The following is a 110,694-nucleotide window of genomic DNA, read 5'->3' as shown; positions in this document are numbered from 1 at the left end:
CAACTTACGCTTTTGAGTGGGTGTTTTTTAAACTAAATGCGGTATTTTCTTTATTTTTTGAGCATAAAAGGTACAGAAGCCGCTAAATTATCCCATATTTTTTCATTTTGATTTTTCTCCTGCCACTTCAGCGCACGACAATCTACGTATTCACAATAGCCTGACTCACCGCTTTCTTCCCTGGCGTTAATTCTGATTTGGTATTGAAAACTGCCGACATAGCCCGCAGCCAAACCGAATTTAAAATCGCCACGACTTTGTGCCTGTACCTGAATTATATCTCCTCGCTTATTTTGATAATGCCATTCAAACTCACGCGGTAGATACATGCTCTGTCCATTTGGAGTCACAACTTTAGGATAAACACGATGCACATGAAATTGCACATTTGCATCAAACAACTCCGTACGTTCTACATTGGCATATTTGAGATACATACGTGATTGCACAATACGGTTAAAACTGTCCCGTGTTTGCGCCATCAAGAGTTGATCACCATTATGGAGTTGAATAATTTGATAGGTAAAGAATGCCAAAGGCAAATAGGGAAACTGGATGGCACGTGCAAATTCAAACACACCTTGATGTGCAATTTTATAGGTCTGCTCTTTATAGACCAAATGTCCTTCACAATAGCATCGTGTAGACCAGTGCTCTCCCAAGCCCATGCGCATTTTATTAAAGTAACTCACATGTTGAGTCGTATGCACTTGAAGCTGAAAACTTAATTCACTGTCTTCGCGTTGTATTTCTAAGTGTGGCAAATTTCCAGAGATATGCTCAACACTGGAAAATTGCAGTAAATTTTTAGTTAAAAAGCAATCTTGATCAATCGAGTAGCTACGTAACTGTCCAACCATATGCGGACTGCAACTACTGAACAGGATGGCTGTATCTGCAATTGAGGTTTGAATAGCACTGTCATTGCGTAACATCGGTGCATGTGTGGCAGCAAATAAGCCAATGAAATTCAAATAATGTAAAGGAGCTGGCAGATTGGGAAGAATAACCCCGAAGTAAATGAGTTTGTATTGTCTGGTCGGGGCATGAAAATGAAGCTGCGGCTTTTTGAGAGCCAGATTCAATTGTTTGGAGCGATCTAAAAAATCTTGAAACAATTGCATAACCTAGCTCCTCATCACAGCTCAATCCATAATTAACTCACACTCTGCTTGCGAGCTAAAAAGGTGGTAACAAAACCTGAAAGTGCATAAATGATCGAAATCACTAAAATGCCCACAGGAATGTTATAGGTCATTGCCGCCAAAATAAAAACAGCTATCGGCAAGACGGCGAATGGCACTCGACGACGGTCTACTGTTTTAAATGAATAATATTTGATGTTAGAGATCATTAATAATCCAACAGACACAATAATGGCTGCATTCACAATCTGAACACCTAATTCATTCAAATTGAAAATTGCTGGGAAATCACGTCCGACCCAGACCATGGAAATAATCATCACAGCCGCCAAGGGACTGGCAACCCCAATAAAATAACGTTTATCAACCACACCAATTTGTACATTAAAGCGCGCCAAACGGAATGCTGCACAAGCGGTATAAATAAAACAGCAGGCCAAACCAATACGGCCTAAATCATGCAGACTCCAGCTATACATCAGAATTGCAGGCGCAACACCAAATGCCAACAAGTCTGAGAGCGAGTCAAATTGCTCGCCAAAGGCACTTTGCGCACCAATAGCACGGGCGACACGACCATCTAAACCATCAAATAATGCGGCAAGAAAAATCGCATAAATGGCTTGGGTAAAATCACCATTCATACTGGCAATAATAGAATAAAAACCGGACAGCAATGCCGCAGTGGTAATTAAGTTAGGCCACAGATAAATACCACGACGCTTGACCTTATGCCCTTCTTGAGTATGCTCCTCCTCTACAACTTCAAAGGTAATCCCATCGTAGTCATGTTCGGGAGCATTTAACTCTCTTTCAGGTTTCGAGCTGTTTGTCATTGTTTTATATCCTAATCTGCAACCTAACTTATTTTATATTTAGTAATTATTCGCCAACTAACCAACGCACGGCAGCATGACCACCATGTTCTTGCATGCGTAGGTGTGGGAATAACCATTGTAATGCTTCATCGGCATCTTGCGAGAATTTCCATGGTGGGTTAATCACCAATAAACCACAACCATTTAGACCGACTGGCGTATCATCTGGCCATACGCAGACTTCACAGATCAACTGACGGCGAATACCCGTTTTGAACATTTTCTTCTCAAAACGATCAATCATGGCGCGGTCTTTAATTGGATACCAAACAGCGAACACCCCTGTTGGCCATTTTTTATAAGCCGCAACTAAGAGTTCAACCAATTGCGGGAAGTCTTTACGTTCTAATTCATAGGGTGGATCAATCATTACCAAGCCACGCTTTTCTTTCGGAGGAATGACCCCCAATAGACCTTCATAGGCATCGCGCTCATGCAAGCCTGCGCGTTTGTCATGAATGTTATGACGCAATTGCTGAAATACATCACGCTGCATTTCAAAAATGGTGGCTTTATCTACCTCACGCATGCCTTCCAGTGCAAACCACGGTGAACCTGGATATGCACCTTTACCAAAATTCCCCCGCATTTTTTCAACAATTTTTAAATATTGCTGTACGCCTTCAGGCGCAGTACGTTTCACGGAGTCATCCAGTTTAACTAGACGGTGAATACCATTTAAGAACTCACCTGATTTTTGTGCTTCAGAGGTAGATAAGTCATATTTACCTGCACCACCATGCGTATCAACATAGCGATATGGTTTATCTTTTGCATTGAGTCGAGTCAAAAGCTGAAGCAATAACACATGCTTCATGACATCGGCAAAGTTGCCTGCATGGAAATGGTGACGGTAATTCATTGCTGTTTAATTCCTAAAATCAATGGGTATTTTAGCATGAAAAATAGTTTCATTCCGATGGATATGTTGTTCTAGAATAAAGCGGTTCTGTTTTCTTGTTTTGAGTTGTGCTTTTATGCTTGCTTCCAAGCTTCCTATCTCATGGAATATCGATCAAGTCCTAAATGATCTTGATCAACATGGTTTTGCACTGATTGATCAAGCCTACCCTGCTGAATATGTGGCTGATTTGGTGCAGGAATGCAGCTCACACTTAAATCAGTTTCGGGAGGCTGCCATTCAAAATGGAGTGGTCAGTAAAATTCGCAGCGATCATATTTTATGGATTCAACCCGAATTAAGCATTGCCCAACAACATGTCGACACCTTATCGCTCTTGTCTGAAGCACTGAACCAAGCTTTTTATTTCGGTATTCGCGAAGTCGAAGCCCATTTCGCCTGCTACCATGCTGGCGAGTTTTATGCTCTACACCGTGACAATCCACAACAAAAAAATGATCGTGTCATCTCTGTCGTTTACTATCTACATGAAACCTGGCAAGACGACTGGGGTGGTCAGCTGCGCTTGCAAGATAAAAATGCCGAATGGCACATTATTCAACCTCAGCCGAATCGGATTGCGTTATTCCAAAGTGATTTGCTACATGAAGTGATTGAAGCCAAACATCAGCGTTTATCCATTACGGCATGGTTAAGAAGTGGTAACTCCATCTGGTAGACCTTTAAATTCTGCGCACTGACCACATATACCCAACTTCACCCAAGAGGACAGCACCAATGCTTAAAGATGCAAAGCAAATCATTGCACGAATTGGCGAAACTGACCAAATGTATTTGGAAGGTAATACCCCTGATTTAGCTTTAGAACGTGCAGATTTGCGTTTAGCATTAGTGACGCTGAGTCGTGTACGCCAAGAACAATTACATTTCTTACAAGAAGCTATTGTGTTACTGGAGCAAGGGCGGATTGAATTTGAAGAAATGCCGTTACATATGTATTTAAATTTGTCTTTGCATTTGGCCAAAGCCTATATGCTGTATTTTGAAATCACCAAAGAGCTGCGCTTTGCCCTCATTACCCAGCAGATTTTAAAACCGCTGACCGTGCATGAACATGGTGATGTATATTTCTTCCTTGCTTATGCCAGTGCCTGTAAAAATGAAACGGCTTTAAGTCGTCATTGGTTAAAAAAATATAGCCAAACGGCTGAGTTTGATTCTTTCCTATTACATCAACACCCTGCATTTGAGCCGTTCCGTGAAACCTTATGGTTTGTACAACTGACCCAACAAAAATTGCATTAAAAAAACAACCCACTAAAAAGCGCCAATACAGGCGCTTTTTTTATCGGTCACGGGGCAATTAGATTCGCAATTTGCTGACAGTTTTAAGCCATTTGTAATTTAGAGGCATCCATATGCAGTTGTTGGTTGAGTTCATCAATCCAAATCGCCCAATCATCATCCTGAACAAGATGGCTGATCAGAAAATCTCGCTGTGACTTATTCCAAAACGGTGCTTCATGCAAGGACAAATGTGCAGGAAGCTGATGTGTACGCACGTATAACTCTATTGCCGCCAAACTATTGGCTAAACCTAATTGTGAAAACAGTAACTCTAAGGATGGATTGTTCTTCATGATCGCCCTACCCCTTATCAATTCATCTGTAATTTATTATTTAATTAACTTATAAGAATTACACAGACAAAAAAAGAGGCTGTAGAGACTTTGTTGTAGCTTTTTGTGAACTACGAAAAATCACTACAGCCTGTATTAGCCACTAATATTCATGGTTCCAGTATCTTCATGCAGCTGTTCATTTAGGGTGTCAATCACAATGGCCCATTCATCATCTTTGTCCCAGTGACTATGTAGAAACTCTCGCTGCGAATCTGTCCAAAAACTGGCTTGATGTAGCTCGACATCAGCGCCCAATTGATGCTCACGGATAAATTGATCGATATCACTTTCGTTGCCACTTAAACCTAACTGTTCAAATAGCAGTTCTAGGGTGGGTTGTACATCAAACATTATTCTGCCCTCACATTGGTTCTTGTTCTCTTTTCAAGGTAACGGAATGGCACAATAAAATCATTCTGTATATTTTTTCAGCATGTTATTTTTTGTTGATTCTATTCAGCCATAAAAAAAGCACCCTCAAGGAGGATGCTTTTTTAACTTAATCGATGAAGATTAAATTAGTTCACCATGTCAGCAACTGCTGCACGCTCTTCTTCTAACTCATTAAGAGTGAAGTTGATACGCTCACGGCTGAATTCGTCGATTTCAAGACCTTGAACGATTTTGTATTCGCCATTTTCAGTTGTAACAGGGAAACCGAACATTACGCCTTCAGGAATACCATAAGAACCGTCAGAAGGAATACCCATCGTTACCCATTTGCCGTTTGTGCCAAGAGCCCAATCGCGCATGTGGTCGATTGCAGCGTTAGCAGCAGACGCAGCAGAAGACAAACCACGTGCTTCGATGATCGCAGCACCACGTTTACCCACTGTAGGAAGGAATACGTCTTTGTTCCAAGCCGCATCGTTGATTTTGTCTTTTAAGCTTTCGCCGTTTACAGTTGCAAAACGGTAGTCAGCATACATTGTTGGAGAGTGGTTACCCCAAACTGTCATGTTTTCGATGTCAGAAACAGCAACACCCGCTTTTTGAGCAAGTTGAGTTAACGCACGGTTGTGGTCAAGACGTAACATTGCTGTGAAGTTTTTCGCTGGAAGATCTGGAGCAGATTTCATTGCGATGTAAGCATTCGTGTTCGCAGGGTTACCTACGACAAGAACTTTAACGTCACGGCTAGCAACTTCGTTAAGTGCTTGACCTTGACCAATAAAGATTTCGCCGTTCACTTTAAGTAAGTCAGCACGTTCCATACCAGGACCACGTGGACGTGAACCAACCAATAACGCGTAGTCTGCATCTTTAAATGCAACTTTAGGATCATCAGTACCGATCATGCCAGCCAATAATGGGAAAGCACAGTCATCTAATTCCATCATTACGCCTTTAAGCGCAGCTTGAGCTTTCTCAAATGGAACTTCTAACAATTGCAAAATAACGGGTTGGTCTTTACCAAGCATTTCACCGCTAGCGATACGGAATAATAAGCTGTAACCGATTTGACCAGCTGCGCCAGTAACGGCAACGCGAACAGGTTGCTTCATGTAATTATCTCCAATTGAGGATCGTTAATATGATTAAACGGGTCTGTCCGTTTTCATCGAATTATCATAAACGGCAAAGATTGTACTCCAATCCTTAAGGATATGCATAAAAAAGAGCGTCAATTTCAACAAAAGTCTGATAGAAAATATAAATCGCCAGTCACAAAAAAAATTAATATGAACCTTTAATCGTGATCTGGGTTGGGCAATTGCCAATCACGGCAGATGAGCATTGTTTATACTGTCCATTGGTTTTATAACAAACATTGACTTTGGTCAGATAGTTTTCACCCCGATAACTCTGACAGCCTAACTGAATACCGCCATTCGGCAAACGCGGATTCAGACGTAAAAATTGCAATTTGATATGATTTTGCGTCACTGTTTTAGTTTCAGGACTGGACAGTTCCGCAGGAATTTTTAGCCGTTCGGCATAGTTAATAATGGTACGAAAATATTGACTGGCTCCCATTGGCACACAACCACCAATAGAACGCCAAAGTTGTACTCGGGCATTTTCATCGGGCATGACTCTAGCCACCACCTTGGCTTGTAGCGGGGAAAGAGCTGCTGAGCTTGATGTTTCACAATTGCGTTGTGCTGTTTCAGGCAACAGTCCAACAATATTCAGTGAATAGCCTTCCAAGCATTTTCGTTTCTTGCTTCTTTGGCTATCCAACATACACATGGCTGGGGTCATTTGAATTTCCATGACATAACCCAACGGCGTAGAGGGTGATGCGGCATTAGCTGCAAGTGAACAAACAGACCAGCCTAGACCACCGATAAACAGCAGTACTATTTGAATCCCTGTTTGTTGAACTTGTTTAAACCACATCAATGCTAAACCTTTTCGCACATCTATTTTATGGAGTACCACGATACGGGATCAGCTGCATACGATTGGTAATCGACTGTGCACCTTGACCTAACAACACACCATAATGGGTCGCATTGGTCATGACATGTTTGACATAGTCCCGTGTTTCATTCAATGGAATCGATTCAGTATATTGGTCTGCAGCCAGTGGTCGATCATCCGGTTGCCAGCGACGTGCACGATTCGGCCCCGCATTATAGCCCGCTGTTGCCAGCACAGGATTACCGCTTAATTGGCTATTAATCATCGACAGATAGAATGTCCCATAACGAATATTGGTATTCATATCCGTTAACGCGGCAGGATTATAAGTTTCCCCCATCTGCTTCGCAACCAGGCGTGCCGTATCAGGCATAATCTGCATTAAGCCCCCCGCTCCAACATGAGAGCGTGCGCTAGAAACAAAACGGCTTTCCTGACGCATCAGTCCATAGGCCCATGCTGGGTCAATACCCGCATTTTGACTGTGACTCACGACATAGCTTTGGTGCGGCATGGCATAACGGTAAGCGTAGTTATGCTTACGCTCGGTACGGTCCGCCGCATAGATAGCCCGATCATACCAGCCCATGTCCGTTGCCCGTTTAGCGGCAGCCAAAAGCAAACCATCATCATGTTTTAAATAGGCTTGTCGTACCGCCCAATTCCATTCGCGATTGACGTAACTGTCTGGGGCATTCACATTTCGCAAGGTAAAAGCACGATTAAAATGAATATCCTGACTCAAGCGTTGAATATCGCTATTGCTTGGCTGAACATTGGCTGGAATGGAGCTATAGCGCTGTCCAACATGATCTTTCGCCAACAAGTTATGATAATCATCGCCTTGGGCAAGCTTGTGAAATATTTCCTGTGCTGCACGCTTTGACTTGGCATCATTGCGTTGCTCATAAGCACGTGCCAACCAATACTGCCAACGGTCTTCTTGTTTTTGATTGACACTCATGGCATCAATGGCACGAATCACACTTTCCCATGCACCAAAGCGAATGGCTTGACGTGCATAAATTTCAGCTTCTTCTGGGCTAAATGGCAATCCATAACTGGCATCCAGATTATTCAGAACTTCGCGTTTAAAATTATTTTTCATGACTGTGGTGCCACCCACATAGCCCACTGCACGGTACAAAGCTTTTTGTACCTGTTCGGGCATCCCTTGTGCCGCTCGCTGAACAGAGGAAATGGCCGCATCCAAATCACTATCAGCCATGCGACCCATGGCAAAAATTAGGTAGGCTTGATCTTCTGCTGTTGCTTTCGGTGCAGACCAAACATAATTTAAAGGATCGGCCTGAATTTGGTTCAACTGCGCCAAGTTTAAATTCAATCCGAGGGTCTGTGCAGTCGCAACAGCTTGTCCCGACTGTCCTGCCCGTAATAAAACCCATAAACGCTGCTGTTTGTCTTGCTCGGTCATTAACGGGCTAGACAGCATCATGCGTGCCAAGCCGGTACAGGACTCCGGTTGTGAATTGGTGGTCAGCCACACATCTTTATATTCAGCAAATACTAATGCATCCCCAGTTTTGGCCCGAACCTGTGCCACTGCACAGCTCTCGGCTTGATCGGCATTGGTGACATAAGGCAGTACAGGTTGTGCGCTATTGAAATCAGCCTGTTTTACTTTTTCTTCGACATAATCTGCCGCCAATTTTTCCGCCATAGCCGATTGCGGATAACGTCGCGCAAAGTTAATGATATTGTTGGCTGACTGAAAACCCAGATTGGCATTCAAGGTCCAGTATTCTGGGTAATAGCCCAAAACATCATTTTGCATTGATGCCTGATACTGCTGTAACAGTTCAACATTGCCCGAATTCGCGGCTTGTAAGGCATCATTGAATTGTTCATCTGCCGCATAGGCCTGACCCAGCAGACCCATTGAAGCCACACTCCATGCAAGTACGTGATAATAATTTTTTTTATCGAACCACTGATTTAACATACGTGCGCCTTCATCCTGTATTTTTACCTAGTCGACCTAATCTCAATGTGAACACCTCATTCTGCTGCTAGTGTAGATTATTCTCTCAGCATGCTGTTGTTGTGTTGTGTAACCTTCTGATAAGGCAATATTAATTTTCAAACATTTTTGCTTCATAAATCAATATTTTTGCGTTGATATTTAAAGCTGTCCGTTTTTCTGTAAATCCTGCTAAAATATGCGCCTTCATTAATTTTCATCGTGTTTTCTCCTGTTTCCCTGCTCGCCCGTGTTGAAAAACACCATGCCAGCTTAATTCAGAGACAGTGGATACACGTTTCTCCGCTTTACCCTTAGGAGCCTACATGACGGTTCAAACCTTCATTCCAGATGGTGCCAACGCTGCCTCAGAAAACACTGTTACCCAGCCACAGCACACCCCAGCCGACGGTTCAGTTAAAAAACTGTATATCGAAACGCAAGGGTGTCAGATGAATGAGTATGACAGTCATCGTATGGCAGATTTACTTGGCGATTCACATGGTTATGTGCTAACTCAAGATCCGAAAGACGCCGATATTCTACTCATGAATACCTGCTCGATTCGTGAAAAAGCTCAAGAAAAAGTATTTTCCGAGCTGGGCCGTTGGCGCAAACTGAAAGATAAAAATCCTGATTTGATTATTGGTGTGGGTGGTTGTGTTGCCTCGCAAGAAGGTGACAACATTCAAAAGCGTGCCAACTATGTCGACATGATTTTTGGTCCACAAACTTTGCACCGTTTGCCACAAATGCTCGATCAGCATTTTGCACAAATTGAAAAGCCCAAGAAAGACAAAATCAAATTGGTGGATATTTCTTTCCCTGATATTGAGAAATTCGACTTCTTACCAGAGCCGCGCGTTGAAGGTTACAAAGCCTTTGTGTCAATTATGGAAGGTTGTTCAAAATACTGTTCATTCTGTGTCGTGCCCTACACCCGTGGTGAAGAGGTTTCTCGCCCACTGGATGATGTATTGGCAGAAATCGCAACGCTGGCTGAAAAAGGCGTGCGTGAAATCAGCCTCTTAGGTCAGAACGTGAATGGCTACCGTGGCGAAACCTTTGAAGGCAATATCTGCACCTTTGCTGATCTGTTACGTCTAGTCGCAGAAATTCCAGGGATTGGTCGTTTACGTTATACCACCTCGCACCCGCTTGAGTTTAATGACGATTTAATTCAATGCTACCGCGACTTGCCGCAAATGGTTTCACACCTGCATTTACCAGTGCAAAGTGGCTCGAATGCGGTATTACAAGCCATGAAACGTAACCACACCATTGACGTGTATATCGAGAAGATTGCCAAGTTACGCAAAGTTCGTCCAGATATGCATTTATCCAGCGACTTCATCATCGGCTTCCCAGGTGAAACAGATGAGAACTTTGAAGAAACCTATCAATTCATCCAAGATATGGACTTTGACCACTCTTATAGTTTCGTCTACTCAAAACGCCCAGGGACACCTGCATCTGAGCTTGAAGACACTACATCTGAAGATGTGAAAAAAGAGCGTTTAGCGAAGGTACAAAAATGGATTAAGCAATCGAGTATTGAAAAGACTGATGCCATGCTCGGCACCATTCAACGCGTATTAATTGAAAAAGTTTCGGATAAAGATCCGAATTTATTGATTGGTACTGCTGACAACACCCGTTACGTAAGCTTTATCGGGGATGCCGCATGGGTTGGACGTTTCGCAGAGATTGAAATTACCGAAATTAAAACTTTAAATTTTGTTTATGGTGAACTCTTGAATCTTGAGCCTGACGTGGCGTAATGTAAGGGTATAGACCCAAGCTACCATAAAGGAACTCACTTGACTGCAGCGATTCGACGTACAGTAACTTTTCCTGGTATTTCAATGGAGCGTTTAAAGAGCATGCTCGGTGCTTATAACGGTCACTTGAAACAAATCGAACAACGTCTAGATGTCCAAATTTCCCATCGAGGTGATTATTTCTACATCGATGGGGAGATTGATGCAGTCGAGAGAGCCGAGACACTCTTGCAACGTCTGCATGAAGAAGCTGAAACCTCTCAACAAATTACCGCCGACGTCATCCACATGATGATTCAAGGCAGTCAGACTGACCGTGAAATTCAAGCCGATTTTTCTGACAATGAACACACGGGTTTAGAAGATGTCTATCTCCAAACCCGTAAAGGTCGGATTAATCCCCGTGGAGCGAACCAACGCCGCTATGTGCAGCGGATTCTACAAAGTGATATTTCATTTGGTATTGGTCCTGCAGGGACAGGTAAAACTTACCTTGCCGTTGCAGCCGCTGTGGACATGCTCGAACGCAATGAAATTCAAAGGATTTTATTGGTACGTCCAGCAGTCGAAGCCGGTGAAAAACTTGGCTTCCTGCCAGGTGATTTAAGCCAGAAAATCGATCCCTACCTACGCCCTTTGTACGACGCCTTGTATGAAATGCTCGGTTTTGAAAAAGTGGCAAAGTTGATTGAACGTCAGGTGATTGAAGTTGCACCGCTTGCTTATATGCGTGGTCGTACCTTAAATCATTCTTTTGTGATTCTGGATGAAGCACAAAACACCACGCCTGAACAAATGAAAATGTTCCTGACGCGTTTAGGCTTTGGTTCGCGTGCCGTAATTACCGGGGACATCACGCAGGTCGACTTACCGCGTGGTCAGCAATCTGGCCTTGCACATACACTTCGTGTGATTGAAAACATTAAAGAAATTCACATTACCCGCTTCCATTCACGTGATGTGGTGCGTCATCAACTGGTTCAAAAAATCGTAGAAGCTTACGAAGGTTGGGACAGCGAACAACAACGCCTGAGTGCTGAAGCACGTGCAGAGCGCAAAGCCCGTCAAGAAGCGTTAATTGCCGAAAATGATGCCGCTGCGGATGCACAAGATTAACCGCCTTAAGGACTCCTTTTGAAACTTAGCCTCTCCTTACAACAATCGTTTCAGTCACCCGAGTTGGTGCTGAAACGTGCTTATATCAAAAAAGTCGTCGAAACTAGCTTACGTCATATTGATACGCAAAGTGATTGTGAAATCGGTATTGCCTGTGTCGACAATGATAAAAGCCATAAACTTAATCTGGAATATCGTGGCAAAGACAAACCGACCAATGTGTTGTCTTTTCCCAGTGATCTGCCAGATGAGATGGCACAAATCCTTGAGGCATTCCCGATCGGTGACTTGGTGATTTGCATTCCTGTTGTGCTGCAAGAAGCACAAGAGCAAAACAAAGCCGCACTGACACATTTCACTCATATGTTGGTGCATGGCACGTTGCATCTGATGGGCTATGACCATGAAACCTCTGAAGCAGATGCAGAAGAAATGGAAGCCTTGGAAATCGAAATCCTCGCCAAACTGGGCTTTGAAAATCCGTATTTAGAACAAGACTAAATCTTAAAAAGCGAGCCTCGGCTCGCTTTTTTATGTCATCCAGTATCACAGCACTGAGCAAAATCAGAAGGGACAGCGATGAATTATGTGGTTATTTTTAAAGCTAAAACCAAAGCCTTAGATCACGCATATTATGCAACCGCACAATTGCTACGAGAAAAAGCACTCACCCAGTTTAATTGCCAAAAATTTGAAACCATTTCAGAGCAAGATTTTGAAATCGCATTGTCTTATTGGTATAGCTTGAGTGACATTCAAGCATGGCATCAAGATGCAGAACAGCAAGTCGCACAGCAGTTTGCTAAAGAACACTGGTACCAATTCTTTAGTGTCGAGATTTGCAAGGTTGAGCGTCGTTATGCCTTTGTACCCTCATAGGTGTGTATGAGACCCAACAAAAAAGCCCTCAGTGATTCACTTGAGAGCTCAATTTGGTTTAAAGGTTTTTATTTAAATTAATGCACTTCAAACTCTGCTTCAGCAGGATCAAAACGCCAAGTACGTACAATTCTTAATTCCGAAATATCCTTCATTTGACTGTCAAAAGCTGTAAATGGCGCCGCCTTACGCACTGAAGCTTTCGCCGCCTCGTCTAGCAATTCATGCCCTGAACTTTCAATCAAACGGATCGCGCGTATGCCGCCATTACGATTCAGAATCACCATCAAACGTACCTCACCGGCTAAACGCTGTTGCTTGGCCTGCTCTGGATAATAGCGGTTCCCGTAAAATTCGACTTTTTGTCTGAATTTTTCCATATAGGCTGCGGTCACATCTTGCTTGGCCTGAATTCCATCGACCGTTTTAATTTTCTGTTGGCGACTAAAGTTTTGCTGACGTTGCAGATACTGGGCTTCTAAACTGGCAACCATCGCAGCTTTGGCTTGAAACTGGCTATTGAGCTCTTCCATGGCTTTTTTACGGCGATTTTGCTCGGCTTGCTTTTGCCAGCTGAGCGTCGTCATTAAGACTTTTTCTTCAAAATTCAACTCACGCTTTTGTTGTGTCTTTTGCAACGTTTCCATTTGCTGCTCACCCGCACTTTGATCCGTCATAGGTGCAGGCATATCACTCGACATACGATGCGCTTCGCGAAAAGTCCCCGAACCTTGCTGATCGGCCTGTGCCAAAAAGTCAGCATGTTCAATTTTCTGTTCGCTGGGGCGTAAAGTCACGGCAATTTCTTTGACTGTGGCATCTTGTTGTGTCGGTGCCGCGAATTGAATCGCCAAAATCAACACATGTAAAACCAGTGCCAGAATAACCGCTGTTGTAAAAATCGGATCTTTCCACCAAGCGCGCAATAAAGGCGTATAATTTATTCTATTCAGTATCATATGTAAGCGACAAACTGCCTTCCCCAAACTGCATGCACAGTAAAATTTTGACTTGGTTGCTATTATTTTGATAAAACCTGAAGTTCATCAATACAACAGAATCACTGCATTAAAATACTGAAAATGGTGCAATTAATTTTGCTAAACTGCAAGATTGAATTTTTGTATTTTAAATACAATTTGGCAAAATTAATCGAAAGCCTGTAGATTCACTTGCTAGGATGCCTTTATGCAAACGCTACTTTCCAATATTTCTAAACGGCTACATCAAGTGTACCAAAAAGCTGAAGGCTTTATTGAGGATGAGCGCGAATTTCCTCTGTCGCAAGTTTTCCTGAACGCCACCTTTCAGCGCTTTGTGACCGACAATGTGAAAATGCTGAAAGATTTACATGCCGATTTGCATGATGACTGGCTCCGACTATATGCCACTTTAGAATTTAAAGGGCTGTATACCACCCTGTCGGTGGATCTTAAGCTTGTGCAAATGGAAATGAATAAAGACATGCAGCTGATTGTGTTTGAGCAAATCAGTGACACGCAAGTAATCGAAGCCAAATTCCAAAATGTATTTCAAAAAATAGGCTTCAAAGCAGCCCTGTATTTTTATCAAAAAATTCTTAACAAAGATCCGTTGGGCATGATTTTAGAAAAATTGAATGTTATTAAAGTCAAAGATGATTTATTACATTTAGACTTGAACCGCTGGCTCGGTAAGCAACGTTCAATTATTGATACCTTAAGCAAAGTCCATGTCAATCATGCCGTGTTACGTGAAGCTGAATTGGTGGTTTTGGGTAATGTAAATCTGGCTGCCTTGTTTGGCAAAATGTCGGAAGATGAAATTGACGATTGGGCTCACCAAGGCATTCCTGAGACCCAAGTCACACCGATTAAACAAAAAAATAGATAAGCTGACGCTCTGTAAAACAATGTGCTGTAGCCATAAGTAAAAGACTACAGTACAGATACATTTTGCACTGAAAAGCAGATTTTATCTTCATAATGCTGCGGCATAATAAACTGGTGTAATCTTTAGATACACTTATTTCAAACTTCATAGGAACACTTTCAGCAATGGCTAACAATGTTTTAAAAACAATAGCAATGACCACAGGCATTGCCTCTACATTGCTATTTACAGGCTTCTCGAGCCAAGCATTCGCCATGAGTCCATTCCAAGCAAGTTATCAATTTAACTACAATGGCAAAAACATGGGCTCGGCAACTCGTACCTTAAGCAAGTCTGGCAATAACTGGACCTATGTTTTTGCGGCCAAAGCAGGCGCCATCGCCTCTGCTTCTGAAACCAGCCGTTTTAGCTTTAATGCCGGTAAAATCAATTCGAACAGTTTTAGTCGTACCAGCAAAATTTTAGTGCATAACAACACCATGAGCATTAAATTCAACCCAAGTGCGAAAACCATCAACACCAAAAAAGACGATAAAGCGCGCTCTTTTGCTTGGAAGGCAGGTACTCTGGATGAACTCAATGCCGAATTGCAAATTCGTGAGGACTTAAAGGGTGTAGGCATGAAATCGTCATATTTAATTGCCGATGCCAAAGAAGTCGAGTCGCGCCAATTTATTAAACAAGGTTCAGAAAAAGTCAAAACCTCTTACGGTACCTTTGATACCGTGAAAGTGGTGATGAAACATGATAAACCAGGCCGTGATACCACATTCTGGCTTGCACCGAAACTGGATTACCTCCCTGTTAAAGTCAGCCACCAAGATGGAAAGTCTTCTTATGGTTTATTGCTAACTGACTATAAAGGCCCCATGAATTAAGCCATTTTGATGATTTCTACTTGATTTTTTTCAGGTGCTTTTTAAAATACGCTTTTGCTTGAAAAAGCACCTGCCCCTGAGGATTCTCCCGTGCACGCACTAGAACAAAAAATCTTAGCAGAAGGTATCGTTCTCTCTGATCAAGTTCTGAAAGTCGATTCTTTCTTAAATCACCAAATTGACCCAGTTATGATGCAACAGATTGGTCAAGAATTTGCGCGTCTGTTTAAAGATGCGGGCATCACCAAAATCATTACGATTGAAGCTTCAGGAATTGCGCCTGCGGTGATGGCTGGTTTAGAACTCGGCGTGCCTGTGATTTTTGCACGTAAGTATCAGTCTTTAACTTTAAAAGATGACTTATACCGTTCTAAGGTGTTCTCTTTTACTAAACAGATTGAAAGCACCATTGCGATTTCAAACAAACACATCAGTGCGACCGATAAAGTTTTAGTAATTGATGACTTCTTGGCCAATGGTCAAGCCGCTTTAGGTTTGGCTGATTTAATTCATCAAGCCAATGCAGAAGTTGTCGGGATTGGGATTGTGATTGAAAAATCATTCCAGCCTGGTCGTGCTTTATTGTTAGAAAAAGGCTATCGCGTAGAGTCTCTTGCTCGCGTGAAATCTTTGACAAACGGCACAGTCGAGTTTGAACGCGACTAAGCCGCCCAAGCTGATTAAAAAAGAGCGCTATTGCGCTCTTTTTTATGGCAACAATTTTAAGAATAACAACTCGATCTACTTATCCTGACCGGTTTCACAATTTTCCTGAAAAAGTCACAAAAAACACTTACTATAAAAGCCGGGTTTAACCTCGTTATGATCAACCTTCGTGATTCGCCCAGTCACTGACCATAACGCATGCCTGAGTACTGCAAAATAATACCCAATACTGACCATTTAATTCAGAGAACTATGTGTCAATGAACAACAATCACGATGCAGAGCGCGTCTATCCCCCCAGTCAACTCAACCAACTTAGCCACAATCAATATATTCAGTTGCCTGCCAATTTTATTCACGACCTTGCACAAACAGATTCCCTACAAAGTCTTCTCGACAAAATCGCATTTTGGATTTCTCATGTATTTCAGGCCGAACGTACCAGCATCACCCTATACGATGACCATGACTTTCTAAAACTCTATTCCATTTCAGGTAATCATGCGATTCCGCTCAACTTTCAAATGCCAATTCAGAATACCTTCGTTGGACGAGTATTTCGGACCGCCTGCTTGCGAATCTGTGACGATGTAAGCCAGTTTGAGGAACTAGATTGCCAAATGCTGGCCCAACATGGCATGGGGTCTTGTATGGATGCGCCTTTACTGCATAACGGTATTTGCTTGGGAACTTTAAATGTTGCCGATCAGGCCAAGTTCCATTACAGCGAAGAGCAAGCCATGCGCTTACAATGTTTAGCCAACTGGATTGCCCTGAATATTAGATTACATCTGCAAATTCAGGATATGCAAAAACTCACCTCGACCGATGAGCTGACAGGCACATTTAATCGACGCATGTTTGCTCAAGAAAGCGACCAAAATATGCTGCTGTTTTTTAGCAACAATACACCGTTCAGTATTGGAGTGCTTGATATTGATCATTTTAAAACCTTGAATGACTTTTATGGTCATCAGGCTGGGGATTATGTGCTACAGCGCATGTGTGAAAATATTCAAGCCTATTTGGGTGAACATGATTTTCTGGCGCGTATTGGTGGTGAAGAATTTGCCATTATTTTGCCGGCACGTTTCCCGAAAGACGCTGTTAGACTGTTTAAACAACTGCGGATGGCCATTGAAGCGATGCAGCTCCCCTATCAGGAAGAGATTATTTGTTTTACCGTCAGTATTGGTGTTGCTGCCGCACAAACATCGGATCACGATGCAGAAGCCGTATTAAAACGCGCCGATAAAGCCTTATATCAAGCCAAACAAGCAGGACGTAATCGGGTTCATTTTGATCCTCCTGTGTTTAAGGATGCCATCGGACGACTATAAAATACATCAACAGACTTCATGCTCTCTTCATGATTCAGGTCGGTTTGGTCTATTTTTTACAACTCCTATAAACACATCAGTCTGTTTTTTATTTAGAATTTACTCTAGATCCATATACTTACCCTTTTTAGGATAAGTGCAAGCAATACAGGGTTGTCCTGCTTGCCTGTGTGATCTTCATAAAACTATGCTGTGACCCTTTATTTGAAGTTACAGTACGCAAAGGCAAATCATCTATGGAAAATACGATTCTCTGTCCCAAATGTGGCTCTAGCGAAATTGAAAAACGCGACCACGATCAACACCTGAAAAAAGCCAGTGGTCTTTTGCTGGGTTCTGCGGGTGTCGCAGCGGGCACCGTGGGTGGAGCTGCAACAGGAGCTTCGACGGGAGCTGCAATTGGTGCCGTCGCAGGGCCACTCGGTGTGATTGTCGGAGGAACCGTCGGAACCTTTATTGGGGGTATTAGTGTCGGCATTACCGGCGGCTTTTTGGGCAACTATTTTGGCAAAAAAGCGGGCGTCGTGATTGATAAGAATATTTTTCTCGATTTTAAATGTTTAAAATGTAAACATCGCTTCAAAGCACAGGTAGAAAAGTCATAGCAAGCTTATTGCGATGACTTCTGGCAAATTTACAATTTTCCAGCTTAAGCAGACTGTAGTTGCTGCACCATGGTCGCCAAACGGCGGCCCTGCGCCTCACATAAGATTTTCTCATCCTGACTCAATTGCTGGTCATGGCGTGGTCCACTCACATGACTAACACCATAGGGCGTTCCTCCAGTTTTGGTATTCGATAAAGCCGCATGCGCATTGGTCAGCCCCATAATCATCATGCCGTGATGAAACAGGGGGGGCAGCATAGTCAACAACGTACTTTCTTGACCACCATGCATCGACCCAGAAGCCGTAAAGACACACGCAGGCTTGTCATGCAGTGCACCACTTAACCATAAACTGGTGGTTTGATCCCAAAAATATTTCATTTCAGAGGCCATATTGCCAAAGCGGGTGGGCGAACCTAAAGCTAAACCCGAACAATATTGCAGATCTTCCAAACTACAATAAATATCCCCTTCAGCCGGAATACTCGCCTCGGCTTCGGTCACCACTGTGGCTAAATTGGGTACGGTACGAATCTTGACCGCCATCCCTGTTGACTCAACTCCGTTAGCAATTAAATGTGCCATTTCTTTGGTGGAGCCATATTTGCTGTAATATAAAACAAGGACATAAGATTGCATAATCGTGATGTTCTAAGCAGAAAATGAAAACTATACGGTATTTTTCCAACTTTTTGGTTAAGCTTGGGCGTGAATACACTATAAAATGATGAAGAATTGAGACTAGAAACGCATGATAGAAAAGTATTTAGTACGACTGCCTTTTTACAGCAAGACTTGGTTTCAGTTTGTTTTATTTGTCCTTCGACGTTTTGAAGCAGACCGATGCCGTGAACAAGCAGGTTCTCTTACCTATACAACGCTGTTTGCAGTGGTACCCATGCTCACCGTTTTTTTGGTTATTATTTCATCAATAAAAGCATTAGAACCGGCTCGGCAACAACTTCAGCAGTTGATCTACAGTAATTTTTTACCCAAAACCACCATCGCGTTTGACAAAGTCCTGTCCGCATTTACCGATAAATCCAGTAACTTAACCATCATCGGGGTTTTATTTCTCTTTATCACCACAGTGATGATGCTGACCAGCATTGAAAATGTCTTTAATCGGATCTGGCGGGTTAAAGAAAAGCGGGGGGGAATGATTGGTTTTATGCGCTACTGGACCATTATTTCACTAGGTCCGATTATTTTAGGCAGCGCCTTTGTGCTGTCCTCCACCGTGGCCTCCATGAATATTTTGAGCAATAACTTTGCGGGCTATGAAGTTGATGGCGCCTTTCTGCTTTGGCTGATTTCATTTTCGCTGTCTATTTTGGGATTTTTTATCTTGTATTGGACTATTCCCAATCGCAGCGTTCCTGTCAAAGCGGCAATGATTGCAGGCATATTTAGTGCCAGTATTTTTGAATTATTGAAAAACCTGTTTGGGTTTATCATGACCAATTTCACCAGTTACGAAATCATTTATGGTGCATTTGCTGCGCTGCCGATTTTTCTACTGTGGATTTTCTTGTCTTGGAACATTGTGCTGTTAGGGGTAGAAATTAGCTATGCTCTGACCGCCTTCTACACCGGTAAAGAACAGAAACGTCATCCCGTGATTATGCTGCTCGATTTACTCCAGTTGTTTTATCTAAAGCAACAAAGTGGGGAAAGCATGTCCGACAAAGAAGCCTTAGATGTGCTTGGGCGTGAAGAAATTGGACATTGGCCAATTTATGTATTACTGCTCGAACAACAAAACTTGGTCAAGCGCACCGACAATAATGAATATGTCTTGGTTCGTAATCTTACTCAGGTTGATTTCTGGAGCTTTTATAAACAACTCCCCTACACCTTGCCACGCCGAACCGATGTAAAAAATATTCACCCCGATGATCATGAGTGGATGCAACGCATTGGCCCAGCCTTTGAAGAAGCGGATGACTATTTATCGGCAAAACTGGCCATGCCCTTAGCCAGTATTTTTGAACAACGCTAAGTGACTATAAAGATGACCGAGATCACTGCTATTGATCTCGGTACTTTTGCAACTAAACGCTGAACTGCTGCATTTTTTCGGCCGCTCCTCGCACCAGCTTTTGCAATTTTGATTACGTAATTCTCTCAATTCCACGCTATAAAATGATCAAATAAGCATCTAAAATAACAATTAAACCAAATGATAAAATGACTCAAACCACAAGATTTAAAACAAGAACCCCCACAAGTACTGCTTTTGTTAGCGTGATTCAGTTGAGAAATCGCCATGACAGACAAAAAAGAAACCCCGACCATCATTATTGATGAAGACAAGCCCCAACAGGAACAATTCGAGCATCTAAAAGAAAAGCTGCGCTATCAACAAGCGATGCGAGAAAATTCTAAAATTATCGACCATAAGCAGGTTCGTCTCAATATTCAAGCAGATGCTCTCCCGAGTAAAACCTTTTTCATTATGAATGCGTTGGCAGCCATTATTGCTGCCTACGGCTTACTCAGTAACTCTACAGCGGTGGTTATCGGTGCAATGTTGGTGGCGATGATGCTGGGACCGATTGCTGGGATTTCACTGGCCTTGATAGATAGCCGCTGGATATTGTTCAAAACCGCCTTTAAAACCTTGGCGCTCGGCATCATCATGATTTACGGTATTGGCTTTGTAATCGGGATTATTCACCCCAATATTGCCATTACCGATGAAATTTTGGCGCGTACTCACCCCAATTCACTTGATCTCATGATTGCGTTGGCAGGTGGTGCTGCCGGTGCATTTGCCTCGGTCTCACCCCGACTGTCCGTTGCCGTTGTTGGGGTCGCAGTGGCAACCGCTTTGGTTCCCCCTCTGGTGGCCAGCGGTATTTTATTATCCCGAGCTGAATTTACCCTTTCAGCCAATGCCTTTTTACTGACCTTTACCAATATTATTGCTATTCAAGTCAGTTCGGCCATGGTGCTGTGGATTGCAGGCTTTAGACGCGGATCAACCGAAGAAGTCCGAAGCAAATATCTTGAATTTGCGAAACGTAACTGGGTCAGTTTAATCATTCTGCTTATATTGGCCGTCTATCTGACTTTTAACCTAATTTATTCTGTTCAAAATGAACTGTATAAATCCAAAGTTTCCGACCAGCTGGCACAAGAGCTGAACACCGAAACCAATATTATTGATACCGTGCAATTTGACTCCCAACAGGATTTCACCTTAGCCCGAGTGTTCATTCGTGGTGTAGCACCGCCCTCCACCGCAAAAATTGACGAACTCAATCGCAGTATAAGTCCTGACCGAAAAGGACATCCCACCTATGTACAGATTCGCTTTATTCCGGTCCAAATTATTCAAACCCAGCCCACTAAAATTGTTCCCTTAGATATAGCGAAAGCAGAAAAGCCCTCCCTAAAAATATTAAAACAACAGGATGAATCATGAGCAAAGCTTTACTTTTCATGGCAATAATCAGCGCTGGCTTATTACTGGAGACCTCTGTTCAAGCCTGCACCCGAGTGGTCTATCATGGTGATCATCAAAATGTCATGACCGCTCGCTCCATGGACTGGAAAGTCGACGTTGGCACCAATCTATGGATTTTGCCGCAAAACATTTCCCGAAGTGGCTTAGCAGGACCACAATCGATACATTGGAAAGCCAAATATGGCAGTGTGGTAGCTACAGGCTATGACATCTCCACCACCGATGGCGTCAATGAAAAAGGACTTGCTGCAAATTTACTCTGGCTGGTCGAATCGCAATATCCTGAAATTAAAAATAAGACTCAGCCCACCTTGAGTATTTCGCTATGGGCACAATACGTTTTGGACAATTTTGCGACGGTCAAGGAAGCCATTCAAGCCCTAGAAAAAGAACCCTTTATTGTGGTGACCGACCATATTCCTGGGGAAAATCGACTTGCCACCTTGCACCTGTCGCTTTCCGATGCATCGGGGGATAGCGCCATTATTGAATACCTCAATGGCAAGCAAGTGATTCATCATAGTGCTCAATATCAGGTCATGACCAATTCACCAATTTTTGCTGAACAATTGGCATTAAATGAATATTGGAAACAGATTGGCGGAACCACTTTCTTACCTGGCACCAACCGCGCCTCAGATCGTTTTGCCCGTGCTACCTTTTATATTAACGCTATTCCGAAAAATGCCAGTAGCAAACACAGCCTTGCCAGCGTCTTCAGCGTGATTCGCAATGCCTCTGTGCCTTTTGGTCTAAATACCGAAGAAGAACCCAATATTTCATCAACTCGTTGGCGCACGGTTGTTGACCACAAGAATTTGCTATACTTTTTTGAATCGGCAGTTTCACCGAATACCTTCTGGGTCGATTTGAAGACGATTGATTTTAAATCTTCACCTGTCCTGAAACTCGATTTAGGTGCAGATCAAGCCAGAGTTTATGCTGGAGATGCCACGAGACACTTTAAGACAAGCAAAGCATTCCAATTTTTAGGAACAGAATAATGGGCTAAGGCAGTTCATTTTCTTTGGGGAAATACTTTAGCACGACAAGCTATTTATATTTAAAAGGGTTAAACATGAAAAGATTAAACACCGCATTACTTGGATTTGCGACCATACTGGGACTCGCAGGCTGTGCATCTACACCTTCAGCACAAACGCCCAATATTGCCTCTACGGGACTCCTCATTTGTGCACAAAATGAACTTTGCCCTGCAATAAAAGTCACCTGGAACGAGCAAGAACGTAGTAACTTAAAAATTACCGCTTATCTGCCAAGTGCCAAGGAAGACTATGACATTCAGCAGTTTGTCTTCTTAATTGACCAGAAGCCGTATAGTTATACGCCAGCAGCAGCCACCACGCATGAATATATCAACCGCATGGTTCCGCATCGTTCATCGAATTACATTGTGGTTCCGAGTTCATTCTTAAGCACTTTTAAAAATGCCAAAAATATTGAACTGAAATTAGTCACCGATAAAGGCAATATTACCCGTGCCGTCTATCGTAATGGACAAGAATCCTCTGCCTATCGTGCTTTCATCAATTTATATCAGCCTTAATCTGACGCTCAATCAACATAAAAAAAAGCCTGTCATATACAGGCTTTTTTTTATGTTTGTAGCAAACAAATAGCACACTCAAATTACGACGGGTCTGCTTTTAAGGTTTTGGAGAAATGACGTGACTGCAGCCAACCTTGCAAACTCACCACCAGAATGCCAAGCATCACCAAAATTGTCCCAATAATGAAATTCAATTCGATTGTTTCATCCAGCAATACCACACCAAATATCACGCCAAACAATGGGGTTAAAAAGGAAAACACCCCTAAGCGCGATGCTAAATAATGCTTCAGCAGCCAAAACCAAATTAAATAACTGGCAAAAGACACAATAATCGTGTGAAACAACAAACTCCCAATCGCAAAAGGCGTCCAATGAATCGTCGCCTGCCCCATGGCAAACGCCAACGGGAATAACAGCAAAAATGCGATCAGCAATTGATAAAATAAAGTTTGTGTTGCTGGGGCTTCAGCCAGCTTAGTTAAACGTACAGCAATGGTGGTTGCAGCCCATAAAATACCGGCCAGTAAAGCCAAAGCATCGCCCCATAATGCCGTTGCAGAGGCCGCTTGCGATCCTGCGGGATGCAATAAAAATGCAACACTGATACCGAGAAAGGCAAGTCCAATGCCACTCCATTGCACGATATTGAGTCGCTCAGAAGGCAGTTTCCAGTGCAAACCTAGGGCCACAAAAATCGGGGCGGTATACAGCAGCACCACCGTATGTGAAGCAGAAGTAAAACGTAAAGCCTGCGCCACCAAAAAGAATTCCGATGCAAAGAGCACCCCCACCAAAATTCCTGCGGGTAGATAATCACGACTCCACAAAGAAGCCCCATCTGCCAGCTTAATCATGGGATAAACCATCAGTGCAGACAGACCTGAGCGCAAGGCAATTTGCATAACGGCAGAAATATCTGGTGCAGCCATTTTCAAAATCACTTGCTGCAAGCCCCAAATAATACACAGCACAAACATGATGCTTGCGGCCTTACTGTCTAGTGCCTGACGATTACTCACGCTCTACTCCACCTAAATTCAAGTGCAATCACTATAGCTCTGTCATTTTTATAAGATATACTTCAAAACAGACAAAACATGCTATTTTTCGGGCAAAATCTGGTGGAGGTGATCTATGCCTACGCGTGCACAACATGACTATTATCCAATGCCCACCAATGATGAAATACCCGCCCCACTCTGGTTGCGTATTTCCGATGCACCTGCGGAATCTTGCTATCCCATGCATGAACACGCTTGGGGAGAGTTTGTTTATGCTTTGAATGGTGTATTGGAAGTTAAGGTTGATCAGCATCATTTTCTAACGCCACCGCCGTATGGTATTTGGTTGCCTCCAAATTTAAAACATGCAGCTATTAACCGGACTGATGTGACCCATTCCACCTTGTACGTACATGAAAGCCTGTGTGCAGCCCTGCCTAAACAGGCCGGTATTTTACTGACTTCGGCTTTAGTGCCAGCGTTGCTACATCATTTACGGCAACATCCTCTGCCCGATCATGATCCAGAACATTTACGTTTATTACATGTGCTTTTAGATCAGCTGCGGCATGCTGAATGGGTTGGCAGTTACTTACCCACCACCCAGCATCCTGCCTTACACAGTTTATTAAGTTATCTGCAGCAATCTCCTGCCGACCAGAGTACGCTGGCACAGTTAGCTCAACGGATTAATATGACTGAACGCACACTGGCGCGGTATTGTCAGCAAGAACTGGGGATGTCTTTAAATGAATGGCGACAGCGCTTTAAAGTCATGAAAGCCATGTCGATGCTGAATGAAAATAGAACCGTTGAAAGTATTGCACTAGATCTTGGCTATGCCAATGCTTCCGCTTTTATTAATTTATTCAAACGCTGGATGCGTTGTACGCCCGATCAATTTCGTAAAGAGTATGCAGCGGAGCATCCCCAAAAATAAAAAAAGACTGTATCAACAGTCCTTTTTTTATCGTTATCTCACACTTAGTCTTGAACAAAGGTGTTCCAGACATAGTCTTGTTGCTGACCTTTGAGCGTCATTTTCAGCTGATCCCCTGCTTGTAGTGCTGCCACGCCTGCTGGTGTCCCCGTCATAATCACATCCCCCACTTCTAGGGTAAAGACTTGACTCATATCGGCCAATAACGTGCCGATATCAAAAATCAAATGTGAGGTATTGCCCTGTTGGCGCAGTTCATCGTTCACTTGCAAGCTGTAATGCACAGCGTCCCAGTCTTGCACCACATCGGAAACTGGAATCCAATCTCCGAGCATACACGAGCCATCAAAGGCCTTGGCGCGTTCCCACGGTTGACCTTTTGTCTTCAGATCATCCTGTAAATCACGCAAGGTTAGATCCAAACCTAAGGTCACTGCACCCACAGCTTGTAAGGCTTTCAGCGGATCAGTCTCCGCTTTCAGTTCACGATCAATGCGCAGTGTCAGTTCACACTCATAGTGACAACTGCCCCAAGCCGAATTCCACGAAATTCCATCTTCCAATGCCTTTAAGCTGCTCGGTGGCTTTATAAACAATACCGGACGATCGGGAATGGCATTTCCCAACTCTCTCGCATGGTCTGCATAGCTACGACCCACACAGACAATTTTAGATGGACGTGTACTCATGATCTTCCCTTCGACTTGTTGTGACAATAAATCTTATTATTTAAAATGCTTAAAGGTATTTTCAAATATGCTTTGATCTTCAGGCGCTGCAAAAGCCCGTTTCGGTACAATCACTACGGTACGATTTTTTAATTCAAGCATATAGGTCAGTTTGCCGACCGCAAAATTCTGTACTTCGTGGTAATGCACCACTTTTTTACGACCATTGGCATAAATATCCGCATGTTCCTGATACAAATCTATGCCTTGCTCGCTTTTTCCAAATTGATATTTCACAAACTGACGCTTAAACATCATCGGCAAAAACCAATAACGTAAAACCAGCTGCAACACCAAGAAAAATACGCCGAGTGCAACGTAATAGCGTCCCACGCCAGTCAAGCCCAAATAAATGCCCCAACCAATAATTGCAATACTAATCAATGGGGTAATAAAACGGGTAAATAGTTTTTTACCGAAGGTGGCTAAGGCAAAGCCATCCTGAGATTCTTCAAGGTTTAAATAGTAACGTAAAGATAAGGCAGGCTTGCTGTCTGACATAAATCCATCATCAATCTGAAAACGAGACTGCACCATAGTACACCAAATTTCAGCTTTTCTTTATGCTTTTCACCACGGTTCAGCAAGAACAGATTTGAGCGTTGTCATGAAATCGACATGCTTTTGAATTATTTTAGGCACAAAAAAACCGCAAAAAATGCGGCTTTTTTTTTTGGCATAGTATTGTTTCAATATCTATGCAATCAAGTTGGTGCGCTCAGAGAGATTCGAACTCCCGACCCCTTAGTTCGTAGCCAAGTGCTCTATCCAGCTGAGCTATGAGCGCGACGTCTTGATGGAGCGAATTATACGTGTTTTTTTCATTTTGATAAGTCTTTTTTCACAAAATTGCAAACATATGCCTAGATAATGGACGATTCATGCCTAAAAGTGCAGTTTTAATACAGATCAGATTATGATGTAGTACATTGAGTCGCATGATTGCCAAAATTTAATTGACCGAAATGCTCTGTAAACGCTGTTGGCAACCAGAACATAACCAAACATATTCCTGACTCTGCATAATTTTAAATAAACCCGCTTCACCAATCAGTTCATCAAAGCAGGTATCGCAATCATGTTGCCCCATCCAATAGGCATTTTCTAGCCATAAATATTGGTAGTAACCATCACTGAATATCATGCTGCCTTCCTGTTCTTGTTATTGCACAGACTATACAAAGCCATGTGATCTAGGAGAAGAGTTCCGTGCAAGCATGACGACAACGGTTGTCGTATTAAAGAAATGCATTAAATTTCAGACACAAAAAAACCGCAACATGTGCGGTTTATTGTTCAAGTTGGTGCGCTCAGAGAGATTCGAACTCCCGACCCCTTAGTTCGTAGCCAAGTGCTCTATCCAGCTGAGCTATGAGCGCATTACTTGTGTGCCAATTCAGGCGATACGTTACATACAGTTTACTTATTGGTGCGCTCAGAGAGATTCGAACTCCCGACCCCTTAGTTCGTAGCCAAGTGCTCTATCCAGCTGAGCTATGAGCGCGACATAAGTAAAGTTGGCGGTGAGAGAGGGATTCGAACCCTCGATACAGTTGCCCGTATGCATCCTTAGCAGGGATGTGGTTTCAGCCACTCACCCATCTCACCGTAACGTGCCGCCATAATACAAACTTAACCCTAGTACTGCAAGCACAGCCGCTCTTTTTTTTGCATTTTTTTGCTCAATTAAATACTTTTTAAACAATTCACTCCAACTTGAACAGAATTTACTCTACAACTGCGCTTATCACACGCAGAATTTAGTCTTTCACCGCCCACTGCCTGTGGAAAAACACATTATTGCAATCATTTACGTGCAGTCTGACGCAGCATGTCTTATGCTAATCCTATCTTCTGACACAAAACCAAATCCATGATGAAAAATTGGGTCGATCCTGAAGCCAAGGCAGAAGCCGAACGCTACGAAAATCCTATTCCGAGCCGTACGCTCATTTTAGAAACCATAGAACAATTAAACGCGCCACAATCTCATGCTGACTTAGTGGAACACTTCCAAATTGCCGATCAAAAAAGTATTGATGCCTTAAGTCATCGTCTCATTGCTATGGTACGTGATGGCCAATTGATGAAAGATGGCTTTAAATTCCAGCGTATGGCTGATCAACCGAGCTATGAAGCTACGGTCTATATTAATAGCAAGGGTTTTGGTACAGCCAACATTGCTGGACATGACGATTTGCTCCTGCCTGAACGTGAACTGCGCCAAGTCTTTAATGGCGATCGCGTAAAAGTGCAGCAAACTTCGGTGGACCGTAAAGGTAAAGCTTGGGGCTTCATCTCGGAAGTCGTGCAACGTCGTGTGAAACAGATCATTGGTAAAGTTTCGCAACATGACGGTGAATACTTTATTCAACCGGGCAATCCGAATGCGCACCAGCCAATTACTTTAGAAAAAGAGCTGATCGAGCATGCACAGCTGAAACTGGGTGACTCGGTCCGTGTGGCGATTGATGATTATCCAACCCGTGAAGAATTTGCGACTGGCCATGTAGTCCAGTCCATGGCAGACAAGGCGGATACGGAAATCATTATTCCGCAAACCATTTTAGAATTTGGTTTGCCGTATGAGTTCCCTGAAGAGGTACTCAAAGAAGCGGAAAGTTTTAAAGAGCCCAATGCCCAAGACCGCGAAGGTCGCATCGATTTACGTGATCTACCATTAGTTACTATTGATGGTGAAGATGCACGTGACTTTGACGATGCCGTATATGCAGAGAAACGTGCAGGTGGCGGCTACCGTGTGGTGGTGGCCATTGCGGATGTCAGCCATTATGTGCGGATCGGTAAACCGCTAGATGATGAAGCACAAGAACGTGGGACTTCAGTCTATTTCCCACACTTTGTCTTGCCGATGCTGCCTGAAGCCCTTTCCAATGGACTGTGTTCTTTAAATCCACATGTGGACCGGTTGTGTATGGTCTGTGATTTAAAACTTTCCCGTTCAGGTCGTGTGACTGGTTTTGAATTCTATCCTTCGGTCATGCATTCCAAAGCCCGTCTAACCTATACCCAAGTGGCACAATATTTTGATGGGGACAGTGCTGCGGTGCCTGAAGATCGAGACGTCCGCAAATCCCTCAATACCTTATTGCAGCTTTATCAGGTACTGAAAGATTTACGTGGTAAACGTCATGCCATGGAGTTTGAAACGGTCGAAACCTACATGACCTTTGATGACTTGGGCGGTATTAACGAAATTCTGCCGCGTACCCGTAACGATGCGCACAAACTGATTGAAGAATGTATGTTATTGGCGAATGTGGCTGCGGCTGAATTTGCACTCGAGCATGACATTCCAATGCTGTATCGTGTGCATGAGCCACCTGAGTTTTCACGTATTCAAAAAGTCCGCGATTTTGTCAAACTGTTGGGACTGAAATTCCCAGACCAGCCGACCCAAGCTGACTATCAGGCGGTAATTGAAGCGACCAAAGACCGTATTGATGCGCCAAGTATTCATGCTGTGTTACTGCGTTCCATGATGCAAGCCTATTACGGCGCCAAAAATGCCGGACATTACGGTTTGGCCTATGAAGCTTATACGCACTTCACTTCTCCAATTCGTCGTTACCCAGATTTATTGTTGCACCGTGCCATTAAAGCCAAATTGGCTGGCAAACCGTTCCCGCTTTCAGGGGCGGCACTGGATGATGCAGGCGAGCATTTCTCTCAAACCGAACGTCGTGCTGATGAAGCCTCTCGCTCGGTGACCATGTGGTTAAAGTGCCACTATATGCAACAGCACTTGGGCGATGAATTTGTCGGTGTCATTTCAGCAGTGGCTGAATTTGGTTTATTTGTGACCCTGAAAGACTTCTATGTCGACGGCATGGTACATGTCAGCCAATTAGGGGATGACTTCTTTGTATTTGACCAAGTCAGTCAAAGTCTGGTTGGGCAAAATCGTGGTCAAACCTTTGGTTTAGGCGATGAAGTCAAAATTAAAGTGGCTGGGGTGAATCTGGAAGAGCGAAAAATTGATTTTGAACTCGTTCAGCAACTTACCCATGCAGGTCGCGCTGTACGCAGCCGTGCTCCGCGGGTCGCTAAGACAGCACCGGCACAAGTGAAAGAAGAAACCTTTAACCCACGTGCCGCAAAAGCCCCAACGGAAGCGCGAGAATCAGGTGATCAAGCTGTTGCGAAAAAGAAAGCCAAGCCTAAACCAAGCGCTTACGGCAAAAAAGCCGACAAGAAAACATCGGATAAGACCGATGTGAAAAGCAAGGATAAGGCCAAGAAAAAGAGCAAAGCCAAAAAGAAAAAAGCCAACGCTAAATCGCGGAATGAATAATATTGCATAGGTGTTAAGACCCAAGGTCTTAACACCTTTTATATCCACGCTTATGAATATTTTTCGATTATTTCTCAACAAACCCATCAGTCAGTATCATCCGCTGTTTTACTTTTTAGCAACGCGTAGCCGACGTGCACTCCGCTATTGGCAATGGAAAACCGATGGTAAGGCTTATGCCCAACAAAAGTGCCCAATACCCTTGCCGTATCGGGTGAAAAAACATCAATCGGTCTTGATCCGTAAATTAGGCGACAGCGAACAACACTGGCAGCATAACAAAGTCATCAACCTGAAAATTGCCAGCCCCTGTATTTCAGGTATCTTGATTCATCCCCAGCAAACCTTTTCCTTCTGCCAATTGGTCGGACAACCCACACAGGCCAAAGGCTATGTTGAAGGCATGGAACTCAGTTTTGGCCAAGCCCGTGGCGGGATTGGCGGTGGCATTTGTCAAATTGCCAATCTGATACATTGGTTGGTGCTACATAGCCCCTTACAAGTAGTACAACGGGCACAACACTCCTTTGACCCCTTCCCCGATCAAGGGCGTGTTTTACCGTTTGGCAGTGGGGCGGCCATCTTTTATAACTATATCGATTATCAATTTTATAATCCGACGCCACATAGCTTTCAAATTCGGTTGTGGTTTAGTGAAAAATGTCTGGAAGGTGAACTGCGCTGCTCGGTAGATTTGGGCTATGTCTATCATGTGTTTGAGCAGAATCATGCTTTCCTGAGCATCGGTCAAGATTATTATCGTCAGAATGAAATTTGGCGGCATCGCAAAGAAAAGTACAAAAGTGGCGAGATTCTCTCGACCGAATGTATGACCAAAAATTTTGCCAAGGTTCTATATACCCCGCAGCAGATTGACCAATCTTATGCCTCTTGGGCTGAATTTGAGTCAGATGTGAAAACTAAAGCAATTAAACCTTGATTTCCGCGCTCATCATCCCTACATCTAGAGATAAGTTCAAAATCATATGGCGATTATAAATGCACTTAGATCAAGCAACCCTTCCTGTTCCTCAGTTTGATCACATTCAGCTTAGCGAATTAAAACAAAAAATCGAACAAGCCATTCAACACGGTCAGCAGTTTTTAGCAGAATTAAGTACGGTTCCCGCTCAGCATCAAGCGCAACTTGATGTCTTAACTGAAGTTGATGAACTGGAAAATAATATGAGCGAGTCATGGGGTATTTTGTCCCATCTCAATGCGGTAATGAACAATACTGAAACGCGCGAGTTGTATCAGTCCTTACTCCCAGCCCTCAGTGAATATTACACGGCTCTGGGGCAACACACCGTGCTGTATCAGACCTATCAACATGTGCATGATGCCCCCGAGTTTGCGCAACTTGCTGTGGCACAGCAAAGTGCCATCAAGCTGGCCTTGCGTGACTTCAAACTGTCAGGGGTGGCGTTAGAAGGTGAAGCGAAAAAACGCTATGCTGAAATTTCAGCTCGCTTATCGCAACTGTCTTCCGACTTTTCCAATCATGTCTTGGATGCTTCTCAAGCTTATTTTAAACCTTTAACTAAAGAACAGCTTAAAGGTTTACCTGCAAGCAGCATTGAACTATTAAAACAGTATGGTCAGCAGCGCGAGCTCGATCAGGCTGTAGCCACTTTGGATATTCCCGCCTATTTGGCGATTATGACTTATGCGGAAGACCGCGCCCTGCGGGAAGAGTTGTACCGTGCCTACACCACGCGTGCCTCAGACCAAGCCGAGCAAGCTGAATTTGACAATACTCCAGTGATGGAAGAAATCCTGAGTCTGCGTCAGGAAATGGCACAATTGCTCGGTTTCAATAACTATGCCGAACTCTCCCTCGCCAGCAAAATGGCACCTGATGTCGATAGCGTAGCCCAATTTTTGGTTGAACTGGCACAACATGCCCGCGCACCTGCAGAACGTGAAATTGCAGAATTAAAAGCCATTGCCCTGCAAGATGGCATTCAAGAATTACAGCCATGGGATACCAGTTTCTATTCAGAAAAACTCAAGGTCCAGCAATTCAATCTTTCGCAAGAAGATTTAAAACCGTATTTTCCAGCCCCGAAAATCATTCAAGGTTTATTCAGCATTGTCGAACGTTTGTATGGCATTCAAATCATTCAACGTGAAGCCCCTGTCTGGCATCCTGATGCCCAGTATTTTGAATTAGAAGACCAAGGCAAAGTGCTGGGTGGCTTCTATTTCGATTTATACGCACGCAATGGTAAACGCGGTGGTGCATGGATGAGCGGCTTCCGTTCCCGTATGCAAACCGCACAAGGCTTACAAAAACCGATTTGCTACATGGTGTGTAACTTCACCCCTCCGATTGCAGATCAGGCAGCCTTACTCACCCACGATGAAGTCACGACTTTATTCCATGAATTTGGACACGGCTTACACCACATGCTGACTGAGGTCGACCAGATCTCTGTGGCAGGGACCCATGGGGTGGCTTGGGATGCAGTGGAATTGCCAAGTCAGTTTATGGAATTTTGGACATGGGACAAGGAAAGCTTAGATTTACTCAGTGAGCATATTGAAAGCAAAGCGGTTTTACCGGACTCGTTACTCAAAGCCTTACTCGATGCCCGCTTCTTCCAGTCGGGTATGCAGACTCTACGTCAAATCGAATTTGCCTTATTTGACCTCAATATTCACCGCGCCCATCCGGCCCTGAATGCTGCTGGGATTCAAACAACGCTTGATCAGATTCGACAGCAATATGCCGTTGCTCCGACTACGGCTTATAACCGCTTCCAGCACAGTTTTAGTCACATTTTCGCAGGTGGTTATGCAGCGGGCTATTATTCTTATAAATGGGCGGAAGTTTTAGCCAGCGATGCCTTTGATCGTTTCGAACAAGAAGGCATTTTTAATACTGCGACTGGCAAAGAGTTCCGTCAGTTTATTCTAGCAGTTGGCGGAAAAGATACAGCTCTTGATGCATTTATCAATTTCCGCGGACGTGAACCAAAAATAGATGCATTATTACGTCATCAAGGTTGGACGAACGCTGATAAAACCGCTTAAACTACGTCATTATTGTTCACAGGGTGTAATTAACTGACATGAAAAGACAGTTCATCGCGGGCGCAAAATGCCCTAAATGTGGTGCGTTAGATCGTGTGGTTAAGTTCACTACTGTGGATGACGAGTGGATTGAATGTATCGACTGTGCATATTCAGAAAAGCGTCCGACCCATGTCGAACCTGCTGAACCTGAACATCCAGACGAAATTGGGGTCATTCAGTTCCAACCTCGTCAGCCCAAATAACGACAAGGTTTCAGTCATGACGCTAGATCAAAGACAAAATTCAAAACTTTTAATGGGGATCATTGCAGGACTCACCGCAGTGGTGGCAATTTTTTTAGCCTACCAGTGGATGACTTCGGCTCAACCAAAGCATGAAATCGAACAGCCACCTGTGGCTAGAGCCGCTCAGCCCGCCGAGAAACAAGCTGCGCCTGTAGCGGAACAGGCTGCGTCTACAGCAAGCGCAATAGGAGCTGAACCTCCTGCTCAATTGGTCGATGAAGCTATTCTCAAACAAGATATTCCGCAAAATACGTCTTTAGCCAAAGAAGAAATCGCCAAACTGGATGACATTCAGGTCCAACTGAATGAGCAAGAACAAATGCTCAAAGCTCAACATAAAGATGCTGATGATCTGATTGCCTTAAAAGAAGAACAAATTAAATTGCTGGAAGCACAGCTGGCACAAGCCCAGTAACCTCCCTTCACAATTCGGTTAGCTTTGCATAGAGCTAACCGAATTGAAGCCAAAACTCGGTCTGAGATCGCTTTCAATACCAGTCCCTCCTTGAGTCACCCACACGCCTGTTTTTAACTACTTGCTTTACAGACCAGTCTACTGATCAGGATGGCTGTTGGAAATATGCCGACATGCAGCAGTACACAACCGCTTCAATCCATTGGTTAAAGTTCATTTCAGCTGGGTCACTATGCTTGATTTCGAGCTGGCCGTTATAGCCAGAAAGCATTTAAGATCGGTACAAAGATAGACACAAGCTCACTTCCACCAACGGTCTAAGTGCATGGCTTAACTCTCGACTTTTTCTATACCTATCACTTCTGAACATTCTTTGCCCATGCTTTTGCATCAATTAAGAACTTGAAAACCGAGCTAATATTTTTAAGCATCATTGTTTAAAACCTCAAAAAAAATAAAGCACCCTAGGGTGCTTTATGGCATTGCAATTGGCTTTTACTGATACCAGCCAAACAGTTTAAATAGGTAAGGCACATAGGCAATCATCAGCATGGCAGGGAATAACACCAGCAATGGCAAGATCCAGCGTTCATAACGATAATAGAAAGATTGATGTCGTACTTCTGCATCTGCCTCTGCTACTTCTGCATCACCAATCGACTGACGTGCCAACAAATGATTGAGAGCTACAGGCGGGGTCACATAACCCAGCTCAAAACCAATTAAGGTAATCATCCAGAAATGCACTGGATGAATGCCATATTGATAAGCCACAGGAGCAACCGTTGCCGAGATCAGAATCACGGCGCCAAACGGATCCATAATCATCCCCACCACAATCATCAGCACCACAATCAGGCTAATCACCAAATAGATACTGGCAATATCGGTTGGGAACATACTCATGACTTCTATGCGTTCCAAGAAGCCTCCCACACTAACCGACAACGCCATCAGAATGACTAACGCGCCAATATGTCCAACTGTCTCGCTGGTGGAAATATGCAAAGCTTTCCAGAAACCAACTTGACGCATTGGATCAAGTTTTTCTGAATGGGCAACCGCATGATTAACAGCCAGTTCATCTGCCGTGGTCGCCGCATGCATACTTTCACGATACTCAACGCTCCCTGATAATGCTGCCCCAGCCAATGCCGGTGGCGTTTGTGTACGATAAGGAACATCAAGCGTTTCATCCCAATGCCCCACGGCCTGAATAGGTGCAGGTTCATGACGTAATTTATCGTAGAGCACCATAATCAATAAAATAATTGGCATCATCACAGGCGCGGTAAATTCATTGAGATCTGTAGATAATGCATATTTATAAAACAGCCAGATCAGTACAAAAATCAAAATATACGGCATGACTGGTGCAAGCGCACGGAATGATTGAGGTGCTGCTATAGATAACGGTGCAATCCGGAACTTTTGTTCCGCCAAGAATAATGACACCACTAAAAATAAGGTAGAAGTTAATAAGAAGGTATAACTACCGTACTGATAGAGCCAATCTGTAGTGACTTCCTTGTTCAACGAAGCCACCACCACAATGAGTAAACATGGTCTTAACACCACGCCCAGTGAACCCGACATTGCCGTCGCTGCCAAAGCAAATTGGCGACGTCCACCCGCATTCCAGACTTCTTTATAAATAATTGCCCCGGCTGCAATCACGAAAATCCCAGATGCACCGGTATAGGCGGTCGGGAGTGCGGCAGCAATCAGGATTAACCACGTCAGAGTTTCAGGTGCCAGATTCCATGGACGAAGAATATTTAAAAACAGATCCACAATTCGTGTTTGCTTTAACAGCATCCCCGCCCAGATGAATAAGGCAAGATTCAGGAAGATACTGGAGAACTCAACCAGTTGTCCCAAATAAATCCCTTGCCCCATCGGGTAATCCATAAAAAAAGTAAAGGCCACACCAGTAATCACGGCCATATAGGCATACAGCGGTACACTCAGAAAAGCCATGCCCAAACGACCACCATCTTGCGTTACTTGAGGCGGTTTAAATAACTGGAACACACTGATGATCGTCAACAGGCTAAATAAAACCATCCACATCCAGTAAATACTGAACATCTCAGCGGTCATCGGTACACCCGAGTTCTTAACGGAAGAGTATTGACTCAAACTAGAACTCACCAAAAACCCATTGGCCAGTAGCATCAAGACACCATAAACACGGAAATCTATCTTGGTGGTCGGGCTGCGCAAGCCAATATGATGGGTTTTTAAGGTTGCACTGATCGCGGCGAAGACCACCATCAACACCAATAAAATGGCACGATTTTCACTGCCGAATTTGAAAACTCCAAAGAATGTAGTCTCAACCGTCCGGTATGCCCTTAAGGTTGAATGTTCTTGCATATGCTGCTGCGCTTTATCATAAAACTGATACTTTTCTTCGCATAAGCCCTGCGCAGCAACAATTGAAGCTCGGACATCCGACTCAGAAGCCGTGCCAAAAATATCTGCAAATTCATCTGCTGCATTGGTTTGCATTTGTGCTTGTACTAAAGCATCAATATTGGGCTGCCGATTACAATCAGGTGGTGTGGGTTCCGCACGAAGAAAAGAATATTGCATGCCTTTTGCTGGGTCACCGTACAGGCTTTCCCCCATACGCAGCAATTGACCATGAATCATTTCTCCTGTACCGATAATCAGTGTCAGAATCAGCAACACCAAGATCACAAAGGCGGAAATCCATTCAGTCCAAATATATTTAATCTGATCTAGTCCAGATCGTTTCTGTCCGGCATCGTACATGTGCGTTCCTATTTTTTATTTTAATCATCATCAACAGTGATGTTGTCTTCCTGAATGAATAGGACATCTCCATCTCCTATTCGTATCTTTATTTTCTTTTTCACTCTGCATGTTTTCTGGACAGAAAATAATGACTACTTTGTTTTTCTTTCTGCTTAAAATGTCAACTGCTTAAGGTCGCGCGCTTCACAGCAAGTAAATAATACAACCCGGCAATCAATGCGCCCCAAATTGCCCCTAAAAGATGTGCTTCAACCAATACCGGACTACCAATCAGCTCTGCGGTTCCCGTATTACCAATGGTATTTTCCCAGACCAACTTGATGAAAATTAAGCCTAAAACCCCAGCAGCAAATTTGCGTTCTTTACGGTAGCAGAGATGAATGATGGCAACCGCAACATAAGCCCCATGCAGTACGCCAGATAATCCTGCATAGGCTTCAATGCTGGGATAAAAATAATAAAAGCTGAGACTCATACAGACAGGAAGCAGCAAAAGTAAAGCAGCAAAATGCCACACCCTGACATGTGGAAAAATAAAGGGGAAACAAGCAAATGCCAGCATATTCAAAAGATAATGTACCCAGCCTACATGCACCCAATGGGCAGTCCAGAGTCGCCAGAATTGAGCCAGCAAGTCGGGATGCCAATAAATAAAATAGTCAGCAAAAATCTGTAAACTGGCGGATATTGAAGCGACTAGCGCAATAAAAACCACTTTCCGGGTTAAATCTGGATCATGCATTTTCTTACCCCTCTATGCTTACTTCATTTTAGGGAATAGCAAATACCACATTGATAGATTAGTGATTCGTGGTGCTCGCGGTATCTTCGCTGGCATTAAATAAATCGTCTAATCCTGTGGCATCCTCCTGCTCATCCCAGAAATGGCTCATGCCCTCATCACCAGTGCGTTTACCTGTATGTTCAGTCCAGTAGCGATCGGAAATCCCTTGCACCATACTGGCGGCCATACTATCAATCAGTTTGAATTGAGGGTTGACTGGCTTTTCATCTGAACGAGCGGCTGCAAATTGTTTTAACGCATCTCGAATTTTGGCATCATCCCCACTCGCTTGGGCTGCAACCGCATACAGGGCATGAGGTAATCGCACCCCTTTTTGTTCTCCAATTTGCATGGATTGTTTCAAGGTTTGATACGGATCTGGTTTACCATCACCCGCGCCAGGCAATAAAGTCCAAATTGCGGCACGTGTTGCTTCAGGCGTTCCCCAGAATTTTTCATTGTTTAAACACACCATCCCACGCTCAACAATCGCCGCAATATCTTTAGGTACATTCATCGCACCACCTGAGTTAATGTCATTGGTCATGGCTTGCAAACCACTGAGCATCCCCAGCAAATAAACAGTCTGGTCTAAATCACTTTTCATTTTTGGGCAGCTTTCACCCAAAGCTTGCTGATACTTCGCTTGCCAGCGCTTTTCTAGCAACTGATAACCTGTATATTGACGTTGAGCGGCAACCGCAGACCAGCGCTTTTGTTCAATCCGCGCATCTTGTGCTTCCGTAACCTGCCCCGATTTTGATGCCCGTAGATAACGCAATTCTGCCTCAAGCGCTTTATTTTCAGCACATGTTCCAGCCGCAGAATATAATAAAATGGCAATACGGGTTGGATCTGCTCCCATATCTTGGGTAGCCATAATCGCTGGGGTTAAAGCAGTGCCTGAATTGCACACCATGTCTGCATCATCCATGGCTAAAATGGGCGGTACAACGTGCTTTTCACTGAAGCCTAAAGCGACATTTGCACCCGACTTCACCACATGAGAACATCCTGTAAAAATGGTAGTTGTAATCATTAAAATCGCCATACCTTGGCCAATTTTCTGGACTTGCGACATTTTCCTGTCCTCTATCTTTTATTGTTTGTGTCCTTCGCAGTAAACATAGCAGAAGCAATTTGCGAATTAAAGAGTATTTACTCTAATAACAATCTGTACTTTGCCATGAAAAATAAAGAGAAAAATTGACTGTACTCAAACGATTTAGAAATTTTAGGCAAAAAAAAGTAGCATTGCGACGGTTCAGCACATGCTACCTATTAAATGAACGCCCGTAGGGGCTTTATGTTTGTGCAAATCGATCCTTCAGCACTGTTCCTAAACGTCCTATCACAATTGCCAAAACAATCGCGACCATTAGAAACATCCACGTTGGAAACATCATCTCAATTTCCTCGTTTGCTGTTTGGTGGTTTTAATGTACAAAGAAAAGCGAAGGGATGACCAGAAAATTGTCTAACAATTTATACTTTATGCCAATTAATTCAGAAGCTGTCTAACAATGAATTTTAGTAATTATATTAATTTATTGATTTTTATAAACTTAAAACAAAACAAACAATCACAAGCTGTCTAACAATCAGAGCATTTTTGCCAATACTTTTAATCTTTTCCAGTCCTGTAAGGACAATTGATCACGCCAAATTACACAGGAGTTGGAATGATTCGCTTGAAAATACAAGACAATGTAGTAGTGATGATCCACCACGCGTTGTAAATTGAAACGGTGGACCTCATGTTGCAGATACCCCACTGACCACTCCGTCATCGAATAGGGTTCGAGATAATACAGCCGTGGCTGTTTAAAATGAAATCGCGTTGAAAGCAGCAATAGCATGACAGCGAGCACGGCAAGCCACACTGGCAACAGCATCAGGCAAAAACTCAAAATCAAACTGAGCAGCCCTATTTGAACCGCAATCGCTATCCGGCTGCGGTTCAAATAAAAGGCATTCTCAGCCATGTACATAATGCTTTAATTTTACAATCAGGCTTTTAATTTCTGGGCGTGGCGGTTCACCCACTTCCATGAACCAGTCCAATAAATCAGGATCTTCTTGATCAACCAATTCGGCAAATAATGCCTTTTCTTCAGGAGATGCTTTTAAGTAGTAATTTCTAACATAGGGGTCAAAATACACATCAATTTCTTTTAAGCCACGACGCGCACGATAAATTACTTTACGCTCTTCTAGTGTCATTTCTTCGCTCATTGTTATCCCCTTTAGCCAAACAAAACTGACCTAGTTTAACCGAATCACCAATCCTTTTTCGAGCCTTTTGCATGGAATGACGAAATCTATCATTTTTAATATGGAATTGAGCATTCAGCACATTGTTCCCGTTAGCGCATTCTTTTAAGTTCAATCTCACAATTATAATTTAAGGATATTATTCACATGCAATCTGCCGCGATTCGACCTTTAGACCATATGCTGCCACGCCAGTTATTTAACGCAGAACATGAGGCATTTCGTGACACTGTGCGTAAGTTTTACCTGCAAGAAGTCATCCCAAACACTGAAAAATATGAGCAACAACAACATGTTGATCGTGATCTTTGGAACAAGGCAGGTGCACTGGGCTTATTATGTGCCACAATGCCAGAAACCTATGGTGGCTCAGGTGTCGATCGCCTCTACAGCATGATTCTGATTGAAGAACAAGCCTATGCCATGGACTCTGCAACAGGTTTTTCCCTCCACTCCGATATTGTTGCCAATTATATTTTAAACTTTGGCAATGAGGCTCAAAAGCAGCATTGGCTCCCTCAAATGGCATCCGGTGAAGTGGTTACCGCGATTGCCATGACCGAGCCAGGTACAGGTTCCGATTTACAGGCTGTACGTACCACCGCGCTATTGGATGGTGATGATTATGTCATTAATGGTTCCAAAATATTTATCACCAATGGCTACCTGTGTGACATGGCGATTGTGGTCTGCAAAACCGGGAACAGTGACAAAGGCTCGGCCAATTTATCGCTGCTACTGGTCGAAGCAAATCGTGCAGGTTTTAGTAAAGGCAAACCGCTGAATAAGATTGGCATGAAAGGACAAGATACCTGCGAATTATTTTTTGATAATGTCCGCGTCCCCAAAGAGAATTTATTGGGTACTGCAGGCATGGGCTTTATGATGTTGATGAAAGAGCTGGCATGGGAACGTATGTTGGTCGCGATCATTTGCCAAGCTGGTACTGAAGCTGCTTTTGCGCATACTGTACAATATACCAAAGACAGACATGCGTTTGGCAAACCGATTGCCAGCTTTCAAAATACCCGATTTAAGCTAGCCGAACTTCGTACTGAAATTGATGTTTGCCGTGCCTATTTGGATGGATGTATGCAACAGCAATTACAAGGACAACTCGGAGTAGATGCCGCAGCAGCAGCCAAATACAAGATTTCAGAGCTGTATTCTAAAGTGGTCGATGAGTGCTTACAGCTACATGGCGGCTATGGCTATATGCTGGAGTATCCAATCGCACGTGCCTATATTGATAACCGTGCTAATCGCATCTATGCCGGCACCAATGAAATTATGAAAGAACTGATTTCTCGCACCCTGTGATTTTTCTAGCCGCATAAAAAAGGAGCTTGAGGCTCCTTTTGCTTTTATCATCCACTAAGAGACCAATTTCGGCTTCCGCTGATCATGAGGCAACGCTTTTTGGAATTTCAATACCGAATCTTCAAAAGTGGCCTGCTTCAACGCTTTACGGTCTGCCAGATAATTATTGCTCACTTTCCAAGGTGCATGTTTACCTTGCTTAGGCATCACATTGGCGGCACGCGCAATATATCCAGAAGTGAGACTCCCCATCACCGTGTCTTCCAACAGTTCGGACTGATCTCCTTGCGGAATGACCTGTACATAGCCTTTCTGATCCATGTAATTTATTAAACGGCAAATATAGTCCGCGGCAATATCCACTTTTAAAGTCCATGATGCATTAATATAGCCAATAATCATCGCCATGTTCGGTACATCACTGACCATCACGCCCTGATAAAGCATATGTTTCGACGTATCGATCGGCTGACCATCTAAAGTGACTTTAATACCGCCCAGAATCTGAATCTCCAGTCCTGTCGCAGAAACAATAATATCCGCCTCAATCTGTTTACCCGATTTCAACAACACCCCAGTTTCAGTGAAGCGTTCAATTAAATCCGTTTCAACACTCGCTTGACCTGAACGTAAAATCTTAAATAAATCACCATCAGGCACCACACATAAGCGCTGATCCCAAGGATTATACGTCGGAGTAAAGTGCTTCATATCCACTTTACCCTTGAGTTGGTATGCAATCGACTTTAATAAGAATTTACGCAGTAATTTGGGTTGCTTCTGGGCTAGGGCATAAATACCTCGTTGCATGCCGATATTTCGGGCACGCGTGAGTTTGTAGGCGACATCCTCAGGCAGGTATTTACGCATCTGATCATAAACAAAATCAACAGAAGGTACAGAAGCAATATAAGTCGGTGAGCGTTGTAACATGGTCACATGGGCAGCACCACCTTTGGCCATAGCAGGCACCAAAGTAATCGCGGTAGCGCCACTACCGATAATCAGGACCTTTTTCCCGCGATAATCTAACTTTTCAGGCCAATGCTGTGGATGAATAAATTCACCTTTAAATTCAGGCTGATTTGGGAATTTGGGCTGATAACCATGTTCATAGTTATAGTACCCCGTACAACCTAAAATAAAATTCGCGATCCAAGTCTGTTTCTTTTTCTTATGGTCTTCAATTTCAACCACCCATTTCTGGATCTCAGAATCATAATTAGCTGAAAGCACGTTATGTTGAAAGTGAATTTTAGATAAAAGACGAAACTCCTCGACCACTTCGGACAAATACCCCTTGATTGCGGCACCATCCGCCAACACACTGGATTGCTGCCAAGGCTTAAAATTATAGCCAAAGGTCGACATATCCGAATCAGATCGAATGCCTGGATATTTAAATAAGTCCCAAGTGCCACCAATACTGTCACGACGCTCAATAATTTCGTAAGAGCGATTTGGATTATTTTTAGATAAATGGGCTGCTAAACCAATGCCTGAAATACCAGCACCAATAATCAATATATCAATTTGCTTTTCCATGTTGTTTTTATAACCCTACGAATAATACATTTTTATTAAAACACAATTCTGACAATGATCAATGTCAAGTTGAGTTAAAACATCGATAAAAACGTATCATTTCGGGACATCATTTAATATTGTCTAACAACAGACATTAAAAAAGGTCGGTTAAAAACCGACCCTTTTTAAGAACAACTGAATAGCTCTACGAAATTATTTAACTTCGCGATCTACTAGTTCAACGTAAGCCATCGGTGCAGCATCACCCGCACGGAAGCCCGCTTTAAGAACACGTAGATAACCGCCGTTACGTTCTTTGTAACGAGGGCCAAGAACGGTAAATAATTTACCAACAGTTGCTGCTGAACGAGTACGAGCAAACGCTAAACGACGGTTTGCAACAGTATCGTTTTTAGCTAAAGTGATTAAAGGCTCAGCAACGCGGCGTAATTCTTTAGCTTTAGGAACAGTAGTTTTAATTAACTCGTGTTCGAACAAAGAATTAGCCAAGTTTTGGAACATCGCTTTACGATGACTGCTTGTACGGCCTAATTTCACACCACTATTACGATGACGCATGGTGATAGTCCTACTAAATTAACGGCTACGATAGGCGAAACGATCGTCCATACGGAGACTAGCTGGTGGCCAGTTCTCTAAACGCATGCCGAGTTGTAAGCCTTTAGAAGCCAGAACATCTTTGATCTCAGTAAGCGATTTCTTACCAAGGTTAGGAGTTTTAAGTAACTCAACCTCAGTACGCTGTACAAGATCACCAATGTAGTAAATATTTTCTGCTTTTAAACAATTCGCAGAACGAACAGTAAGCTCTAGATCATCTACTGGACGAAGCAAAATTGGATCAACTTCTTCACGAGGTTCTTGAGCAACAGGAGCTTGATCTTTCTGAAGGTCAACAAAAATTGCAATTTGTTGTTGCAAGATTGTTGCCGCTTTGCGGATCGCTTCTTCAGGATCAACTGTACCGTTGGTTTCAAGATCAATGATCAGCTTATCAAGGTCAGTACGTTGTTCTACACGCGCATTTTCTACGATGTAAGACACACGTTTGATTGGGCTATAAGAAGCATCTAACTGTAAACGACCCACTGGGCGAGTTTCGCCTTCTGGGAAACGTGAGTCAGAAGTCTCATAACCACGGCCTTGAGCAACCTTAAGGCGCATTTTTAATGAGCCAGTTGCACTTAATGTACCGATCAAGTGTTCAGGGTTAACCACTTCAACATTATGAGGTAAACGAAGGTCAGCAGCAGTTACGTCGCCAGGACCTTGTTTTTCTAATGTCAAATAAGCTTCATTTTGATCGAACAGCTTAATAGACAATCCTTTCAGGTTCAGCAAGAGCTCGACGATGTCCTGCTGCAAGCCTTCCAAGGTACTGTACTCGTGCTCGACACCTTCAATTTCAACTTCAACCACAGCTGCGCCAGGTAAAGAAGAAAGAAGGATGCGACGTAAAGCATTACCAAGAGTATGACCAAAGCCACGCTCTAATGGTTCTAGAATAACTTTTGCCGAGGTCCCGCTAACCGCTTCGACCTTGATCGCTTGCGGAGTTAGAAACTCATTTGCAGTACGCGTCATATTGCTACCTCAAGGATTATTTAGAATACAATTCTACAATCAAGCTTTCGTTGATTTCAGCAGGTAAATCAGAACGATCAGGTGCAGCTTTGAACGTACCTTCTAGCTTAGAATGATCAACTTCCATCCAAGCAGGAATACCACGTTGAGCAGCTAATTCAATTGCGTTTTTGATACGTAATTGTTGTTTAGCACCTTCGTGAACTGCAATTACATCACCCGCTTTTACTTGGATAGACGCAATGTTAACACGACGACCATTCAAAGTAATGCTACGGTGAGATACGAGCTGACGAGCTTCTGCACGTGTAGAACCAAAACCCATGCGATAAACAACGTTATCAAGACGGCTTTCAAGCAATTTCAACAAGTTTTCACCTGTTGCGCCTTTAACACGAGCAGCTTCTTTATAGTAGTTACTAAATTGACGCTCTAAAACACCGTACATACGACGTACTTTTTGTTTTTCACGTAATTGTAGTGAATACTCAGATTGTTTTGCACGGCTCTGACCATGTTGGCCAGGAGCTTTAGCATGTTTTTTAGTCTTAACGTCAAATGGTTTAACGCCAGATTTTAATTGCAGGTCTGTCCCTTCGCGGCGAGAGAGTTTGCATTTTGGACCAATATAACGAGCCATGAATGTTTCTCCTTACACGCGACGTTTTTTAGGTGGACGGCAACCGTTGTGCGGGATTGGAGTCACATCGGTAATGCTGTTAATTTTATAACCCACTGCACCTAATGCACGAACCGCAGACTCACGACCAGGACCAGGACCTTTTACAAGGACGTCCAAGTTTTTCAAACCGTAATCTAAAGCAGCTTTACCAGCGACTTCAGCAGCTACCTGAGCAGCAAACGGAGTTGATTTACGTGATCCACGGAAGCCTTGTCCACCTGAAGTAGCCCAAGCCAATGCATTACCTTGACGATCAGTGATCGTTACAATGGTGTTATTAAAAGAAGCGTGAATGTGTGCGACACCTTCAGAGACGGTACGAGTGACCTTCTTGCGTGCGCGAGTATCTTTAGCCATCTTTTAGCTTCCAGAAATCTTATTTCTTAATAGGTTTGCGCGGACCTTTACGGGTACGTGCGTTAGTTTTGGTGCGTTGTCCGCGGACAGGCAAGCTGCGACGATGACGAAGACCACGGTAGCAGCCTAAATCCATTAAACGTTTAATGTTCATGGAAATTTCGCGACGTAAGTCACCTTCGGTAGGAACCTTAGTAACTTCTGCACGAATCGCATCAAGCTGAGCATCATCTAATTCACGAATCTTTGTAGTTGGCGCGATACCTACAGCAGCTAAGATGTTCTTAGCAGTGTGGCGACCAATACCAAAGATATAAGTGAGAGAGATAACAGCATGCTTGTTATCCGGAATGTTTACACCGGCAATACGAGCCATTCAATTTTCTCCAAAAAGGCAGTAGAGATAATCAACCGCCCCACAAAAATCTTGAGGGGCGGATAATAACCTAATTAGCCTACTGAAATCAACAGGTCTTGATCAGATTAACCTTGACGCTGCTTATGACGAGGTTCTGCGCTGCAAATTACGCGAATAACCCCATTACGACGGATAACTTTACAGCTACCACAAATTTTCTTTACAGAAGCTTGTACTTTCATGATGAAACCTCTAAGTGCGCTTATCCCTTCGGATGAGCAGTCGTTTTTCTCATTAATGTTTGACTATCATATTGATGAGATGTGAGGTGTGCTTGCAATTGAGCCATGAAATCCATAACCACAACAACAACGATCAGCAAAGAAGTACCACCTAAATAAAAAGGTATACCAAAAGAGCTTTGCAAAATCATTGGCATTAAACACACGATCGTAATATAAATCGCACCAATAAATGTCAAACGATTGAGAATATGATCTAAATAACGAGCAGTTTGCTCACCTGGGCGAATACCAGGCACATAAGCTCCGCTGCGTTTTAAGTTTTCTGACACTTCTTTAGGACTAAATACTAGCGCCGTATAAAAATAACAGAAAAAGATAATTAACGCACCAAAGAGCACCAAATACAACGGCTGTCCAGGCGACAATAAAAGTGCCAAATCTTGTAGACCGCGCTTGATTACACCTGCACTCGGATCTGAACTACCTACCCATTGTCCCAGACTGGCTGGAAACAACAATAAAGAGCTCGCAAAGATCGCTGGAATCACACCTGCCATATTAATTTTTAATGGCAAATGCGTTTGCTGTGCAGTAAATACACGACGACCCTGCTGTTTTTGGGCATAATTTACTGGAATGCGTCGTTGTGCTTTCTCAATAAATACAATTGCTGCTAACACCGCTAATGACAACAAGCCAAAAATTACCAAGCCAATTAGACTTGTTTGACCGTTATCCACCGATGAAATGGATTGCATAATTAAATTAGGTAATCCAGCCACAATACCAGCGAAAATGATCATGGAAATACCATTACCCACTCCGCGCTCAGTAATTTGTTCACCCAACCACATTAGGAACATGGTACCTGCAACCAATGAGGTTACAGCAGGTACATAGAAAGCCAATCCAGATGACAGGGTGATTCCCTGACTGATCAGACCTGCACACATACCTGTCGCCTGCACTAAAGCTAACAGCAACGTACCTTGACGTGTATATTGGTTAATCTTACGCTTCCCTTGCTCACCTTCTTTTTTCAAAGCTTCTAGTGATGGAATCACTGTCGACATTAACTGCACAATAATGGATGCAGAAATATACGGCATAATTCCCAAGGCAAGAATAGACATTCTTTCTAATGCACCACCTGAAAACATGTTAAACAAACCAAGGATCGTACCTTGGTTTGCATTAAAAAGATTTTCAAGTGCAGCATTATTAATGCCCGGTACTGGAATATGCGCTCCTAGTCGAAAGACCAACAATGCACCAAATAAAAACATCATTCGGCGAATAATTTCACGGTATTTCACGTAAAATGGTTGCCCTTTCATCATGTGAACATGACCTGAAGAACTAGGAGACATAGACACTCGCGATTACTCCTCGACTTTGCCGCCAGCAGCTTCAACAGCAGCTTTAGCGCCTTTAGTCAATGCAACACCTTGAACAGTGAATGCACGAGTAATTTCACCAGAAAGTACGATACGAGCACGAAGCATATCTTTACGTACAACATTCGCTGCTTTTAAAGTTTCAAGTGAAACGATATCACCTTCAACTTTAGCAAGCTCTGATAAACGTACTTCAGCAGTTTTTAAAGCGATTTGGCTAGTGAAGCCGAATTTAGGCAAACGACGATATAACGCAGTTTGACCGCCTTCAAAGCCTGGACGAGTACCACCACTTTTACGTGAGTTTTGACCTTTGATACCGCGACCACCAGTCTTACCAACGCCAGAGCCGATACCACGACCAACGCGAAGATTTTCGCGTTTAGCACCTTCTGCAGGTGCAAGTTCATTTAAACGCAGAGTCATGGCTTATTCCTCTACACTAACCATATAGTAGACTTTGTTGATCATACCGCGGTTAGAAGGCGTATCTTGCACTTCTACAGTATGACCAATACGACGCAGACCTAAACCTTGTAAGCAAAGCTTATGATTCTTCAAGCGATGCGAAGCAGATTTAGTCTGGGTAACTTTAATCGTTTTCATGATTATTACCCTTGAATTTGTTCTACAGAAAGACCACGTTTAGCAGCTACTTTCTCTGGAGAAGTCATATCACGCAAACCTTTGAAAGTTGCGTTTACAACGTTCGCAGCATTTGTAGAACCGTAACATTTAGCAAGTACGTTTTGTACACCAGCAGCTTCAAGAACAGCACGCATAGCGCCACCAGCAATTACGCCAGTACCTTCAGAAGCAGGTTGCATGTACACACGGCTTGCACCATGACGAGCATTCACAGGGTGTTGTAAAGTAGTACCAGCAAGGTCTACAGTAATCATGTTACGACGTGCAGCTTCAAGTGCTTTAGAGATAGCAGCTGGAACTTCACGCGCTTTACCACGACCGAAACCTACACGACCATTACCATCACCCACAACAGTTAATGCTGTGAAAGAGAAGATACGACCACCCTTAACAACTTTGGCAACACGATCAACGGCTACCAGCTTTTCAACAAGACCTTCGTTTTGTTCAACTTTAGCCATGATTAGAACTCCAAGCCGTTTTCACGAGCAGCATCAGCCAAGGCTTTGATACGACCATGATATTTAAAACCAGAACGGTCAAACGCAACTTTAGTAATACCAGCTGCTTTAGCACGTTCTGCGATTAAAGCACCTACTTTAGTCGCTGCTTCGATATTACCAGTTGCACCAGCACGTAAAGTAGCATCTAAAGTTGAAGCTTGCGCTAAAACTTTGCCACCATCTGCTGAGATAACTTGAGCATAGATGTGACGCGGAGTGCGGTTTACACACAAACGAGTCGCACCCAATGCACGAATGTGCAAGCGTGTGCTTTTCGCACGACGCAAACGGGATTGTTTCTTTTCGTTCATAAGAACCTCGCGCCTTATTTCTTCTTAGCTTCTTTACGAAGTACAACTTCGTCAGAATAACGAACACCTTTACCTTTATAAGGCTCTGGCGGACGGTAACCACGGATATCTGCAGCAACTTGACCTAAAGCTGCTTTATCAGCAGATTTAAGGATAATTTCAGTAGCTGTAGGAGTTTCAGCAGTTACACCTTCAGGAAGCGTATAGTCGATCGGGTGAGAGAAACCAAGGTTAAGGTTAACAACGTTACCTTTAACCGCAGCTTTATAACCAACACCGATAAGTTGTAACTTACGTTCGAAGCCTTCGCTAACACCTTTTACAAGGTTGTTAAGCACAGCGCGAGCAGTACCAGCTTGCATCCAAGCGTCTTTCGACTCAGCTTTTGGAGCAACAGCTACAATACCGTCTTCCTGTTTAAGCTCGACCAGCGCATGCAGGTTGAAAGACAATGTACCTTTACTGCCTTTCACTTCGACCTGCCGGCCGTTCTGAGTAACTGTAACACCGTTAGGTACAGTTACTGGGGCTTTAGCCACACGAGACATGAGGAATCACCTATTAAGAAACAAAAGCAATAACTTCACCACCAACGCCTGCAGCACGTGCAGCGCGATCAGTCATGATGCCTTTGCTTGTAGAAACAATTGCAATACCTAAACCTTGCTTAACGCTCGGAAGTGCATCTTTACCGCGATATTGGCGAAGACCTGGACGGCTTACGCGCTTCACAGTTTCGATAACTGGCTTGCCTTCGAAATATTTTAAAGTGATGGTCAAAGTAGCTTTGCCTTCAACTTCAGCAACTTCTACGTTTGAAACATAACCTTCTTGTTGAAGTACGTTAGCAATTGCAACCTTCAACTTAGAATTAGGCATAGAAACTGCTTGTTTCTTAGCCATTTGTGCGTTACGAACACGAGTTAACATGTCGGCAACGGTATCTTGCATACTCATTTATAGTCGCTCCTTACCAGCTTGCCTTAACAACGCCCGGTACATCACCTTGCATTACTGTGTCACGTAATTTGTTACGGCTTAAACCGAACTTACGGAAGTAACCATGAGGACGACCAGTTAAACCACAACGGTTACGAAGACGCACTGGAGACGCATTACGTGGTAATGCTTGTAACTTCATCATCGCTTCGAAACGCTCTTCGTCGCTTGCATTTACATTTGCAATCGTCGCTTTTAATTCAGCACGTTTTGCAGCAAATTTAGCAACTGTCTTTTCGCGTTTCAATTCGCGATTAATCATACCTTTCTTAGCCATATCGACCTCTTATTTGAACGGGAAGCCGAATGCACGCATAAGCGCACGGCCTTCGTCATCGGTGCGAGCAGTCGTAGTAACGGTAATATCCATACCACGAATACGATCAATCTTATCGAAATCGATTTCAGGGAAAACGATTTGCTCTTTAAGACCCATAGAGTAGTTACCACGACCGTCAAATGATTTCGAAGAGAAACCACGGAAGTCACGGATACGAGGGATCGCAATAGAGATCAAACGGTCTAAGAATTCGTACATGCGTTCGCCGCGTAAAGTAACTTTACAACCGATCGGCCAACCATCACGGATTTTGAAACCAGCGATTGATTTACGAGCTAATGTAAGCACTGGTTTTTGACCAGCAATTGCTTGCATATCAGCAAGAGCACCATCAAGGAGTTTCTTGTCAGCAGCTGCTGCACCAACACCCATATTGATCGTGATTTTAGTGATGCGTGGAATATCCATCACATTTTTAACGCCTAAAGTCTCTTGTAACTGAGCTTTAAGTTCGTCATTGTAACGCGTTTTAAGTCTGGCCATTGCCTTCTCAACCTATTACTTCGCTACCGCCACTGATTCACCATTTGATTTGTAAACGCGAGTTTTCACGCCTTCAATCACTTGGTAACCAACACGGTCAGCCTTTTGGGTTGTAGCATTAAAAATTGCCACATTAGAGATATGAAGCGAAGCTTCTTGTGTAACGATAGCGCCTTCAGCACCTGTTGCACGGTTCGGCTTTTGATGCTTCTTAACCAAGTTAAGGCCTTCAACCATAACACGGTCATTAGAAACTGACAGAACAGTACCCTGTTTGCCTTTTTCCTTACCTGCGATCACAATTACTTGATCGCCTTTTTTAATCTTAGCCATGAGTGCCTCTTATAGAACTTCAGGAGCCAATGAAATGATTTTCATGAACTGTTCAGTACGAAGTTCACGAGTCACTGGTCCGAAAATACGAGTTGCAATCGGCGCTTTGTTGTTGTTCAAAATAACAGCTGCGTTATCGTCGAAACGAATCACAGAACCATCTGGACGACGGATACCGAATTTTGTACGAACTACAACAGCATTCATCACGTCACCTTTTTTAACACGTGCGCGCGGAATAGCTTCTTTTACAGTAACTTTAATAATATCGCCAACTGAAGCATAACGACGATGCGAACCACCAAGTACTTTAATACATTGTACGCGGCGGGCACCACTGTTGTCTGCTACGTCGAGCATAGTTTCGGTTTGAATCATTGCCCTACTCCAAAACCGTGCATCACCGGTCGCAATTTCGAAAGGCTCAAAGAGTACTCGAAATTGACCGATGATGCAAGAACGTTTAATTACTCAGCAGCTGCTTCAACAACTTCAACTAAAGTCCAAGACTTAGTTTTAGAAATTGGGCGGCTTTCTTTGATTGTCACAACGTCGCCTAATTTAGCAGTGTTGTTCTCATCATGAGCATGTAATTTAGTTGAACGGCGGATTGATTTGCCATACAACGGGTGTTGAACACGACGTTCAATAAGCACAACAATAGACTTGTCCATTTTGTCGCTTACTACTTTGCCGGTTAACGTGCGGACTGTTTTTTCACTCATTGTCCGTTCCCCTGTTTTTCGGTAAGGAGGGTCTTAATACGAGCAATTGTCTTGCGAGTAAGTGCAACTTCGTGCGACTTACCCAATTGACCAGTTGCTTTAGCCATACGAAGACGGAATTGGTTAAGCTGTTGCTCATCAAGCAAAGCTGTCAACTCTTCTACCGACTTTTCACGTAGATCTTTAGTTTTCATTACATTACCGTCCGAGTCACGATAGTGGTTTTAAACGGAAGTTTAGCAGCAGCAAGCTTGAAAGCTTCAGTTGCTAATTCATCGTTCACACCTGCCATTTCGTACAGGATCTTACCTGGTTTGATTTCACAAACCCAGTATTCCACGTTACCTTTACCGTTACCCATACGAACTTCTAATGGCTTTTCAGTAATTGGTTTGTCTGGGAATACACGGATAAAGATCTTACCACCACGCTTAACACGACGGCTAATGGTACGACGCGCAGCTTCAATTTGACGTGAAGTCATACGACCACGTTCAGTTGCTTTAAGCGCGATTGTACCAAATGATACTGTACTACCACGGTGCGCAAGACCAGTGTTACGGCCTTTTTGCACTTTACGGAATTTGGTACGTTTAGGCATCAACATGGATTATTCTCCCTTGTCAGCAGCACGGTCGTTACGACGTCCACGACGTTGTTCTTGACCTTCACCACGACCACGACCGCGTTTAGCTGGACGCTCTTCAGCTGGAGCTGGGTTCATGACTTGTTTCATGCCACCCAAGATCTCACCACGGAAGATCCAAACTTTAACACCAATCGTACCGTAAGTAGTTTCAGCACGCATAGTTGAGTAGTCGATGTCTGCACGAAGTGTATGCAAAGGTACACGACCTTCACGATACCATTCAGTACGAGCGATCTCTGCACCACCTAAACGGCCAGAAACTTCAACTTTGATACCTTTAGCACCAGCACGCATAGAGTTTTGTACCGCTCGCTTCATAGCACGACGGAACATCACACGCTTTTCTAATTGAGAAGCAATTGCTTCAGCAACTAAACGAGCATCTAAGTCTGGGCGATCGATTTCATTGATGCTTACTTGCGCTGGAACACCCATAATGTTGGTAAGTTCGCGCTGTAATTTCTCAATGTCTTCGCCTTTTTTACCGATTACGATACCAGGACGAGCAGTGCTAATAGTAATTTTAGCAGCGCCTGTTGGACGTTCGATAAGAATATTGCTCATCATTGCGTTCTTAAGTTTTTTAGTCAAAAACTCACGAACTTGCAAATCTTTAAGCAAGTATTCAGCGTATTGTTTCGGATTCGCATACCAGTTAGCGTTATGACGTTTCACAACACCTAGGCGGATACCGATTGGATGAACCTTCTGACCCATATCAAACCCCTACCTTAACGGTGATGTGACAAGTACGCTTAGTAATACGATCTGCACGGCCTTTAGCACGTGGCATAATACGTTTAAGGCTCATGCCTTCATCAACGTAAATCGTAGAAACTTTAAGGTCGTCTACATCTAAACTGTTATTGTGTTCAGCATTCGCAATTGCAGATTCCAATGCTTTCTTAACTAAAACTGCAGCTTTCTTGTTGCTGAAGTTTAAGATATTAAGCGCGTGAGCAACTGATTTGCCACGGATAAGATCTGCAACCAAACGAGCTTTCTGTGCCGAGATAGCGGCACCGCGTAATTTAGCAGTTACTTCCATCATAGCACCTATTAACGTTTAGACTTCTTGTCAACACCGTGACCACGATAGGTACGAGTTGGCGCGAATTCACCTAGTTTGTGACCAACCATGTGTTCAGTAACAATTACTGGAACGTGGTTACGGCCATTATGTACAGAGATTGTTAGACCAACAAAATCCGGGAGGATCATCGAACGACGTGACCAAGTCTTGATCGGCTTACGGTTGTTAGCAGCTACTGCAGCTTCAACTTTAGCGAACAAGTGCGCATCGACGAATGGACCTTTTTTCAATGAACGAGGCATTAGTCAGATTCCTTTACTTGACGCGACGATCGCGAATAATCATCTTAGTCGTACGCTTGTTGGTACGTGTCTTGTACCCTTTAGCTTTTTGACCCCATGGGCTTACAGGTTGAATACCTTTGTTACGCCCTTCACCACCACCGTGTGGATGGTCAACTGGGTTCATCGCCATACCACGTACGGTAGGACGAACACCACGCCAGCGTGCAGCACCAGCTTTACCTAGTGAGCGAAGGTTGTTTTCTTGGTTAGAAACTTCACCTAATACAGCGCGACATTCAACGTGAACTTTACGCATTTCACCTGAACGAAGACGGATGATCGCATATGAACCGTCACGACCCAACAACTGAACAGAAGCACCAGCAGAACGTGCTAATTGAGCACCTTTACCGATTTTAAGTTCGATGTTGTGAAGAGTAGAACCGATAGGCATATTACGAAGTGGCAAGCAGTTACCTGGACGAATTGGAGCATCGTTACCAGATTGTACTTTATCGCCAGCACGCAAACCTTTAGGTGCGATGATGTAACGACGTTCACCGTCAGCATACTTCAACAATGCGATGTGTGCAGTACGGTTAGGATCGTATTCGATACGTTCAACTACAGCAGGAACGCCATCTTTGTTACGTTTAAAGTCAACAAGACGGTAGTGCTGCTTATGACCACCACCAACGTGACGAGTCGTGATGTGACCGTTGTTGTTACGACCACCAGTACGTTTTTTAGCTTCAACCAACGGAGCATATGGAGCGCCTTTGTGAAGGTGGTCATGAACCACTTTCTCAACAAAGCGACGTCCTGGAGACGTTGGCTTACATTTTTGAATCGGCATAATTTTCGTCCTTATTCCGCTGCGCTTTCAGCGGTATCGCCCAAGTCAGCCATTTCTACATCTTGGCCAGCTTTCAGGGTGACGTATGCTTTTTTAACATCAGAACGACGTCCTAATGTTTTACCAAAGCGCTTAGACTTACCTTTAGTGATAGTCGTGTTTACTTTAACCACTTCTACACCAAAGAGTTGTTCAACTGCTTTTTTGATTTCAAGCTTATTTGCATCAAGTGCAACTTTGAATACTTGAACACCAGCAGTCTCACCTAAAACTTGTGCTTTTTCTGAGAATACAGGTCCTTGGAGGACTTGATAGATACGTTCGTTGTTCATCCGAGTTCTACCTCAATTTTCTTAGCAGCAGCAACAGACATAACAACTTTATCGAACGCGATCAAGCTCACAGGATCGATTGCAGTAGCATCAACCACATCAACGTGTGGAATGTTGCGAGCTGCGAGATATAGATTCTCATCTACAGCATCAGTAACGATCAATGCGCGAGTTGCATTCAAGTCGTTAAGTTTTGCAAGCAATTCTTTAGTTTTTGGAGCTGCAACAGCAATCTCTTCAACTAATACAAGACGATCTTGGCGAACAAGTTCAGCTAAGATACATTGCATTGCACCGCGGTACATTTTGCGGTTAACTTTTTGAGACCAATCTTGTGGACGAGCGGCAAAAGTTTTACCACCACCAACCCAGATTGGGCTACGAATAGAACCAGCACGAGCGCGACCAGTACCTTTTTGACGGAATGGCTTTTTACCACCGCCAGATACGTCAGCACGTGATTTCTGAGCTTTCGAACCTTGACGACCACCAGCTAAGTAAGCTGTAACAACTTGGTGTACAAGAGCTTCGTTAAATTCACGACCGAAAGCAACTTCAGACAATTCAACAGCAGAGCCGGAAACAGTTTTTAAATTCACGTTATTTCCCCTCAGGCCTTAATCGTAGGACGAACGGTAACGTCACCACCGGTAGCACCAGGAACCGCACCTTTAACTACTAGAACTGAACGTTCAGCGTCAATAGCAACGATCTCAAGACCCTGAGTAGTTACGCGTTCAGCACCTAAATGGCCAGCCATTTTTTTGCCTTTGAATACGCGACCAGGTGTCTGGTTTTGACCAGTAGAACCTAAAACACGGTGAGAAACCGAGTTACCATGAGTAGCATCTTGGGTACGGAAGTTCCAACGCTTAACACCACCTTGGAAACCTTTACCTTTAGACGTACCAGTAACGTCAACGATTTGACCAACTGTGAATAGATCAACAGTTAGAACACCACCAACTTCACGACCTTCAAGATCAGCTTCTGTAGCGCGGAATTCTTGAACTAGACGACCAGCAGCAACACCAGCTTTCGCAAAGTGACCTTTCTGAGCGTTAGTTACGCGAGATTCGCGACGTTCACCAGTAGTGATTTGAATCGCTTGATAACCATCAGTTTCAAGCGTTTTGATTTGAGTGATGCGGTTAGGATCAACCTCAATCACTGTTACAGGTACAGAAACACCAGCATCTGTAAAGATACGGGTCATACCGCACTTGCGACCGACTAAACCAATAGCCATGTGCATAACCTCTAAAAAAGCGGCCTAATTAACTTTAAAAGCGTTAATTAACCGAAAGCCTTAACCCAAAGCGATCTGAACATCAACACCAGCAGCAAGATCTAACTTCATCAATGCATCAACAGTTTTATCTGTAGGTTGAACGATGTCGATCAAACGCTTGTAAGTGCGGATCTCGTATTGGTCACGCGCATCTTTGTTAACGTGTGGTGATGTTAAAACGTTAAAACGTTCGATGCGAGTTGGCATCGGAATTGGACCGCAAACTTGTGCGCCAGTACGTTTTGCTGTTTCTACGATCTCTTGAGCAGATTGATCAATTAAACGGTGATCAAAAGACTTAAGACGGATACGAATTCTCTGGTTAGACATACCAGTTAACTCCAAGCCAAATATATAAAGAATCACCCTTGACGCATCTCACCTATTGGTAAGTGTCAAAGGCAGTGAAAATCACTAAGGTCATGATCGATGCCACGACTGTCACGATATTAACTACTTTATTCGTAGTTAACCCCTTTCATTAAAGGGTCACTTATTATAGCGATTGTTTAACGCTTAAGCAAATCCATTTTACTTTTTTTGCTCTTTTTTTCAATTTTCTTCCATTTTCAATTGTTTACTATTTGATCGTTACGCAGTTTTCTGCATAACGTATTCAATTGCTTGATTGAGCAACTGATTGCCCTGCAAAAATTGCGTCTTGGCTGAACGTTTTAACTCACTTTCTGTCTGTACATGCGTCCCTGAAAACAAAGCCAGCTCTTCATCATTTTCTAAAAATAAGCTTAATGTTTCGGGAGTAATTTCCGGATGAAACTGGAATCCCAGTACATTTTTACCTATCTGATACATTTGATTTCGGCACACATCATTTTCTGCCAGATGAATCGCCCCCTTCGGAATCTCGAATGTCTCACTATGCCACTGCATGACATTAAAATATTCAGGCAGGGTAAAGCAATCTTGAGGAACATGTTGTACTTTTCTTACCGTAGTCCAACCCAGTTCTTGTATAGCATTTTTACTCACCGCTGCACCCAAGGCATTGGCAATTAACTGCCCTCCTAGGCACAAGCCTATGGCTGGCTTTCCTAAAGCCAGATAACGCCTGAGCCAACGTTTTTCAATTTTTAACCACGGATAATTGGCCTCATCATTCACACTCATGGTACCACCCATAATGATCAGCAGATCAACGTCTTCGACCTGTGGCAAGGCCTCTATTTCCAAAGACAGTTCGACGGGTAAGGCAAAAAATTCTGTGGCTGTAATCTGTGCCTGATGTGCTTTTAAATAATCATAACAACTACCGAACCCTTCACCAGCAATATGCTGAAAATAATGTACTTTTAAATGCGACTTCATGCGCTGTAACCTATTGTTGTAGCTTTCTTATGATTTAGCAAAATTGAAGCCAACTTTGCATTTGATACTCTCTTTTTACAGTTCTGACCAATTCTGTAGCGAAAATCCACATATTCTCTTAATCTAGGCTGCATCGTACGCTTTTAATGAGTCCTATTTTGAACAAGAAACCTCAAACCGCACTGATTCATGCACCAAGAAAAGCACCGCAATATATTTCTACCGTTCAACCTCCCCTGTTTCGGGCATCCACCATTATCTTTGAAGATACCAGTGCCCTATTTGATCGCCATTGGACCGACCCCTATGACTATAGTTATGGCACACATGGTACCCCCACCACGTTTACCCTAGCCGACCAGATTGCTCAGATTGAAGGCGGTGAATATTGCCTGTTGGCGCCAAGTGGTCTTTCTGCGATTAATTTAGTGAATTCTGCCTTACTGGCACATGGGGACGAAGTTTGGGTTCCAGACAATGTCTACGGTCCAAACATGGAACATCTGCGTAATTTGGAAAAACGCTATGGCATACAGGTTCAAGTCTATAATCCTATTGACAGTGCTAGCTTTAACCCCTCCGACAAAGCCAAGCTACTTTGGTTAGAGGCCGCAGGTTCAGTCACCTTAGAGTTTCCCGATTTGGTTGGATTAGTACAAAAAGCTCAAGCACATCATATTATGACCGTGCTAGATAATACTTGGGGTGCAGGCTTAGCCTTCAATCCCTTTGATTTTTCCGAGCAGCATTTGTCTGTAGATATCAGTGTGCATGCTCTCACCAAATACCCAAGTGGTGGAGGTGACATCCTCATGGGTTCTGTAGTGACCCGAGATGTGCATCTGCACCATAAATTATTTCGTATGCATGCCATTCAAGGCATTGCGGTCTCAGGGGATGATACTGCACAAATTCAGCGGAGCTTGGCACATATGGCCCTGCGCTATGAACAGCAATCACAGTCCGCCCTAAAAGTGCTGCAATGGTTAAAACAACAACCTCAATTTAGCCAAATATTACACCCGAGCGACCCCGATGCAGCAGGACATGCATACTGGAAACAAGTCTGCACAACTGGAAAAAGCGCTGGTTTAGTCAGTGTCATTTTTAAACCTGAATATGACCTGCAAGCTGTGCGTCAATTCTGTGATCAACTGTCATTATTTAAACTGGGTTTTAGCTGGGGTGGCCCTATTAGTTTGGTGATGTTGTATGAGCTGAATCATATGCGTTCACTGCAGACTACACATTTACAACAAGGTTTATTGGTCCGTTTTTGCATAGGACTAGAACATGCAGACGATTTAGTCCAAGATATTCAAAACGCATTAAAACAGCTCGAATAAATTATAACAGGTGAAAAATGAGTACCCCGATCGTCATTGCTAAAAAAACCACAGATACGACTCAAGATATTGTTTTATTGCCACAGTTTACCAATCGACACGGCTTAATTGCAGGTGCCACAGGTACAGGTAAAACAGTGACACTCAAAGTCCTCGCTGAAAGTTTTTCACGCATTGGAGTACCCGTTTTTTTAGCCGATGCCAAAGGGGATGTCTCCAGTCTAGCGCAGGCTGGAAGCAGCAACCCTAAGTTTAATGAGCGTCTTAAAAGTTTGGGCATCGACGCGATTCCTTTCGCTGCCTCACCTGTGGTGTTTTGGGATTTGTTCGGTGAACAAGGTCATCCTATTCGCAGCACCATTTCCGAAATCGGTCCGCTCTTATTGGCGCGCATGCTAAATCTGAACGACACGCAAGAAGGCGTACTGGCTGCAGTATTTCGTATTGCTGACGATCAAGGCCTGCTGCTAATTGACGTTAAAGATTTAAAAACCATGCTGAGCTATGTCAGTGAACATGCAGCAGAGTTTAAAGCCGAATATGGCAATCTTTCCCCGGCCAGTTTAGGCGCGATTCAGCGCAATTTACTGGCTTTGGCTGATCAAGGCGGTGATCAGTTCTTTGGTGAACCGAGCTTAAATATCCTCGACTTTATTCAAACCGATTCTGAAGGTCGTGGCTACATTAACCTACTGGCAGCCGATAAACTGATGAATACCCCCAAATTGTACGCCAGCTTTTTGCTGTGGATATTGTCTGAATTGTTTGAACAATTGCCAGAAGTGGGCGATATGGACAAACCGAAACTGGTGTTCTTCTTTGATGAAGCTCACCTTTTGTTTGACAATGCCAGTGCAGCCTTACAAGAAAAAATTGAACACGTGGTGCGACTCATTCGTTCTAAAGGAGTAGGCATTTATTTTGTAACTCAGAGCCCCCTCGACTTACCAGAAAGCGTTCTGGGTCAACTGGGTAATCGTGTACAACATGCCTTACGCGCCTTTACCCCTAAAGACCAGAAGGCGGTAAAAACTGCTGCCGCAACTTTTCGCGCTAATCCTCACTTTGATGTTGAACAAGCCATTACTGAGCTCGGTGTCGGTGAGGCACTGATTAGCTGCCTTGATGCACAAGGCATCCCACAAATGGTAGAGCGTGGTTGGGTCATGCCGCCCTACTCAGCTTTCCATCCAATTTCTGCTGAGTTACGGCAGTCCATCATCGCGCAAAGTATCGTTGCGGGTGTGTATGAACAGTGTATAGACCGCGAAAGTGCCTACGAACGCTTACAGCAAAAAGTCGCCGACCGCCAACAACAAGCGATCCAAGCCGAACAAGATCAGCAGCGCAAAAAAGAACAAGAGGCTATAGCCAAACAACAAGCTCGTGAACAGGAACGCCTAACCAAAGAGCAGCAGAAAGAAGCTGAACGTCTGGCAAAACAACGCGAAAAACTCATCCAAGATACCGTTGGCACTTTTGCCAAAAGTGCTGCACGCAGTTTAGGAGGGTCTACTGGTCAAAAAATTGTGCGTGGCTTATTGGGTTCTTTATTTGGCGGGAAATAGCCTGTTCTAGTAGGTAATACTGGCTTAACACCATCAGATTCGAAAGCCCTATTAACAACTACAGTCACTGCTCATCCATGCACAATGGTCTTGCCTCGATACAGCATCAATCTATAAGCAACTACATTGATCGTATTGACTTTGCATAATCCTATTTTTATTCCATAAAAAAAATAGGGTTTTGTGTTAAAAATAGATTGCAATTAAAAAACTAAAAATGTATTTTAAATACATCTTATAAATAACAGCCAAGTGAGATCTCGATATGACTCCGCAGCAAATAGAACTCGTAAAAGCAACTGTCCCTGTCCTACGTGAAAACGGTGTCGCATTAACCAGTTATTTTTATAACCGTATGCTAGGCAATAATCCTGACTTAAAAGAAACTTTTAATATGGGGCATCAACGTAGTGGTGCTCAGGCTCAGGCTTTAGCAGGTGCCGTATTGGCTTATGCGGAAAACATCGAAGATCCATCCGTACTGTTACCTGTGGTTGAGCTGATTGCGCATAAGCATGTCAGCCTTAACATTCAAGCACCTGACTACAGTATTGTCGGGGAAAACCTATTACATTCGATTAGCGAAGTGCTCAATATTTCAATGGATGATCCATTAATTGGAGCTTGGGCGGCTGCGTATGGTCAACTGGCAGATTTGTTTATTAGCACTGAAAAGGCAATCTACGATCAACACCAACAAACCCAGGGCAGCTGGTTAGGGTGGCGCAACTTTAAAATCGCGAAAAAAGTGGTTGAAAGTGATGAAATTACCTCTATCTACTTCGCCCCTGTAGACGGCGGTGCTTTACCGCAATATGAAGCAGGACAATATATTTCCGTACGTGTATTTGTGCCTGAGCTGGGCTTAAAACAACCCCGTCAATACACGCTGTCTACCAGTCCACAGCAAGACTATCTTCGTATTTCGGTCAAGCGTGAAGCGGGCAATGGTGCTGACATTGCTGAGGGCTGGGTATCGAATACCTTACATGGTTTAGATGTAGGTGCAGAAGTCGAAATTTCAGCACCAACGGGTAACTTCTACTTAATTGATAGCAAGAAACGTAATGTATTTATTAGCGGTGGTGTAGGCTTAACCCCAATGATTGCCATGCTGAATCAATTGGTGACTGAAGATGTGCCACAACCGGTAACTTTCTTGCATGCTTGTCGTAACAAACACGTACATGCCATGAAACAACATTTGAAAGATGTTGCAGACAAGTATCCACGAATTACCTTGTTTACCGCATATGAATTTCCTGAAGCGGACGATGTCTTGGGAGAACATTACGATGCAGCAGGACGCCTTGATTTAGCCACGGTTGACGCCGCATTACTTCCAAGCAATGCAGATTACTACCTCTGTGGTCCTATGCCATTTATGGCGGAACAACACAAAGCGCTTGTGGCTCGCGGGATTAAACCTGAACAAATTCATAGTGAAGCATTTGGTACAGGCGGAGTTCGCCTCTAAGCCATCTATCGCATGCGTACCTTATAGGGCTAGTCTATGTTAGACTAGCCCTATCTATTCATCTCAAAAAAAGATGAGCACAATCATGCAGCTAAATAAATTTACCGATTATGCCTTGCGCATTCTGATGTATATTTCGCGTCCGAGAGACAGTGCCTATACCATTGCGGAAATTGCCGCCGACCTCAAAGTATCACAAAACCATTTGGTCAAAATTGTGCACTTTATGGGTAAACAAAACTGGTTAATCACCACACGTGGCAAAGGCGGTGGCATTCGCCTGAACCCTGATGCGGTTCATCTTAAAGTTGGTGAAGCTGTCAGAACCCTACAAGGTGAAAACCCTATTGTTGAGTGCAACAACCCACCTTGTGTACTCAGAAGCAATTGTGGTCTTAAAAGTATTCTAGATCAGGCACTGGAACAGTTTTATCAGCACTTAAACCAATACACCTTAGGTGAAGTTCTGGAACGCTCCAATGCTAAAACCAACAAGAGCATCAATAGCGGTATTGAACTCCTGAATTTGTAAGACTTTACTCCCATGAGAGGAAAATTCGCGTGTGTGGTCGACTTCCTTTATACTAGGCACTTGAAAAACAGTGAATGAAGTTGAGCTATGCATCACAGCAGAGGAAAATCAAAAAACAGTAAAACCGCGCAAGCGCCCAAGCAGAAGATCAGCTATGAAAAAAAGATGGATCCTGCGATTACTGAATATGCTGTACGCGCACTCAACTGGCTCCGTAAAGCCGAATTTTTAATGAGTGCCCCAAAACTCAATCTGTGTGTGGAAGACACGGGCTACGAAATTGCCTTTGCAGGTCGTTCCAATGCCGGTAAATCCAGTGCGATTAATGCCCTAACCAACCAAAAACAGCTGGCACGTGCGTCCAAGAAACCTGGTCGCACCCAGATGATTAACTTTTTTAGTTTAGGCAATCCTGATCAACGCTTGGTTGATTTACCGGGTTATGGTTATGCCGCTGTACCCGAAGCCATGAAAATCGTCTGGCAGAAAGAACTCGAAAATTATTTAATTCATCGTAAAAGTTTACAGGGTCTGGTGTTATTGATGGATATCCGCCATCCCTTACAACACTTTGACGTTATGATGCTGGAATGGGCCTACTCACGTAAATTGTTTGTCCATGTGCTATTGACCAAATCGGATAAAATGAACCGTGGGCCTGCCAACAAAGCCTTATTAGAAGTCAAACAGCAATTGAAAAAAATGAAGCTCGACTTCTCGATTCAATTGTTCTCGTCTTTAAACAAGCAAGGCCTAGAAGAACTTGCCAGTATCATGGGTGGACGTTTGAATTTCACCCTAGAACAATCAGTAGAGTTTGATCTTGCCCTGATTCCTGAAGCCGAAGCGGATAACGCTCTAGACGATGAGCAAGATCAGGCGTTTGAAGATGCCGAGCATAGAACATTTGCTGCTGAAGAAGTTAGCGCGGATGAATCAGCACAAACACCTCAACAGGATTAAGCTCGATTAAACACCGTCTATTCATCATGAATTGACATTGAAATGTCCCGCATTGCTAATCACATTGCGGGACATTTTTTTCATACTGCCTTGACGCATGAAAAAATGCTGAGGACAGTATAATGAAACGCTTACAACGACTAAAAAAATCAAAAATGGCTTCTTCGATTGCCTACCGCATTCAACCACGCAAAGTGAAGTTTGAATGGCTCAACACCCCGATTGACTGGATACCTGAACAGCCCTTTGTCAGTTATTTTATTAATGAAATTAATATGATCCTCCCGGCGGGTGAGTTTTGGTTTTGCCGGCTCTACAATAAAGTCCTACCGCAAATTCAAGATGAAAAACTCAAACACGATGTACAGGCCTTTATTCGCCAAGAAGCCATGCATGCACAAGCACATAATTCTGCCAACAAAGAGTATTTAAGCGAACGCCAAATTGACATTCAACGTAATCTGAAACTGATGGATTTCCTGTTTGGAAAATTACTGGCCGACCAACCCTTAGGTTTCTCCATTCCCAAACCATTACAACATCAGTGGGATTTGTTCCGATTGGGGGTTGTGGCCACGGTAGAACACATGACCTGTGTTTTGGGTCAATATGCGCTTTACAATACCGAGTGGCAAAAGCGTGGTGCCGATGCTGCAATGCTCGACTTAGTGAAATGGCATGGCGCTGAAGAAATCGAGCATCGGACTGTAGCATTTGATTTATATCGCCATTTAGGTGGTGGTTATTTGGCGCGTTATTATCTCAGTGTTCTGGTGATTATTGTCGTACTGGGATTATGGGTCGATGGTGCAGCGCACATCATGCGACAAGATCCACGCTTCCAATCCATACGCCCTGCTGTTTATAAGCCTTGGATCTGGCGCGAGTGGTACAGGATCTCGCAACAAGATAACCGCTTACTGCCCAATCCATTATGGCTGATTTCACAACAATTGGGCTATCTGATGCCTTGGTATGATCCGGTGCATGAAGCACAAACGGAAGATGCGATTGCCTATTTAAATCAGTCCCCTGCCGCACTACGTGCCATGCTTAAAGTCGCTTAACCACCTGAAGCTCACAATCCAACAAAAAGCAGGCTGAATTCACCTGCTTTTTTACTCATGCAAAAAGCCACTTTTCACATGAGTTCGCCCCTATGCATCCTCATCTCAGTGTATTGACCCTTGCGGTTCTCAACCTTCAAACATCGCTGGATTTTTACTGCCAAGGACTGGGCTTTAAAAGTAAAGGCATTATTGGACAAGAATATGAAAATGGAGCGGTTGCTTTTATTGAACTGCAATCTGGTTTAAAACTGGCGCTGCGGCCTCAGCAGAGTTTAAGCCTAGACTCAGACCTACAACTAACCCCTCTCTGTCCGACTGGATTCTCACTGGGGCATAATGTTCGTTCAGCGGCAGAAGTTAATGCCATTATATCCCGACACAAGCCAGTGCCCCCAAAAAAGCCGCACAACGCACTTTATACAGTGGATATGCAGCTTATTTTCAAGGCACCGAATGCATCACTGAAAGAGGGTCTGGAATCCATGTTGGAATACAGTTTAACTGGTCGACTCAACTTTCGAATCTTGAGTATAACGATCCACCACCACACTAATCATCATATCGCCTTGTACATTCACCACAGTGCGCACCGTATCAAGTAGACGATCAATCGGCAGTAAAATCGCAATCGCTTCAGCAGGCAAGCCCACCGATTGCAGCACCATAATCATGGTGACCATGCCAGCACTGGGAATCCCAGGTGCCCCTAGTGAAGCAATCATGGCAGTTAAACACACAATAACTTGCTGCCCCAGACTTAAATCCAGCCCCATTAAATTTGCAACAAATAAGGCCGCAGCCGCTTCATACAATGCTGTGCCATCCATATTCAACTGTGTCCCTAAGGGAATGACAAAACCAGCGGTTGCAGGACGTACTTTCAGATTTTCCTGCGCACATTTCAGCGACAAAGGCATGGTGGCAGAACTGGAACTGGTTGCAAATGCGGTAATCAGTGCAGCTCGTGTGCCCTTAAAAAAGGTCACAGGATCCATTTTCCCAAAAATCCAAAGTAATACAGGTAAAACCACAGCACCATGGAAAATGGTGGTTCCGGTCACCACCACTGCAAATTCAGCCAGACGACTCAATACAGAAAGGTCTTCCGTGGCAATCAGCTTGGCTAACAAGGCAAAAACTCCCAGTGGTGCCAATTTCATAACCCAACGAATCATCAGCATCATGATTTCAAAGAACTGTCCTGCAAGCTGACGTACCGCTTTAAAACGCTCTCCCCCATGGACCAAGGCCACCCCAATCAACAAGGCAAAAACCACCACTGCCAATACATTACCCTCAGCAAAAGCTTTAAATGGGTTGATCAGTGTATTTTGAATAAAATTGGTGAAAAAAGAGGATGGTGTAAGGGTATCAGGCGTTTGATAGCTATTGATCGCATCCTGAAACAGTGCAATATCTACGCCTTGCCCGACATCGAATAAATGTGCACAGCCTATGCCCAAAATTAACGCCAAGGTGGTGGTGGTAACACAACAGGCTAAGGTAATTTTCCAGACACGCCCCAACTGCCCGCCCGCTTGCAAATTGGACACCCCCACGACAATCGAACTAAAAATTAATGGGATCAGCAGCATTTTAAGCAGACCAATAAAAATGCTGCTCATGATGCCGAGGGCATAAAGACTGTTATCAAAAAAACCACTATTGGGAAATAAACTCAGTAAAAAACCACAGGCAATCCCCAGAATTGCGGCAATCAAGATTTGGGTATTCAGGCTCATATCTGATGTAATTTTATCTTTTAAAGTCACACCACTATGGCATATCTTCAATACAAAAATCGACTGATATTGTCCCGAATATGTTGCGGTGCTTTGGATTTAGGCCATAAAAAAAGCCTCATTCAATAGAGGCTTTTAAGGTCGGTGATTTATTGGGTTTCAATTTCTCTGAGCCGAATCAAACCTTCTTGGGTGGTACTGCACACCAACTCGCCATTTTGCCACATACGCCCAAAATTCAGCCCACGGGAATTCGCACTCACCGTAGCATCCATGTCATACAGCATCCAGTCATCGACACGGAAAGGTTTGTGGAAATACATGGCATGGTCAATACTGGCACACTGCAAACTTGGTGATAACCAGCTCAAACCATGTGGACGCAATGCCGTGGTCATTAAAGTAAAATCCGAATAAAAGGCAGCAATCGCCTGATGCAGTGAAACCTCATCCACATCGGGCGTAATGCGGTCATGGGTACGAATATAGTGCGCATAAGACGGTGCAGCAGGCTGCGGCTGATAGGGATTGGCTGGATCAATCGGGCGAATCTCGACATGACGGTCGCGCATAAAGCTGGCACGCACATTTTCCGGCACAAATTCCACCATCATTTTTTTCAGTTCCGCTTCCGATTTCACCTGCATCGGTGCTGGATAGTCAGGCTCCTGAATTTGGTAATTCAATCCTTCCTCTGGCTGTGCAAAAGACACCATGGCCGTGAAAATGGTACGTCCATGCTGAATGGCGTGGACTTGTCGGCTGACAAAACTCTTGCCATCTCTTAAACGATCCACTTTATAAATAATCGGTGCATTCACATCGCCTCCAAATAAAAAATAAGCATGTAAGGAATGCGCTGGACGATCCGCCGTATACGATGCGGCACGTAAGGCCTGCCCTAAAACTTGCCCACCAAAAACACGCTTACCCACTAAATTACGGCTTTGCCCCCGAAAAATATTCTCTTCAATTTTTTCAAGGCTAAGGAGTTCAACCAACTCTTGAGTTAAGGCATTCATAGGAGACCCGCTTTAAATTTTATACACACCGGTAAAAATGGTGTTGATTAGAAAGACGATAGTGTATTCACTCTAAACCTATATTACATAAATGTTGACCAATCCCCTAGAGATTAATTGACCGAGCTGTCACTGTAATTTTCAAATTTTATTGCTAAAAATATGTGGTTTAACGCTAGAATCTTGGCATAAGTAGTAAATTTGTCAGAAAATGACATCTCGTTTTTGATTACAATTACGCAGAATCATTTCCCCTTCGCATTTTTGGGGCTTCGTACCGTATTAGGAGTGTTTATGTCCAAGCGTGGCTTTGGTCAAATGTATCGTCAGCTTTCCAGTAAGCTACTAGACCTTGTGGTAACCCCTCATATTTTGGGTGAAGTACCCAGCAACCCGACAACTCCTAATCGCAGTGAAGACGCCCATGTTGCAAACAGCGCAACACAAAAAGTGGTGTGCTACGTATTACAAAACTATTCACGCAGTAATGCCTTGGTGGTCGATGGCGAAACCCGCCGTTTAAAACTACCAGCAGCTTTAGATTCACTGCTGATTGGTGAACACAAAGAAAAAGCCTCGATCTTGTTTTTGCAACACCATGATGAGCAGAACCTGCTCAATCCTCCACCGAATACTTTCCCACCGCGTCTATTACGTTTAATCGACTTGCTGGAACAGCATCCTGAACTCGATATTGAACTGGTGCCTGTGACGGTGCTGTGGGGACGCTCACCCGACAAAGAAGACTCATGGTTTAAGCTGTTGTTTACCGACACATGGGCCACCCCAAGCCGCGTTAAACAGATGGTGAATATTGGTTTACATGGACGTGAATCTTATCTGGAATTCCACGAAGCTCAATCCCTACGTGACTTGATCCAGTACGCGAAAACCACCCATCCAAATTTATCGCCTGCGACCTATATTATTAGCAGTCTAAATAACTATCTGGATGCCCAGCGCGAAGTGGTACTCGGTCCTGACTTGTCAGACCGCCGCAATGTCATGCATAGCCTGATTAAGGCACAAGATGTGCAAGATGCGATTCGTCGTGAAAGTATCCGCAGCAAAATTAGCATGCTGGAAGCGGAACGTCGTGCGATTGGCTATTTAAATGAAATCGTCTCGGACTATTCTTCTTCTGCGGTGCGCTTTGCCGACATGGCACTGACCCGCTTGTGGACACAGCTCTATGATGGCGTGGAAGTACATAACTTCAGTACCGTGCGTGAACTGGCAAAAGAATATGAAATTATCTATACCCCATGTCACCGTAGTCATATCGACTATCTATTACTGTCTTATGTGATTTATAAACGTGGTTTGATGGTGCCGTACATTGCGGCCGGTGATAACCTGAACATGCCATTTGTGGGGCAATTACTGCGTGGTGGTGGTGCCTTCTTTATTCGCCGTACTTTCCGTGGCAATGGTTTATATACCACGGTATTTAAAGAATATTTATACAGCATTTTGTCTCGCAACACGCCTTTGGAATACTTCATTGAAGGTGGGCGTTCGCGTACGGGCCGCTTATTACCTGCAAAAACAGGCATGCTCGCCATGACCGTACATAGTCACTTGCGTGGACGCGCCAAACCGATTGTGTTTGTCCCAACCTATATTGGCTATGAACGCCTGATGGAAGGCTCAACCTACGTTGGCGAAATGCAAGGTAAACCGAAAGAAGCAGAATCAGTGTTGGGTATTTTAAAAACCCTGCGTAAAATTGAACGCATCTTCGGTAAAGTGCATGTCAATTTCGGTGAACCTGTATTCTTGGATGACAAGCTGAAAGCCTTCGGTGCAGACCAGATTCGCATTGAGAAAAATGATGATCCAATTCCAAATGAAGTGTCTGATGCCGTAAATAGCGCAGCGCATACCATTTTGGAAAACATCAACCGTGCCGTGGTTATTAACCCAGTGTCGTTGCTGTCGCTAATTTTGTTGGCAACACCAAAACACACCTTGGATGAAGAGCTGTGCATTAAACAGTTAGATGCTTACCGCAACTTGCTGACTGCACTGCCTTATGACGAGCGTACGCAAGTTACACCGCTCTCTGGCAAAGAAATTATTGCCTATGGCTTGAAACTGAAACTGATTAAACGTGTGCAGCATGTGCTGGGTGACATCATTGCCATTGAAGACAATCAAGCGGTATTACTCACCTATTTCCGCAACAACATTGTGCATGCCTTTGTGTTGCCATCATTAATTGCGGCATTGGTCGAACACAATGGCACCATCAAGCGTCATGATTTATGCAATGTGATTCGCACGCTTTATCCATTCCTTAAAGCTGAGTTATTCCTAAAATGGGATGATGAAGGTCTGAAAGAACAGATTGCGGCTTATGCTGATGCCTTGATTCAAGCTAAATTAATTAGTGAAGATGCGGAAGGACATTTAATTTCCCCTGCGCCAAATAGTGAAGATCACAATCAACTACTGGTGCTGGCAGGGCCTGTAATGCAGAGCCTTGAGCGTTATTACTTAACTTTGGCACTCATTACACAACGCGGTTCTGGCAATATCTCAACGCGCCAAGTAGAAGAATTGAGCCACTTGGTGGGGCAACGTTTGTCAGTCTTATATGAATTCAATTCACCTGAATTCTTCGATAAAGCCCTATTCCAAGGATTTATTCGTGTTCTGACCCAGCAAGGTTATATTGCAACCAATTCCGAAGGTTCGATTGTGTTTGATCGTAACTTTAGCAATATTGCTGAAAACGCTAATTTGGTGCTGGATGATGTGACTTTACAAATGTTGCAGCACATCACTACCTTTAGCGATGAAGAGCTAAAACAGGTGTTGGATGCGGTTGCGGCACAGCAAGCGAAACGTCGTTTGAAGCGTAAGAAGAAGTAATTTTAAAAAGCATAGGTATCTGTAGTTTTAGATACCTATGCTGTATGTATAACAATAAAATTTTAGTCGATTTTGGATAATCGCCATTATGTTAAATGGATTGTGCGTTTTGAGAGAGTAGGCGGATTTATTTTTATTTATACTGACATAGATTTTTGATTCAAATAAGATTTTAATTATGATTGATGGTAAGGCTTTACTTTTACAGGCACGAGTGCCACAGAAAGATTTAGATATTTTTGAGAATAAACTTTTAGATCTATGCCAACAGTATTTTTTAGATTCATTGCAATCAGACATTTTAATACCTAGCCGCCTAAAAGATATAGTAAAAAAATATGAAGAAAAACAGATATTAAGTGGGTTTGAAAAAGCATATATTAATGAATACATGCTTAGATCTTTAAGTGGATTTTTACCAGACTTCCAGAAAAAAATTAGAAGTAAAGTTGAGGCAGAGAGAAGAGAAGAAGAAAAAAATCGTCAGGAAAAGTTAAGACAAGAAGCTATTGAAAGACAAAAGTTACTTGAGTCAGATCCTGTATATATTGCAAAGCAAAAAGAAAAAGCATTACTTAAAAAATATGAAATTAATGAATATATATCAGGTGCCTTGCCAAAAGAATTTTCCGAGATTTTGAGTAAATTAGAAAGTGATATCAGGCTTTCCCAAGATGAAGCTGTTTGGTTAAACACTATAGGAAAGAGGTTCTTTAGTACTAAGGTTCGTCATAAGTTTCATCGGTTAGAAGCGAGTTATTATCTTCAGGAGTTTGAAAAAAATAAAAAAAATATTTGGAATGCTATTAATGCAAGTAGCCAATTAAGAAAGTGTCAGGCAAGTCTTGAAGCAGAAGAGTTGCTAGAAAAAATTTCCATTGCTGGCATAAAAGACAAAAAACTATTATCAGCTTACTTCACTACACTAGGTGGCGTTAGACGTGATCTTAGAAAAGTTGAAGTTGCGATTGATAATGCTTTTAAAGCTCATAATTTAACACCAGAGAATTATCGTCCATGTACGTTATTAGGTGCTATTTATATGGAGACCCGTCAATATACACTTGGACATGAATGGTATGAGAAAGCTAGTGAACGAGGAGCACCAACACAATCAATTAATGCAGATCTGAAAAGCATTCTTGCTAAAATGGATAAAGCTCAACGGAATGAAATGATTGAGCACTTATTAAAATTAGATCCTTATACATACTCATGGTTAAAGTCTTTAAAGGCAGCCGTAGTCAATAATCCTAAAAGTAAACAAGATAAAGTTGAGCAACCAGTAAAAGCTCAAAAAAAGGCATCGCCATCACAGAGTAAAAAGAATGTTCAAAATAAACAGCCTAAAAATTCTGAAAAAAGTTTACAGAATCTTTTAGAGCAGGGTGCTAAGGCACACAATTTAAAGCAGCCAGTGAACCTATCAAAATCTTCATGTATGAAACCTAAGAAGAAGTAATTTTATTATTGAGTTTCGCTAAAATTAACTTAATGCACGTTATGTGAAATACTTTAATTTATTTTTAAAAATCTATAATTTAAACAAAGCACTCTGGTAAACAACTTACCAGAATGCCTTTTACATTACTTTTCACATTCAACGAACATTTTCCAAAAATTTCATTGAACAAATTACAAAATATTCTTCACTGGCTCTTCGCCAACAAAGCCAAATAATCCTCAAAACAATCTGGATGCTGTAATTCAAAATCCAACTGTTGCATATTCGAAGCATAAATCTGTTTGCCTGAAAGCTGCTCACTCTCTAAGGTCAACTCAGGTAAACCGAGTTGCTGCTGAAACCATTGAATAATTTCATGCAAAGGAATCGGCTGATTATTGGTGACAATATAAGATTTTTTTGGATGTTCCACGTGAATCAAATGCGCTAAAAATCGTGCTAAATCTTCAATATGAATACGATTACTATAATGGATCTTCGGATATGTCTTGGTCTGCTGTGCCAGTTTTATCATCCGTGCCACCGAAGCTCCGTAAATGCCTGTCGGACGAATGATAATACTCTGTTCAGGATAGGCGGCTTGCCACAGCAATTCCATCTGACGCAGGATTTCCCCTTGTGCATCCACAGGCTTTGGCTCAGAGTCATCATCAATCCGCTGCCCTACCTGTTCACCATAAACACGCGTTGAAGACACAACAATGACTTTCTGGACGGGATGATTTTTTAAAGCATCCAGCATGGCTGGAATTGCATCGACATAGGTCTGCTTGTACCCTTGAACATCACTGGAATCTGGTGAGAGCAACACATAGACCACATCTACAGGTGCAAGCTGACTCAAATCCAGTTGGTGAATATCTTGCATCAGATGCGTGGCAAAATCCTGCGGTTTGGCAGAACGACTAATTGTGGTAATTTGGTGGCCTTGTTGAAATAATTGTTTAGCTACCCGTTGAGATGTTTTACCATAACCTATAAATAAAATATGCATTTAGCACCTAATGACGCACTTTAGTTGAGGGGACATGGCTGCAGTCCAGCAATTGCAAGGGGTTGGAAGCGCCTCTGCTGCTTTACTTGAAAAACTCAATATTTTCACCACAGATGATTTACTGTTTCATCTGCCACGTGACTATGAAGATCGTAGCACGATCATTGCCATGAACCAATTAGAGGTTGGGCGGAGCTACTTGCTTGAAGGCATGGTGAAATCGGTCGACTTCCCTCCTGGCAAGCGTAAGTCGATGGCGATTTTACTGGATGATGAGCTCGGTAAGGTAACCTTACGCTTTTATCACATCTACAAGGCTTTGACCGATCGGGGCAAAGTTGGCAATCGTCTACGCGTCTTTGGTGAAGTGCGTGTCGGTGCACGTGGTTTGGAAATGTATCATCCAGAAATTCAGCTGATTACCGAACACACCCCGCTGCCGAAAACCCAACTCACTGCCATATACCCAGCGACCGATGGACTGACTCAACCCAAACTGCGTGAATATGTCAAACAAGCCTTAAAACAGCACAGTGATGATTTACCCGAGTTATTGCCGCAGAAATTCACCAATGGCTATAACCTCCAGCAAGCTTTGCACTATATTCATGAGCCGCCTGTCGATGCCAATATGCTGCAACTGAGCCAAGGCTCACACCCCGCGCAGCAACGCCTGATTTTTGAAGAGTTGGTGGCACATCAAGTTAGTCTGCTGACCCGTCGCGCCTATATTCAGCAAATTGCCGCGCCCTCTTTTGCCAGCAGTAAAACCCTCGCCAAACAGTTATTGGCAGGTCTGCCTTTTAAAATGACCGCAGCCCAGAAACGTGTGTCGAAAGAAATCTCTGATGATTTAAAGCAGAACAAACCCATGCTACGTTTGGTTCAGGGCGATGTCGGAGCAGGCAAAACCTTGGTGGCAGGTATTGCAGCCTGTCATGCTTTAGAAGAAGGCTGGCAAGTGGCCCTGATGGCACCGACCGAAATTCTGGCAGAACAGCATTATTTGAATTTTAAACGCTGGTTTGAACCGCTTGGACTGAACGTGGCATGGCTCTCAGGCAAGCAAAAAGGCAAAGCTCGCGCATTGGCCGAGCAACAGATTCAACAAGGCGCAGCGCAACTGGTGATTGGCACACACGCGCTGTTTCAAGACAGTGTGGCCTTTCATAAACTCGGTTTGGTGATTATTGATGAACAGCACCGTTTTGGGGTTGATCAACGTCTCGCACTCAGAAATAAAGGTGCACAGCAGACCACACCGCACCAGTTGGTGATGACCGCCACCCCGATTCCACGGACTCTGGCCATGTCGACCTATGGTGACCTAGATACATCCATCATTGATGAGTTGCCTCCAGGTCGAACCCCGATTCAAACTGTGACCATTCCACTCGATCGACGTGAAGAAGTCCTGCAACGCATTGCGACCAATTGTGCTGAAGGCAAACAGGCCTATTGGGTCTGCACACTGGTGGAACAATCGGAAACACTGGATGCCCAAGCCGCTGAAGCCACCTTTCAAGAAATTCGGGAACGCTTCCCCGAACTCAATATTGGCTTGGTGCATGGCAAAATGAAAGCCGATGAAAAGCAAGCGGTTATGCAACAGTTCAAAGACAATGCGCTACAACTGCTGATTGCGACCACGGTGATTGAAGTTGGGGTCGATGTCCCGAATGCTTCGATTATGGTGATTGAGAATGCAGAACGACTCGGTTTATCACAGTTGCATCAGTTACGTGGTCGGGTTGGCCGTGGTGCCAAAGCCAGCTTCTGTGCCCTGCTGTATAAAAATCCACTGTCGCAAAATGGGCAAGAGCGGCTACGCATCATGCGTGAAACCAATGATGGCTTTATCATTGCAGAGAAAGATTTAGAAATTCGAGGGCCTGGGGAGCTTTTGGGCACCAAACAAACCGGTGATATAGGCTTTCGTGTCGCCAAACTGGAACGCGATGATCACTTGCTTAATCAAGCCCATTATGTGGCACAGCAGATCTTAAAAGATTACCCGACCCAAGCCGACGCATTGCTGAAGCGCTGGCTGCCTGAGGCGCCACGTTATGCCTATGTTTAAGCCATGGCTCACACCTGCACACAACTGGCTACAAGCCCGATTACCTTGCCAGCTCTGTGGCCTCTCAGGCGGGGGACATGCAAGTGTTTGTGATGATTGCTGGAAGAGCTTGCCTTGGTTCAAACAGCACATCCAACGTCAGGAAATCGAGATTCAGGTCGCATGCCATTATGCCTACCCGTTGGATCGCGTGATTCAGCAATTTAAATATCAACAGCAATTGCATTTTCAGCGCATGCTGAGCGGCATGTTGCAGCAACTGGAATATCGGCAGATTCAGGCGCTTGTACCGATGCCCATTTCAACTCAGCGTTTAGCGGAGCGTGGCTATAATCAAAGTGTGATTTTAGCCAAAGCCCTTGCTCGGCATCTGAATGTCCCCGTATGGCAACCGATTCAACGTCAGCATCAGCATTCACAAAAAGGCTTGAGCCGTTTGGAACGACTGGATCAGATTGAACAACAATTTCTGATTGCCCCTAGCAACACGCTACGCTATCGCCGTGTGCTGATGCTAGATGATGTGGTCACTACAGGCAGTTCACTCAAAGCCTTACACACTGCTTTAACTGAACTGGGATGTCGTAAAGTTGAAGCCGCGTGTATCGCTGCGGCTCGAACCTGATCCTAATACCATATGCCAATCTGGTATTCCCATCTTAAGCACGTGAAGTGAGATATTCTCTGACCCAAGGCATCACGATTTCTCGGGTTAAGGGAGCTAACGGTGTGACCTGATCATCAAGATCAATCCATTTCAACTCTGCAATTTCAGCGGCAATCTGTGGCTCACGATCTAACTGCAACCAAAACAAATGGCTAATTAACACATGATCTGGCTCATTGGCAGCCGCTGTTTTAAATTGCCCCACATACTGCAACGAGTGCGCCTGACAGGCAATTTCTTCCTGAATTTCACGGACAATGCAGTGCTCAGGTGCTTCATTCGGCTCGAGCTTGCCACCGACCTGCATAAAAAATGCGGTATTTTGCTTACGCACCAATAACAACTGCTGTTGATCATTCAAGACAATCCCAGCAGCAACGGTAATTGTTTTCATCAGCCGTGCTTCACCAAATCCTGTTGCTCACACATCCCCCATTTCGGTGTCGGTGCGGTAAATATTTCAAATTGTTCTAAAATCGCTTCAACCGAGGTTTCTGCAATTAAGCTCTGGTTAAAACGAGAATGGGTAAAGCCCTTTCGGGTAGTTAAATCAATAAACTTTAACAAATCATCATAAAATCCTTCGACATTTAAAAATGCGCAAGGCTTAAGATGAATACCTAACTGAGCCCAAGTCCACTGCTCAAAAATTTCTTCCAAGGTGCCAGCCCCACCCGGTAAGGCAATAAAGCCATCCGACAGTTCCGACATTTTGGTTTTACGTTCATGCATATTTTTCACCACATGCAATTCCGTTAAATGCGGATGGGCCAGTTCACGATCGACCAAAGCGTGAGGAATCACTCCAATGACTCGCCCACCCGCCTGTATGGCACTATCGGCAATCACACCCATCAGTCCCGAGCGACCACCACCATACACCAATGTTTTACCCTGCTGTGCTAAGGTACACCCCACGTGACGGGCTGTTTCTAAAAAAATTGTATCTGTACCAACTGCTGAACCGCAAAAAACTGCAATAGAATGTGTCATTGTTTCACCGTGTTATGATCTTGTCATGCCGCGAAAGTAAACTAGATGGAGATTTTTTCATAAAATAGCAATCCGATCAGTGTTTTTCATGAAATCCTTGTCTAAAATACACCCATCGATTTAACCCATACTGCGCAAGGGAGAAAAGACATCCATGCTTGAAGCCTTTTACGCCACAGAGCGCGGTAGTTTAGAAGACGCCACCATTAATGGTGGCTTCGATCTACACCCCGAACTGGTCTGGGTCGACCTGATTGCGCCTTCACAAGAAGAACAGCAATGGGTACTCGATGCCTACGACCAGAACTTGCCGACTTTAAAGTCTTTGGAAGACATTTCCTCTTCTGCCCGATTTTACCGTGATGACGATGGCATTTTGCATATCAGTACCTATTTTTTAACGAAAAATAAAAACTATCAGGTGGATGGCGAAGCAGATGACAACGCCAGCATTTTAGCCACGGTACAAACGGTGGCCTTTATTTTACATAAAGAACGTCTGTTTACCCTGCGTGGTGAAAAACTGGTGGCATTCCGGGCTTTTCGTGCCCGTGCACGTCGCAACGACTACGAAATTGACTATAAAGACCCGACGTGGGTTCTATTGGGCTTATTAGAAGCCAAACTGGATGAGCTTGCGGATATCTTGGAAGATATCCACAAGGACTTGGAAAAGTATTCCACAGAAGTGCTGAATAACCGTCATCGTGAACAGATTCTCGATCTGGACGACATGATTACCCGACTGGCACAACTCGAAGATATGTTGGGTAAGGCACAACTATGTTTAATTGACTTACGTCGTGTTCTGACCTTCTTGGCCCGTCCACGCGCCTTAGGCAGTCATATTTATGATGCCGATATTCGAGAGCTCAGCGAAGATGTGCGCTCACTGGTGGAACATGATGCCTTCTTGTTCCAAAAAGTCCGCTTCTTACTCGACACCACATCAGGCTTCATTAACACCGAACAGAATGACACCATTCGTCGCTTCTCGATTTTACCGAGTATGCTTGCCCCCCCTATGTTGGTTGCCAGTATCTATGGTATGAATACCGATGTGCTGCCTTTTGCTCACGGCACCACCAGTTTTATTGTGGTCAGTTTAATTATTGTCGGTTTCTTTATTGGACCGCTGATTTACTTCCGCTGGAAAAAATGGATTTGAGTCTGATTTCAAGCTCTGCTTTTCAAGCAAGGCGCAAGAAATACGCATTTATTTGATGAATGCCGATTTGCGAAGTACATAAAAAAAGCACCGCCATTGCGGTGCTTTTTTTATTTAAATGATCTGTAAATCATCTTGCAGATGACAGGCTTGAATAATCTTCATCATTTTTTCAGGCACTGCTTTAAATTGTAAGCCTTGAGCCTGAGGAGTCTGCCTTAACCAACGCACCAACACCGCCAAAGCCAAAGTACTGCCATGCTCTAACTGAGCCAAATTCACCACCAAAGGCAACTGCTGTTGTCGAATAATCGCTAAACCTTGCTGATAATATTGCTCAGCGTTGGCGTAATCAATTTTACCCACAACCTGCATTTCCTGATCAATCAGATTAATCACCTAGCACCTATCTTATTTTTTCTTGTTAACCGCAGCATCTGCATCTGGTTCAAAGTTCGCGATGGCTTTATCTAAATCACCGCCATTACGTTTAACTGTTGCCGCAAACTGGTTACGGAACTGTAAACCTAAATCAATCCCCGATACATTGATGTTACGGATTTTCCACTGACTGCCCTTGTCGGCCAACTGGAACGAGACTGGAATCTTCTCACCCTTGTTATTAAAATCAATGGTAACCACTGGATTGGCACTTCCCGTCGCTTTGTAAGGACGTATCGTGTAAGTCTGGTTACTAAATTTCGCAAAAGCACTGCCATAATTTTCAATCAGTGTTTCACGGAAATTCTTTTCAAACTTGGCACGTTGCGCAGCCGTACTATATTGATTGGTCGCATAAGTTCCCATCACAATACGGGTAAAGGCCTGAGAATCGACATAAGGATCTAGGTTTTGACGCACAATCATCTTTACCGCAGCAGGGTTATTTTGCAGCTTGGCATGATCTGCTTGTAAACGCCCAATCAAACCATCCGCGACTCGCTTAATAAATGCTGGAGGTGCTTCAGCTGGTGCAGCAAATGCAGTTCCTGCAATCATTGTAGATAAAATGCTTGCCGTTAGTGTTTGTTTAAACAACGTATTCACTCTAAATTCCTCTCAATTATTCAACAAATGCTGGTTCAGCATCTGTCTTCTCTGTTGGTGCTTCAGCTTCTGCGGATGAAGTCGATGACTTCCCTGCACCTGCAGTAATAAATTTACTAATCAGATCTTCAAGATCCATTGTGCCTTGCGTATTGGCAATTGCTGCACCACGCTTGATGTAGTTCAAGCCACCGCCTGGAACAACTTTTAGATATTTCTCACCCAACAGACCATTGGTTGCTACCATTATGTAAGCATCCTCATCAATGCTGGTGATGGATTTCATGTTCGCAATAAGTTGCTGTTCCATTTCTTTTTGTTTCTCTGGCGTTGCTTCACTATATTCTGTGCTATAGCGCAGCTCTTCTAGAGCATTGTTTTCAACTGTCTTCAATTGCTCTGCGTTGAATGAGGTTAACTTGCCATCCAACTCAAAATGTACCGTTGCCAAACGTGTCACAGGGTCTAGGGTAATATCGGTGACACGACCAATCGTGACCCCACTCATGGTCACTTTCGCACGCGGTTTTAAACCGTTTACATTATCAAACTGGGCCGTCATGTGATAAGCATCTCGTAAATTGGTACCTACCAGACCACTCACTTTCATTGCCAAGAAAAATAATGCAACACCGAAGACAATGACAAAAAATCCTACGGCCAGCTCACTTGCACGTGATTTCATTAAACCCCTCCGAACATGACCGCAGTCAACACAAAATCAAAACCTAATACACAAAGCGAAGAATACACCACGGTACGCGTGGTCGAGGTTGCAATACCTTCCGAAGTCGGGATACAAGCATAACCCTGATAGACTGCAATCCAAGTACAAAGGATGGCGAAAACAATACTCTTAATAATCGTGCCATTAAAGATATCTTTATAGAATTGCACATTACTTTGCATGCCACTCCAGAAAGATCCTTCATCGACGCCCAAAAAATCTACGCCAACCATTTTTCCGCCAATAATACCAATCGCGGCAAAAATCACACTCAGCATCGGCAAGCTCACGATCCCTGCCCATAACCGTGGCGAAACAATCCGTTTTAAAGGATCAACCCCGATCATTTCCATGCTGGACAATTGCTCAGTGGCTTTCATTAAACCAATTTCCGCAGTCAACGCAGAACCTGCACGACCTGCAAACAGTAATGCCGCAACCACGGGTGCCAATTCACGCAACAAGGTGAGCGACACCATGGTACCCAACATGGCTTCTGAACCAATGTTGACCAAGATGGAATAGCCTTGTAAGCCCAAAACCAAACCAATGAACAGTCCCGAAACCGAAATAATCAGCAAGGACATCACCCCAACACGGTACATTTGGTAAACAAAAAGTTTGACCCCTAACCATGTCGGCATAGAGCATAGAATTTGCAGCAACATAATCGTTGCAACCCCGACACCCTGAACACTTTGAATAACGCGTCTACCTAATGAGGCAATAGCATTCATGCACGAACCTCGCCTGCCAAATATGCTTGATCACTAAACTGATACTCTACAGGACCTTCTGCAGCCCCCGTGAGGAATTGACGCACAAATGGCGATGCATTGGCTTGTAATTGCTCAGGTGTGCCTTCCCCTTGCACCTTCCCTTCAGCCACCACATAAATATAGTCGGCAATCGATAAGGTTTCACCGACATCATGCGAGACAATAATCGTGGTCAACTCTAACGCTTCACGCAATGAACGGATCAGGCGGGTCAGCACCCCCTTCACAATCGGGTCCTGCCCTGCGAAAGGCTCATCATACATAATCAATTCAGGGTCTAAGGCAATTGCACGCGCCAAGGCCACACGACGATTCATCCCGCCCGACAGCTCCGAAGGCATGAGCTTTTCTGTACCACGTAGTCCGACAGATTCCAGCTTGAGTGCCACCAATTCTGCAATTAGATGCTCAGGCAACTGGGTATGTGCACGCAATGGAAATGCAACATTTTCATAGACACTCATGTCTGTAAATAAGGCACCACTTTGAAAGAGCATGCCCATACGCGCCCGTGCCGCGAACAGTTCATGTCGTGACATATGCCCAATATCTTTTCCATCCAGTAACACCTGTCCATGCTCGGGAGTAAGTTGCCCGCCAATTAAGCGTAACAAGGTGGTTTTTCCTGTACCCGATGGCCCCATAATGGCGGTAATCTGACCACGTCGAATATTCAAACTGACTTGGTCATAAATGATTCGTTCCCCTCGCTTAAAACTCAGCTCTTTGACCTCAATCAAAGACGAATTTTGGAGGGGTGCTTGATTATTCATAGCGGAGAAAGTTCCTGCATTTTTTCAGCACGCATACTATAAAGGATTGAACTATAAAATGTTACCTAGTTACGTCGGGTAAACTGTGTGCAATTTGTTTTTTAATTATAGGATTCTAATTATTGGTATTGATCGGCACAGCCTTATATTTGGAACGCAGCGTTATACAAATTGCGCATAAAAGAAATAAATCAGATTACTCATCAGTAGAATAAAACCAAGATAAGGCATAACTACCTCTTTTAACGAGAACGCTAACACGGGCTGTTGTTGTATATTGTTGTTCATATTTGTCATATTTCAACAGAAATTTGACCAAGTATACATTTTTTAAACAATAAACAAAATGACCAAACATAAAAAAACCAGCGCATTGCGCTGGTTTTTTTAGAGTATCGAACTTAGTCGTTGAATTTACGACGTGGACGATCAAAACCACCTTCACGACGTGGACGATCTGAATTAAATTCACGCTTCGGACGGTCTTCACCACCGAAAGTACGTTTAGGACGATCATCACCAAAAGAACGTTGTGGACGGTCGCCAAAACCACCTTCACGACGTGGCGCTGGACGATCACCAAAATCACGTTTTGGACGGTCACCAAAAGAACCTTCACGACGTGGTTTGTAGTCTACACGGTTACCGCGGTTGTCATCATTCGAATCAAAACGTGGTTTATCGTTGAAACCACCTTCGCGACGTGGACGATCAGAGCTGAATTCACGCTTTGGACGATCATCAAAAGAACGTTGCGGACGATCACCGAAACCGCCTTCACGACGTGGCGCTGGACGATCACCAAAATCACGTTTTGGACGGTCATCAAAAGAACGTTGTGGACGATCACCGAAACCGCCTTCACGACGTGGACGATCATTATTAAACTCACGACGTGGACGATCTTCACCACCAAATGATGGACGATCACCACGAGGTTTGTCATCGTAGCTACGACGTGGACGATCATCACCGCCTTCACGACGTTTAAAGTTCGACTCACCTTCGAAACGACGACCGCCACCGAAACCACCACGGCCACGACCACCGCCATCACGGCCACGACCGCCACCATCACGACCACCGCGTGCAGGAGGTGGAGATGGCTCAAGGCCTTCAATTTCAGATACTTCTAAACGTGCATCTAAGTAATCTTCTAAAGCACGGATTTTACCGCGTTCACGGTAAGTCGCTAAAGTAATCGCTTTACCAGTACGGCCCGCACGACCTGTACGACCAATACGGTGTACATAGTCTTCGTTCTTCATTGGAAGACCGAAGTTAATTACGTGAGAAATTGTTGGTACGTCAAGACCACGTGCTGCAACGTCAGTCGCAACTAAGATCTTCGCACGACCTTCACGAATGCTACGTAAACGACGGTTACGAACTGTTTGTGGCATTGCACCGTGAAGTGCAACAACTGAGTGACCTGCTTCAGCAAGTTCTTCAGCCAACATATCTGTATCTTCTTGTGTAGATGCAAATACAACCGCTTGATCAAGATCTTCTTCGCTCAACCAGTGAGTCAAAAGTTTTTTCTTGTGCTCAAAGCCATCAGTCCAGTGTAAAGTCTGAGTGATGTCTGTATTGGTTGAGTGACCTGTTTCAATTGCAATACGCTCAGGCTCATTCATCATGCGTTCAGCAAGTGTAATGATACGTGGTGCAAAAGTTGCAGAGAACATTAAGGTTTGTTTACGGTTCGCAGCAAGATCGCTAATTGCTTCTAGGTCTTCAGAGAAACCTAGGTCAAGCATACGGTCAGCTTCGTCAACAATTAGAGCGTCAACTTTGTCGAGTTTAATTTGACGACGGTTCACAAGGTCAAGTAAACGACCTGGTGTTGCAACAACAACTTGCGCACCTTTTAACTGTTGGATTTGCTTACCAAATGGCATACCGCCCATGATCGCAGCAATACGTGCACCTTTCATGTGACGTACAAATGCAATTGCGTCTTGGCTCACTTGTTGCGCCAACTCACGTGTTGGGCAAAGAACTAAAATATTCGGTTGAGTAATTGCTTTCATACGTTCTTTGAACGGAACGAAAGTCTCTTGGCCTGCAAGTGCGTTTAACGTTGGAAGTAAGAACGCTGCAGTTTTACCTGAACCTGTTTGGCTTGATACAAGAAGGTCTTTACCTTCTAAAGCAGCAGGAATCGATTGTTCCTGTACAGGCGTAGGTGATGTAAAACCTAGGCTTTGTAAAGCTTGTTGTAACGATTCATGTAAAGGAAATTCAGCAAAAGTTTTGCTCATAGAGTTTTTCACCCGAAAACTGGGTGCTCCATTAAAATAAAGTCAAATGGACATCGACAAAAAGCGGTACAGCAATATACGCTGACAATCTTTAGAATCAGCGGCGATCCGAGTAACGACGATGTGATATAACGCACGCATGATTACGGCATAACCTGAAGGAATCGCTTTAGCGATTGGGGCGCGAGATATCGTCCTCTCTATGGACCGCACGCGCATACACAATGATAAGAAGAGAAATGTTCAGGTAACGAACAGAAATTAAGTGCGTGGCAAGATTATAACAGCATATTTTTAAAAGTCACCTTTTTTAATCGACTTTTACCATTTTTTTACAAAATATTATTCAAAGATGCAATTAAGGCATGGAATTGTATAAAAAAAAGCCCTCAGATTTTGAGAGCTTTTTTTGTCATGACTTGATCACGCAAGTATTCGATTACTTGGCTGCTTCGCCCCATGCTGGCACAACGGCCTGCATTAATGGCTTAAGCATTTTCATTGAACATGCAAGTACTTGACCATTTTCCATAGAGTCGCTACCACCACGCGCATCGACCACAGTACCACCTGCTTCTTTCACAATCAGTTCGCCAGCTGCGATATCCCAAGGCTTAAGACCCAATTCGAAATAACCGTCATAACGACCAGCCGCCACATAAGCAAGATCTAATGCAGCAGAACCAGCACGGCGATATTGCGCACCTGCTTCAGTCACGTTCAATAACGATTCGAAATGGTTTTTCGCATAAGAAACAATTGCACCATTACGCTTAGCACGGTAAGCATGACCCACAGCCAAGAAGGTATTCTCTAGGCTGTCTTTCACGTTTACACGGATACGACGTTGGTTCATCATGGCACCACGACCACGACTTGCAGAGAACAACTCATCACGCACAGGATCATAAATTACCCCGTGTTGAGTGACACCTTTATGTTGCACAGCAATTGAAATACAGAAATGCGGTAAGCCGTTTACGAAGTTCAGTGTGCCATCTAGCGGATCGATCACCCAACACCAATCGGCATCGTGACCTTTACCTTCTTGCAATCCAAATTCTTCGCCAAGGAAACTGTGGTTTTTATAGCTTTTACGTAGTGTATCGATGGTCAATTGTTCCAAATAACGGTCTACACGCGTTACCGGACCATCAATTCCTTTTTCTTCGACTTGTAGATCAAGTTTATGACGATTTTGATGCGCTTTTAAAAGCTCTTGACCGACTGTTTGAGCCGCACGCGCAGCCATCACCACCATAGGTTCCATTGAACACCCACTACAAATATGAAGAGATTGATTAAAGAATAATGCATAAAAGCCCTTATATCTTAACAAATATAAGCGCTTTTAGGGAAAAAATGTTTCGAAAATTTAGCTGGAGTTTAGCTTACATTTTGTACAAGCTTCGACCAGACCGATTCTACTGATTTTACAATACCTTGTGCATCTAGGCCTGCCTGCTGCAACATCTGACTATGCGTTGCCTGATGCATAAAGTTATCGGCCAAGCCTAAATTCAGCATGGGTTTAACGATTTGTGCTTGTGCCAGATATTCATTGACGGCACTCCCAGCACCGGCCATGACCGCATGCTCTTCAACCGTCACAAACAATTGTGTTTGCTCTGCTAGGCTGGATAGCATCTGCTCATCGAGCGGTTTCACAAAGCGCATGTTCACCACACGCACTCCCACTTCGAGTTGCTGTGCAAGTGTATGTGCTGCTTCTACAGAGGCCGCTACACGACTACCAAAGGCCAGAATGCTGATCTGCTCCTCAGCTGCTTCGTTCAATTGCAAAACAATTTCTGCACGACCAATGTCCAGCGCAGTCAACTGCTGCTGAATTTCCACACCTAAGCCATTACCGCGCGGATAACGCACCGCCGCTGGTCCTGGATACAAATAGGCGGTATGCAACATTTGACGACATTCGTTTTCGTCTTTCGGCGCCATAATCACCATATTCGGTACCGTACGCATAAAGGCATAATCATACGCCCCTGCATGCGTTGGTCCGTCTTCACCGACCAAACCAGCACGGTCAATACCGAAGGTCACGTCCAGATTTTGCAAAGCCACATCATGAATAAGCTGGTCATAACCACGCTGCAAGAAAGTCGAATAAATCGCGACTACCGGTTTTAAGCCTTCACAAGCCATGCCTGCAGCCAAGGTCACTGCATGTTGTTCTGCAATTGCCACATCAAAGAAACGTTCAGGATATTGCTGGGCAAATTTCACCATGCCTGAGCCTTCACACATGGCTGGTGTAATCGCCAACAAACGTGCATCTTGTGCCGCTTCATCACATAACCACTGACCAAACACATCTGAGTACTTCGGTGCGGTCTGAGGGGCAGCCTTGGCATTTATTTTGGTAATGGCATGGTATTTAATCTGGTTGGCTTCAGCAGGCGCAAACCCTTTGCCCTTTTTGGTATAGACATGAATCAAACGTGGACCAGTCCGTTTTTTCAACGCTTCAAAGACCTGTGCCAACTCTTTGACATTGTGGCCATCGAAGGGGCCAAAATAATCGAAACCAATGGCTTTAAATAAGTTATCCGCGGCTTCAGTTGCCGATTGATGCAAACGTGAGTTGTACGACCATTTTGGATGCGGTTGTACGTAGGCTTCACCTTGCTCTGAAATATGCACCGACTGACCACTTTCCCAAATCGCCGCCAAATGCTTGGCAAAACCACCTGTACTACAGGAAATTGACATGTCGTTGTCATTCAGGACCACAATCAGGTCGGCATTATGCGCGACCGCATCATTCATGGCTTCAAATGCCATGCCCGCAGTCATGGCACCATCCCCAACAATTGCCACCACTTCACAAGGATTCTGTTGGTAACGACGCGCCAAGGCCATACCCAGCCCTGCCGAAATTGCCGTCGAGGAATGTCCAACACCAAAGGTATCAAAAATTGATTCTTCCCGCGCAGGGAAAGCCGCCAAGCCATCTTTGGAACGGATTGTGGTTAATTGTTCACGGCGTCCTGTGAGGGCTTTGTGCGGATAGGCCTGATGCCCCACATCCCAAATTAAACGATCCTCTGGGGTATTAAAACAGTAATGTAACGCTACCGTGAGCTCGATCACACCTAGATTTGCGCCAAAGTGTCCGCCGCTTTGTCCAGCTGCATACAAAATAAATTGACGTAACTCATCCGCCACTTGTGGTAGTTGATCACGCGCGAGCAAACGAAGTTGTTGTGGATGATCTATCGTATCCAGCAACGGTGTGACAGGGCGTTGAGTTGGAATTTCTGTATACAACATATGTGGCAAAGCCTTCTAAAGCCTGGCAAATCCTAAGCTAGGTAAATGGGTTACTCGATCATAGTCGAATGATATCACCTTCAATCAGCCACATTTCTGGCGATGCATGCTTGAGTATAAAACTCAATTGGCGTTTTTTGGTGCGTAGATTATCCTGAATAATCTAACTATTTATCAACTATTATCGTTCGCTTTCTACAAAAAAGAAAATCTTGCGTACAATTTCCGCTTCACTATTCTACTAATGTCCAAGCATTACGCTATACTTTAGTCAATTTATAAACTATGTAACGGGTTAAACAGTGCCTATAGAATTTGTCGCAACTTCTCGCCTTCCCACTGCTTTTGGTGAATTTAAAATTACGGTCTTCCAAGATCCGAAAACAGGTGAAGAACATGTGGCGCTCTCTAAAGGACTCGATACACCACCTACGGGTCCAGTATTGGTGCGTATTCACTCCGAATGTTTGACAGGCGATGCGTTTGCCTCATTAAAGTGTGATTGCGGACCTCAGCTACAAGCCACGCAAAAACTGATTAATGACGTCGGACAAGGCGTGATTTTATATCTACGTCAGGAAGGACGCGGTATTGGACTCACCAACAAAATTCGTGCCTACGCCCTGCAAGATCAAGGACATGACACCGTTGATGCCAATCTCATGCTGAACTTGCCTGCAGATGCGCGCCGCTACGATATGTGCAGTATCATGCTGGATCATCTAAATGTGAAAGAAGTCCGCCTAGTGACCAACAATCCATTAAAAATTAAGGCATTAACTGATCTTGGCATTAATGTGATTGATCGTGTACCACTCACGGTGGGACTGAATCCCTTCAATGAAGAGTATTTAAAAACCAAACATGAACGCATGGCGCACATGTACAAAAAGGATGACTTTTAAGTCATCCTTTCGCAAGCTTTTGGGGATTGCTCAATCCCCAAAACGTTCAAATTTTAAATCGTCATCGAGAAAATCCGATTATTCGGCATTTTACGACTCAGGCGTAAATCAAAAGCCATGCAGATATTGCGCACAAAAGGCTTCCCCTGCTCGGTAATTTGAATATGATCGGCAGCGATTTGCAATAAGCCGTCTTGTTGCATTTCATCTAATTGCGCTAGCACTTGTGGCAACTCAGGAAAAGCTAAACGGGGGTCTTGCCACGAGGTGGTGAAAGTACACATCAAATTTAAAATATGCTGCCGAATCACCAAGTCTTCATCGCTTAGGATATGCCCACGGTAGACCGGAATTTCATTCTGTTCCAGTCGCGCATAATAATCTTCTAAGGTCTTTTCATTTTGGGCAAAGCTGTACCAACTGTCACTGATTGATGATAATCCTAAGCCAATCATGACTTGGGTTTTCGATGAGGTATAGCCCATAAAATTACGGTGTAAGTTTTCTTGCTGAAAAGCTTGATACATCTTGTCATGTGGCAAGGCAAAATGATCCATGCCAATTTCATGATAACCCTGTGCGATCAACTTTTTCTTGCCTTCTTCATAGAGCTGACGTTTCAGTTCATCTTTCGGCACATCCTGATCTTTAAAACCCCGTTGCCCATTGCCTTTAATCCAAGGGACATGCGCATAACTGTAAAATGCCAAGCGATCTGGTCTTAAACTATTGGTTTGCTCGATGGTATGCAGTACATCTGTCAAATCCTGAAAAGGCAGACCAAACACCAAGTCATGCGAAATAGAGGTATAGCCAATTTCTCGTGCCCAGTCGGTGACCTGTTGCACATGTTGAAAAGGCTGAATGCGATGAATGGCTTTTTGCACTTTTTCGTTATAATCCTGCACCCCATAACTGACTCGGCGGAAGCCAAGCTCATACAAGGCTTGCAAATGTTCACGCGTGGTATTGTTGGGGTGCCCTTCAAAACTAAATTCATATTCTTCGGCAATGTCAGCTTGCGCCAAAAGTCCTTGAATCAGCTGGGTCAAATGTTCGACCGAAAAGAAGGTGGGTGTGCCACCGCCCAAGTGAATTTCTTTAATGATTGGTTTATCAACCAATAACTCACAATACAAATCCCACTCTTTTAGCAGCGCCTGAATATAAGGCTGTTCCATCTCATGCTTTTTAGTGACGCGTTTATGGCAACCGCAGAAGGTACACAAGCTTTCGCAAAATGGCAGATGGATATATAAACTGATCCCTTCACGCGCATTCGATTCATCAAATGCCCGTTTTAAGCTTTGCTTCCACGCAGCCAAGCGAAAGTCTTGTTCTTGCCAATACGGTACAGTGGGATAACTGGTATAGCGTGGACCTGCAACATTGTATTTTTGAATGAGTGAACTGGCTTGAGTCATAGATGCCCTATCTGAGTTTCTGCCTGTAGCAACACGCTGTATCCATCTATTGTGCGGAGCTTGTCCCGAGAATTCAACCTAGCCTTTTAGTCGGAATAATCGCTGTCAGATCAGACAGATACTGTGGCAGCAATCCTGAGCCCAACAGAGTCACTTAAGAAAAAAACCTTAAGTTTTTTATAAATTTATGGTACATGTTAATCCGTCTTTCATTTTTCTTTAGAGGGTTGAGATGCAACATCCAACGTCCACCGATATTCAACGTGTTCGTGAGTTTCTCCTCGATTTACAAGCCCGTATTTGTGCCAGCCTAGAACAACAAGAACGCGCTGGTGGTGGAACTGCTGAATTTGTGATTGATGATTGGCAACGCCCAGAAGGCGGTGGCGGACGTTCCCGTGTCTTGCAAAATGGTACGGTCATTGAAAAAGGCGGGGTGATGTTCTCGCATATCAATATTTCCAAGCTACCCGCTTCTGCGACTGAACGCCATCCGTCCATCGCAGGGGCTAAAGCGCAAGCCATGGGGGTATCCTTGGTGATTCACCCGAAAAATCCGAATGTGCCGACCTCGCATGCCAATGTTCGGCTGTTTGTCGCGGAACCTGAAGGACAAGACCCGATCTGGTGGTTCGGGGGTGGCTTCGATTTAACCCCATTTTATCCGAATGATGAAGATGTCTGGGCTTGGCACAACACAGCGGCTGAATTGTGTGCCCCATTTGGCAGCGAAGTGTATGCACAACACAAGCAATGGTGTGATGATTATTTTTATCTCAAACATCGTGATGAACAGCGTGGTGTCGGTGGTTTATTTTTTGATGACTTGAATCAATGGGACTTTGACACTTGTTTTAACTATATTCAAGCCGTCGGTAATGGCTACTTAGAAGCAATTCTTCCGATCTTCAAAAAAAATCAGGATAAACCCTATACTGAAGCGCAGCGCGAATTCCAACTGTACCGTCGTGGTCGTTATGTCGAATATAATCTGGTTTATGATCGCGGCACCCTATTTGGCTTGCAAACGGGCGGACGGATTGAGTCCATCTTGGTCAGCCTGCCTAATCTGGCAGCATGGTCTTATCGCCCAGAATGGGAACAAGACAGCCCTGAACAACGCCTGAGTGAATACTATTTAAAACCTCATGACTGGTTAAGCGAACTCGCTCCCGAATAAATCACCATCCTCTGAAAAAAATAGCCATGCCTTACACAGTGGCTATTTTTTTTGCAAGCCGGATACCTGATTTGAACTAAACAGACATCTTCGTTTACAGCTTTTCACGGCACTTAGACCCGAATTCGATTACACTGCATTATCACAGGTGAGCTGAATTCAAGATAAAGATCGATGAGCAGTAGCCCCTTTTACTACTTTTAGGTTTTTAAAATGATTAAAACAATGCAATCAAAAACACTGCTGTTCTGGACAATGCTTGGCACCTTTTGTGCCGCACTCAGTATTAATCTGATCTATGAATATGCACTGAGCGATCATCTGAGTCTCAGTATCACGATTTTGGCAGGGATGGTGTTAGTCATCGTGCTGTTCTTATTTTTAATTGATCTGGTACAAGACATCTGTAACCCTTAAAAAAAACAGCAGGTGAATTCCAGCCTGTCTTTCACTCAGTCATCCAAGCCCCCAAGACTTTAGCATCCGGTTAAATTGCCGTATAGTGCTGCATATTTCTCCACTGGAACTTGTGTGATGAGCAAACAGTTTGCCGTAATCGGGAATCCTATTGAGCAGTCTCGTTCTCCAGAGCTGCACCATGCTTTTGCAGAAAAAACGGGCATAGATCTGCACTACAGCAAACGTTTAGCCCCACTCGATGGTTTTGAAGCCAGCGTCACAGACTTTTTTGCGCACGGTGGCAGTGGGATGAACGTGACTGTACCCTTCAAAGAACAAGCCTTTGCACAATGTCAGGTCCTGACTGAGCGCGCCAAAATGGCTAAAGCCGTCAACACCCTGTGGATGCAGGATGGAAAACTGTATGGCGATAACACCGATGGTCAAGGACTGGTAGACGCGATTCATGCCCTAGGTTGGTCACTGCAACACAGTCGTATTCTGATTTTAGGTGCTGGCGGGGCGACACGAGGGGTCATCTATCCGTTGGTGCAAGCCGGTGCCAAGAAAATTGTGATTGCCAACCGGACCTTAGCGCGTGCAGAACAATTGGTCGCTGATTTACAGCAGCATGTCCCTCAAGCGGAACTCAGCGCAACCGCGCTTACAGATCTCAATGGCGAGTTTGATTTGGTGATTAATGCCACATCTGCCAGCCTCAGTGGTGAAGCATTAATTCTGCCTGAACAACTGCAGTTCCAGCATGCCTATGAAATGGCCTATGGCAAACCCTCGAGCTTTCTCGAACAAGCCAAGGCTCGTGGTGTGCCGACTTCAGAAGGTTTTGGTATGTTGGTCGGTCAAGCGATTGAAGCCTTTTCCATTTGGAATGGGGTCAAGCCAGAATTAAAAGATTTTCTCTAAGCCTCTAAGCTTGCCTAAATACCCCTCATAAAAAAACCAGCCTCCATCGGCTGGTTTTTTATTTTTATCTAAAGGGCTATTTCTGATGCGTCACAATATCGATATAGGCTTTTTCATACAGATCGAAATCAAACAAGCCATCATAGTCTGTCGTTAACTGGGCAATCGATTTTTCTGAAAGCTTCTGCTTACGATCATCAGCAAAGGCTTGTCCCAGTACCGCTGCGGCACCGGTGAGCGCTTTGCTCTGTTCCGCATTCAAATCATAATCATCTTTGAACAGTTCAGCATAATAGTGGGCAAACAGGGCTTGCGGAGTTTTGTATTGTTGCATGCGTTTATTCCACGCTTGACGCTCTTCTGCACCCGCTGAAGCGTCTTGCACAATACGGGCAACGCTATAGCCCAAATCATCGAACTGGTCGGGCTCTAGCAATTTATGCTTTTGTTTCAGAGCATTCAAACGCGTTAAGGCTTTGCCTTTTGGCTCGTCTAAACGGTCATTAAAGCGATAAGCATAAACTTCAGCAATTTCATTCAATTCACTGTTGCTATAGTGTTGCATCAGTTCAGGGCGATGCGCTGACAGCATCAGCACAAATACCGCCTGATAAGTCTTCAGATAAGAACCGGTCTTGGCAAAGGTTTCTCCCGCCAATTCCGACAGTTGTTCATCAAAACTCAAGCTATCCCGCGCATTCTCCGCGACATTCTCCGAGATCCCTAAAGACTCGGTAAAACCTTTGATGGCATTTTCCAACATTGAGCCTTTGGTCACTTCTTCGACGGACTTGGCTTCACGTAAGGCTTTTTTATCAATTGGGGTGGCCTGTCCATAATTCGACACTTGCATGTCTATATGCACTCCCATCTTACCGATGGTGTCATCACTCAATTGCAACTGATAATCCAAATCGACTGCGCGACCTTGCGCATCTAAGCCCATAACAATACTGACCGGCATGTCTTGACCACTGTCTGCCAGTGCGGCCTGAATTTCGGCTTGGTGTTTGACCCACAAGGCTTTAAAGGCTTGCACATCGGTCAACTGCTCGCTGACATAAGGGGCAAAAATCGCTTGCACCTGTTGCATCGCGCTCAGCTTCTGTTCCAAACTCGAAGTGCTCGCTGTAGCTGGCGAGGTATTTTCAGCATCTTGCAGCAGTTTCACCCCATAATAGTCCCGACAGAAAGTCACATCACCAATTGCCAAATGTTTCTTGCTACCCAAGAGTGCTTCACAAGCCTGTTCAGACAATAAGCTGTTTTCTTCTGCCTCAACTGCACGGGCATCCACATCGGCATGGCTCTCATTCTCGGTATCGGCATACGCGGATTCAGCGCTATCACAGGTCGCCTGATCACCCCCACAATCTGCCTCCTCAGCCTCAATCCCATCCTGTGCGGCATCTTGTCCTGAATAAAGCAACTCATCCAAGCGTTCATTAATTAAACTGCTGACACGCTCTGATGAGGCATAGGCTTGGGCACTGATTGAACCACCCGCCTCTTCAGCGGCTGCGACGACTTTCTCGGCTTCTGCCGTTGGTGCCGCAGCATCTTCGCCCACAGAATCTGATTCAACCAAGCCCAAAACCTGCTGATTGAAATACGGGTTATTGATCTGCTCAAACGCACTCATCTGTAACATCAAGGTAGCTAAATCCCCTTGATAGCGAATTTTATTGCTGATGCCTTGTTGTTTTTCTTGTGCGGTGACATTCACTCGCTGTAGCTGCTTTGCATCCGCCAGTGCATAAGGTAAAGCATTGACTTGTTTCAAATAGTCGACCAACTTCGGCAGATTGACTCGTTGAATGTCTTGCTTATATTTAGAAAAATCAAGATAAGCATAAGAAGCCTGACTTTCACGATTGACTAGATACGGCATCAAGGCGAAATAGTTGGCATAGAACTTGTAGTTTTGGAAATCGACCACCATCGGTAACTTGGCTTCGACCAGTAAGGTTGGCTTCTGGTATTTCGCAACCAAATTTAACGAGGCCATTTTGTCTCGATAATGCACCGAACCATCATAGCTGATGTGCAAATCATTCATAAAATTCATGGCACCTGCAGCAATGCGTGCTGCCGATGAATCGCCCCTTGTGCCGTACATGGCATAAGGATGCTGTGCTGTGGCAATCGCATTATACAAGGCTTGTTTTTGTTGCTTATTTAACGATAACTTTTGCTGTTTGATATATTGATCTAACTGCTTTTGCAATGCCGGATCGAGATTTTGAGGGGGCTGTTGTGCCGCGTTGGAAGCCGTAAGCTGACTACGACTGGTATCGAATTGAAAACCCATCGTGCCACGATAATCATAACTCGGAGATTCGTACATGGCATTCACGCCAGCTGCCGCTTGTTGTTGCAAAGAGTTCTGCGTAGAAGATGCATTCGAATTGGATTTTATGACATGCTGGGAGCAACCGATCATGCTCAAACTTAAAAGACAGCAACTTAAATATTTTAAACGCATAGGTTTTTTTAAACCCCTTATTTATTTATACTTTAATACATCAAAAAATTTGATTAATTGATCAAAAGACCGCGGATACTGTAGCAAAAAAATACAATATTTTGATAACATTTTTTAAGTCAATTAGCCTTTCTGACATTTTTATTAGGCTACACTATCAATGTATTTTTATAACTAATGTGAATAATCAAATTATCGATTCGGATAATCCAAAAACTATTTCTAAATTAGGATTAATATCATGCCAGCATATAAAGCCCCGCTACACGACATTCGCTTTTTAATGAATGAAGTGTTTGATTACCCTGCACATTACAAAACTTTATCCAATGGCGAACTCGCCGATGCTGACACTGTAGACATGATTCTAGAAGGTGCGGCGGATTTCTGTGAAAACGTACTCTCCCCTCTCAACCAGTCTGGTGATGAGGAAGGTTGTCAGTTTGACAATGGTGAAGTGAAAACGCCAAAAGGTTTTAAAGAAGCCTATAACCAGTTTGTCCAAGGTGGCTGGCAAGGTCTGTCTTTCCCTGAAGAGTTTGGTGGGCAAAACTTACCGCAATCCCTCAACCTGATTAAATCGGAAATGATGGGTACTGCGAACTGGTCTTTCCAGATGTACCCAGGTTTAAGTATTGGCTGTATGAACACTATTTTGCAGTTTGGTACGGATGAACAAAAAAATCTGTATATGCCAAATTTAGTCGCGGGGACTTGGTCTGGCACCATGTGTTTGACTGAACCGCAATGTGGTACCGACTTGGGTCAAGTCAAAACCAAAGCAGAACCGAATACGGATGGTACCTATAACATTTCGGGCACCAAAATTTTCATTTCGGCAGGTGAACATGACCTGACCGAAAACATTGTGCATATTGTCTTGGCACGTTTACCTGATGCGCCTGCGGGTACCAAAGGTATTTCGCTATTTATCGTGCCGAAATTCTTGGTCAATGAAGATGGCAGCTTAGGTGAACGCAACCCTGTCACCTGTGGTTCGATTGAGCATAAAATGGGGATTCGCGCTTCTGCTACCTCGGTATTGAACTTTGACAATGCCGTGGGCTATTTGATTGGTGAACCAAACAAAGGCTTACATGCCATGTTTACCTTTATGAATACCGCGCGTATTGGGACGGCTATACAAGGTATTGCCCATGCCGAATTGTCATTCCAAGGCGCATTGCCTTATGCCAAGGAACGTATGTCGATGCGTGCACTTTCAGGTAAAAAAGACCCTGAAAAAGTAGCGGATGCAATTATTCACCATGCCGATGTGCGTCGCATGTTACTCACGCAAAAAGCCATTGCTGAAGGTGGTCGTGCCATGATTTATCATGCTGCGCAAATTGCCGATAAAATGGCGGATGCTTTAACACGTGGTGATACCGCAGCCTATGAAGAGCATGATGACCATTTAGGTTTCTATACCCCTATCTTAAAGGGCTTTTTGACCGAGTTGGGCTTTGAAGCCGCCAACCATGGTATGCAAGTGTATGGTGGGCACGGCTACATTAAGGAATGGGGCATGGAACAAATTGTCCGTGATGCCCGTATTTCAACTCTTTACGAAGGCACAACGGGTGTTCAAGCACTGGATTTGATTGGTCGTAAAGTGTTACTCACCTCTAAAGGTAAAGTGATTCGTGACTACACCGCTGAAATTTTGAAATTCTGTGGTGTACATGCACGCAATAAATACATGCGTCGTTTTGCATGGGATTTAACCAAGCTATGTGCACAATGGAATGCCTTAACCGTCCGCATTATGCTGGCAGCACGTAAGGATCGTGACATTGTTTCGAGTGCTTCTGTCGACTTCTTAATGTTCTCAGGTTATGTGATGATGGCCTACTTCTGGGCACAACAAGCTGCGGTGGCTTCTGCCAAACTTGCTGCGGGTGAAGGTCAAGAAACTACTGAATTCTATAAAGCCAAAATTAAAGTGGCAGACTTCTACTTTGAGCGTTTGTTACCACGCACTCAAGGTCATGCTGAAGCGATGGTCAATCCTTCTCGTACCATGACCTCTTTGGCTGCGGAACATTTTAGTTTTGATTACTAAGTTATAAACTCAATAAAAAAGACCGCTAAGGCGGTCTTTTTTATTCTTTACATCTCTTTTCATTTCTCTACTGAACTTCTTCCAATAAAGCTTGAGCTGCCATTTTACCCAAGGTATTCGATGCCAACGGGCTATCGCCTGTAATTAACTTACGGTCTTGAATACATTGTCCCGACATTTCTTTATTAACCACTTCAACACCCAGTTGTTCGAGGCGTTCCGCCAATAACCAAGGTAACTCCCCCGGCATATAACCAATATCTAGGTTTGCCCCTTGATCAAGTGCATCGGGGAAAACACACATTTTATAGCCTTTAAAAATATAATTTTCTGGTGCTTCATTTACAGCTGCTGCCAATAATCCTGCGGGTCCATGGCACAAAGAAATCACAAATTTATCTTTGGCTACCGCCCATTTCAATAAAGTTTTTAAGTCTTCACTTTGAGGTAAACCAATTAAAGCACCATGCCCACCAGGAATAAGGACAGCCAAATAGGGAGAATCCTCACCTAAACTATTTTTCAATACATCTGCAAGTTTTAAAGGCTTTTTAAACTGGGCTAAATATTTGTGGAATGTTGCTGGCACCACAGCATCTTCATGAGGCATCGCCCACATTTCAAGCTGGACAGGATTGCCTGATAAGGTCGCAATATCAATTTTGAAACCTGCACGATCTAAATGATACATCGGCAATAAGGTTTCTACAGGATGGTTGCCCGTAGAAAAGAATTTGCCATTTTTCATTAGCAAATAGCGTTCATCGCTTGCAATCATCAGAATTTTTTTATGCCCAGTATAAGGCGTAGGATAGTCCGTGCCATCAAAATCAGTTTTACTGGCAGTGTATTGAGAAAGTGAATAAGGTGAAGGGAAAAAGGCATTGTCTTCAGCTAAATCAGGGGTTGGATTACGGTCTTGGCTGGCCTGTACCATACGAATTCTCCTTTATTATTGCGTGGTTTTTTTCAATTTTTCGAAACCTAAAGTCCTGCACTACAGCGCATTTATTCAGCATAACAAAGTTTCACAGTGGCACTGTTTTAAGATGTAATTCGAAGCTTTTCTAACTAAAAAGAGTCTTAGAAATTGCTTGTTATTCACTTTCAATAGATTTTCCATCAATGTCATAAAGTTTTATTTCTCGTGCACCAGCACCCCAAAATAATTCTTTAAAAGCACGTATTTCAATACTTGCTAGACCATGTGGTATTGGCTCCATAATTTGTACAATGACAATAGGAGGTGTAATCTTAAAAAAAGAGAAACCTTGAGAATGATGCTTCATCAGGGCTTTTAACGTTGCTGAAGCCTGCTCAAAATCTGCCAAAACCATTCTGGGATGATGATAAGGCATTTTGGGTGTTTCTATTGCTTTGACGGTGTTATCCATGTCCATCAATTTCATACAGTCTTTATAAAAATGTATCCATATAGCTTTAGGATGGTTATTTAAATCATCTTTGATCATTTCTAGTTCTCAGTTCAAAAATTTATTGGATTAGAAATATTTTTTATAAATTTTCATATTTATCAGAATTAAAAACAATACGCATCATACCCAATATTTTATTTAAATCAGATCTTTATTTTGCATTCGATTTTGCGCTGATTTAGAAAGTAAAAAAGCCCGACATCCTGTCGGGCTTTTTTGTATATGTTGCTTAGGTATAACTCCTGTCGTACCTCACATCCTGGTGTTGAACTTATCATTATTGTTTTATGTTTTGGAACTTCCTGTTCTCTATGGCTCCATCATATGAAAAATTTTAAAGCTGACATAGACGCAATATTCTCTGATTTATGTCAGCCACAGCGTACAAAACTGCTCAAAACTCAACCCAAGATTTATCCGCAGAAATTGCGGATCATTTCAGAAACCGAAGCATTCAGCTATTGAGGGACAAATTAAAATCTGAATGGTTTACTAGCAACTCAATTCGCTACAAGTAACAGCTTCGCTCATGAAAACGCCGACTTGTTTCAATGTCGGCATTTTGTGCATTTTAACTTTGAATTCCTATTAAGCGCTTAATACTTAAGTAAAAATATAAATTCACTTTGTATCATAAGCATTATGTTCGAAAACCCAAAGCATTATAAAAGTTGTTTTTATGAATTGAGAAAAAGCATCATTTCTAAAATGAGAACAACTAATAGTCTGAAACCATACAATCACATTGATTGACTGAGTTTAAAAAATGCCATTCGAGTCAATTAAACCTATTGAATAGCAATCACAATTAAAGCAGAAGTATATATTACTGAATTAAAAGGTTTTTTATAGAAAAATTATTCTTTTATAAAAAAAATAAATATATATATTTAAAAACTTGATTATTTATATTTTTAGTGTATAGTTAACTTAACTAGAAAAAAGTCTTGTTTCGGTAAATCTTCCTTAAGTATCGCAGTTTTAGTCATAATCCTTCGTTTTTTAGATTTTAAGTCTCATTCTTTATTATTTCAAAGTTATAATCAGTCAATAAAATGACTAAAAAATTATTAAAAATTAGTAGGATATATTATGTCAAACTCAAATGTTGTTAAAGGTACTGTTAAGTGGTTTAACGAAACTAAAGGTTTTGGTTTTATTCAACAAGAATCAGGTCCAGACGTTTTTGCGCATTTCAGCGAAATCGCAAGTTCAGGTTTCAAAACCTTATTTGAAGGCCAACAAGTTGAATTCAGTGTCGCTCAAGGTCAAAAAGGACCGAATGCTGTAAATATTATTGCGATCTAAGTAATAATAGGCAGTAGTAAAAAGCACTCACGAGTGCTTTTTTAAACTTTAAAATTTGTTTTCAAAAACAAATAATCTCTAAAAAATAGGATATAAGTTGTTAAAAATAAATGATTTAATTGCAAAATCTAAAAATGGTACTGAAATTGTTGTTTCATTAATTCCCCTCAATAAAATGCAGAATACACGTCAAGGTTTTAAACAAATTGAAGTTGGTAAAAGAGTTCTGCTGGAATCTGGAATCGAGGTTGATTTAAATTTGGATGGTCGTACATTTTACACTTCTCCAAATCAATTGTTTAAATTGAACCACAAAGTTTCTTAGAGATAAAATTAATAAAACATCAATAATTTACTCTCCTACTACAATTTTATTAAGGATATATATATGTTTAAACAGAGTCTTAGCGTGAAAGATCAGTTTGGGATTAAACACACTATTCAAGCAACAGTGGATCATCAGTTTGCCAACACGCAATCTCATTCGAATATAAAACATATCACCGTTGATGGTGAAGATATTCGACCTAGTTTTGAAATGCTTTTTCAAAGTACCTTAAGTGGAAAAATTTTTAAAATTATATAGATAATAATTTGTGTTAGATCATTACGTGTTAGCTCAAGATGATCGAGATTCAATTTTAGAAAGTAAAAAACGGGCATCTAATTACAACAAAACCTTTATTTATCTGTACCAAAGTACCTGCTGGAAAGCCTGTACTTTGATTGAAGATCATTAACTTCTTTTTATCTATTTATTTTTAATTTGAAGATTAGACCATTTTTCTAAAATCTACTTAATCCACCTATTCACTATAAATCAATGAATTAAAATATAAAGCAATGCCCAATTAATCCTAATCGGGCATTTACAACCAATGCTCCGTATAGCCTGACGTCATTTTAAATCAGAATTTAAAATGACATTTCAATTTACAAGTTTCTCGTATTAAGCTTACAAAAACTCGTCCAGTACCGAATTTAAAAAGATATGCCCCTGTTCAGTACAAACCAAATGAGTGACATCATCCTGCATCAATTTTCGACGGCGTAAAGAAGCCAAGGTTTCAGATAAATCATCCAAACTCAAACCTGTACGTAACGCATAATTTTCTGCTGCAACCCCATCATTTAATCGCAACGCATTCATCATAAATTCAAACGGCAATTCTTCCGCTGCAATGCGTTTAAACTGCACATGCTCAGCAGGAACTTTGGCTAAATAATCTTTCGGTAAGCGGGTTTTCTGAAAGCGATACACGCCATCAGGCAACGTGACTTTACCGTGTGCACCTGCACCAATGGCCAAATAATCCCCAAATTGCCAATAATTCAAATTATGTGCCGAAGGTAATTCTTTCCGCCATGCCGAAACTTCGTAATTCACAAAACCTTGAGCTTTTAAATAGGCTTCACCTTGGGCCTGAATGTCTTCCAGCACTTCATCGACAGGTAAAATAGGTTGGGTTCTAAAAAACACTGTATTCGGCTCAATGGTCAGTTGATACCAAGAGATATGCGTTGCACCACTTTCAACCGCCAGTTTTAAATCGAATAAGGCTTGTTCTAAGGTCTGTTCAGGTAGGCCATGCATCAGATCAACATTAATGCGTTTAAAACCTGCGTCTCGCGCTAGACCAATCGCAGCAATGGCATCGTGATTACTATGAATCCGCCCAAGTTTTTGTAAATGTTCGGTATCAAAACTTTGCACCCCAAGCGACAGGCGATTAATCCCAACTGCCAAATAATCGGCAAAAGGATCATGTTCCAGCGTACCGGGATTGGCTTCGAGCGTGATCTCACAGCCATCTTCAAATGGCAATAAAGCTTTGAGCTGAGCAAATAACCAAGCATAGCCTTGTGCTGAAATCAGCGATGGTGTACCACCGCCAATAAAGACACTATGAATGCTGCGCCCTTGCGCAAAGTCAATTTGGGTTTTAAAGTCTTCCACCAAAGCCTGTAAGTACTGTTGCTCCAAGTCTAAAGACAGTTTGCCATCTGGCACCGCATGCGAATTAAAGTCACAATAAGGGCACTTACGCACACACCATGGCATGTGAATATATAAAGACAATGGAATATTTGCAGGAAGTAAATCAGCCAAGGACAGGACTCTAAAGCACAGCGGAAATCTTGCATATTTTAACATGACTGCATCAAGACTCTTATGAAATCTGTAGGTATTTGCATTAGACTGATAAAAAGATAAGAAGAATGAATGGTTTAAAATGATGAAAATATCGGGTCACTTGTTGTTTTTCTTGCCGCTGGCTTTCGGTATTGGCATTGCCATGACCTTTCAAACCGCAATTAACGCGCAGTTAAGAGAGCATTTATATTCCCCGCTACAAGCCGCACTGCTGTCATTTTGCATTGGTACTCTGGTTTTGGCCGTGCTGGTGCTGTTACAGCCAGTCAGCAAACCCCATTTACAAGATTTTTCCAGTATTCCATGGTACTTATGGCTTGGGGGATGTCTAGGGGTTTATGCCATCAGTATTAGCATCTATACTGCCCCTAAATTAGGTTTTCTCACGTTTTCAGGTTTAGTTATTTTTGGTCAAATCCTGACCTCGATGATCTTTGACCATTTTGGTCTCCTTGGTACCGACAAAACGCCTGTAAATTGGCAGCGTTTACTTGGTGGCGTCGTAATTTTTATTGGTGTGCTTCTCACTTTACAACGCTGAATTTATTCTGACCAAGCACATAATGAAGATGAGTAATTTTTGTGTCGAATGTCACCTCTACCCGTTATGAATTAAAACAACTTTTCCATTTAATGTTGCCCATTTTAGTGACGCAGTTTGCCCAAGCTGGTTTGGGTTTAATTGATACCATTATGGCCGGGCATCTTTCTGCGACAGATTTGGCAGCTATTGCGGTGGGTGTCGGCTTATGGATTCCGGTGATGCTGCTGTTTAGCGGCATCATGATTGCCACCACCCCGTTGGTGGCGGAAGCCAAAGGGGCGCGAACGCCTGAGAAAATTGCCACAATTGCGCGTCAGTCCTTATGGGTGGCGTTTATTTTGGGTGTGATTGCAGGTCTGATTTTACAGCTGATGCCATTTTTACTGCCAGTATTTGGCGTGCCTGAAAGCTTGCAAGCCAAAGCCAGCCTGTTCTTACATGCCATTGGTTTTGGTATGCCCGCAGTCACCATGTATGCCGCTTTACGAGGCTACTCGGAAGCTTTAGGCTACCCGCGCCCAGTCACTGCAATTAGTCTAATTGCCCTTGTGGTGTTAATTCCTCTCAATTTTGTCTTTATGTATGGTTTAGGGCCTGTGCCGGAACTGGGCAGTGCTGGCTGTGGTTTTGCCACCGCCATTTTACAATGGCTAATGTTCTTGACCCTTGCCACTTACATTTACAAAAGCAGTGCCTACAAGTCCACGCAGGTGTTTGCCCTGTGGGAAAAGCTGGATCAGTACTGGGTAAAACGCATTTTAAAACTGGGTTTACCCATTGGTTTGGCCATTTTCTTTGAAGTCAGTATTTTCAGCACCGCTGCCATTATTCTTAGCCCCTTGGGCGATACCATTGTGGCCGCCCACCAAATTGCAATTTCAATTACTTCGCAGTTGTTCATGATTCCCATGTCTCTGGCCATTGCGCTGACCATCCGTGTCGGCACCTATTATGGGGAAAAAAACTGGCCTGCGATGCATAGAGTGCAATTGGTTGGACTGGCTGCGGGAACCTGCTTTGCTCTTATGACCATGTTATTACTGTGGATTTTTAGGGCTGAAATTATTGCCATCTACACTTCAGATTACGATGTCGCACAGATTGCCATGTACTTGGTGTTGTTCGCGATTGCCTATCAGCTGATGGATGCTTGGCAAGTGAGTGCCGCAGGTTGCTTACGTGGAATGCAAGACACCAAAGGACCCATGTGGATTACCATGCTGGCGTATTGGGTGGTGGCCTTCCCTGTTGGCATTTATTTGGCCCGTTTTACCAGTATGCAAGCCGCAGGGGTTTGGGTCGGCTTGATTGTCGGTTTAAGCGTTGCTTGTGTGCTCTTGCTCAGCCGTTTATATCTAAATAACCATCGTCTAAAACAGTCGACTTAACCCACTCCCGCAATGACCTTGAGCCTCGTGCTCAAGGTCATTACAGACCATCTTATTCTGCTGTGCTGTTGTCGTAATGCAAATACCGCACACGTTTATCATCTAATCCGCGGCTTTTCTGCCAGCCTTTCACACGTCCCATCCAATCAAAAATCCCACCACTCTCGGCATCTTTAGGGCTGCATGCTTCCTATGCCAAATCCTGTATACGCATTATTAACAATTTAAAATAGGCAAATTCAAATTTAGCGCCTATGATCAAAACTCCCCCAGACCGAGATTTTCCGAGGAATACTGCATGGCTAAAACGACTCATACATCTGGTCGTCGCTTTATGAAACTTGCCAGCATGACTGCAAGTATTGCTACCAAAACCGTGTCCAATTCGATTAAAAACTTTAATGCCGATGAAGAGCAAAAAAATGCAGCACGTAGTAAGCTCTTTCAGGACATTGGGATACAAATTGCAGATACGCTGGGAGAAATGAAAGGCGCGGTGATGAAAGTCGGTCAAATTGCCTCGCAATATAAAGATATTTTCCCGCCAGAAGTAGCGCGGGCCATTGCCAAGCTGCAACGTCAAGCCCCCGCCATGCCCTTTGCCGAAATTAAGCAACAGGTCGAAAAAGAGCTGGGCAAACCGCTGGAACAAATCTTTAAGCATTTTGATGAGCAACCTTTTGCAGCAGCTTCCATTGGTCAAGTACACAAAGCCCTGTTGCCGCATGGCGAACAGGTGGTGGTCAAGGTGCAATATCCTGGGGTGGATGAAGCCTGTGAAAGTGACCTGAAACAAATTCGACTTGCGCTACGACTTATGGGCGTATTAAAAGTTGACCGCAAACTCCAAGATCGCCTATTTCAGGAAATTCAAACCAGCCTAGACAATGAGCTGAATTACCAGATTGAAGCGCAAAATTTAGAAGTTGCACGAACCTTTCACGAAAAGCTCGACAGTAAAATTATTATTCCCAAAGTCTATCCGGACTATTCCTCACGGCATATTTTGACTTTAAGTCTTGAAGCAGGCGAAAGCATCGAAACCGCCAGCACATGGTCACAAGACACCCGCAATGAGCTGGGGCGTCGTCTACTGCGTGCCATCGGACAAGAGATTTTCTATCTGAAGCGTTTTCACTGTGACCCTCATCCGGGTAACTTTGCCTTCCGTGAAGATGGCAGTGTGATTATTTACGACTACGGCGGGGTCAAAGTCTTGTCCAATGACATTGTGCATCACTTCAAGCAATTGATTCAGGCAGCGCGTCGGCAGGACATTGCAGAAATCGAACTTCAGCTAGATGCCCTACATGCGATTGCCGAACCGGGGAAATTTCCAAAAGACTTATATACCGCTTGGCTGGAAGTGCTGATGCGTCCACTGACCACGCATTATGACTTTGCAGAAAATTCCGCCAATTATGATGGTATGGAACTGGTGAAATCTTCATTGAAATATTGGGATGTGTTTAAACCTTCCCCTTATACCCTCATGGTGAACCGAACAGTTTCAGGACATTATTGGAATCTGGTTCATTTAAAAGTAAATGACGATTTAAATGATGTATTTGAAGCCTTAGTCCCTAGCCCGCAAGACTGATCCAGTGCGATGAAAAGACCGATGGCAACATGGGTCTTTTTATTTGGCTTATATATGTTATATTATAACATAACAATTAATGACAACTGAGGAGCTTGACCATGCGTCCCAATATCCATCCTGAATACCGTGAAGTACTGTTCCACGACACCAATGCCGATGCTTACTTTATTATTGGCAGTACATTACAAAGCGCACAACAACGCGAATATCAAGGCAAAAGCTATCCTTATGTCACGCTCGATATCTCCAGTGCCTCACATCCGTTTTATACTGGTGAAGTGCGTCAAGCCAGTAATGAAGGTCGTGTGGCGAGCTTCAATAAACGCTTCGCACGCTTTCAGCGTAAAGGCTAAGCAATTAATCTTGTTTTAAGTTTGACCTTCTAGACTACAACTATTCAGAAGTCTAAGTCCCTATCCTCCACTTAGACTTCTTTTTTTATGCCTAGGCTTTCAATGCGAAGAGAGAGGAAAAAATAAAATAACCGACCGCAAGCAGGAGAATACCGAGAATCACACTCGACAGAGCATAACTCACAGCCAACATGAGTTGACCTTCACGCATTAAATTAAACGTTTCTAGGCCAAAACTGGAAAAAGTGGTAAAGCCCCCCAAAATGCCGACCATTAAAAATAAACGGGCATTATTTTGTAAAGCGGGATAGTGCTGACTGCAAGCAAAAAATACGCCCGCCAAAAAGCAGCCGAGTAGATTAATGTACCAAGTTGCCCACGGAAACGTTGTACTGGATTTAATGAGAATACTGCCCAAACCATAACGAGAAACAGCCCCGATTGCGCCGCCGAGAGCCACTAACAGCCAATTCATGTCTTGATCATCAAAAATTAAATCCTCCCTGTTATGCTCTGCATCAAGTTAATTGTCAACGTCTGTCCCGCTGCAGTAGCGAATTTAGTCCAGAAAAATCATTTAGCTTTTGGCAAAACTTGCTATAGTCAGAACCCATTTTCACTGTGTTTGAGGACATTATGGCTCAGGATTTACTAGCACAATTACAGGCAGGCGAAGCAAAATTTGCAGATGTATTGGCGTATATTGAAGCACGTTATACCCACACCCCAACGGCATTTAAAAATGGTCAACAGCACAATGCTGCAACTGAAAACCAAGGCAGTGCCAAAGTGTTTTCCTTTGCTCAGCTCAATGATTTGAATCCAGAACAAACCTTGTCTTTATTTGCAGAGCACTATGCCGCAGTATTGGCAACGCCAGAAGGCACAGATCACCAAAATATCCGTCAATTCATGCAGCAAGGTTGGGCGGGCATTCAATTTGAAGGTCAGGCGCTAACGGCAAAATAATTGCAGTTTCTGCTCAAGCACTGCTGCAACTGATGTTTGATTGTTATGATCAATTCAGCCGAGCAGTGCCATCAATCGGTTTAACCTTTGACTTTTTCAATCCAGACAATCGAGCTGACGCGAAACAACTCACATGCGCCATCCCCCGTATCCGTCGGGGTTAAAGATGAACGCCACACCAGATCTTTGTCTTTAATTTCGACCAGTTCCCCTTGTAAACGTACCAAATCACCACGTCGAACCTGTTGAATCTGCTGCGCGACTTGCGGATTGGCAGGAATAATATGCATATTCGACACCATTTGCATGGCTTGCTCGGTCGGCACAGGAACTTTGTCCATTTTCCAGTTTAAATAGCGATCATACTGATTCACCGAAATATGCCGCGCAATTTCAGGTTCGGCAAACAGCCCCCAACTCACCGCATAATCAATCGGGGAAAACTTGGCTTGCTCATCATCCGTATAGATTTTAGACCCCAAAATCCGAAAATCCCCTTTAAAAACTTTGAGTACCGAAATAGATTGATCCTTGGCTATGGGAGGAAGCCCTTTGGCAATATTATATTCCGCAGAAGATGCATAGCTGCCTGTACTCAAAATACTGGCACATACTAATAGGGCTGCGAGTCGCATGTTCATGACCACCTCTTGCAATGCATTTCATCCTGTTCTAGTTTTAATCATACGCCTGAATTACAGCTTAAAATTTGCAGAATTGGTAACAATCATGAAGAGTTTGGTCACGCTGACTGAACTTTCGTAGCCTTTAAAGGTGGAATCCGAACCTTATGCTTTATCAGTTTTATCAACAACAGATTTTTCCGCATTTACTGAATCAGGTCATGCAGACCCCGAGTTTGATGGATCGACGTCGTGAACTGTTATTACCAGTATCAGGGCAAGTCTTAGAAATCGGTTTTGGCACAGGCATTAACCTCGCGTTCTATCAAAATGTCGAACATTTATATGCGCTTGAACCCAATCAAGATATTTTTAAATTGGCAGCCCAACGTATTTTTGCATGCAACTTCCCCATTCAGCATTTACAGGCCAGTGCCGAACAGATTCCCTTAGCCGCACAAAGTATCGACCATGTGGTCAGCACATGGACCTTATGCAGTGTGCAGCAACTGGGACAGGTCTTGGCCGAAATCCGCCGAGTACTGAAACCGAATGGGCGCTTGCACTTGGTCGAGCATGTACTGAATACCGAGAAAAAAGGGATCCGCCAACTGCAACATCTCATCACCCCGATTCAGAAACGTTTGGCCGATGGCTGTCACTTAAATCGGAATGTGGAACTGGCATTAAGTGCAGCCGGTTTTCAGCTGCTCGATTATGCTTATTTTTATGCCGAAGGTATTCCGAAAATAGGACAACAAATGCTCTTGGCGCGGGCGCAAAAACGATAGAACAACGTGCATTGGTTTAAGGTCACAAATGCTATTTTTAGCTATCCTCAAAATCGATACGGATGGTTTCAAAACGAATTCGTCCGTGTTGAATCGCATGGGCAATCGCCTGCTGCCCTTTGGTTAAGCGGGCTCCGCCACTTTTAATGTCAATCAATACAATCTCGACATCTTCGACTTTACCTTGCCCATCACGTAAATCGGTATAGCCATCGAACACCACATAGTCGATAGGGTCGCCCAAAAACTTGGCATCACTGGGTAAATACTGAAATTCAGGTAAAATGGGAGCCAGTTGTTCTGCCATTTTGCCTTTGAGCACTGCACGACTGGTGTTGACACTGCGCTTTTGTGCCTGACTTAAGGCCTGCTGATGTTCCAGTTGTAATTCCGCAATATAACGTTCGTATTCTGCTTTAATTTTCCCATTTCGGGTTTGGCTTAAGATTAAAGTGGTCAGCACCACCCCGATACATGCCCCTATCAGCATCGCCATCCAAATCGACATGCATACATCCTAATTTCAATTGATTTTTTAACTTACAACTTTTGTCCTGTGCCCTCGTCTCGGCACAAAAGAATGATATGCTAGGACTGAACAGAATTAAATCTTTAGGGTCATGAAAACAATTTTAATTGCCAATCAAAAAGGGGGTTGTGGGAAAACCATCACCGCAATTAGTCTCGCTGCCGCATTAGCGCAAAAAGGCTATAAAGTTGCACTTGCCGATGCAGACAATCAAAAATCTGCCCGTCAATGGCTCAAGCAGCGTCCTGAAACTGCAGCCAATATTCATAGTCTGGATTGGCGTCAGGACAAGTCCGTTGGTGAAACACCAAAGCATATTGAATATTTGGTGATTGATGCGCCAGGCGCCTTATCCGATAGTCAGGCCGAGCAACTGATCAGTGAAGCCCATGCCATTATTACCCCGTTACAGCCTTCATTTTTCGATATTGACAGTACACGCCGCTTTTTAAAACATTTACAAGACATCAAGCGGATTCGTAAAGGTAAGGTCCAGATTTTACTGCTGGCGAACCGTGTTAAAGCCAATACCTCGGGCTCCAAAGAAATTCAGGATTTTTTCAGTAAAATTGAACAGCAACCTGTGGCTTGGATTTCAGAACGTACCGCATATGGGCAGTTGGCGATGCAGGGGCTATCGGTATTTGATAAATCGCAGAAAAACTATTTAACTTTGCAAAATCAATGGCAACCGGTATTGAATGCCATTATTGATGACCCCAGCGAGTGGTTCTGATTTTTAACAGTAACGTGAACCACACCGAGATGATGTGAAACTTACCGAGCACGCATTTTCGCGTGTGTTGTTTTCGGTTAAGATGAGTTTGTCCTTTAATTTAAATCAGTGAAGATAGTGCAACAATACGCGCCGACCCTACAGAAAGTCTTATTATTTGGACTATTTTTTATTCTGATGTTTTTGGGCTTTCATGTGCTCAAGTACTTTATTGTGCCTGTGTTATGGGCCAGTATTATTGCTTACATGACATGGCCCATGTATCAAGCTATTTTTCGCGCCTGTGGTCAGCGTTCGAACCTCAGTGCAACCTTAATGATTATCTTGATTATTTTGGTGGTCGGCATTCCCCTGACCTTTGCAATTTTTATTTTGCAGCATGAAGGACGTAACCTTTATTACGAATTACAAAAACAAGTGTTTTCAGGGCATGTCAATGTGCCTCAATTTATTCGGGATTTGCCTGTCATCGGCAAAGAAATTACCCGCACCTTACGAGAACTCAACCAAGATCCCAACAGTATTATTCAGAACATTTCTAACTGGATTCAAGGTCATCTGAATTACGGTAAATTTTTACTGAATGAAATTAGCAAAAATATCATTAAACTCTGTTTTGCCGTGATGTCGCTGTTCTTTTTCTATCGTGATGGTCATACCATCCTCACTCAGGTCAGCAAAGCCTTAGAAATGGTGATTGGTCCGCGCGTCCATCATTATATCGACACCATTTCCGAGACCACACGCGCTGTCGTGTATGGCGTGGGCTTAACCGCGGTGGCACAGTCTTTATTGGCAGGGTTAAGTTATTTTGTCGCAGACGCCCCGAATCCAATGGTTCTGACCATTATTACCTTCTTATTGGCGCTGATTCCCTTTGGTCCACCGATTGCCTATACATCGGTTGCACTGTGGTTATTTGCACAAGGTCAAACCATTGAAGCGATTGGTATCATGGCATGGGGCGTATGTATTGTCAGTACCGCAGACAATGTGATTCGTCCGCTGGTGATTTCGGGGGCGACCCAAATTCCGTTCTTACTGATTATGTTTGGGGTATTGGGTGGAATCGCCAGCTTTGGCTTGGTGGGGCTGTTTATTGGCCCAGTCATTCTGGCGGTATTATTGGCCATTTGGCGTGAATGGTTACATGAAACCCATGAAGATGAAGCCTTGATCATGCCGAAAGCCACTCTGGCCTATGATCTGGATGATGATTTTAATTCGCCTCAAGATCCCCCAAAATAACATGCCGCATTAAGCCAGTTGTATGCCAACTGGCTTTTTTATTGATGAAACTTATACAATCCCGAACGTAATCCATACCCTATCGCCTGAAGAACTCTGCTCCAATAGAAATCATTTACAAATAACACATCATAAGGACAGTAAATGAAAGCTTCTTTATTCAAATCTGGGGTTTTGGCGCTCTGTACCGCCCTGATGATTGCAGGATGTAGTACCACTCCAACCCAACCCACCGCCAATATGAAGACCGTACAATTAAATGCGGTATCAGCACAAGGCATTGGCGCTTCAGTCGGAAGCGTGACCTTACAAGACAGTCCTGTCGGTCTGATTATTCAAACCAACTTAAATCATTTACCAATGGGACCTCATGGCTTCCATGTGCATGAAAAAGGCTCCTGTGAGCCTGCCGAAAAAGATGGAAAAATGGTCGCGGCGCTGGCTGCGGGCGGACATTACAATCCCACCCAAGTCGAACATCACGGTACGCCGATGACCGGTCATTTGGGCGATTTACCAGTACTACATGTCAATTCTGCAGGGCAATCTCAACTAAAACTGATTGCTCCGCGTTTAAAACTGGCCGATATTCAGGGACATGCCCTGATGATTCATGCGGGTAGTGACAATTATGCCGACCAACCGAAACCTTTGGGCGGTGGTGGAGAACGGATTGCCTGTGGGGTCATTTAAGCTCAACTGTGGATAAGTTCAAGGTTATACACAATGCCTGATGCTCTGGTGCAGCATTGTGTATAAGCAGAGACTTATCCACAATTTGCCCGCTTTCAACTCGAAATTGTCCTGATCACACCAGTTATTCAATCGTGGCATTGCATCCGAAGCAACGCAAATGCAGGATTCAAGAATTGACAGCCTGACTAAAAAACGTCAGGCTAGCGGAAAACGATAACACCGATAAAGAACAACATGGTGAATCCGATAAGTCCGCTGTTACGTGCTTTTTTCTCCAATTCTATTCTGGTGTATTGCCTACACATCCTGATCGTGCTGACTGGAACCACGCTCGGCTTATATTATTTCGGCTATGAAACGCTGATTGTCCCTGTAACCTTGGGCGCAATTGCCGCAGCCCTAACCGATTTTGATGATCGACTCAGTATTCGCCTGCGTAATCTGCTCTATGTCTGCATTTTATTTTTTAGCGTCAGCAGTATTCTCGAATTTCTTGCCCCTTATAAACTTCTCTTTATTCTGTATTTATCCTTATCCAGTGCCGCCCTGATTTTAATGGGCGCCTTGGGGCAACGTTATGCCACCATTTCTTTTGGCACGATCTTGCTGTCGATTTACACCATGTTTGGGCTGGGCGAATATCAAGTCTGGTATCAACAGCCCTATTATTTTGTCTTAGGTACCCTCTGGTATGGCTTCAGTTCCATCCTGTTTTACTTACTCAAACCAACTCAGGCCGTGCAGGACAATTTGGCACAGAGTTTTCAGCAACTGGCCACGTTATTACAGGCCAAAGCCCGACTGTTTGACCCCGA

Annotated in this window: 120 protein-coding genes, 4 tRNA genes and 1 pseudogene (1 of these 125 only partly in view); 51 read left to right on the top strand and 74 right to left on the bottom strand. The window is 43.6% G+C overall.

The genetic code is table 11. The annotated features are described in order from the left end of the window. Positions 1-50: 50 nt before the first annotated feature. Genes AC6CHI_RS07990 through AC6CHI_RS07980 form a run of 3 tightly spaced genes read right to left on the bottom strand, consistent with a single transcriptional unit; the run spans position 51 to position 2,885 of the window. A complete protein-coding gene (locus AC6CHI_RS07990; protein ID WP_498120531.1) occupies positions 51-1,124 on the bottom strand; it encodes a DUF6670 family protein in 1,074 nt (357 codons plus the stop codon). 32 nt (positions 1,125-1,156) lie between these two features. Further along, positions 1,157-1,981, bottom strand: coding sequence for a CDP-diacylglycerol--serine O-phosphatidyltransferase (pssA, locus tag AC6CHI_RS07985; protein ID WP_458891623.1), 825 nt, complete (start codon positions 1,979-1,981; stop codon positions 1,157-1,159). A gap of 46 nt (positions 1,982-2,027) precedes the next feature. After that, positions 2,028-2,885 carry a 23S rRNA (adenine(2030)-N(6))-methyltransferase RlmJ gene (locus AC6CHI_RS07980; RefSeq protein WP_498120529.1) on the bottom strand — a complete coding sequence of 286 codons (858 nt, stop codon included), beginning with the start codon at positions 2,883-2,885 and terminating at the stop codon, positions 2,028-2,030. Between the two features lie 115 nt (positions 2,886-3,000). Between AC6CHI_RS07980 and AC6CHI_RS07975 the strand changes: the two genes are divergently transcribed. Together AC6CHI_RS07975 and AC6CHI_RS07970 are read left to right on the top strand one after the other, a co-directional pair. After that, a complete protein-coding gene (locus tag AC6CHI_RS07975) occupies positions 3,001-3,603 on the top strand; it encodes a 2OG-Fe(II) oxygenase (protein WP_498120527.1) in 603 nt (200 codons plus the stop codon). Between the two features lie 59 nt (positions 3,604-3,662). After that, complete coding sequence (locus AC6CHI_RS07970; RefSeq protein WP_498120525.1) at positions 3,663-4,190, top strand: hypothetical protein; 528 nt, start codon at positions 3,663-3,665, stop codon at positions 4,188-4,190. An 83-nt stretch (positions 4,191-4,273) separates the two neighbouring features. Here AC6CHI_RS07970 and AC6CHI_RS07965 read toward each other — a convergent pair whose 3' ends face one another. The 5 genes from AC6CHI_RS07965 to AC6CHI_RS07945 all read right to left on the bottom strand — a co-directional run bounded on the left by AC6CHI_RS07965 (position 4,274) and on the right by AC6CHI_RS07945 (position 8,834). Continuing rightward, the gene (locus tag AC6CHI_RS07965) at positions 4,274-4,525 is read right to left on the bottom strand and encodes a DUF2789 family protein (RefSeq protein WP_458891627.1); all 252 of its coding nucleotides are present in this window, start codon (positions 4,523-4,525) and stop codon (positions 4,274-4,276) included. Positions 4,526-4,660: 135 nt separating this feature from the next. After that, the gene (locus AC6CHI_RS07960) at positions 4,661-4,918 is read right to left on the bottom strand and encodes a DUF2789 family protein (RefSeq protein ID WP_498120523.1); all 258 of its coding nucleotides are present in this window, start codon (positions 4,916-4,918) and stop codon (positions 4,661-4,663) included. Positions 4,919-5,085: 167 nt separating this feature from the next. Further along, complete coding sequence (locus tag AC6CHI_RS07955; RefSeq protein WP_016168548.1) at positions 5,086-6,072, bottom strand: malate dehydrogenase; 987 nt, start codon at positions 6,070-6,072, stop codon at positions 5,086-5,088. Positions 6,073-6,244: 172 nt separating this feature from the next. After that, positions 6,245-6,910 carry a ribonuclease T2 family protein gene (locus tag AC6CHI_RS07950; RefSeq protein ID WP_498120521.1) on the bottom strand — a complete coding sequence of 222 codons (666 nt, stop codon included), beginning with the start codon at positions 6,908-6,910 and terminating at the stop codon, positions 6,245-6,247. 28 nt (positions 6,911-6,938) lie between these two features. Beyond that, positions 6,939-8,834, bottom strand: coding sequence for a lytic transglycosylase domain-containing protein (locus tag AC6CHI_RS07945; RefSeq protein WP_498120561.1), 1,896 nt, complete (start codon positions 8,832-8,834; stop codon positions 6,939-6,941). A 407-nt stretch (positions 8,835-9,241) separates the two neighbouring features. On the opposite strand from AC6CHI_RS07945, the gene miaB reads away from it, so the two are divergent. The 4 genes from miaB to AC6CHI_RS07925 all read left to right on the top strand — a co-directional run bounded on the left by miaB (position 9,242) and on the right by AC6CHI_RS07925 (position 12,691). Beyond that, positions 9,242-10,696 carry a tRNA (N6-isopentenyl adenosine(37)-C2)-methylthiotransferase MiaB gene (gene miaB / locus AC6CHI_RS07940; RefSeq protein ID WP_498120519.1) on the top strand — a complete coding sequence of 485 codons (1,455 nt, stop codon included), beginning with the start codon at positions 9,242-9,244 and terminating at the stop codon, positions 10,694-10,696. Positions 10,697-10,735: 39 nt separating this feature from the next. Beyond that, a complete protein-coding gene (locus AC6CHI_RS07935) occupies positions 10,736-11,812 on the top strand; it encodes a PhoH family protein (RefSeq protein WP_100243262.1) in 1,077 nt (358 codons plus the stop codon). An 18-nt stretch (positions 11,813-11,830) separates the two neighbouring features. Continuing rightward, positions 11,831-12,313 carry an rRNA maturation RNase YbeY gene (gene ybeY / locus AC6CHI_RS07930; RefSeq protein WP_498120517.1) on the top strand — a complete coding sequence of 161 codons (483 nt, stop codon included), beginning with the start codon at positions 11,831-11,833 and terminating at the stop codon, positions 12,311-12,313. A gap of 78 nt (positions 12,314-12,391) precedes the next feature. Continuing rightward, positions 12,392-12,691 carry an antibiotic biosynthesis monooxygenase family protein gene (locus AC6CHI_RS07925; RefSeq protein ID WP_498120515.1) on the top strand — a complete coding sequence of 100 codons (300 nt, stop codon included), beginning with the start codon at positions 12,392-12,394 and terminating at the stop codon, positions 12,689-12,691. A 77-nt stretch (positions 12,692-12,768) separates the two neighbouring features. Here AC6CHI_RS07925 and AC6CHI_RS07920 read toward each other — a convergent pair whose 3' ends face one another. Next, positions 12,769-13,650 carry an energy transducer TonB gene (locus AC6CHI_RS07920; protein ID WP_498120513.1) on the bottom strand — a complete coding sequence of 294 codons (882 nt, stop codon included), beginning with the start codon at positions 13,648-13,650 and terminating at the stop codon, positions 12,769-12,771. 229 nt (positions 13,651-13,879) lie between these two features. Here AC6CHI_RS07920 and AC6CHI_RS07915 point away from each other — a divergent pair, with 229 nt between their 5' ends. From AC6CHI_RS07915 to AC6CHI_RS07895, 5 genes are all read left to right on the top strand, one after another. Beyond that, positions 13,880-14,563, top strand: a complete 684-nt coding sequence (locus AC6CHI_RS07915) for a hypothetical protein (protein WP_458891634.1) — start codon at positions 13,880-13,882, stop codon at positions 14,561-14,563. Between the two features lie 164 nt (positions 14,564-14,727). Further along, complete coding sequence (locus AC6CHI_RS07910) at positions 14,728-15,441, top strand: DUF3108 domain-containing protein (RefSeq protein ID WP_498120511.1); 714 nt, start codon at positions 14,728-14,730, stop codon at positions 15,439-15,441. A gap of 90 nt (positions 15,442-15,531) precedes the next feature. Beyond that, positions 15,532-16,107: a xanthine phosphoribosyltransferase gene (locus tag AC6CHI_RS07905; RefSeq protein WP_498120509.1), complete on the top strand. Its 576-nt coding sequence runs from the start codon at positions 15,532-15,534 to the stop codon at positions 16,105-16,107. A gap of 260 nt (positions 16,108-16,367) precedes the next feature. Beyond that, positions 16,368-17,447 (top strand): sensor domain-containing diguanylate cyclase, encoded by a 1,080-nt coding sequence (locus AC6CHI_RS07900; RefSeq protein ID WP_498120507.1) that lies wholly within the window; start codon positions 16,368-16,370, stop codon positions 17,445-17,447. 236 nt (positions 17,448-17,683) lie between these two features. Next, a complete protein-coding gene (locus tag AC6CHI_RS07895) occupies positions 17,684-18,052 on the top strand; it encodes a hypothetical protein (protein WP_458891638.1) in 369 nt (122 codons plus the stop codon). Positions 18,053-18,096: 44 nt separating this feature from the next. Here the strand turns inward: AC6CHI_RS07895 and wrbA are convergent, their stop codons facing one another. Continuing rightward, positions 18,097-18,693: an NAD(P)H:quinone oxidoreductase gene (gene wrbA / locus AC6CHI_RS07890; protein WP_498120505.1), complete on the bottom strand. Its 597-nt coding sequence runs from the start codon at positions 18,691-18,693 to the stop codon at positions 18,097-18,099. 112 nt (positions 18,694-18,805) lie between these two features. Between wrbA and AC6CHI_RS07885 the strand changes: the two genes are divergently transcribed. The 4 genes from AC6CHI_RS07885 (at position 18,806) to AC6CHI_RS07870 (ending at position 23,093) form a co-directional block, all read left to right on the top strand. Continuing rightward, positions 18,806-20,056 carry a YihY family inner membrane protein gene (locus tag AC6CHI_RS07885; RefSeq protein WP_458891640.1) on the top strand — a complete coding sequence of 417 codons (1,251 nt, stop codon included), beginning with the start codon at positions 18,806-18,808 and terminating at the stop codon, positions 20,054-20,056. Between the two features lie 267 nt (positions 20,057-20,323). Then, positions 20,324-21,484: a TIGR00341 family protein gene (locus tag AC6CHI_RS07880; RefSeq protein WP_458891641.1), complete on the top strand. Its 1,161-nt coding sequence runs from the start codon at positions 20,324-20,326 to the stop codon at positions 21,482-21,484. 17 nt (positions 21,485-21,501) lie between these two features. Beyond that, complete coding sequence (locus tag AC6CHI_RS07875) at positions 21,502-22,530, top strand: linear amide C-N hydrolase (RefSeq protein ID WP_498120503.1); 1,029 nt, start codon at positions 21,502-21,504, stop codon at positions 22,528-22,530. 74 nt (positions 22,531-22,604) lie between these two features. Beyond that, positions 22,605-23,093 (top strand): hypothetical protein, encoded by a 489-nt coding sequence (locus AC6CHI_RS07870; RefSeq protein ID WP_498120502.1) that lies wholly within the window; start codon positions 22,605-22,607, stop codon positions 23,091-23,093. A gap of 83 nt (positions 23,094-23,176) precedes the next feature. Here AC6CHI_RS07870 and AC6CHI_RS07865 read toward each other — a convergent pair whose 3' ends face one another. Then, complete coding sequence (locus tag AC6CHI_RS07865) at positions 23,177-24,118, bottom strand: DMT family transporter (RefSeq protein ID WP_498120500.1); 942 nt, start codon at positions 24,116-24,118, stop codon at positions 23,177-23,179. 115 nt (positions 24,119-24,233) lie between these two features. Between AC6CHI_RS07865 and AC6CHI_RS07860 the strand changes: the two genes are divergently transcribed. Beyond that, a complete protein-coding gene (locus AC6CHI_RS07860; RefSeq protein WP_498120498.1) occupies positions 24,234-25,040 on the top strand; it encodes an AraC family transcriptional regulator in 807 nt (268 codons plus the stop codon). Positions 25,041-25,084: 44 nt separating this feature from the next. Here the strand turns inward: AC6CHI_RS07860 and AC6CHI_RS07855 are convergent, their stop codons facing one another. The 7 genes from AC6CHI_RS07855 to AC6CHI_RS07825 all read right to left on the bottom strand — a co-directional run bounded on the left by AC6CHI_RS07855 (position 25,085) and on the right by AC6CHI_RS07825 (position 27,376). Continuing rightward, positions 25,085-25,732 (bottom strand): fumarylacetoacetate hydrolase family protein, encoded by a 648-nt coding sequence (locus AC6CHI_RS07855; RefSeq protein WP_498120559.1) that lies wholly within the window; start codon positions 25,730-25,732, stop codon positions 25,085-25,087. 33 nt (positions 25,733-25,765) lie between these two features. Beyond that, complete coding sequence (locus AC6CHI_RS07850) at positions 25,766-26,269, bottom strand: YcxB family protein (protein ID WP_458891959.1); 504 nt, start codon at positions 26,267-26,269, stop codon at positions 25,766-25,768. A 209-nt stretch (positions 26,270-26,478) separates the two neighbouring features. Then, positions 26,479-26,555: transfer RNA gene (locus AC6CHI_RS07845), tRNA-Arg, on the bottom strand. A gap of 165 nt (positions 26,556-26,720) precedes the next feature. After that, the gene (locus AC6CHI_RS07840; RefSeq protein WP_458891646.1) at positions 26,721-26,912 is read right to left on the bottom strand and encodes a hypothetical protein; all 192 of its coding nucleotides are present in this window, start codon (positions 26,910-26,912) and stop codon (positions 26,721-26,723) included. 158 nt (positions 26,913-27,070) lie between these two features. Then, positions 27,071-27,147 (bottom strand) — tRNA-Arg (locus AC6CHI_RS07835). 48 nt (positions 27,148-27,195) lie between these two features. Further along, positions 27,196-27,272, bottom strand: a tRNA-Arg gene (locus AC6CHI_RS07830). A gap of 14 nt (positions 27,273-27,286) precedes the next feature. Continuing rightward, positions 27,287-27,376, bottom strand: a tRNA-Ser gene (locus AC6CHI_RS07825). Positions 27,377-27,641: 265 nt separating this feature from the next. On the opposite strand from AC6CHI_RS07825, the gene rnr reads away from it, so the two are divergent. Genes rnr through AC6CHI_RS07800 form a run of 5 tightly spaced genes read left to right on the top strand, consistent with a single transcriptional unit; the run spans position 27,642 to position 33,824 of the window. Continuing rightward, positions 27,642-30,083 carry a ribonuclease R gene (gene rnr, locus AC6CHI_RS07820; RefSeq protein ID WP_498120496.1) on the top strand — a complete coding sequence of 814 codons (2,442 nt, stop codon included), beginning with the start codon at positions 27,642-27,644 and terminating at the stop codon, positions 30,081-30,083. Between the two features lie 52 nt (positions 30,084-30,135). Further along, positions 30,136-31,023 carry a VanW family protein gene (locus AC6CHI_RS07815; RefSeq protein WP_498120494.1) on the top strand — a complete coding sequence of 296 codons (888 nt, stop codon included), beginning with the start codon at positions 30,136-30,138 and terminating at the stop codon, positions 31,021-31,023. Between the two features lie 59 nt (positions 31,024-31,082). Continuing rightward, positions 31,083-33,122 carry a M3 family metallopeptidase gene (locus tag AC6CHI_RS07810; protein WP_498120492.1) on the top strand — a complete coding sequence of 680 codons (2,040 nt, stop codon included), beginning with the start codon at positions 31,083-31,085 and terminating at the stop codon, positions 33,120-33,122. A 38-nt stretch (positions 33,123-33,160) separates the two neighbouring features. Next, positions 33,161-33,367: a YheV family putative metal-binding protein gene (locus AC6CHI_RS07805; RefSeq protein ID WP_458891650.1), complete on the top strand. Its 207-nt coding sequence runs from the start codon at positions 33,161-33,163 to the stop codon at positions 33,365-33,367. A gap of 16 nt (positions 33,368-33,383) precedes the next feature. Further along, positions 33,384-33,824: a hypothetical protein gene (locus AC6CHI_RS07800; RefSeq protein WP_498120490.1), complete on the top strand. Its 441-nt coding sequence runs from the start codon at positions 33,384-33,386 to the stop codon at positions 33,822-33,824. Between the two features lie 495 nt (positions 33,825-34,319). Here the strand turns inward: AC6CHI_RS07800 and AC6CHI_RS07795 are convergent, their stop codons facing one another. The 5 genes from AC6CHI_RS07795 to AC6CHI_RS07775 all read right to left on the bottom strand — a co-directional run bounded on the left by AC6CHI_RS07795 (position 34,320) and on the right by AC6CHI_RS07775 (position 39,627). Continuing rightward, positions 34,320-36,605, bottom strand: coding sequence for a TRAP transporter large permease subunit (locus AC6CHI_RS07795; protein ID WP_498120488.1), 2,286 nt, complete (start codon positions 36,603-36,605; stop codon positions 34,320-34,322). 163 nt (positions 36,606-36,768) lie between these two features. Then, complete coding sequence (rrtA, locus tag AC6CHI_RS07790) at positions 36,769-37,350, bottom strand: rhombosortase (RefSeq protein WP_498120486.1); 582 nt, start codon at positions 37,348-37,350, stop codon at positions 36,769-36,771. Between the two features lie 58 nt (positions 37,351-37,408). Next, positions 37,409-38,473, bottom strand: a complete 1,065-nt coding sequence (locus AC6CHI_RS07785) for a hypothetical protein (RefSeq protein ID WP_498120484.1) — start codon at positions 38,471-38,473, stop codon at positions 37,409-37,411. 520 nt (positions 38,474-38,993) lie between these two features. Next, on the bottom strand, positions 38,994-39,377 hold the full coding sequence (locus AC6CHI_RS07780) for a protein YgfX (RefSeq protein WP_498120482.1): 384 nt from the start codon (positions 39,375-39,377) through the stop codon (positions 38,994-38,996). Then, positions 39,370-39,627: an FAD assembly factor SdhE gene (locus AC6CHI_RS07775; protein WP_458891656.1), complete on the bottom strand. Its 258-nt coding sequence runs from the start codon at positions 39,625-39,627 to the stop codon at positions 39,370-39,372. The genes AC6CHI_RS07780 and AC6CHI_RS07775 overlap by 8 nt, the downstream gene beginning before the upstream one ends. Positions 39,628-39,813: 186 nt before the next feature. Between AC6CHI_RS07775 and AC6CHI_RS07770 the strand changes: the two genes are divergently transcribed. Then, a complete protein-coding gene (locus AC6CHI_RS07770) occupies positions 39,814-40,986 on the top strand; it encodes an acyl-CoA dehydrogenase family protein (RefSeq protein WP_498120480.1) in 1,173 nt (390 codons plus the stop codon). 54 nt (positions 40,987-41,040) lie between these two features. Here the strand turns inward: AC6CHI_RS07770 and AC6CHI_RS07765 are convergent, their stop codons facing one another. The 30 genes and pseudogenes from AC6CHI_RS07765 to AC6CHI_RS07620 form a co-directional block, all read right to left on the bottom strand. Continuing rightward, positions 41,041-42,531, bottom strand: a complete 1,491-nt coding sequence (locus AC6CHI_RS07765) for a flavin-containing monooxygenase (RefSeq protein WP_498120478.1) — start codon at positions 42,529-42,531, stop codon at positions 41,041-41,043. A 195-nt stretch (positions 42,532-42,726) separates the two neighbouring features. Next, a complete protein-coding gene (gene rplQ / locus AC6CHI_RS07760) occupies positions 42,727-43,092 on the bottom strand; it encodes a 50S ribosomal protein L17 (RefSeq protein ID WP_004974746.1) in 366 nt (121 codons plus the stop codon). Between the two features lie 18 nt (positions 43,093-43,110). Further along, entirely contained in the window at positions 43,111-44,118 is a 1,008-nt protein-coding gene (locus AC6CHI_RS07755; protein ID WP_016168586.1) for a DNA-directed RNA polymerase subunit alpha, read from the bottom strand. 16 nt (positions 44,119-44,134) lie between these two features. After that, on the bottom strand, positions 44,135-44,758 hold the full coding sequence (gene rpsD / locus AC6CHI_RS07750) for a 30S ribosomal protein S4 (RefSeq protein WP_038346085.1): 624 nt from the start codon (positions 44,756-44,758) through the stop codon (positions 44,135-44,137). A gap of 12 nt (positions 44,759-44,770) precedes the next feature. Continuing rightward, a complete protein-coding gene (rpsK, locus tag AC6CHI_RS07745; RefSeq protein WP_004281491.1) occupies positions 44,771-45,157 on the bottom strand; it encodes a 30S ribosomal protein S11 in 387 nt (128 codons plus the stop codon). 19 nt (positions 45,158-45,176) lie between these two features. After that, positions 45,177-45,533: a 30S ribosomal protein S13 gene (gene rpsM / locus AC6CHI_RS07740; protein WP_016168588.1), complete on the bottom strand. Its 357-nt coding sequence runs from the start codon at positions 45,531-45,533 to the stop codon at positions 45,177-45,179. A gap of 107 nt (positions 45,534-45,640) precedes the next feature. After that, positions 45,641-45,757: a 50S ribosomal protein L36 gene (gene rpmJ / locus AC6CHI_RS07735; protein WP_000867907.1), complete on the bottom strand. Its 117-nt coding sequence runs from the start codon at positions 45,755-45,757 to the stop codon at positions 45,641-45,643. A 20-nt stretch (positions 45,758-45,777) separates the two neighbouring features. Further along, on the bottom strand, positions 45,778-47,097 hold the full coding sequence (secY, locus tag AC6CHI_RS07730) for a preprotein translocase subunit SecY (protein WP_458891960.1): 1,320 nt from the start codon (positions 47,095-47,097) through the stop codon (positions 45,778-45,780). Positions 47,098-47,142: 45 nt separating this feature from the next. Beyond that, the gene (gene rplO, locus AC6CHI_RS07725) at positions 47,143-47,583 is read right to left on the bottom strand and encodes a 50S ribosomal protein L15 (protein WP_458891660.1); all 441 of its coding nucleotides are present in this window, start codon (positions 47,581-47,583) and stop codon (positions 47,143-47,145) included. 3 nt (positions 47,584-47,586) lie between these two features. Continuing rightward, positions 47,587-47,763: a 50S ribosomal protein L30 gene (gene rpmD / locus AC6CHI_RS07720; protein ID WP_004985357.1), complete on the bottom strand. Its 177-nt coding sequence runs from the start codon at positions 47,761-47,763 to the stop codon at positions 47,587-47,589. Positions 47,764-47,768: 5 nt separating this feature from the next. Continuing rightward, positions 47,769-48,266, bottom strand: a complete 498-nt coding sequence (gene rpsE / locus AC6CHI_RS07715; RefSeq protein WP_273778400.1) for a 30S ribosomal protein S5 — start codon at positions 48,264-48,266, stop codon at positions 47,769-47,771. 2 nt (positions 48,267-48,268) lie between these two features. Continuing rightward, positions 48,269-48,619: a 50S ribosomal protein L18 gene (rplR, locus tag AC6CHI_RS07710; RefSeq protein ID WP_016168591.1), complete on the bottom strand. Its 351-nt coding sequence runs from the start codon at positions 48,617-48,619 to the stop codon at positions 48,269-48,271. Between the two features lie 14 nt (positions 48,620-48,633). After that, positions 48,634-49,167, bottom strand: coding sequence for a 50S ribosomal protein L6 (gene rplF / locus AC6CHI_RS07705; protein WP_458891661.1), 534 nt, complete (start codon positions 49,165-49,167; stop codon positions 48,634-48,636). Between the two features lie 13 nt (positions 49,168-49,180). After that, on the bottom strand, positions 49,181-49,576 hold the full coding sequence (rpsH, locus tag AC6CHI_RS07700) for a 30S ribosomal protein S8 (protein WP_016168593.1): 396 nt from the start codon (positions 49,574-49,576) through the stop codon (positions 49,181-49,183). Positions 49,577-49,589: 13 nt separating this feature from the next. Further along, a complete protein-coding gene (gene rpsN, locus AC6CHI_RS07695) occupies positions 49,590-49,895 on the bottom strand; it encodes a 30S ribosomal protein S14 (RefSeq protein WP_004754234.1) in 306 nt (101 codons plus the stop codon). Positions 49,896-49,904: 9 nt separating this feature from the next. Next, a complete protein-coding gene (gene rplE / locus AC6CHI_RS07690) occupies positions 49,905-50,441 on the bottom strand; it encodes a 50S ribosomal protein L5 (RefSeq protein WP_016168594.1) in 537 nt (178 codons plus the stop codon). A 15-nt stretch (positions 50,442-50,456) separates the two neighbouring features. Then, a complete protein-coding gene (rplX, locus tag AC6CHI_RS07685; RefSeq protein ID WP_044739623.1) occupies positions 50,457-50,774 on the bottom strand; it encodes a 50S ribosomal protein L24 in 318 nt (105 codons plus the stop codon). A 9-nt stretch (positions 50,775-50,783) separates the two neighbouring features. Beyond that, entirely contained in the window at positions 50,784-51,152 is a 369-nt protein-coding gene (rplN, locus tag AC6CHI_RS07680; protein ID WP_001982634.1) for a 50S ribosomal protein L14, read from the bottom strand. Positions 51,153-51,241: 89 nt separating this feature from the next. Continuing rightward, on the bottom strand, positions 51,242-51,499 hold the full coding sequence (gene rpsQ, locus AC6CHI_RS07675) for a 30S ribosomal protein S17 (RefSeq protein WP_016168596.1): 258 nt from the start codon (positions 51,497-51,499) through the stop codon (positions 51,242-51,244). Further along, positions 51,496-51,693: a 50S ribosomal protein L29 gene (gene rpmC, locus AC6CHI_RS07670; protein ID WP_004650482.1), complete on the bottom strand. Its 198-nt coding sequence runs from the start codon at positions 51,691-51,693 to the stop codon at positions 51,496-51,498. The genes rpsQ and rpmC overlap by 4 nt, the downstream gene beginning before the upstream one ends. Beyond that, positions 51,693-52,106, bottom strand: a complete 414-nt coding sequence (gene rplP, locus AC6CHI_RS07665; RefSeq protein ID WP_100241837.1) for a 50S ribosomal protein L16 — start codon at positions 52,104-52,106, stop codon at positions 51,693-51,695. The genes rpmC and rplP overlap by 1 nt, the downstream gene beginning before the upstream one ends. Continuing rightward, positions 52,100-52,865 (bottom strand): annotated as a pseudogene (rpsC, locus tag AC6CHI_RS07660) (30S ribosomal protein S3). Before rpsC ends, rplP begins: the two are co-directional and overlap by 7 nt. Before the next feature lies 1 nt (position 52,866). Further along, positions 52,867-53,196 (bottom strand): 50S ribosomal protein L22, encoded by a 330-nt coding sequence (gene rplV, locus AC6CHI_RS07655; protein WP_001982638.1) that lies wholly within the window; start codon positions 53,194-53,196, stop codon positions 52,867-52,869. Between the two features lie 11 nt (positions 53,197-53,207). Beyond that, the gene (rpsS, locus tag AC6CHI_RS07650; protein WP_004775885.1) at positions 53,208-53,483 is read right to left on the bottom strand and encodes a 30S ribosomal protein S19; all 276 of its coding nucleotides are present in this window, start codon (positions 53,481-53,483) and stop codon (positions 53,208-53,210) included. Between the two features lie 13 nt (positions 53,484-53,496). Beyond that, positions 53,497-54,321 (bottom strand): 50S ribosomal protein L2, encoded by an 825-nt coding sequence (gene rplB, locus AC6CHI_RS07645; RefSeq protein WP_100241839.1) that lies wholly within the window; start codon positions 54,319-54,321, stop codon positions 53,497-53,499. 11 nt (positions 54,322-54,332) lie between these two features. Beyond that, positions 54,333-54,653 carry a 50S ribosomal protein L23 gene (gene rplW / locus AC6CHI_RS07640; RefSeq protein ID WP_100241840.1) on the bottom strand — a complete coding sequence of 107 codons (321 nt, stop codon included), beginning with the start codon at positions 54,651-54,653 and terminating at the stop codon, positions 54,333-54,335. Further along, the gene (gene rplD, locus AC6CHI_RS07635) at positions 54,650-55,252 is read right to left on the bottom strand and encodes a 50S ribosomal protein L4 (RefSeq protein ID WP_016168601.1); all 603 of its coding nucleotides are present in this window, start codon (positions 55,250-55,252) and stop codon (positions 54,650-54,652) included. Before rplD ends, rplW begins: the two co-directional genes overlap by 4 nt. Positions 55,253-55,263: 11 nt before the next feature. Beyond that, the gene (gene rplC / locus AC6CHI_RS07630) at positions 55,264-55,902 is read right to left on the bottom strand and encodes a 50S ribosomal protein L3 (protein ID WP_458891663.1); all 639 of its coding nucleotides are present in this window, start codon (positions 55,900-55,902) and stop codon (positions 55,264-55,266) included. Between the two features lie 60 nt (positions 55,903-55,962). Next, positions 55,963-56,274 carry a 30S ribosomal protein S10 gene (gene rpsJ, locus AC6CHI_RS07625; RefSeq protein WP_000070912.1) on the bottom strand — a complete coding sequence of 104 codons (312 nt, stop codon included), beginning with the start codon at positions 56,272-56,274 and terminating at the stop codon, positions 55,963-55,965. 261 nt (positions 56,275-56,535) lie between these two features. Beyond that, entirely contained in the window at positions 56,536-57,270 is a 735-nt protein-coding gene (locus AC6CHI_RS07620; RefSeq protein WP_498120474.1) for a type 1 glutamine amidotransferase, read from the bottom strand. Positions 57,271-57,416: 146 nt separating this feature from the next. Here AC6CHI_RS07620 and AC6CHI_RS07615 point away from each other — a divergent pair, with 146 nt between their 5' ends. The 6 genes from AC6CHI_RS07615 (at position 57,417) to AC6CHI_RS07590 (ending at position 64,223) form a co-directional block, all read left to right on the top strand. Beyond that, positions 57,417-58,616 (top strand): PLP-dependent transferase, encoded by a 1,200-nt coding sequence (locus tag AC6CHI_RS07615; protein WP_498120472.1) that lies wholly within the window; start codon positions 57,417-57,419, stop codon positions 58,614-58,616. Between the two features lie 17 nt (positions 58,617-58,633). After that, positions 58,634-60,184, top strand: a complete 1,551-nt coding sequence (locus AC6CHI_RS07610) for a helicase HerA-like domain-containing protein (RefSeq protein WP_498120470.1) — start codon at positions 58,634-58,636, stop codon at positions 60,182-60,184. A gap of 265 nt (positions 60,185-60,449) precedes the next feature. Further along, entirely contained in the window at positions 60,450-61,661 is a 1,212-nt protein-coding gene (hmpA, locus tag AC6CHI_RS07605) for an NO-inducible flavohemoprotein (protein ID WP_498120468.1), read from the top strand. 85 nt (positions 61,662-61,746) lie between these two features. Further along, entirely contained in the window at positions 61,747-62,193 is a 447-nt protein-coding gene (locus tag AC6CHI_RS07600; protein WP_458891668.1) for an RrF2 family transcriptional regulator, read from the top strand. 87 nt (positions 62,194-62,280) lie between these two features. Beyond that, on the top strand, positions 62,281-63,156 hold the full coding sequence (yihA, locus tag AC6CHI_RS07595) for a ribosome biogenesis GTP-binding protein YihA/YsxC (RefSeq protein ID WP_498120466.1): 876 nt from the start codon (positions 62,281-62,283) through the stop codon (positions 63,154-63,156). A gap of 122 nt (positions 63,157-63,278) precedes the next feature. Further along, on the top strand, positions 63,279-64,223 hold the full coding sequence (locus AC6CHI_RS07590; protein ID WP_498120464.1) for a metal-dependent hydrolase: 945 nt from the start codon (positions 63,279-63,281) through the stop codon (positions 64,221-64,223). Positions 64,224-64,723: 500 nt separating this feature from the next. Here the strand turns inward: AC6CHI_RS07590 and AC6CHI_RS07585 are convergent, their stop codons facing one another. Together AC6CHI_RS07585 and AC6CHI_RS07580 are read right to left on the bottom strand one after the other, a co-directional pair. After that, positions 64,724-65,968, bottom strand: coding sequence for a dicarboxylate/amino acid:cation symporter (locus AC6CHI_RS07585; RefSeq protein ID WP_498120462.1), 1,245 nt, complete (start codon positions 65,966-65,968; stop codon positions 64,724-64,726). Positions 65,969-66,117: 149 nt separating this feature from the next. Beyond that, positions 66,118-66,990: an acyl-CoA thioesterase gene (locus AC6CHI_RS07580; protein ID WP_458891672.1), complete on the bottom strand. Its 873-nt coding sequence runs from the start codon at positions 66,988-66,990 to the stop codon at positions 66,118-66,120. Between the two features lie 294 nt (positions 66,991-67,284). On the opposite strand from AC6CHI_RS07580, the gene plsB reads away from it, so the two are divergent. Further along, positions 67,285-69,867 carry a glycerol-3-phosphate 1-O-acyltransferase PlsB gene (gene plsB / locus AC6CHI_RS07575; protein WP_498120460.1) on the top strand — a complete coding sequence of 861 codons (2,583 nt, stop codon included), beginning with the start codon at positions 67,285-67,287 and terminating at the stop codon, positions 69,865-69,867. 178 nt (positions 69,868-70,045) lie between these two features. Next, positions 70,046-71,329, top strand: coding sequence for a hypothetical protein (locus AC6CHI_RS07570; RefSeq protein WP_498120458.1), 1,284 nt, complete (start codon positions 70,046-70,048; stop codon positions 71,327-71,329). Positions 71,330-71,516: 187 nt separating this feature from the next. On the opposite strand, the gene AC6CHI_RS07565 is transcribed toward AC6CHI_RS07570, so the two are convergent. Beyond that, the gene (locus AC6CHI_RS07565; RefSeq protein ID WP_498120456.1) at positions 71,517-72,326 is read right to left on the bottom strand and encodes an NAD(P)H-binding protein; all 810 of its coding nucleotides are present in this window, start codon (positions 72,324-72,326) and stop codon (positions 71,517-71,519) included. 34 nt (positions 72,327-72,360) lie between these two features. Between AC6CHI_RS07565 and recG the strand changes: the two genes are divergently transcribed. Continuing rightward, positions 72,361-74,406 carry an ATP-dependent DNA helicase RecG gene (gene recG, locus AC6CHI_RS07560; protein ID WP_498120454.1) on the top strand — a complete coding sequence of 682 codons (2,046 nt, stop codon included), beginning with the start codon at positions 72,361-72,363 and terminating at the stop codon, positions 74,404-74,406. Further along, positions 74,393-75,031, top strand: a complete 639-nt coding sequence (locus tag AC6CHI_RS07555; protein WP_498120452.1) for a ComF family protein — start codon at positions 74,393-74,395, stop codon at positions 75,029-75,031. The genes recG and AC6CHI_RS07555 overlap by 14 nt, the downstream gene beginning before the upstream one ends. Before the next feature lie 34 nt (positions 75,032-75,065). On the opposite strand, the gene AC6CHI_RS07550 is transcribed toward AC6CHI_RS07555, so the two are convergent. Together AC6CHI_RS07550 and AC6CHI_RS07545 are read right to left on the bottom strand one after the other, a co-directional pair. Further along, on the bottom strand, positions 75,066-75,467 hold the full coding sequence (locus tag AC6CHI_RS07550; RefSeq protein WP_498120450.1) for an NUDIX hydrolase: 402 nt from the start codon (positions 75,465-75,467) through the stop codon (positions 75,066-75,068). Next, the gene (locus AC6CHI_RS07545) at positions 75,467-76,066 is read right to left on the bottom strand and encodes an LOG family protein (RefSeq protein ID WP_498120448.1); all 600 of its coding nucleotides are present in this window, start codon (positions 76,064-76,066) and stop codon (positions 75,467-75,469) included. Before AC6CHI_RS07545 ends, AC6CHI_RS07550 begins: the two co-directional genes overlap by 1 nt. Before the next feature lie 154 nt (positions 76,067-76,220). Here AC6CHI_RS07545 and AC6CHI_RS07540 point away from each other — a divergent pair, with 154 nt between their 5' ends. Further along, on the top strand, positions 76,221-77,234 hold the full coding sequence (locus AC6CHI_RS07540; protein WP_458891681.1) for a magnesium and cobalt transport protein CorA: 1,014 nt from the start codon (positions 76,221-76,223) through the stop codon (positions 77,232-77,234). A 114-nt stretch (positions 77,235-77,348) separates the two neighbouring features. On the opposite strand, the gene AC6CHI_RS07535 is transcribed toward AC6CHI_RS07540, so the two are convergent. The 8 genes from AC6CHI_RS07535 to dxs all read right to left on the bottom strand — a co-directional run bounded on the left by AC6CHI_RS07535 (position 77,349) and on the right by dxs (position 86,118). Further along, the gene (locus tag AC6CHI_RS07535) at positions 77,349-77,609 is read right to left on the bottom strand and encodes an STAS domain-containing protein (protein ID WP_498120557.1); all 261 of its coding nucleotides are present in this window, start codon (positions 77,607-77,609) and stop codon (positions 77,349-77,351) included. A 36-nt stretch (positions 77,610-77,645) separates the two neighbouring features. Next, positions 77,646-78,281 (bottom strand): MlaC/ttg2D family ABC transporter substrate-binding protein, encoded by a 636-nt coding sequence (locus AC6CHI_RS07530; RefSeq protein WP_458891682.1) that lies wholly within the window; start codon positions 78,279-78,281, stop codon positions 77,646-77,648. Positions 78,282-78,297: 16 nt separating this feature from the next. Then, positions 78,298-78,966 carry an outer membrane lipid asymmetry maintenance protein MlaD gene (mlaD, locus tag AC6CHI_RS07525; RefSeq protein ID WP_498120446.1) on the bottom strand — a complete coding sequence of 223 codons (669 nt, stop codon included), beginning with the start codon at positions 78,964-78,966 and terminating at the stop codon, positions 78,298-78,300. Further along, a complete protein-coding gene (mlaE, locus tag AC6CHI_RS07520; RefSeq protein ID WP_498120444.1) occupies positions 78,966-79,745 on the bottom strand; it encodes a lipid asymmetry maintenance ABC transporter permease subunit MlaE in 780 nt (259 codons plus the stop codon). Before mlaE ends, mlaD begins: the two co-directional genes overlap by 1 nt. Then, the gene (locus tag AC6CHI_RS07515) at positions 79,742-80,560 is read right to left on the bottom strand and encodes an ABC transporter ATP-binding protein (protein ID WP_458891685.1); all 819 of its coding nucleotides are present in this window, start codon (positions 80,558-80,560) and stop codon (positions 79,742-79,744) included. The genes mlaE and AC6CHI_RS07515 overlap by 4 nt, the downstream gene beginning before the upstream one ends. Positions 80,561-80,961: 401 nt before the next feature. Beyond that, complete coding sequence (locus tag AC6CHI_RS07510; RefSeq protein ID WP_498120442.1) at positions 80,962-82,824, bottom strand: DEAD/DEAH box helicase; 1,863 nt, start codon at positions 82,822-82,824, stop codon at positions 80,962-80,964. Between the two features lie 439 nt (positions 82,825-83,263). After that, entirely contained in the window at positions 83,264-84,094 is an 831-nt protein-coding gene (locus AC6CHI_RS07505; RefSeq protein WP_498120441.1) for an inositol monophosphatase family protein, read from the bottom strand. A 116-nt stretch (positions 84,095-84,210) separates the two neighbouring features. Beyond that, positions 84,211-86,118, bottom strand: a complete 1,908-nt coding sequence (gene dxs, locus AC6CHI_RS07500) for a 1-deoxy-D-xylulose-5-phosphate synthase (RefSeq protein WP_498120439.1) — start codon at positions 86,116-86,118, stop codon at positions 84,211-84,213. A 302-nt stretch (positions 86,119-86,420) separates the two neighbouring features. Here dxs and ribA point away from each other — a divergent pair, with 302 nt between their 5' ends. Beyond that, on the top strand, positions 86,421-87,023 hold the full coding sequence (ribA, locus tag AC6CHI_RS07495) for a GTP cyclohydrolase II (RefSeq protein ID WP_458891689.1): 603 nt from the start codon (positions 86,421-86,423) through the stop codon (positions 87,021-87,023). Between the two features lie 53 nt (positions 87,024-87,076). Here ribA and hemN read toward each other — a convergent pair whose 3' ends face one another. After that, a complete protein-coding gene (hemN, locus tag AC6CHI_RS07490) occupies positions 87,077-88,447 on the bottom strand; it encodes an oxygen-independent coproporphyrinogen III oxidase (protein ID WP_498120437.1) in 1,371 nt (456 codons plus the stop codon). Positions 88,448-88,679: 232 nt separating this feature from the next. On the opposite strand from hemN, the gene hemF reads away from it, so the two are divergent. From hemF to aroE, 3 genes are all read left to right on the top strand, one after another. Beyond that, entirely contained in the window at positions 88,680-89,627 is a 948-nt protein-coding gene (hemF, locus tag AC6CHI_RS07485; protein ID WP_498120435.1) for an oxygen-dependent coproporphyrinogen oxidase, read from the top strand. Positions 89,628-89,852: 225 nt separating this feature from the next. Further along, positions 89,853-90,044 (top strand): hypothetical protein, encoded by a 192-nt coding sequence (locus tag AC6CHI_RS07480; RefSeq protein ID WP_458891692.1) that lies wholly within the window; start codon positions 89,853-89,855, stop codon positions 90,042-90,044. A 117-nt stretch (positions 90,045-90,161) separates the two neighbouring features. Next, positions 90,162-90,950: a shikimate dehydrogenase gene (aroE, locus tag AC6CHI_RS07475; protein ID WP_498120433.1), complete on the top strand. Its 789-nt coding sequence runs from the start codon at positions 90,162-90,164 to the stop codon at positions 90,948-90,950. 76 nt (positions 90,951-91,026) lie between these two features. Here the strand turns inward: aroE and AC6CHI_RS07470 are convergent, their stop codons facing one another. Beyond that, positions 91,027-93,330, bottom strand: a complete 2,304-nt coding sequence (locus AC6CHI_RS07470; protein ID WP_498120431.1) for a hypothetical protein — start codon at positions 93,328-93,330, stop codon at positions 91,027-91,029. Between the two features lie 346 nt (positions 93,331-93,676). Between AC6CHI_RS07470 and AC6CHI_RS07465 the strand changes: the two genes are divergently transcribed. Next, a complete protein-coding gene (locus tag AC6CHI_RS07465) occupies positions 93,677-95,500 on the top strand; it encodes an acyl-CoA dehydrogenase C-terminal domain-containing protein (protein WP_498120429.1) in 1,824 nt (607 codons plus the stop codon). A 67-nt stretch (positions 95,501-95,567) separates the two neighbouring features. Here the strand turns inward: AC6CHI_RS07465 and hchA are convergent, their stop codons facing one another. Continuing rightward, the gene (gene hchA, locus AC6CHI_RS07460) at positions 95,568-96,437 is read right to left on the bottom strand and encodes a glyoxalase III HchA (RefSeq protein ID WP_498120427.1); all 870 of its coding nucleotides are present in this window, start codon (positions 96,435-96,437) and stop codon (positions 95,568-95,570) included. A gap of 160 nt (positions 96,438-96,597) precedes the next feature. Next, positions 96,598-96,972 carry a rod shape-determining protein gene (locus AC6CHI_RS07455; protein ID WP_498120425.1) on the bottom strand — a complete coding sequence of 125 codons (375 nt, stop codon included), beginning with the start codon at positions 96,970-96,972 and terminating at the stop codon, positions 96,598-96,600. Between the two features lie 1,056 nt (positions 96,973-98,028). Between AC6CHI_RS07455 and AC6CHI_RS07450 the strand changes: the two genes are divergently transcribed. The 3 genes from AC6CHI_RS07450 (at position 98,029) to AC6CHI_RS07440 (ending at position 98,830) form a co-directional block, all read left to right on the top strand. Continuing rightward, a complete protein-coding gene (locus AC6CHI_RS07450) occupies positions 98,029-98,244 on the top strand; it encodes a cold-shock protein (protein ID WP_498120423.1) in 216 nt (71 codons plus the stop codon). Positions 98,245-98,341: 97 nt separating this feature from the next. Continuing rightward, the gene (locus AC6CHI_RS07445) at positions 98,342-98,569 is read left to right on the top strand and encodes a hypothetical protein (protein ID WP_458891701.1); all 228 of its coding nucleotides are present in this window, start codon (positions 98,342-98,344) and stop codon (positions 98,567-98,569) included. A gap of 63 nt (positions 98,570-98,632) precedes the next feature. Beyond that, positions 98,633-98,830: a hypothetical protein gene (locus AC6CHI_RS07440; protein ID WP_241626000.1), complete on the top strand. Its 198-nt coding sequence runs from the start codon at positions 98,633-98,635 to the stop codon at positions 98,828-98,830. A gap of 369 nt (positions 98,831-99,199) precedes the next feature. On the opposite strand, the gene hemW is transcribed toward AC6CHI_RS07440, so the two are convergent. Further along, the gene (gene hemW / locus AC6CHI_RS07435) at positions 99,200-100,354 is read right to left on the bottom strand and encodes a radical SAM family heme chaperone HemW (RefSeq protein WP_498120421.1); all 1,155 of its coding nucleotides are present in this window, start codon (positions 100,352-100,354) and stop codon (positions 99,200-99,202) included. A 124-nt stretch (positions 100,355-100,478) separates the two neighbouring features. Between hemW and AC6CHI_RS07430 the strand changes: the two genes are divergently transcribed. From AC6CHI_RS07430 to AC6CHI_RS07415, 4 genes are all read left to right on the top strand, one after another. Continuing rightward, positions 100,479-100,940 carry a DMT family transporter gene (locus AC6CHI_RS07430; RefSeq protein ID WP_498120419.1) on the top strand — a complete coding sequence of 154 codons (462 nt, stop codon included), beginning with the start codon at positions 100,479-100,481 and terminating at the stop codon, positions 100,938-100,940. A 92-nt stretch (positions 100,941-101,032) separates the two neighbouring features. After that, on the top strand, positions 101,033-102,331 hold the full coding sequence (locus AC6CHI_RS07425) for an MATE family efflux transporter (RefSeq protein ID WP_458891964.1): 1,299 nt from the start codon (positions 101,033-101,035) through the stop codon (positions 102,329-102,331). A 298-nt stretch (positions 102,332-102,629) separates the two neighbouring features. Then, positions 102,630-103,931, top strand: a complete 1,302-nt coding sequence (locus AC6CHI_RS07420; RefSeq protein ID WP_498120417.1) for an ABC1 kinase family protein — start codon at positions 102,630-102,632, stop codon at positions 103,929-103,931. Positions 103,932-104,032: 101 nt separating this feature from the next. Beyond that, positions 104,033-104,287 (top strand): type B 50S ribosomal protein L31, encoded by a 255-nt coding sequence (locus AC6CHI_RS07415; protein WP_498120415.1) that lies wholly within the window; start codon positions 104,033-104,035, stop codon positions 104,285-104,287. Between the two features lie 91 nt (positions 104,288-104,378). Here the strand turns inward: AC6CHI_RS07415 and crcB are convergent, their stop codons facing one another. Next, a complete protein-coding gene (gene crcB / locus AC6CHI_RS07410) occupies positions 104,379-104,762 on the bottom strand; it encodes a fluoride efflux transporter CrcB (protein WP_498120413.1) in 384 nt (127 codons plus the stop codon). A 161-nt stretch (positions 104,763-104,923) separates the two neighbouring features. Between crcB and AC6CHI_RS07405 the strand changes: the two genes are divergently transcribed. Continuing rightward, positions 104,924-105,256, top strand: a complete 333-nt coding sequence (locus AC6CHI_RS07405) for a HopJ type III effector protein (RefSeq protein WP_458891706.1) — start codon at positions 104,924-104,926, stop codon at positions 105,254-105,256. Between the two features lie 80 nt (positions 105,257-105,336). On the opposite strand, the gene AC6CHI_RS07400 is transcribed toward AC6CHI_RS07405, so the two are convergent. After that, complete coding sequence (locus tag AC6CHI_RS07400) at positions 105,337-105,891, bottom strand: hypothetical protein (RefSeq protein ID WP_498120555.1); 555 nt, start codon at positions 105,889-105,891, stop codon at positions 105,337-105,339. 155 nt (positions 105,892-106,046) lie between these two features. Here AC6CHI_RS07400 and AC6CHI_RS07395 point away from each other — a divergent pair, with 155 nt between their 5' ends. Beyond that, positions 106,047-106,670 carry a class I SAM-dependent methyltransferase gene (locus tag AC6CHI_RS07395; protein ID WP_498120411.1) on the top strand — a complete coding sequence of 208 codons (624 nt, stop codon included), beginning with the start codon at positions 106,047-106,049 and terminating at the stop codon, positions 106,668-106,670. 37 nt (positions 106,671-106,707) lie between these two features. Here AC6CHI_RS07395 and AC6CHI_RS07390 read toward each other — a convergent pair whose 3' ends face one another. Continuing rightward, positions 106,708-107,178, bottom strand: a complete 471-nt coding sequence (locus AC6CHI_RS07390) for a Holliday junction resolvase-like protein (protein ID WP_498120409.1) — start codon at positions 107,176-107,178, stop codon at positions 106,708-106,710. 112 nt (positions 107,179-107,290) lie between these two features. Here AC6CHI_RS07390 and AC6CHI_RS07385 point away from each other — a divergent pair, with 112 nt between their 5' ends. The 4 genes from AC6CHI_RS07385 to yccS all read left to right on the top strand — a co-directional run. Then, positions 107,291-107,935 carry a ParA family protein gene (locus tag AC6CHI_RS07385; RefSeq protein WP_498120407.1) on the top strand — a complete coding sequence of 215 codons (645 nt, stop codon included), beginning with the start codon at positions 107,291-107,293 and terminating at the stop codon, positions 107,933-107,935. A gap of 117 nt (positions 107,936-108,052) precedes the next feature. Further along, the gene (locus tag AC6CHI_RS07380; RefSeq protein ID WP_498120405.1) at positions 108,053-109,183 is read left to right on the top strand and encodes an AI-2E family transporter; all 1,131 of its coding nucleotides are present in this window, start codon (positions 108,053-108,055) and stop codon (positions 109,181-109,183) included. A 144-nt stretch (positions 109,184-109,327) separates the two neighbouring features. Further along, on the top strand, positions 109,328-109,876 hold the full coding sequence (gene sodC, locus AC6CHI_RS07375) for a superoxide dismutase [Cu-Zn] SodC (protein ID WP_498120403.1): 549 nt from the start codon (positions 109,328-109,330) through the stop codon (positions 109,874-109,876). 237 nt (positions 109,877-110,113) lie between these two features. Continuing rightward, on the top strand, positions 110,114-110,694 hold the beginning of the coding sequence (gene yccS / locus AC6CHI_RS07370; RefSeq protein WP_498120401.1) for a YccS family putative transporter. Its footprint extends 1,573 nt past the window's final position; 581 of the gene's 2,154 nt are visible here — the first part of the coding sequence; the start codon lies at positions 110,114-110,116; its stop codon lies off the right edge, out of view.

Source organism: Acinetobacter sp. GQ146 (genome assembly GCF_059758585.1).
The sequence above is the reverse complement of the archived record's forward strand: the minus strand, read 5'-3'. Positions and strand labels throughout refer to the sequence as shown.

Bases quoted from the DNA above. Each gene is read 5' to 3' on its own strand.
- rpsJ (WP_000070912.1), bottom strand. From the start codon at position 56,274: ATGTCTAACCAGAGAATTCGTATCCGTCTTAAGTCTTTTGATCACCGT.
- AC6CHI_RS07395 (WP_498120411.1), top strand. From the start codon at position 106,047: ATGCTTTATCAGTTTTATCAACAACAGATTTTTCCGCATTTACTGAAT.
- AC6CHI_RS07505 (WP_498120441.1), bottom strand. From the start codon at position 84,094: ATGGAACCTATGGTGGTGATGGCTGCGCGTGCGGCTCAAACAGTCGGT.
- AC6CHI_RS07550 (WP_498120450.1), bottom strand. From the start codon at position 75,467: ATGAAAACAATTACCGTTGCTGCTGGGATTGTCTTGAATGATCAACAG.
- AC6CHI_RS07600 (WP_458891668.1), top strand. From the start codon at position 61,747: ATGCAGCTAAATAAATTTACCGATTATGCCTTGCGCATTCTGATGTAT.
- AC6CHI_RS07400 (WP_498120555.1), bottom strand. From the start codon at position 105,891: ATGCGACTCGCAGCCCTATTAGTATGTGCCAGTATTTTGAGTACAGGC.
- rplX (WP_044739623.1), bottom strand. From the start codon at position 50,774: ATGGCTAAGATTAAAAAAGGCGATCAAGTAATTGTGATCGCAGGTAAG.
- sodC (WP_498120403.1), top strand. From the start codon at position 109,328: ATGAAAGCTTCTTTATTCAAATCTGGGGTTTTGGCGCTCTGTACCGCC.
- rplB (WP_100241839.1), bottom strand. From the start codon at position 54,321: ATGCCGATTCAAAAATGTAAGCCAACGTCTCCAGGACGTCGCTTTGTT.
- wrbA (WP_498120505.1), bottom strand. From the start codon at position 18,693: ATGCAATCTTATGTCCTTGTTTTATATTACAGCAAATATGGCTCCACC.
- AC6CHI_RS07540 (WP_458891681.1), top strand. From the start codon at position 76,221: ATGCTTGAAGCCTTTTACGCCACAGAGCGCGGTAGTTTAGAAGACGCC.
- AC6CHI_RS07450 (WP_498120423.1), top strand. From the start codon at position 98,029: ATGTCAAACTCAAATGTTGTTAAAGGTACTGTTAAGTGGTTTAACGAA.
- rpsN (WP_004754234.1), bottom strand. From the start codon at position 49,895: ATGGCTAAGAAAGGTATGATTAATCGCGAATTGAAACGCGAAAAGACA.
- AC6CHI_RS07535 (WP_498120557.1), bottom strand. From the start codon at position 77,609: ATGCAGGTTGTGGGTAAAATTGATTACGCCAACGCTGAGCAATATTAT.
- rplP (WP_100241837.1), bottom strand. From the start codon at position 52,106: ATGTTGATGCCTAAACGTACCAAATTCCGTAAAGTGCAAAAAGGCCGT.
- AC6CHI_RS07590 (WP_498120464.1), top strand. From the start codon at position 63,279: ATGAAACGCTTACAACGACTAAAAAAATCAAAAATGGCTTCTTCGATT.
- rpsK (WP_004281491.1), bottom strand. From the start codon at position 45,157: ATGGCTAAAGATACTCGCGCACGCAAGAAGGTCACTCGTACCGTCTCT.
- AC6CHI_RS07800 (WP_498120490.1), top strand. From the start codon at position 33,384: ATGACGCTAGATCAAAGACAAAATTCAAAACTTTTAATGGGGATCATT.
- AC6CHI_RS07960 (WP_498120523.1), bottom strand. From the start codon at position 4,918: ATGTTTGATGTACAACCCACCCTAGAACTGCTATTTGAACAGTTAGGT.
- AC6CHI_RS07950 (WP_498120521.1), bottom strand. From the start codon at position 6,910: ATGTGGTTTAAACAAGTTCAACAAACAGGGATTCAAATAGTACTGCTG.
- rplC (WP_458891663.1), bottom strand. From the start codon at position 55,902: ATGGCTATTGGTTTAGTCGGTCGCAAGTGCGGTATGACCCGTATCTTT.
- AC6CHI_RS07970 (WP_498120525.1), top strand. From the start codon at position 3,663: ATGCTTAAAGATGCAAAGCAAATCATTGCACGAATTGGCGAAACTGAC.
- rpsH (WP_016168593.1), bottom strand. From the start codon at position 49,576: ATGAGTATGCAAGATACCGTTGCCGACATGTTAACTCGTGTTCGTAAC.
- AC6CHI_RS07415 (WP_498120415.1), top strand. From the start codon at position 104,033: ATGCGTCCCAATATCCATCCTGAATACCGTGAAGTACTGTTCCACGAC.
- rrtA (WP_498120486.1), bottom strand. From the start codon at position 37,350: ATGCATGATCCAGATTTAACCCGGAAAGTGGTTTTTATTGCGCTAGTC.
- AC6CHI_RS07850 (WP_458891959.1), bottom strand. From the start codon at position 26,269: ATGTCAGACAGCAAGCCTGCCTTATCTTTACGTTACTATTTAAACCTT.
- AC6CHI_RS07755 (WP_016168586.1), bottom strand. From the start codon at position 44,118: ATGACGCGTACTGCAAATGAGTTTCTAACTCCGCAAGCGATCAAGGTC.
- AC6CHI_RS07965 (WP_458891627.1), bottom strand. From the start codon at position 4,525: ATGAAGAACAATCCATCCTTAGAGTTACTGTTTTCACAATTAGGTTTA.
- hemN (WP_498120437.1), bottom strand. From the start codon at position 88,447: ATGACTCAAGCCAGTTCACTCATTCAAAAATACAATGTTGCAGGTCCA.
- AC6CHI_RS07860 (WP_498120498.1), top strand. From the start codon at position 24,234: ATGCCTACGCGTGCACAACATGACTATTATCCAATGCCCACCAATGAT.
- AC6CHI_RS07780 (WP_498120482.1), bottom strand. From the start codon at position 39,377: ATGGCTGAGAATGCCTTTTATTTGAACCGCAGCCGGATAGCGATTGCG.
- rplW (WP_100241840.1), bottom strand. From the start codon at position 54,653: ATGAACAACGAACGTATCTATCAAGTCCTCCAAGGACCTGTATTCTCA.
- AC6CHI_RS07885 (WP_458891640.1), top strand. From the start codon at position 18,806: ATGATAGAAAAGTATTTAGTACGACTGCCTTTTTACAGCAAGACTTGG.
- AC6CHI_RS07615 (WP_498120472.1), top strand. From the start codon at position 57,417: ATGAGTCCTATTTTGAACAAGAAACCTCAAACCGCACTGATTCATGCA.
- AC6CHI_RS07385 (WP_498120407.1), top strand. From the start codon at position 107,291: ATGAAAACAATTTTAATTGCCAATCAAAAAGGGGGTTGTGGGAAAACC.
- AC6CHI_RS07955 (WP_016168548.1), bottom strand. From the start codon at position 6,072: ATGAAGCAACCTGTTCGCGTTGCCGTTACTGGCGCAGCTGGTCAAATC.
- rplV (WP_001982638.1), bottom strand. From the start codon at position 53,196: ATGGAAGTAACTGCTAAATTACGCGGTGCCGCTATCTCGGCACAGAAA.
- rpmD (WP_004985357.1), bottom strand. From the start codon at position 47,763: ATGAAAACGATTAAAGTTACCCAGACTAAATCTGCTTCGCATCGCTTG.
- yihA (WP_498120466.1), top strand. From the start codon at position 62,281: ATGCATCACAGCAGAGGAAAATCAAAAAACAGTAAAACCGCGCAAGCG.
- AC6CHI_RS07840 (WP_458891646.1), bottom strand. From the start codon at position 26,912: ATGATATTCAGTGATGGTTACTACCAATATTTATGGCTAGAAAATGCC.
- AC6CHI_RS07465 (WP_498120429.1), top strand. From the start codon at position 93,677: ATGCCAGCATATAAAGCCCCGCTACACGACATTCGCTTTTTAATGAAT.
- AC6CHI_RS07425 (WP_458891964.1), top strand. From the start codon at position 101,033: ATGTTGCCCATTTTAGTGACGCAGTTTGCCCAAGCTGGTTTGGGTTTA.
- AC6CHI_RS07440 (WP_241626000.1), top strand. From the start codon at position 98,633: ATGTTTAAACAGAGTCTTAGCGTGAAAGATCAGTTTGGGATTAAACAC.
- AC6CHI_RS07480 (WP_458891692.1), top strand. From the start codon at position 89,853: ATGCAATCAAAAACACTGCTGTTCTGGACAATGCTTGGCACCTTTTGT.
- rplF (WP_458891661.1), bottom strand. From the start codon at position 49,167: ATGTCTCGTGTGGCTAAAGCCCCAGTAACTGTACCTAACGGTGTTACA.
- hmpA (WP_498120468.1), top strand. From the start codon at position 60,450: ATGACTCCGCAGCAAATAGAACTCGTAAAAGCAACTGTCCCTGTCCTA.
- AC6CHI_RS07555 (WP_498120452.1), top strand. From the start codon at position 74,393: ATGCCTATGTTTAAGCCATGGCTCACACCTGCACACAACTGGCTACAA.
- AC6CHI_RS07570 (WP_498120458.1), top strand. From the start codon at position 70,046: ATGATTGATGGTAAGGCTTTACTTTTACAGGCACGAGTGCCACAGAAA.
- rpsS (WP_004775885.1), bottom strand. From the start codon at position 53,483: ATGCCTCGTTCATTGAAAAAAGGTCCATTCGTCGATGCGCACTTGTTC.
- rplQ (WP_004974746.1), bottom strand. From the start codon at position 43,092: ATGCGTCATCGTAATAGTGGTGTGAAATTAGGCCGTACAAGCAGTCAT.
- AC6CHI_RS07620 (WP_498120474.1), bottom strand. From the start codon at position 57,270: ATGAAGTCGCATTTAAAAGTACATTATTTTCAGCATATTGCTGGTGAA.
- AC6CHI_RS07815 (WP_498120494.1), top strand. From the start codon at position 30,136: ATGAATATTTTTCGATTATTTCTCAACAAACCCATCAGTCAGTATCAT.
- mlaD (WP_498120446.1), bottom strand. From the start codon at position 78,966: ATGAAATCACGTGCAAGTGAGCTGGCCGTAGGATTTTTTGTCATTGTC.
- AC6CHI_RS07390 (WP_498120409.1), bottom strand. From the start codon at position 107,178: ATGTCGATTTGGATGGCGATGCTGATAGGGGCATGTATCGGGGTGGTG.
- AC6CHI_RS07610 (WP_498120470.1), top strand. From the start codon at position 58,634: ATGAGTACCCCGATCGTCATTGCTAAAAAAACCACAGATACGACTCAA.
- AC6CHI_RS07455 (WP_498120425.1), bottom strand. From the start codon at position 96,972: ATGATCAAAGATGATTTAAATAACCATCCTAAAGCTATATGGATACAT.
- AC6CHI_RS07875 (WP_498120503.1), top strand. From the start codon at position 21,502: ATGGCAATAATCAGCGCTGGCTTATTACTGGAGACCTCTGTTCAAGCC.
- AC6CHI_RS07565 (WP_498120456.1), bottom strand. From the start codon at position 72,326: ATGCATATTTTATTTATAGGTTATGGTAAAACATCTCAACGGGTAGCT.
- recG (WP_498120454.1), top strand. From the start codon at position 72,361: ATGGCTGCAGTCCAGCAATTGCAAGGGGTTGGAAGCGCCTCTGCTGCT.
- AC6CHI_RS07925 (WP_498120515.1), top strand. From the start codon at position 12,392: ATGAATTATGTGGTTATTTTTAAAGCTAAAACCAAAGCCTTAGATCAC.
- plsB (WP_498120460.1), top strand. From the start codon at position 67,285: ATGTCCAAGCGTGGCTTTGGTCAAATGTATCGTCAGCTTTCCAGTAAG.
- AC6CHI_RS07765 (WP_498120478.1), bottom strand. From the start codon at position 42,531: ATGGAAAAGCAAATTGATATATTGATTATTGGTGCTGGTATTTCAGGC.
- AC6CHI_RS07915 (WP_458891634.1), top strand. From the start codon at position 13,880: ATGCAAACGCTACTTTCCAATATTTCTAAACGGCTACATCAAGTGTAC.
- hchA (WP_498120427.1), bottom strand. From the start codon at position 96,437: ATGGTACAGGCCAGCCAAGACCGTAATCCAACCCCTGATTTAGCTGAA.
- AC6CHI_RS07880 (WP_458891641.1), top strand. From the start codon at position 20,324: ATGACAGACAAAAAAGAAACCCCGACCATCATTATTGATGAAGACAAG.
- AC6CHI_RS07920 (WP_498120513.1), bottom strand. From the start codon at position 13,650: ATGATACTGAATAGAATAAATTATACGCCTTTATTGCGCGCTTGGTGG.
- AC6CHI_RS07785 (WP_498120484.1), bottom strand. From the start codon at position 38,473: ATGTCGCAAGTCCAGAAAATTGGCCAAGGTATGGCGATTTTAATGATT.
- crcB (WP_498120413.1), bottom strand. From the start codon at position 104,762: ATGAATTGGCTGTTAGTGGCTCTCGGCGGCGCAATCGGGGCTGTTTCT.
- AC6CHI_RS07775 (WP_458891656.1), bottom strand. From the start codon at position 39,627: ATGAGCGAAGAAATGACACTAGAAGAGCGTAAAGTAATTTATCGTGCG.
- dxs (WP_498120439.1), bottom strand. From the start codon at position 86,118: ATGTTGTATACAGAAATTCCAACTCAACGCCCTGTCACACCGTTGCTG.
- aroE (WP_498120433.1), top strand. From the start codon at position 90,162: ATGAGCAAACAGTTTGCCGTAATCGGGAATCCTATTGAGCAGTCTCGT.
- AC6CHI_RS07510 (WP_498120442.1), bottom strand. From the start codon at position 82,824: ATGAGCAAAACTTTTGCTGAATTTCCTTTACATGAATCGTTACAACAA.
- AC6CHI_RS07545 (WP_498120448.1), bottom strand. From the start codon at position 76,066: ATGACACATTCTATTGCAGTTTTTTGCGGTTCAGCAGTTGGTACAGAT.
- rplN (WP_001982634.1), bottom strand. From the start codon at position 51,152: ATGATTCAAACCGAAACTATGCTCGACGTAGCAGACAACAGTGGTGCC.
- rplR (WP_016168591.1), bottom strand. From the start codon at position 48,619: ATGAACGAAAAGAAACAATCCCGTTTGCGTCGTGCGAAAAGCACACGC.
- rplE (WP_016168594.1), bottom strand. From the start codon at position 50,441: ATGGCCAGACTTAAAACGCGTTACAATGACGAACTTAAAGCTCAGTTA.
- AC6CHI_RS07770 (WP_498120480.1), top strand. From the start codon at position 39,814: ATGCAATCTGCCGCGATTCGACCTTTAGACCATATGCTGCCACGCCAG.
- AC6CHI_RS07795 (WP_498120488.1), bottom strand. From the start codon at position 36,605: ATGTACGATGCCGGACAGAAACGATCTGGACTAGATCAGATTAAATAT.
- rpsD (WP_038346085.1), bottom strand. From the start codon at position 44,758: ATGGCTCGTTATATTGGTCCAAAATGCAAACTCTCTCGCCGCGAAGGG.
- secY (WP_458891960.1), bottom strand. From the start codon at position 47,097: ATGAAAGGGCAACCATTTTACGTGAAATACCGTGAAATTATTCGCCGA.
- hemF (WP_498120435.1), top strand. From the start codon at position 88,680: ATGCAACATCCAACGTCCACCGATATTCAACGTGTTCGTGAGTTTCTC.
- AC6CHI_RS07945 (WP_498120561.1), bottom strand. From the start codon at position 8,834: ATGGGTCTGCTGGGTCAGGCCTATGCGGCAGATGAACAATTCAATGAT.
- AC6CHI_RS07515 (WP_458891685.1), bottom strand. From the start codon at position 80,560: ATGAATAATCAAGCACCCCTCCAAAATTCGTCTTTGATTGAGGTCAAA.
- AC6CHI_RS07430 (WP_498120419.1), top strand. From the start codon at position 100,479: ATGATGAAAATATCGGGTCACTTGTTGTTTTTCTTGCCGCTGGCTTTC.
- rpsM (WP_016168588.1), bottom strand. From the start codon at position 45,533: ATGGCTCGTATTGCCGGTGTAAACATTCCGGATAACAAGCATGCTGTT.
- AC6CHI_RS07990 (WP_498120531.1), bottom strand. From the start codon at position 1,124: ATGCAATTGTTTCAAGATTTTTTAGATCGCTCCAAACAATTGAATCTG.
- rpsE (WP_273778400.1), bottom strand. From the start codon at position 48,266: ATGGCTAAAGTTGAACAAAACGAAGGTCTTGTTGAAAAGCTGGTAGCC.
- AC6CHI_RS07975 (WP_498120527.1), top strand. From the start codon at position 3,001: ATGCTTGCTTCCAAGCTTCCTATCTCATGGAATATCGATCAAGTCCTA.
- AC6CHI_RS07585 (WP_498120462.1), bottom strand. From the start codon at position 65,968: ATGAGCCTGAATACCCAAATCTTGATTGCCGCAATTCTGGGGATTGCC.
- AC6CHI_RS07405 (WP_458891706.1), top strand. From the start codon at position 104,924: ATGGCTCAGGATTTACTAGCACAATTACAGGCAGGCGAAGCAAAATTT.
- rplO (WP_458891660.1), bottom strand. From the start codon at position 47,583: ATGACTCTGCGTTTAAATGAACTTGCACCTGCAGAAGGTGCTAAACGC.
- AC6CHI_RS07910 (WP_498120511.1), top strand. From the start codon at position 14,728: ATGGCTAACAATGTTTTAAAAACAATAGCAATGACCACAGGCATTGCC.
- AC6CHI_RS07805 (WP_458891650.1), top strand. From the start codon at position 33,161: ATGAAAAGACAGTTCATCGCGGGCGCAAAATGCCCTAAATGTGGTGCG.
- pssA (WP_458891623.1), bottom strand. From the start codon at position 1,981: ATGACAAACAGCTCGAAACCTGAAAGAGAGTTAAATGCTCCCGAACAT.
- rpsQ (WP_016168596.1), bottom strand. From the start codon at position 51,499: ATGAGTGAAAAAACAGTCCGCACGTTAACCGGCAAAGTAGTAAGCGAC.
- rpmJ (WP_000867907.1), bottom strand. From the start codon at position 45,757: ATGAAAGTACAAGCTTCTGTAAAGAAAATTTGTGGTAGCTGTAAAGTT.
- AC6CHI_RS07980 (WP_498120529.1), bottom strand. From the start codon at position 2,885: ATGAATTACCGTCACCATTTCCATGCAGGCAACTTTGCCGATGTCATG.
- AC6CHI_RS07580 (WP_458891672.1), bottom strand. From the start codon at position 66,990: ATGAATGCCTTAACTCAAGAGTTGGTTGAACTCCTTAGCCTTGAAAAA.
- miaB (WP_498120519.1), top strand. From the start codon at position 9,242: ATGACGGTTCAAACCTTCATTCCAGATGGTGCCAACGCTGCCTCAGAA.
- rnr (WP_498120496.1), top strand. From the start codon at position 27,642: ATGATGAAAAATTGGGTCGATCCTGAAGCCAAGGCAGAAGCCGAACGC.
- AC6CHI_RS07900 (WP_498120507.1), top strand. From the start codon at position 16,368: ATGAACAACAATCACGATGCAGAGCGCGTCTATCCCCCCAGTCAACTC.
- AC6CHI_RS07870 (WP_498120502.1), top strand. From the start codon at position 22,605: ATGAAAAGATTAAACACCGCATTACTTGGATTTGCGACCATACTGGGA.
- AC6CHI_RS07810 (WP_498120492.1), top strand. From the start codon at position 31,083: ATGCACTTAGATCAAGCAACCCTTCCTGTTCCTCAGTTTGATCACATT.
- AC6CHI_RS07420 (WP_498120417.1), top strand. From the start codon at position 102,630: ATGGCTAAAACGACTCATACATCTGGTCGTCGCTTTATGAAACTTGCC.
- rpmC (WP_004650482.1), bottom strand. From the start codon at position 51,693: ATGAAAACTAAAGATCTACGTGAAAAGTCGGTAGAAGAGTTGACAGCT.
- mlaE (WP_498120444.1), bottom strand. From the start codon at position 79,745: ATGAATGCTATTGCCTCATTAGGTAGACGCGTTATTCAAAGTGTTCAG.
- AC6CHI_RS07895 (WP_458891638.1), top strand. From the start codon at position 17,684: ATGGAAAATACGATTCTCTGTCCCAAATGTGGCTCTAGCGAAATTGAA.